Origin of the sequence: Pararhodobacter sp. (assembly GCF_034676075.1) — a bacterium.
Classification (GTDB): Bacteria; Pseudomonadota; Alphaproteobacteria; order Rhodobacterales; family Rhodobacteraceae; genus Pararhodobacter.
This window is the reverse complement of record NZ_JAUCCQ010000007.1, coordinates 1-88,632: the sequence shown is the minus strand read 5'-3', so window position 1 is coordinate 88,632 and position 88,632 is coordinate 1. Positions and strand designations below refer to the sequence as shown.

General features: G+C 68.4%; 95 protein-coding genes and 2 tRNA genes. 51 read left to right on the top strand and 46 right to left on the bottom strand.

From position 1 onward, the window contains the following. The coding region (locus VDQ18_RS04765; RefSeq protein ID WP_323019870.1) for a YeeE/YedE thiosulfate transporter family protein at window positions 1-182 on the top strand (182 nt) is incomplete at its 5' end. Window positions 183-298: 116 nt separating this feature from the next. Here the strand turns inward: VDQ18_RS04765 and VDQ18_RS04760 are convergent. The 4 genes from VDQ18_RS04760 to hemB all read right to left on the bottom strand — a co-directional run bounded on the left by VDQ18_RS04760 (window position 299) and on the right by hemB (window position 4,101). Further along, the gene (locus VDQ18_RS04760) at window positions 299-529 is read right to left on the bottom strand and encodes a hypothetical protein (RefSeq protein ID WP_323019869.1); all 231 of its coding nucleotides are present in this window, start codon (window positions 527-529) and stop codon (window positions 299-301) included. A 98-nt stretch (window positions 530-627) separates the two neighbouring features. Beyond that, window positions 628-2,271, bottom strand: coding sequence for an aromatic amino acid ammonia-lyase (locus VDQ18_RS04755; RefSeq protein WP_323019868.1), 1,644 nt, complete (start codon window positions 2,269-2,271; stop codon window positions 628-630). A 119-nt stretch (window positions 2,272-2,390) separates the two neighbouring features. Further along, window positions 2,391-2,969, bottom strand: coding sequence for a lipid-binding SYLF domain-containing protein (locus VDQ18_RS04750; RefSeq protein ID WP_323019867.1), 579 nt, complete (start codon window positions 2,967-2,969; stop codon window positions 2,391-2,393). Window positions 2,970-3,102: 133 nt separating this feature from the next. Continuing rightward, complete coding sequence (hemB, locus tag VDQ18_RS04745) at window positions 3,103-4,101, bottom strand: porphobilinogen synthase (protein WP_323019866.1); 999 nt, start codon at window positions 4,099-4,101, stop codon at window positions 3,103-3,105. Window positions 4,102-4,229: 128 nt separating this feature from the next. Between hemB and VDQ18_RS04740 the strand changes: the two genes are divergently transcribed. Genes VDQ18_RS04740 through VDQ18_RS04730 form a run of 3 tightly spaced genes read left to right on the top strand, consistent with a single transcriptional unit; the run spans window position 4,230 to window position 8,929 of the window. Then, complete coding sequence (locus VDQ18_RS04740) at window positions 4,230-4,751, top strand: component of SufBCD complex (RefSeq protein ID WP_323019865.1); 522 nt, start codon at window positions 4,230-4,232, stop codon at window positions 4,749-4,751. Between the two features lie 3 nt (window positions 4,752-4,754). After that, complete coding sequence (gene mfd, locus VDQ18_RS04735) at window positions 4,755-8,174, top strand: transcription-repair coupling factor (protein ID WP_323019864.1); 3,420 nt, start codon at window positions 4,755-4,757, stop codon at window positions 8,172-8,174. 53 nt (window positions 8,175-8,227) lie between these two features. Continuing rightward, window positions 8,228-8,929, top strand: a complete 702-nt coding sequence (locus VDQ18_RS04730; protein WP_323019863.1) for an NYN domain-containing protein — start codon at window positions 8,228-8,230, stop codon at window positions 8,927-8,929. A 40-nt stretch (window positions 8,930-8,969) separates the two neighbouring features. On the opposite strand, the gene mscL is transcribed toward VDQ18_RS04730, so the two are convergent. Next, window positions 8,970-9,425 (bottom strand): large conductance mechanosensitive channel protein MscL, encoded by a 456-nt coding sequence (gene mscL, locus VDQ18_RS04725; RefSeq protein WP_323019862.1) that lies wholly within the window; start codon window positions 9,423-9,425, stop codon window positions 8,970-8,972. Window positions 9,426-9,557: 132 nt separating this feature from the next. Here mscL and VDQ18_RS04720 point away from each other — a divergent pair, with 132 nt between their 5' ends. From VDQ18_RS04720 to VDQ18_RS04705, 4 genes are all read left to right on the top strand, one after another. Continuing rightward, window positions 9,558-10,259, top strand: a complete 702-nt coding sequence (locus VDQ18_RS04720; protein ID WP_323019861.1) for a glutathione binding-like protein — start codon at window positions 9,558-9,560, stop codon at window positions 10,257-10,259. A 181-nt stretch (window positions 10,260-10,440) separates the two neighbouring features. Continuing rightward, window positions 10,441-11,094: a protein-L-isoaspartate O-methyltransferase gene (locus VDQ18_RS04715; RefSeq protein WP_323019860.1), complete on the top strand. Its 654-nt coding sequence runs from the start codon at window positions 10,441-10,443 to the stop codon at window positions 11,092-11,094. Window positions 11,095-11,147: 53 nt separating this feature from the next. Then, window positions 11,148-12,545: a TolC family protein gene (locus VDQ18_RS04710; protein WP_323019859.1), complete on the top strand. Its 1,398-nt coding sequence runs from the start codon at window positions 11,148-11,150 to the stop codon at window positions 12,543-12,545. Window positions 12,546-12,623: 78 nt separating this feature from the next. Continuing rightward, window positions 12,624-13,319 carry a hypothetical protein gene (locus tag VDQ18_RS04705; RefSeq protein ID WP_323019858.1) on the top strand — a complete coding sequence of 232 codons (696 nt, stop codon included), beginning with the start codon at window positions 12,624-12,626 and terminating at the stop codon, window positions 13,317-13,319. Here VDQ18_RS04705 and VDQ18_RS04700 read toward each other — a convergent pair. The 3 genes from VDQ18_RS04700 to VDQ18_RS04690 form a co-directional block, all read right to left on the bottom strand. Beyond that, entirely contained in the window at window positions 13,310-14,473 is a 1,164-nt protein-coding gene (locus VDQ18_RS04700) for an MFS transporter (protein ID WP_323019857.1), read from the bottom strand. The two genes, VDQ18_RS04705 and VDQ18_RS04700, sit on opposite strands and share 10 nt — an antisense overlap. A gap of 203 nt (window positions 14,474-14,676) precedes the next feature. Then, window positions 14,677-15,594: a manganese-dependent inorganic pyrophosphatase gene (locus tag VDQ18_RS04695; protein ID WP_323019856.1), complete on the bottom strand. Its 918-nt coding sequence runs from the start codon at window positions 15,592-15,594 to the stop codon at window positions 14,677-14,679. A 94-nt stretch (window positions 15,595-15,688) separates the two neighbouring features. Then, entirely contained in the window at window positions 15,689-16,390 is a 702-nt protein-coding gene (locus VDQ18_RS04690; RefSeq protein WP_323019855.1) for a zinc transporter, read from the bottom strand. A 60-nt stretch (window positions 16,391-16,450) separates the two neighbouring features. Between VDQ18_RS04690 and VDQ18_RS04685 the strand changes: the two genes are divergently transcribed. Further along, window positions 16,451-17,119 carry a DUF2161 domain-containing phosphodiesterase gene (locus VDQ18_RS04685; protein WP_323019872.1) on the top strand — a complete coding sequence of 223 codons (669 nt, stop codon included), beginning with the start codon at window positions 16,451-16,453 and terminating at the stop codon, window positions 17,117-17,119. 91 nt (window positions 17,120-17,210) lie between these two features. Here the strand turns inward: VDQ18_RS04685 and VDQ18_RS04680 are convergent, their stop codons facing one another. Beyond that, window positions 17,211-17,669, bottom strand: a complete 459-nt coding sequence (locus VDQ18_RS04680) for a protein phosphatase (protein WP_323019854.1) — start codon at window positions 17,667-17,669, stop codon at window positions 17,211-17,213. Between the two features lie 101 nt (window positions 17,670-17,770). Here VDQ18_RS04680 and VDQ18_RS04675 point away from each other — a divergent pair, with 101 nt between their 5' ends. The 5 genes from VDQ18_RS04675 (at window position 17,771) to groL (ending at window position 20,997) form a co-directional block, all read left to right on the top strand. After that, window positions 17,771-18,121 carry a GerW family sporulation protein gene (locus VDQ18_RS04675; protein ID WP_323019853.1) on the top strand — a complete coding sequence of 117 codons (351 nt, stop codon included), beginning with the start codon at window positions 17,771-17,773 and terminating at the stop codon, window positions 18,119-18,121. Then, complete coding sequence (locus VDQ18_RS04670) at window positions 18,118-18,630, top strand: hypothetical protein (protein WP_323019852.1); 513 nt, start codon at window positions 18,118-18,120, stop codon at window positions 18,628-18,630. The genes VDQ18_RS04675 and VDQ18_RS04670 overlap by 4 nt, the downstream gene beginning before the upstream one ends. After that, window positions 18,627-18,893 carry a hypothetical protein gene (locus VDQ18_RS04665; protein ID WP_323019851.1) on the top strand — a complete coding sequence of 89 codons (267 nt, stop codon included), beginning with the start codon at window positions 18,627-18,629 and terminating at the stop codon, window positions 18,891-18,893. The genes VDQ18_RS04670 and VDQ18_RS04665 overlap by 4 nt, the downstream gene beginning before the upstream one ends. Window positions 18,894-19,027: 134 nt before the next feature. Continuing rightward, window positions 19,028-19,315, top strand: coding sequence for a co-chaperone GroES (locus tag VDQ18_RS04660; protein ID WP_323019850.1), 288 nt, complete (start codon window positions 19,028-19,030; stop codon window positions 19,313-19,315). Window positions 19,316-19,359: 44 nt separating this feature from the next. After that, the gene (gene groL, locus VDQ18_RS04655; RefSeq protein WP_323019849.1) at window positions 19,360-20,997 is read left to right on the top strand and encodes a chaperonin GroEL; all 1,638 of its coding nucleotides are present in this window, start codon (window positions 19,360-19,362) and stop codon (window positions 20,995-20,997) included. 90 nt (window positions 20,998-21,087) lie between these two features. Here groL and VDQ18_RS04650 read toward each other — a convergent pair whose 3' ends face one another. Both VDQ18_RS04650 and VDQ18_RS04645 read right to left on the bottom strand, forming a co-directional pair. Next, window positions 21,088-21,930, bottom strand: coding sequence for a YggS family pyridoxal phosphate-dependent enzyme (locus VDQ18_RS04650; protein ID WP_323019848.1), 843 nt, complete (start codon window positions 21,928-21,930; stop codon window positions 21,088-21,090). Between the two features lie 123 nt (window positions 21,931-22,053). After that, complete coding sequence (locus VDQ18_RS04645) at window positions 22,054-23,547, bottom strand: PLP-dependent aminotransferase family protein (RefSeq protein ID WP_323019847.1); 1,494 nt, start codon at window positions 23,545-23,547, stop codon at window positions 22,054-22,056. A 110-nt stretch (window positions 23,548-23,657) separates the two neighbouring features. Between VDQ18_RS04645 and VDQ18_RS04640 the strand changes: the two genes are divergently transcribed. Further along, window positions 23,658-24,962, top strand: coding sequence for a benzoate/H(+) symporter BenE family transporter (locus VDQ18_RS04640; RefSeq protein ID WP_323019846.1), 1,305 nt, complete (start codon window positions 23,658-23,660; stop codon window positions 24,960-24,962). Between the two features lie 51 nt (window positions 24,963-25,013). On the opposite strand, the gene VDQ18_RS04635 is transcribed toward VDQ18_RS04640, so the two are convergent. From VDQ18_RS04635 to VDQ18_RS04615, 5 genes are all read right to left on the bottom strand, one after another. Beyond that, the gene (locus VDQ18_RS04635) at window positions 25,014-25,232 is read right to left on the bottom strand and encodes a hypothetical protein (protein ID WP_323019845.1); all 219 of its coding nucleotides are present in this window, start codon (window positions 25,230-25,232) and stop codon (window positions 25,014-25,016) included. 109 nt (window positions 25,233-25,341) lie between these two features. Further along, a complete protein-coding gene (locus tag VDQ18_RS04630) occupies window positions 25,342-25,968 on the bottom strand; it encodes a response regulator transcription factor (RefSeq protein WP_323019844.1) in 627 nt (208 codons plus the stop codon). Continuing rightward, window positions 25,965-27,329, bottom strand: a complete 1,365-nt coding sequence (locus VDQ18_RS04625; RefSeq protein WP_323019843.1) for a HAMP domain-containing sensor histidine kinase — start codon at window positions 27,327-27,329, stop codon at window positions 25,965-25,967. The genes VDQ18_RS04630 and VDQ18_RS04625 overlap by 4 nt, the downstream gene beginning before the upstream one ends. After that, complete coding sequence (locus VDQ18_RS04620) at window positions 27,326-27,838, bottom strand: hypothetical protein (RefSeq protein ID WP_323019842.1); 513 nt, start codon at window positions 27,836-27,838, stop codon at window positions 27,326-27,328. Before VDQ18_RS04620 ends, VDQ18_RS04625 begins: the two co-directional genes overlap by 4 nt. A gap of 1,019 nt (window positions 27,839-28,857) precedes the next feature. Continuing rightward, window positions 28,858-28,947 (bottom strand) — tRNA-Ser (locus VDQ18_RS04615). A gap of 117 nt (window positions 28,948-29,064) precedes the next feature. Between VDQ18_RS04615 and VDQ18_RS04610 the strand changes: the two genes are divergently transcribed. After that, window positions 29,065-29,715, top strand: a complete 651-nt coding sequence (locus tag VDQ18_RS04610) for a GntR family transcriptional regulator (protein WP_323019841.1) — start codon at window positions 29,065-29,067, stop codon at window positions 29,713-29,715. Here the strand turns inward: VDQ18_RS04610 and VDQ18_RS04605 are convergent. Then, complete coding sequence (locus tag VDQ18_RS04605; protein ID WP_323019840.1) at window positions 29,681-30,229, bottom strand: MarR family winged helix-turn-helix transcriptional regulator; 549 nt, start codon at window positions 30,227-30,229, stop codon at window positions 29,681-29,683. The genes VDQ18_RS04610 and VDQ18_RS04605 overlap by 35 nt on opposite strands. An 18-nt stretch (window positions 30,230-30,247) precedes the next feature. Further along, entirely contained in the window at window positions 30,248-30,958 is a 711-nt protein-coding gene (locus VDQ18_RS04600; protein WP_323019839.1) for a type 1 glutamine amidotransferase, read from the bottom strand. 70 nt (window positions 30,959-31,028) lie between these two features. Here VDQ18_RS04600 and VDQ18_RS04595 point away from each other — a divergent pair, with 70 nt between their 5' ends. The 5 genes from VDQ18_RS04595 to VDQ18_RS04575 all read left to right on the top strand — a co-directional run bounded on the left by VDQ18_RS04595 (window position 31,029) and on the right by VDQ18_RS04575 (window position 35,482). Next, a complete protein-coding gene (locus VDQ18_RS04595; protein WP_323019838.1) occupies window positions 31,029-32,285 on the top strand; it encodes a cytochrome P450 in 1,257 nt (418 codons plus the stop codon). Window positions 32,286-32,360: 75 nt separating this feature from the next. Beyond that, the gene (locus tag VDQ18_RS04590; RefSeq protein WP_323019837.1) at window positions 32,361-33,653 is read left to right on the top strand and encodes a glutamine synthetase; all 1,293 of its coding nucleotides are present in this window, start codon (window positions 32,361-32,363) and stop codon (window positions 33,651-33,653) included. 10 nt (window positions 33,654-33,663) lie between these two features. Further along, complete coding sequence (locus VDQ18_RS04585) at window positions 33,664-33,978, top strand: 2Fe-2S iron-sulfur cluster-binding protein (protein WP_323019836.1); 315 nt, start codon at window positions 33,664-33,666, stop codon at window positions 33,976-33,978. Between the two features lie 69 nt (window positions 33,979-34,047). Then, complete coding sequence (locus VDQ18_RS04580; protein ID WP_323019835.1) at window positions 34,048-34,380, top strand: hypothetical protein; 333 nt, start codon at window positions 34,048-34,050, stop codon at window positions 34,378-34,380. Between the two features lie 127 nt (window positions 34,381-34,507). Beyond that, window positions 34,508-35,482, top strand: coding sequence for an RICIN domain-containing protein (locus VDQ18_RS04575; protein WP_323019834.1), 975 nt, complete (start codon window positions 34,508-34,510; stop codon window positions 35,480-35,482). 152 nt (window positions 35,483-35,634) lie between these two features. Here the strand turns inward: VDQ18_RS04575 and VDQ18_RS04570 are convergent, their stop codons facing one another. The 8 genes from VDQ18_RS04570 to VDQ18_RS04535 all read right to left on the bottom strand — a co-directional run bounded on the left by VDQ18_RS04570 (window position 35,635) and on the right by VDQ18_RS04535 (window position 49,501). Beyond that, a complete protein-coding gene (locus VDQ18_RS04570) occupies window positions 35,635-37,263 on the bottom strand; it encodes an alpha-D-glucose phosphate-specific phosphoglucomutase (protein WP_323019833.1) in 1,629 nt (542 codons plus the stop codon). A 3-nt stretch (window positions 37,264-37,266) separates the two neighbouring features. Then, complete coding sequence (malQ, locus tag VDQ18_RS04565; RefSeq protein WP_323019832.1) at window positions 37,267-39,099, bottom strand: 4-alpha-glucanotransferase; 1,833 nt, start codon at window positions 39,097-39,099, stop codon at window positions 37,267-37,269. Further along, entirely contained in the window at window positions 39,096-41,177 is a 2,082-nt protein-coding gene (gene glgX / locus VDQ18_RS04560; RefSeq protein ID WP_323019831.1) for a glycogen debranching protein GlgX, read from the bottom strand. The genes malQ and glgX overlap by 4 nt, the downstream gene beginning before the upstream one ends. Further along, a complete protein-coding gene (gene glgA, locus VDQ18_RS04555) occupies window positions 41,174-42,631 on the bottom strand; it encodes a glycogen synthase GlgA (protein ID WP_323019830.1) in 1,458 nt (485 codons plus the stop codon). The genes glgX and glgA overlap by 4 nt, the downstream gene beginning before the upstream one ends. After that, window positions 42,628-43,893: a glucose-1-phosphate adenylyltransferase gene (gene glgC / locus VDQ18_RS04550; protein ID WP_323019829.1), complete on the bottom strand. Its 1,266-nt coding sequence runs from the start codon at window positions 43,891-43,893 to the stop codon at window positions 42,628-42,630. The genes glgA and glgC overlap by 4 nt, the downstream gene beginning before the upstream one ends. Further along, window positions 43,893-46,079 carry a 1,4-alpha-glucan branching protein GlgB gene (gene glgB, locus VDQ18_RS04545; RefSeq protein WP_323019828.1) on the bottom strand — a complete coding sequence of 729 codons (2,187 nt, stop codon included), beginning with the start codon at window positions 46,077-46,079 and terminating at the stop codon, window positions 43,893-43,895. Before glgB ends, glgC begins: the two co-directional genes overlap by 1 nt. Before the next feature lie 111 nt (window positions 46,080-46,190). After that, the gene (locus VDQ18_RS04540; protein WP_323019871.1) at window positions 46,191-48,566 is read right to left on the bottom strand and encodes a glycogen/starch/alpha-glucan phosphorylase; all 2,376 of its coding nucleotides are present in this window, start codon (window positions 48,564-48,566) and stop codon (window positions 46,191-46,193) included. Window positions 48,567-48,841: 275 nt separating this feature from the next. Further along, window positions 48,842-49,501 (bottom strand): alpha/beta hydrolase, encoded by a 660-nt coding sequence (locus VDQ18_RS04535; protein WP_323019827.1) that lies wholly within the window; start codon window positions 49,499-49,501, stop codon window positions 48,842-48,844. Between the two features lie 206 nt (window positions 49,502-49,707). Between VDQ18_RS04535 and VDQ18_RS04530 the strand changes: the two genes are divergently transcribed. The 11 genes from VDQ18_RS04530 to VDQ18_RS04480 all read left to right on the top strand — a co-directional run bounded on the left by VDQ18_RS04530 (window position 49,708) and on the right by VDQ18_RS04480 (window position 58,475). Continuing rightward, the gene (locus VDQ18_RS04530; protein WP_323019826.1) at window positions 49,708-50,172 is read left to right on the top strand and encodes an Rrf2 family transcriptional regulator; all 465 of its coding nucleotides are present in this window, start codon (window positions 49,708-49,710) and stop codon (window positions 50,170-50,172) included. Beyond that, entirely contained in the window at window positions 50,169-51,239 is a 1,071-nt protein-coding gene (locus VDQ18_RS04525) for a cysteine desulfurase family protein (protein WP_323019825.1), read from the top strand. The genes VDQ18_RS04530 and VDQ18_RS04525 overlap by 4 nt, the downstream gene beginning before the upstream one ends. Before the next feature lie 15 nt (window positions 51,240-51,254). Beyond that, complete coding sequence (gene sufB, locus VDQ18_RS04520) at window positions 51,255-52,781, top strand: Fe-S cluster assembly protein SufB (protein ID WP_323019824.1); 1,527 nt, start codon at window positions 51,255-51,257, stop codon at window positions 52,779-52,781. Window positions 52,782-52,854: 73 nt separating this feature from the next. Further along, window positions 52,855-53,712 carry a polysaccharide pyruvyl transferase family protein gene (locus tag VDQ18_RS04515; protein ID WP_323019823.1) on the top strand — a complete coding sequence of 286 codons (858 nt, stop codon included), beginning with the start codon at window positions 52,855-52,857 and terminating at the stop codon, window positions 53,710-53,712. Further along, window positions 53,709-53,903 (top strand): hypothetical protein, encoded by a 195-nt coding sequence (locus VDQ18_RS04510; protein ID WP_107750702.1) that lies wholly within the window; start codon window positions 53,709-53,711, stop codon window positions 53,901-53,903. Before VDQ18_RS04515 ends, VDQ18_RS04510 begins: the two co-directional genes overlap by 4 nt. A 42-nt stretch (window positions 53,904-53,945) precedes the next feature. Beyond that, on the top strand, window positions 53,946-54,704 hold the full coding sequence (gene sufC, locus VDQ18_RS04505; protein WP_107750701.1) for a Fe-S cluster assembly ATPase SufC: 759 nt from the start codon (window positions 53,946-53,948) through the stop codon (window positions 54,702-54,704). Then, window positions 54,701-56,008: a SufB/SufD family protein gene (locus tag VDQ18_RS04500; protein ID WP_323019822.1), complete on the top strand. Its 1,308-nt coding sequence runs from the start codon at window positions 54,701-54,703 to the stop codon at window positions 56,006-56,008. Before sufC ends, VDQ18_RS04500 begins: the two co-directional genes overlap by 4 nt. 3 nt (window positions 56,009-56,011) lie before the next feature. Then, the gene (locus VDQ18_RS04495) at window positions 56,012-56,503 is read left to right on the top strand and encodes a YIP1 family protein (RefSeq protein WP_323019821.1); all 492 of its coding nucleotides are present in this window, start codon (window positions 56,012-56,014) and stop codon (window positions 56,501-56,503) included. Between the two features lie 11 nt (window positions 56,504-56,514). Further along, window positions 56,515-57,084 (top strand): YIP1 family protein, encoded by a 570-nt coding sequence (locus tag VDQ18_RS04490; protein WP_323019820.1) that lies wholly within the window; start codon window positions 56,515-56,517, stop codon window positions 57,082-57,084. Further along, window positions 57,077-58,297 carry a cysteine desulfurase gene (locus VDQ18_RS04485; RefSeq protein WP_107750697.1) on the top strand — a complete coding sequence of 407 codons (1,221 nt, stop codon included), beginning with the start codon at window positions 57,077-57,079 and terminating at the stop codon, window positions 58,295-58,297. Before VDQ18_RS04490 ends, VDQ18_RS04485 begins: the two co-directional genes overlap by 8 nt. A gap of 101 nt (window positions 58,298-58,398) precedes the next feature. Further along, window positions 58,399-58,475: transfer RNA gene (locus VDQ18_RS04480), tRNA-Arg, on the top strand. Between the two features lie 108 nt (window positions 58,476-58,583). Here the strand turns inward: VDQ18_RS04480 and pdxY are convergent. From pdxY to VDQ18_RS04465, 3 genes are read right to left on the bottom strand one after another with little or no spacing between them, the layout of a single operon-like run. Continuing rightward, complete coding sequence (gene pdxY, locus VDQ18_RS04475) at window positions 58,584-59,432, bottom strand: pyridoxal kinase (RefSeq protein WP_323019819.1); 849 nt, start codon at window positions 59,430-59,432, stop codon at window positions 58,584-58,586. Beyond that, window positions 59,429-60,109 carry an MOSC domain-containing protein gene (locus VDQ18_RS04470; protein WP_323019818.1) on the bottom strand — a complete coding sequence of 227 codons (681 nt, stop codon included), beginning with the start codon at window positions 60,107-60,109 and terminating at the stop codon, window positions 59,429-59,431. The genes pdxY and VDQ18_RS04470 overlap by 4 nt, the downstream gene beginning before the upstream one ends. Further along, the gene (locus VDQ18_RS04465) at window positions 60,106-60,804 is read right to left on the bottom strand and encodes a glutamine amidotransferase (RefSeq protein ID WP_323019817.1); all 699 of its coding nucleotides are present in this window, start codon (window positions 60,802-60,804) and stop codon (window positions 60,106-60,108) included. The genes VDQ18_RS04470 and VDQ18_RS04465 overlap by 4 nt, the downstream gene beginning before the upstream one ends. Before the next feature lie 90 nt (window positions 60,805-60,894). On the opposite strand from VDQ18_RS04465, the gene VDQ18_RS04460 reads away from it, so the two are divergent. Continuing rightward, window positions 60,895-62,307: a PLP-dependent aminotransferase family protein gene (locus tag VDQ18_RS04460; protein ID WP_323019816.1), complete on the top strand. Its 1,413-nt coding sequence runs from the start codon at window positions 60,895-60,897 to the stop codon at window positions 62,305-62,307. A 2-nt stretch (window positions 62,308-62,309) separates the two neighbouring features. On the opposite strand, the gene bioB is transcribed toward VDQ18_RS04460, so the two are convergent. From bioB to VDQ18_RS04435, 5 genes are all read right to left on the bottom strand, one after another. Further along, on the bottom strand, window positions 62,310-63,284 hold the full coding sequence (gene bioB, locus VDQ18_RS04455) for a biotin synthase BioB (RefSeq protein ID WP_323019815.1): 975 nt from the start codon (window positions 63,282-63,284) through the stop codon (window positions 62,310-62,312). After that, a complete protein-coding gene (locus VDQ18_RS04450; RefSeq protein WP_323019814.1) occupies window positions 63,281-63,838 on the bottom strand; it encodes a biotin transporter BioY in 558 nt (185 codons plus the stop codon). The genes bioB and VDQ18_RS04450 overlap by 4 nt, the downstream gene beginning before the upstream one ends. 84 nt (window positions 63,839-63,922) lie before the next feature. Continuing rightward, window positions 63,923-64,591 (bottom strand): GntR family transcriptional regulator, encoded by a 669-nt coding sequence (locus VDQ18_RS04445; protein WP_323019813.1) that lies wholly within the window; start codon window positions 64,589-64,591, stop codon window positions 63,923-63,925. A gap of 50 nt (window positions 64,592-64,641) precedes the next feature. After that, complete coding sequence (locus VDQ18_RS04440) at window positions 64,642-65,856, bottom strand: MFS transporter (RefSeq protein ID WP_323019812.1); 1,215 nt, start codon at window positions 65,854-65,856, stop codon at window positions 64,642-64,644. A 56-nt stretch (window positions 65,857-65,912) separates the two neighbouring features. After that, window positions 65,913-66,521, bottom strand: a complete 609-nt coding sequence (locus VDQ18_RS04435; protein ID WP_323019811.1) for a helix-turn-helix domain-containing protein — start codon at window positions 66,519-66,521, stop codon at window positions 65,913-65,915. Window positions 66,522-66,673: 152 nt separating this feature from the next. Between VDQ18_RS04435 and VDQ18_RS04430 the strand changes: the two genes are divergently transcribed. After that, window positions 66,674-67,288 (top strand): LysE family translocator, encoded by a 615-nt coding sequence (locus tag VDQ18_RS04430; RefSeq protein WP_323019810.1) that lies wholly within the window; start codon window positions 66,674-66,676, stop codon window positions 67,286-67,288. Window positions 67,289-67,297: 9 nt separating this feature from the next. Here VDQ18_RS04430 and VDQ18_RS04425 read toward each other — a convergent pair whose 3' ends face one another. Continuing rightward, on the bottom strand, window positions 67,298-67,738 hold the full coding sequence (locus tag VDQ18_RS04425; protein WP_323019809.1) for a carboxymuconolactone decarboxylase family protein: 441 nt from the start codon (window positions 67,736-67,738) through the stop codon (window positions 67,298-67,300). An 82-nt stretch (window positions 67,739-67,820) separates the two neighbouring features. Between VDQ18_RS04425 and VDQ18_RS04420 the strand changes: the two genes are divergently transcribed. Then, window positions 67,821-68,306, top strand: a complete 486-nt coding sequence (locus VDQ18_RS04420) for an Rrf2 family transcriptional regulator (protein WP_323019808.1) — start codon at window positions 67,821-67,823, stop codon at window positions 68,304-68,306. Window positions 68,307-68,318: 12 nt separating this feature from the next. Here VDQ18_RS04420 and VDQ18_RS04415 read toward each other — a convergent pair whose 3' ends face one another. Continuing rightward, window positions 68,319-68,774: an Lrp/AsnC family transcriptional regulator gene (locus VDQ18_RS04415; RefSeq protein WP_107750649.1), complete on the bottom strand. Its 456-nt coding sequence runs from the start codon at window positions 68,772-68,774 to the stop codon at window positions 68,319-68,321. A 118-nt stretch (window positions 68,775-68,892) separates the two neighbouring features. Between VDQ18_RS04415 and VDQ18_RS04410 the strand changes: the two genes are divergently transcribed. Together VDQ18_RS04410 and VDQ18_RS04405 are read left to right on the top strand one after the other, a co-directional pair. Beyond that, window positions 68,893-69,438 (top strand): RBBP9/YdeN family alpha/beta hydrolase, encoded by a 546-nt coding sequence (locus VDQ18_RS04410; RefSeq protein ID WP_323019807.1) that lies wholly within the window; start codon window positions 68,893-68,895, stop codon window positions 69,436-69,438. A gap of 3 nt (window positions 69,439-69,441) precedes the next feature. After that, window positions 69,442-70,074, top strand: a complete 633-nt coding sequence (locus tag VDQ18_RS04405; protein WP_323019806.1) for a LysE family translocator — start codon at window positions 69,442-69,444, stop codon at window positions 70,072-70,074. A gap of 2 nt (window positions 70,075-70,076) precedes the next feature. Here VDQ18_RS04405 and VDQ18_RS04400 read toward each other — a convergent pair whose 3' ends face one another. Further along, on the bottom strand, window positions 70,077-70,841 hold the full coding sequence (locus tag VDQ18_RS04400) for a helix-turn-helix transcriptional regulator (protein WP_323019805.1): 765 nt from the start codon (window positions 70,839-70,841) through the stop codon (window positions 70,077-70,079). Between the two features lie 91 nt (window positions 70,842-70,932). On the opposite strand from VDQ18_RS04400, the gene VDQ18_RS04395 reads away from it, so the two are divergent. Next, window positions 70,933-71,673: a sulfite exporter TauE/SafE family protein gene (locus VDQ18_RS04395; RefSeq protein WP_323019804.1), complete on the top strand. Its 741-nt coding sequence runs from the start codon at window positions 70,933-70,935 to the stop codon at window positions 71,671-71,673. On the opposite strand, the gene VDQ18_RS04390 is transcribed toward VDQ18_RS04395, so the two are convergent. Beyond that, window positions 71,664-72,548 carry an aminotransferase class IV gene (locus VDQ18_RS04390; protein ID WP_323019803.1) on the bottom strand — a complete coding sequence of 295 codons (885 nt, stop codon included), beginning with the start codon at window positions 72,546-72,548 and terminating at the stop codon, window positions 71,664-71,666. The two genes, VDQ18_RS04395 and VDQ18_RS04390, sit on opposite strands and share 10 nt — an antisense overlap. Before the next feature lie 142 nt (window positions 72,549-72,690). Between VDQ18_RS04390 and VDQ18_RS04385 the strand changes: the two genes are divergently transcribed. The 4 genes from VDQ18_RS04385 to VDQ18_RS04370 all read left to right on the top strand — a co-directional run bounded on the left by VDQ18_RS04385 (window position 72,691) and on the right by VDQ18_RS04370 (window position 74,734). Beyond that, window positions 72,691-73,626 carry a LysR substrate-binding domain-containing protein gene (locus tag VDQ18_RS04385; RefSeq protein ID WP_323019802.1) on the top strand — a complete coding sequence of 312 codons (936 nt, stop codon included), beginning with the start codon at window positions 72,691-72,693 and terminating at the stop codon, window positions 73,624-73,626. Next, window positions 73,627-74,085 (top strand): GNAT family N-acetyltransferase, encoded by a 459-nt coding sequence (locus tag VDQ18_RS04380; protein WP_323019801.1) that lies wholly within the window; start codon window positions 73,627-73,629, stop codon window positions 74,083-74,085. Window positions 74,086-74,165: 80 nt separating this feature from the next. Then, window positions 74,166-74,534: a hypothetical protein gene (locus VDQ18_RS04375; RefSeq protein ID WP_323019800.1), complete on the top strand. Its 369-nt coding sequence runs from the start codon at window positions 74,166-74,168 to the stop codon at window positions 74,532-74,534. After that, on the top strand, window positions 74,531-74,734 hold the full coding sequence (locus VDQ18_RS04370; RefSeq protein WP_323019799.1) for a helix-turn-helix transcriptional regulator: 204 nt from the start codon (window positions 74,531-74,533) through the stop codon (window positions 74,732-74,734). The genes VDQ18_RS04375 and VDQ18_RS04370 overlap by 4 nt, the downstream gene beginning before the upstream one ends. Here VDQ18_RS04370 and VDQ18_RS04365 read toward each other — a convergent pair. The 3 genes from VDQ18_RS04365 to VDQ18_RS04355 are packed head-to-tail and all read right to left on the bottom strand — an operon-like array spanning window position 74,710 to window position 76,303. Continuing rightward, window positions 74,710-75,195, bottom strand: coding sequence for a GNAT family N-acetyltransferase (locus VDQ18_RS04365; protein WP_323019798.1), 486 nt, complete (start codon window positions 75,193-75,195; stop codon window positions 74,710-74,712). The two genes, VDQ18_RS04370 and VDQ18_RS04365, sit on opposite strands and share 25 nt — an antisense overlap. Next, entirely contained in the window at window positions 75,189-75,788 is a 600-nt protein-coding gene (locus tag VDQ18_RS04360) for a 2-hydroxychromene-2-carboxylate isomerase (RefSeq protein ID WP_323019797.1), read from the bottom strand. Before VDQ18_RS04360 ends, VDQ18_RS04365 begins: the two co-directional genes overlap by 7 nt. After that, complete coding sequence (locus VDQ18_RS04355; RefSeq protein WP_323019796.1) at window positions 75,785-76,303, bottom strand: cupin domain-containing protein; 519 nt, start codon at window positions 76,301-76,303, stop codon at window positions 75,785-75,787. The genes VDQ18_RS04360 and VDQ18_RS04355 overlap by 4 nt, the downstream gene beginning before the upstream one ends. 141 nt (window positions 76,304-76,444) lie before the next feature. On the opposite strand from VDQ18_RS04355, the gene VDQ18_RS04350 reads away from it, so the two are divergent. Next, a complete protein-coding gene (locus tag VDQ18_RS04350; protein ID WP_323019795.1) occupies window positions 76,445-77,383 on the top strand; it encodes an alpha/beta fold hydrolase in 939 nt (312 codons plus the stop codon). A 10-nt stretch (window positions 77,384-77,393) separates the two neighbouring features. Then, window positions 77,394-77,939 carry an AAA family ATPase gene (locus VDQ18_RS04345; protein ID WP_323019794.1) on the top strand — a complete coding sequence of 182 codons (546 nt, stop codon included), beginning with the start codon at window positions 77,394-77,396 and terminating at the stop codon, window positions 77,937-77,939. Window positions 77,940-77,956: 17 nt separating this feature from the next. Here the strand turns inward: VDQ18_RS04345 and VDQ18_RS04340 are convergent, their stop codons facing one another. Continuing rightward, window positions 77,957-78,334, bottom strand: a complete 378-nt coding sequence (locus VDQ18_RS04340) for a cupin domain-containing protein (RefSeq protein WP_323019793.1) — start codon at window positions 78,332-78,334, stop codon at window positions 77,957-77,959. 199 nt (window positions 78,335-78,533) lie between these two features. Between VDQ18_RS04340 and VDQ18_RS04335 the strand changes: the two genes are divergently transcribed. After that, on the top strand, window positions 78,534-78,722 hold the full coding sequence (locus VDQ18_RS04335; protein WP_323019792.1) for a hypothetical protein: 189 nt from the start codon (window positions 78,534-78,536) through the stop codon (window positions 78,720-78,722). Here VDQ18_RS04335 and VDQ18_RS04330 read toward each other — a convergent pair. The 3 genes from VDQ18_RS04330 to VDQ18_RS04320 form a co-directional block, all read right to left on the bottom strand. After that, a complete protein-coding gene (locus VDQ18_RS04330) occupies window positions 78,719-79,180 on the bottom strand; it encodes a PaaI family thioesterase (RefSeq protein ID WP_323019791.1) in 462 nt (153 codons plus the stop codon). The two genes, VDQ18_RS04335 and VDQ18_RS04330, sit on opposite strands and share 4 nt — an antisense overlap. Before the next feature lie 89 nt (window positions 79,181-79,269). Beyond that, window positions 79,270-80,829, bottom strand: a complete 1,560-nt coding sequence (locus tag VDQ18_RS04325) for a trimethylamine methyltransferase family protein (RefSeq protein WP_323019790.1) — start codon at window positions 80,827-80,829, stop codon at window positions 79,270-79,272. A 282-nt stretch (window positions 80,830-81,111) separates the two neighbouring features. Continuing rightward, window positions 81,112-81,948, bottom strand: a complete 837-nt coding sequence (locus tag VDQ18_RS04320) for a helix-turn-helix transcriptional regulator (protein ID WP_323019789.1) — start codon at window positions 81,946-81,948, stop codon at window positions 81,112-81,114. Between the two features lie 144 nt (window positions 81,949-82,092). Between VDQ18_RS04320 and VDQ18_RS04315 the strand changes: the two genes are divergently transcribed. The 5 genes from VDQ18_RS04315 (at window position 82,093) to trmB (ending at window position 87,594) form a co-directional block, all read left to right on the top strand. Next, window positions 82,093-82,986, top strand: coding sequence for a fatty acid desaturase (locus tag VDQ18_RS04315; RefSeq protein ID WP_323019788.1), 894 nt, complete (start codon window positions 82,093-82,095; stop codon window positions 82,984-82,986). Then, on the top strand, window positions 82,983-83,744 hold the full coding sequence (locus tag VDQ18_RS04310) for a phosphate/phosphite/phosphonate ABC transporter substrate-binding protein (protein ID WP_323019787.1): 762 nt from the start codon (window positions 82,983-82,985) through the stop codon (window positions 83,742-83,744). The genes VDQ18_RS04315 and VDQ18_RS04310 overlap by 4 nt, the downstream gene beginning before the upstream one ends. Then, entirely contained in the window at window positions 83,741-86,287 is a 2,547-nt protein-coding gene (locus VDQ18_RS04305) for an FAD-dependent oxidoreductase (RefSeq protein WP_323019786.1), read from the top strand. Before VDQ18_RS04310 ends, VDQ18_RS04305 begins: the two co-directional genes overlap by 4 nt. Before the next feature lie 63 nt (window positions 86,288-86,350). Then, window positions 86,351-86,797 (top strand): DMT family transporter, encoded by a 447-nt coding sequence (locus tag VDQ18_RS04300; protein ID WP_107750630.1) that lies wholly within the window; start codon window positions 86,351-86,353, stop codon window positions 86,795-86,797. A gap of 65 nt (window positions 86,798-86,862) precedes the next feature. Beyond that, complete coding sequence (gene trmB, locus VDQ18_RS04295; protein ID WP_323019785.1) at window positions 86,863-87,594, top strand: tRNA (guanine(46)-N(7))-methyltransferase TrmB; 732 nt, start codon at window positions 86,863-86,865, stop codon at window positions 87,592-87,594. A 34-nt stretch (window positions 87,595-87,628) separates the two neighbouring features. Here trmB and VDQ18_RS04290 read toward each other — a convergent pair whose 3' ends face one another. Further along, window positions 87,629-87,946: a DUF6476 family protein gene (locus VDQ18_RS04290; RefSeq protein WP_323019784.1), complete on the bottom strand. Its 318-nt coding sequence runs from the start codon at window positions 87,944-87,946 to the stop codon at window positions 87,629-87,631. On the opposite strand from VDQ18_RS04290, the gene VDQ18_RS04285 reads away from it, so the two are divergent. Beyond that, window positions 87,945-88,632 (top strand): pseudouridine synthase (locus VDQ18_RS04285; RefSeq protein ID WP_323019783.1); only part of this gene is annotated, 688 nt, incomplete at its 3' end. The genes VDQ18_RS04290 and VDQ18_RS04285 overlap by 2 nt on opposite strands.

Below are 88,632 nucleotides of genomic sequence, written 5' to 3'. Positions count from 1 at the left end.
GCCGTCAGGTCGGCGGCGCGGCGCTGATGGGCGTGGGCGGGGTCATCGCCATGGGTTGTTCGGTGGGGCAGGGCGTCAGCGCCTTTGCGACGCTCGCCTGGTCGGGGCCGGTGACGCTGGCGGCCATCGCGGCGGGGGCGGTGTTCGGGCTCCGGCGGTTGATCGGGGTCGCGGCGGAATAGGCCGTGGCGCTGGTGGCGGTTGCGGAACCGGGGGGTTTCCACCCCCCGGACCCCCCGGAGGATATTTGGAGCGCAAAGAAGGGCGGGGCCGGGCGGCTTTGGGGGCCGAGAGGCCCTCAGCCGTCGCAGGCGCAGCCCGGGGGCTGGTGGCAGCGGCGGTTGCGGCTGATGCAGGAATTGCCGCAGGCATAGCCTTGATGGCAGACCCGGCAGCAGGAGGCGGGCAACGGATGGGGGACCTGGCTGAGGATCTGTTGCCAGAGGCCGCCCGCGGGGGGCGGCGTTTCCGCGGTGGCAGCGCCCGCGACGAGGAGGCCGAAAAAGGCGCCGATCAAGGCCTGTCGCATACAACTCCCCCCTTACCCATCACCCTGCGTTAACCCTGCGCCCGGCCCGGTCCCTCTGGCAAGGGCTTGGACCGGGGCAGCGGCGAAGGGTCGCGGGCTCAGGCGGCGAGGAAGGCCTCGACATCGGCCAGCGTGGGCGCCAGCGCCGCGCGGATCGCCTGACCGTCGCGCAGATCGGTCAGGATGCCCTCGACCTTGTCCTGGATGAAGCCCTCGGTATCGTCCCAGAGCATCGGCCGCGCCGGATCGGGGGCGCCCAGCGCAACCGTCCGGGCAGCGCGGTAGAGGGCGACGTTGCGGTGGGACAAGAGGTCCGAGGCATCGTAGCCCGGCCGCACGGTCTGGGCCCGCAGTTCCACCGCCTGCACCGCGAAGACCAGCGCCGCGGCGAGGAAGTGCTCGGAGGCCTCGACCGCCTCGCGCGCCAGATTGGCGGCGTTCATCGCCTGAGAATTGATGTTCTGGTTGAACTGCTCGGCGTGGCTTGGGTAGAGGTCGACCATCGAGCGGCCGTAGAATTGCACCAGCGGCGCCACCGAATTGCAGGTGAGCTGCAAGGATTTCAGCCCCATGTTCAGCCCATGCCCGGTGTTGCCCACCAGCGACGGCGGCAGGCCGTTGTTGAACTCGGGCGTGACCAGCATGGCGATCTGCACGTCGAGATGCTTCAGCAGCATCGCGAGTTGCGCGCGCAGCGTGTCGCAGGCGACGCCGGTATATTGCGCGAGGAAATTGCCGGTGTGATAAACCTCGCCCGTGTCGGGATCGACCAGCGGGTTGTCATTGGCCGAATTGGCCTCGGTGGTGATCTGGCGGGCGGCGACGGCCAGCATGTCGGCGATGGGGCCGGTGTATTGCGGCAGGCAGCGCAGCGAATAGCGGTCCTGGATCAGCTTGCCCTGACGATGGCCGCGGGCGCCGGCGGCCTCGGAGCGGATCAGCTGCGAGCCTTCCAGCAGGTCGCGGAACAGGGAACCCACGAAGATCTGCCCGGGATGCGGCTTGATCGCCTGGATGGTGGGGTGGAAGCTCTGGTTGGTGGCCAGAAGTGCCTCGGCCAGCATCGCCTGCACCGCCATCGACAGGGCGAAGATGGTGACGCCCCGGCCCATGGCATTGGCGGCCACGCCGGTCGAGGCGGTGGTGCCGTTGTTCATCGCCAGCCCCTCCTTGGGGCGCAGCGTGAGGGGCGCCAGCCCCAGCCGGGCCAGGGCCGTGTGGCAATCGAGCGTCTCGCCCTTCCAATCGACCAGAAAGGCCGGGTCGAGGCCGATGACCGAGGCGCCGATGTAGCTGAGCGGCACCAGATCGCCCGAGGCGCCGATGGAGCCGCGCTGATAGGCATGGGGCGTCACGCCCGCGTTCAGGAAGGTGACATAGCGCTGGATCAGCTCAAGCCTTACGCCGGAATAACCCTTCATCAGCGAATTCACCCGCAAGAGCATGGCGGCGCGCACATCGGCCTCGGGCAGGCGGGGGCCGGTGGCGGTCTTGTGGTGCCAGAGCGCGATATGCTGCAACTCGACCATCCGCTCGACGGGGACATACTGGTCGGCCATCCCGCCATAGAGCGTGGTCACGCCATAGACCTGCTCGCCCCCGGCGACGGCTTTCTCGATCCGCTCCTGGCTGGCCGAAACCCGCGCCAGAACCGCCGGATCGGCCGACAGCCGCACTTCGGCGCCCTGCGACACAGCTACGATATCCGCGAGGGTCAGGCCCTCGCCGCTGATGGTGATCATGATGTCCTCCCGTTTGACGGGCAGGCTATCAGGCGGGACGCATGGGTAAACGGATATTTTCCACGGAAACGAAAAAGGGCGCCCCAGCGGGACGCCCATCGGAAACCCTGTTTCGCGGCTTACGGAATGATGCGCTGATAGCGCACGCCGGCCAGCGAGGCCCCGGCGATCAGCCCGGCCTGGCCGAAGACCACGGCGATGACCGGCGAGAACATGGTCGTGGTCTGCACCCCGGCCGAACCGCCCATCTCGGGCGTGGCATAGCGCAGGTCGGCCGAGGCCGCCCAGCCTTCGCCCGAGCGGAAATCCTGCAAGGCCTGCGGCGTCATGAAGAAGAGGACATGCGCGTATTGCTGGGCGCCGATCTGCAGCCCGGCGCTGACCCGCGTCGCCGAATAATAATCGACCGTGGCGTCGTTGATCCGAAGCGCGCCCTGCCCGAAGGAGCCGCCGACGAAGAACCCGGCCTCGGTCACCAGCGGCATGTAGAGGATGCCCTGCGCGTTGGCGAAGAGGTTGCTCAGCTCGGCGTGGTTCTGGCGCAGGTAGTCGCGGGTGGCATCGACGCGGGCGTCGAGGCGCTCGGCGTTGAAATTCCCCACCGGATTGCCGCAGGCGGCCAACAGCGAGGTGGCAGCGCCGCCAACCAGCAGGCTGCGACGCGAAAGCGGGCGCGAAAGGCGCATTGTCTGGGTCATGCTCATCCTCAAAGGTTTGGCGCGGGATCTGTCGCCCCTGTCACCGGAAAATGCCTGTGTCCGAACTATACGGCGCGATCACGCGCTTGTCACGCACGCGGCGATCCGCTGGGCGAATCGCCGCTGATATAGGTCAGACCTTCAGGGCCTTGGCCGCAGCGGGGGCGAAATAGGTCAGCACGCCGTCGCATCCAGCACGCTTGAAGGCCAGCAGGCTTTCCAGCATCACCGCCTCGCCCAGCCAGCCGCGTTCCATGGCCCCCGCCAGCATCGCGTATTCGCCGCTGACCTGATAGGCGAAGGTCGGCACGCCGAACTCGTCCTTCACCGACCGGCAGATGTCGAGATAGGGCATGCCGGGCTTGACCATCACCATGTCGGCGCCCTCGTCCAGATCGCGGGCGACGCAGCGCAGGGCCTCCAGCCGGTTGGCGGGGTTCACCTGATAGGTCTTCTTGTCACCGACCAGCCGACCCGAGGCCCCGACGGCATCGCGGAACGGGCCGTAGAAGGCGCTGGCGAATTTCGCGGCGTAGCTGAGGATCGCCACCTTCTGGAAGCCCGCACCCTCGGTCGCCGCGCGGATCGCGCCGATCCTTCCGTCCATCATGTCCGAGGGGCCGAGGATATCCGCCCCGGCCTCGCATTGCGCCAGCGCCATCTTGACCAGCGCCTCGACCGTCTCGTCGTTCAGGATCTGGCCGTCCACGACAAAGCCGTCATGGCCGTTGATGTTGTAGGGGTCGAGGGCGATGTCGGTCATCACCGCCATGTCCGGCAGCTCGGCCTTGAGCAGACGGATGGCGCGGTTGGTCAGGTTCTCGGGGTTCCAGGCTTCGGCGCAATCCTCGGTGCGGAGTTCGGCGGCGGTATAGGGGAAAAGGCAGATCGCCCCCACGCCATCGGCATGCGCCGCCGCGGCCTTTTTCAGCATGACATCCAGCGACAGCCGGTTCACCCCCGGCATCGAGGCGATGGGCTCCTCGACCCCCTCACCCTCGCGAATGAAGACCGGCCAGATCAGATCGGCGGCGGTCACGGCATTCTCGGCCACCAGATCGCGCAGCGCGCCGGTGCGGCGCAGGCGGCGGAGACGGGCGGCGGGATAGGGGGCGGGGGTGTGGACGGGCATGACATCTCTCCGGTCTTCGGCGCTTTGGTGCCATGCGCGGGCGGCAAGCTCAAGCCCGGGCGGGTTTCCCGGCTTGGCCCCGGCGTGAAAGCCGACTAATCAGGAGGGCAACAGGCAAGGGGCTCCGGGTGAATCTGACGGACTCGCTTTTATCTACCATCGACCTCAGGTCGTTTTCCAACCTGTGGTTCTGGCTGGTGCTGGCGGTGGCGTGGTCGAACGTCACCCATTTCGTCATGGGCGTGCCCTTCGACATGGTGCATCGCGCCCGCCGGCGCGGCGGCGAGGGGATGGAGGATCTCAACACCCTCGCCCTGATCCAGGCCCGGCGGCGGATGACGATCCTGCGCAGCTCGGGCGCCTGGCTGGTGGGCTTCTGGCTGACGGTGCTGACCATGCTGGGCGTGCTGGGCTTCTGGTACGGCTACGAATTGTCGCAGGCGCTGTTCCTGCTGCTGGGCCCGCTGACGCTGGGCGCCTGGCTAAGCCTGCGCCTGTCGGCCCGGGTCGAGGCGCAGGCCCTGCAGGGCGAGGCGCTGGTCAGGGCGATCTTCTGGACCCGCGTGCTGATCCAGGCGATCGGCCTTGCGGCGATCTTCGTGACCACGATGTGGGGCATGTGGCACAATCTTACCGCCCGGATCTTGTGACCGATGGCTGAGCGGATCCTGCTGGGCGGTGCCCCCGAGGGCTTTGACGCCGACCTCCTGCGCCGTGAGGTTGCCAAGCGCGGTGCGCCGCTGATCCATGTCGCGCGCGACGACAAGCGGCTCGAGGCGATGCGCCGGGCGCTGGCCTTCTTCGCCCCCGACCTGGTGGTGTTGACGCTGCCCGCCTGGGATTGCCTGCCCTATGACCGGGTGTCCCCCAACCCCGAGATCGTCGCCCGCCGGATGGCGACGCTCGCGGCGCTGTCGCAGGGCGTGCCCGGCCCCTTCGTCCTGCTGACCACGCTCAACGCCGCGATGCAGAAGCTCCCGGCGCGCGAGACGGTCGCGGCGTCGAGCTTCATCGCCGAGGTCGGGCGCCGCGTCGACGAGGGCGCGCTGCGGAACTATCTGGCGCGGATGGGCTATTCCCCCAGCCCGACGGTGACCGAGCCCGGCGATTTCGCCGTCCGGGGCGGGATCGTCGACATCTATCCGCCGGGCGATGCCGAGCCGGTGCGGCTCGACCTCTTCGGCGATGTGCTGGACGGGTTGCGGCATTTCGACCCCGGCACCCAGCGCACCACGGGCAAGCTCGACCGGCTGGAACTGGCGCCTGCGTCCGAGGTGATCCTGGACGAGGCCTCCATCGCCCGCTTCCGCCAGACCTATCGCGTCGAATTCGGCGCGGCGGGGACCGATGATCCGCTGTACGAGGCGGTCAGCGCCGGGCGCAAGCATCAGGGGATGGAGCATTGGCTGGGCTATTTCCACGCCCGGCTGGAGACGATCTTCGACTATCTGCCCGGCGCCAGCGTCATGCTGGACGACCAGTCGGCCGCCGTCCGCGCGGCGCGCTGGGAGACGATCGCCGACCAATACCAGAACCGGCAGGAGGCGCTGAGCCACAAGGCCCGCGTCGATACCGTCTACAAACCCGCCGCGCCCGACACGCTCTATCTGGATGATGCCGCCTGGGACGCAGCGCTGGCGGGCCTTCGGGTGATCCAGCTCTCGTCCCTGCCGCAGCCGCCGGGGCCCGGGGTTCTGGACGCCCAGGGCCGTGCCGGCCGCAATTTCTCTCTGGAGCGACAGCAGGATAACGTCAATATCTTTAAGGCCCTGCGCGATCATGTTCAGAAGGAACGTGAAGCCCGCGCCGTGGTCATCGCCTCGTGGTCCGAGGGCGCGCGCGACCGACTGCAGGGGCTCCTGGCCGAGCACAAGCTGAAGGACGCCAGGCTGATCGCCGACGCCCGCGGGATCGGTGCCAAGGGTCAGGTCTCGCTGGCCGTCTGGCCGCTGGAGGCCGGGTTCGTCACCCCCGATCTCGTGGTCATCTCGGAACAGGACGTTCTGGGCGAGCGGCTGGTGCGCGGGCCCAAGCGCCGCAAGGCCGAGAATTTCCTGTCCGAGGCGCAAAGCCTCTCGCCCGGCGATCTGGTCGTGCATGTCGAACACGGGGTCGGCCGCTATCTGGGGCTCGAAACCATCACCGCGATGAAGGCGCCGCATGAATGCCTGGCGCTGGAATACGCAGGCGGCGACAAGCTCTATCTACCCGTTGAAAACATTGAACTCCTCAGCCGCTACGGGCATGAGGAGGGGCTTCTCGACAAACTGGGTGGCGGCGCTTGGCAGGCCAAGAAAGCCCGTCTCAAGCAGCGCATCCGCGAGGTCGCCGACAAGCTGATCCGCATCGCCGCCGAGCGGGAACTCCGCAAGGCGCCGGTGCTGAACCCGCCGGAAGGCATGTGGGAAGCCTTCGCCGCCCGCTTCCCCTATGCCGAGACCGAGGACCAGCTGAAAGCCATCGAAGACGTCATTGACGATTTCGACCGCGGCCGGCCGATGGACCGGCTGGTGGTGGGCGACGTCGGCTTCGGCAAGACCGAGGTGGCGATGCGCGCCGCCTTCATCGCCGCGATGTCGGGCCTGCAGGTGGCGGTCGTCTGCCCGACGACGCTGCTGGCCCGCCAGCATTTCCACAGCTTTTCCGAACGCTTCCGCGGCTTTCCTCTTGTTGTCAGACAATTGTCCCGCTTCGTTTCGGCCAAGGATGCCTCGGCCACACGGACGGGGATTTCCGACGGCACGGTCGATATCGTCGTCGGCACCCATGCGCTGCTGGCCAAGGCGGTCAAGTTCCGCAATCTGGGCCTGATGGTCATCGACGAGGAACAGCATTTCGGCGTCACGCATAAGGAACGGCTCAAGGAGATGAGGTCTGACATTCACGTCCTGACCCTCACCGCCACGCCGATCCCGCGCACGCTGCAATTGTCGCTGACCGGGGTGCGCGACCTGTCGCTGATCTCGACCCCGCCCATCGACCGGCTGGCGATCCGCACCTATGTCAGCGAATTCGACACCGTGACGATCCGTGAGGCGCTGCTGCGCGAGCGGTTCCGGGGCGGGCAGAGCTTCTATGTCGTGCCGCGCATCAAGGACCTGCCGGATATCGAGGATTTCCTGAAAACCCAGGTGCCCGAAGTCTCGGTTCTGGTGGCCCATGGCCAGATGGCGGCGGGCGAGCTGGACGAGCGGATGAACGCCTTCTACGACGGCAAATACGATGTGCTGCTGGCCACGACCATCGTTGAATCGGGCCTCGATATCCCCCGCGCCAATACGATGATCGTGCACCGCGCCGATATGTTCGGCCTGTCGCAGCTCTATCAGATCCGGGGCCGGGTGGGGCGCTCCAAGACCCGCGCCTATTGCTATCTGACCACCAAACCCCGCACGCCTCTGACCCCGCAGGCGGAGCGGCGGCTGAAGGTACTGGGCTCCATCGACAGCCTGGGCGCCGGCTTCACCATCGCCTCGCAGGACATGGATCTGAGGGGCGCGGGCAATATCCTCGGCGAGGAACAATCGGGCCATATCAACGAGGTAGGCTACGAACTTTACCAGCAGATGCTGGAAGAGACGATCACCAAGCTCCGCTCGGGCGAGTTGCAGGACCTGACCGACGGTGCCTGGGCGCCGCAGATCAACCTCGGCGTGCCGGTGCTGATCCCCGATACCTATGTCACCGATCTGGACGTGCGGCTGGGCCTCTACCGGCGGCTGGCGACGCTGGAGAAGAAAGTCGAGTTCGAGGGCTTCGCCGCCGAACTGATCGACCGCTTCGGCGAGCTGCCGCGAGAGGTCAACACACTCCTGGCCGTGGTCCGCATCAAGGCGCTCTGCAAGAAGGCGCAGATCGCCCGGCTGGATGCGGGGCCGAAGGGCGCCACGGTGCAGTTCCACCTCGACAAATTCCCCAATCCCAAGGGCTTGGTGGAGTTTCTTCACACCCACCCGGGCGCGAAAATTCGCGACAACAAGCTGGTCCTGCCGCAGGAATGGACCAGCGAGAAGGACCGCCTGCGCGGTGCCTTCGCCATCGCCCGGGACCTTGCCGAGAAGGCCGCCGTCTGAGCCCTTGCGCCCCCGGCGGCCCCGGCCCATCCTGTCCCCGAAAGGAGCCCTTCATGGCCCGAAACGGAACCCCGATCCTGGCCGTTCTTGTGGACGCCGACAATTCCTCGCCGAAATGGGCGGACTCGATCTTCGAGGAGATCGCCAGCCTCGGCGAAGCCTCGGTCCGCCGTATCTACGGCGATTTTTCGCGCCAGCAGATGTCCGGCTGGCAGGAGAAACTGCCGGCGCTGGCGCTGGTCCCGCACCATCAACCCGCGAATACCGTTGGGAAAAATTCGTCTGACATTGCCCTGGTGATCGACGCCATGGACTTGCTGCATTCGGGCCGTTTCGACGGCTTCGTGCTGGTCTCGTCGGACAGCGATTTCACCCGGTTGGCCAGCCGCATCCGCGAGCAGGGGCTCGATGTCTATGGCATCGGCCAGCAGAAGACGCCCGAGGCCTTCCGCAAGGCCTGCAAGCGCTTCATCTTCGTGGAGAACCTGATCAAGGAACCCGAGCCGCAGGTGCCGCTGCCCTCGAAAGCCTCGCCGCGCGACGCGGTGGTGCTGATCAACGCCGCGATGCATGCCCTTGATCCGGAAGGCGAATGGTTCCCGCTGGGGCTGATCGGCCAGACCATCCAGTCGACCCATCCGGATTTCGACAGCCGGTCTTTCGGCTGCAGCAAACTCTCGGATCTGGTGGAGAAGGCGGGGCGCTATCAGATGCGCCGCGTCGGCGCGCAGGTCGAGGTCCGGCGCAAGGACTGACCGGGAAACCCCCGCCGGGCGGACCCGGCGGGGGCAGATCTCAGGCCGCGCGGTCTTTCAGCAGGTCGCGGATCTCGGCCAGCAGCGACTCGGTCGAGGGGGGCGGGGGCGCCGCCGGTTCCTCGGCCGCCGGGGCCTTGGCCTTTTCGGCGCGCATCGCCGAATCCTTGATCTTGTTCACGCCCTTGACCAGCATGAAGACCACCCAGGCGATGATCACGAAGTTGATCACCGCGGTCAGGAACGAGCCATAGGCGAAGACCGCCGCACCCGCTTCGCGCGCGGTGTCGAGGCCCGCGTCGGGCGGCACGGTGCCCGACATGACCCAGTACATGTTCTTGAAGTCGATCCCGCCGATGATCAGGCCGATGATCGGGTTGATCAGATCGGCGACCATCGAACTGACGATCGCCGTGAAGGCGGCGCCGACGATGATACCCACGGCCATGTCCATGACATTGCCTCGGGCGATGAAGTCCCTGAATTCCTTGAGCATAGACTGTCCCTTCTTCGTTTCTTGACTGGAACGCTTGAACCGGCTTCACCGGCTGTTTACCTCGTTCTGCGCGATGATGCGCGCGCAAGGGGCCAAATCCAAGACCCATTTGCCGCCCAAACCGGAGTTCCCATGACCCGCCTGAACGATCACCCGATCACCCGCCGCTGGCCCGCCGCCAATCCCGATGTGCTGCAGCTCTATTCGCTGCCGACGCCCAACGGCATCAAGGTCGGCGTCATGCTGGAAGAAACCGGCATCCCCTACGAAGGGCATCGCGTCAATTTCGGCACTAACGACCAGCTCACGCCCGAGTTCCTGTCGCTCAACCCCAACAACAAGATCCCGGCGATCCTGGACCCGAACGGGCCGGGGGGGCAGCCGCTGGCGCTGTTCGAGTCGGGCGCGATCCTGGTGTATCTGGCCGAGAAATCGGGGAAATTCCTGCCCGCGGACCCGGCGCAGCGCTGGCAGGCGGTGCAATGGCTGATGTGGCAGATGGGGGGCGTCGGGCCGATGTTCGGGCAGCTGGGCTTTTTCCACAAATTCGCCGGGAAAGAGATCGAGGACAAACGCCCCTTCGAACGCTACCGCGCCGAATCCGAGCGTCTGCTCAAGGTGCTGGACGGCCAGCTTGAGGGCCGCGACTGGATCGTCGGCGAGTATTCCGTGGCCGATATCGCCATCGCCCCCTGGGTCCGCTCGCTGACCGGGTTTTACGAGGCCGGGCCCCTGGTCGGTTTCGATGCGCTGAAGAATGTCCCGGCCTGGATGGAGCGCTTCCTGGCCCGGCCCGCGGTGCAGCGCGGCCTCGACGTTCCGGCGGCGGGCTGAGCGGGGCAGGGCGCGGGTATCTTTGTTCAGTTTTGACTGAACATTCCGCTTGCGCCCGACCCTTGCGCGTGTCACGAAGCCACAGTTCACCGGGTGCTTGACCCCGCCCCGGGGGGCGGCATTGCCAAGCGCGCGGCCCCTGTGGCAAGAGGGGCTGACAGACCCAGACGGAGCCCGTGCCATGCCCGCTTTCGCCGCCCGCCGTACCGTGATGGTCGACACTCAGGTTCGCCCTTCGGACGTGACCAAGCTGCCGATCATCCAGGCGATGCTGACCATCCCGCGCGAGCGTTTCGTGCCCGGCCCGATGGTCGAGGCCGCCTATATCGGCGAGAATGTCTCGCTGGGGGGCGGACGTGTGCTGCTGGAGCCGCGCACGCTGGCGAAGATGCTGGATACGCTGGATATCAAGCCCTCGGATCTGGTGCTCGACCTGGCCGTGGCCACTGGCTATTCCAGCGCCGTCATCGCCCATATGGCGCAGGCCGTCGTCGCGGTCGAAGCCGATGAGAGCCTTGCCGCCGAAGCCGGTGCCGCGCTCGAATCGATCGGCGTGACCAATGTGGCGCTGGAGACCGGCGCACCCACGGCGGGCGCCCCGGAACACGGCCCCTATGACGCGATCATCGTCGAAGGCGGGATCGAGGTCTTCCCGGCCGCGCTGGAATCGCAACTGAAGGAGGGCGGCCGTGTCGTCGCCATCTTCATGCAGGGTGCGCTTGGCACCGTCCGTCTGGGCGTGCGTCACGGCGACGGAATCCGCTGGCGCGACGCGTTCAACGCGGCGGCGCCGCTGCTCGACGGCTTTGCCGCCGAACGGGGCTTTGCCCTTTAACACAGGCACACGCCCGCGCGGGCGAGGGCCGGACCCAAAGCACGGAGGGCGCGATGAGCGTTCGCAAACGGATACGCGCTGCCCTGAGTGCGAGCGCGCTGGCTCTGGCTCTTGCCGCCCCCGCGTCGGCCGATTCGCTGGCGGATGCGCTGGTCGCGGCCTATCGCAACTCGAACCTGCTGGAACAGAACCGCGCCCTGTTGCGCGCCGCGGACGAGGATGTGCAGCAGGCAATCTCGGCGCTGTATCCGGTGGTGAGTTTCGCCACCACCGCGCTCAGCACCGCCTCGGGCACGCCCAATTACCGGCTCAGCTTCGGCATCACCGCCTCGATCCCGGTCTATGATTTCGGCCGCAACCGCCGCGCCATCGACATGACGCATGAGATGGTCCTCTCGACCCGCTCGGCGCTGGTGGTGATCGAGCAGAACGTGCTGCTGAACGCCGTCTCGTCCTACATGGGGCTCTATACCAACCTGCAGACCCTGCAATTGCAGCGCAACAACGTGGGCGTGATCAGCGAACAGCTGCGTGCCGCGCGCGAGCGCTTCGAGCTGGGCGATTCCACCCGCACCGATGTCGCGCTGGCCGAGGCCCGCCTCGCCGCCTCGCGCTCGGCGCTGGCCGCCGCGCAGGGCGACGTCGCCATCTCGCGTGAGCAATACAACCTCGCCGTCGGCCAATACCCCAGCGAACTGGCGGCGCCGCCCCGGCTGCCGCGTCTGCCCTCCTCGCTGGAGGAGGCGCAGGACATCGCGCGGCGCAACCATCCGGCCATCACCCAGGCCCAGCACGAAGTCGCCGCCGCCGACATCTCGACCGAGATCGCCGGGCTGGAGCGTCGCGGCACCGTCACCGGTTCGGTCGGGCTCAGCGCCGATATCACCCGCTCGCGCCCGCTGCCCGAAGCCCGGGACAGCGATCTGAGCGCCTCGGTCACCTATCAGGTGCCGCTCTACAATGCCGGTCGCCTGCGGTCGGTCGAACGGCAGGGCATCGCCCGCGCCCAGTCGCGCCGCTCGGCGCTGCATCAGACCGTGGCCATCGTCCAGCAATCGGTGGCGGCCAGCTGGGCGCAGCTGCAGATCGCCCGGGCCACGCTCAGCGCCGGTGACCTGCAGATCTCGGCCTCGCAATCGGCCTATGACGCGGTCCGCGCCGAGGCCGAGCTTGGCTCGCGCACCACGCTCGACGTGCTCAACGCCGAGCAGGAGCTGCTGGATGCCCGGTCCTCGCGCATCCTGGCGGCGGCGAATGTGCAGATCGCGGCCTACAGCCTGCTCGAATCGATGGGCCAGCTGACGGTTTCGGCCCTGAACCTCGGCATCCCGACCTATGACGTCGAGGCGTATTCCGCCACGCTGCCCCATGGCACCCAGGGCCGCACGCCCTCGCCGCAGGGCGCGGCGCTGGACCGGATCATGGGCCGCCACCGCAACAGCGCTCCCTGAGGCGGCTCTTTCCGATCCGCCATTGTTTCGAGGGCCTTCCTTCGCTATCCTCGTTTCAAAACGAGCAGAGGCCAATCCATGTCTGACGCCATGACCAATCGCGAGATTGAGGACGTGCTCACGTCGATCCGTCGTCTGGTTGCGCAGGAAGGCGGGCGCGGGGCGGAAGCCGGGCGGCTGATCCTGACCGAGGCCCAGCGCGTCAACGCGGCGCCCGAGGTCGAGGCCGAGGGCGTTGCGGACGAGGCCCAGGTCGCGATCCCGGCCCCCGATTTCGGCAAGCTCGAAGCGACCATCGCCGAGCTGGAAGCCGCCTTTGCCACCAGCGAATTCGAGGGCGACAACGCCGCCGACAGCGAGGCGCCGCGCGCCTCGAACGTGACCGAGCTCTACGGCCGCCTCAGCTTCGCCCATCGCGGCAAGGAGGCCGAAGTCGCGACCCAGGCCGAACCCGCGGTGGCCGTGGTCGAGTCTGCCCGGGCCGAGCCCGAGGTCGCAGCACCGGATACCCCCGCCACCGAAGCCGCCATCGACGCCACCGCCGAACCGGCCGCGGAACTCGCCGATTACCTCCACGCCGCGGCGAATGACGGTGATCCGGCGCTCGCGGGCGAGGAAGACGCGGTTCTGGATGAGGAGACCCTGCGCCTCCTCGTCGCGCAGATCGTCCGCGAAGAGCTGAAGGGCCAGCTGGGCGAGCGGATCACCCAGCAGGTGCGCAAGCTGGTCCGGGCCGAGATCGCCAAGGCCCTGGACGAGCGCAGCTACCTCTGAGCGGCCCTCAGCGCTGCCCAGCCGAGGATCAGAAAACTCAGCGTGAAGCCGATGATGGCCAGCGACAACGCCTGCCATCCATAGCGCGTGACCAGCCCGCCGATCAGCGGCGGGCCGAGGAAGGCGCCGATACTGGCCAGCTGGGCGATGAGCCCGTTGGTCGGCCCGACCTCGGCCGGTGAGGGGGCAAGCCGCGGCACGGCGGCGAAGGTGAAGCCGGTCAGCACGCCCGAGCCATAGACCGCGATGACTGCGGCGGCCATCGCCGCCCCCAGCCCCAGCCGCGGATCGAAGGCGGGCAGGGCGCAGAGCAGCAGCAGCGCCCCCGCCAGCCCGATCAGCAGGCCCGGCCGGATCCGGCTGCCGATCAGCCCATAGGACAGGCTCCCGGCAATCGCCGCCAGCGCCACAAGGCCCGTCGCCCGACCGGCCTCGGCCTGGGTGAAGCCGCGCATCTCGATCAGGAAACTCGGCATCATGCTCATCAGGGCCAGTGTGACCAGCGTCATGCCCAGAAACGCCGCCCCTAGCAGCCAGGCCGCCGCGCCGAGCCGCCCGCGCTGCGGCACGGGACCGGGGGTGATCGTCGCAGGCACAGGCCCGCGGGGCAGGGCGCGCAGGGCGATCAGCGCCGCGCCCGCCACCAGCAGCGCATTGGCGGCAAACCAGCCGCGCCAGCCCCAGGCGACGGAGAGCGTGCCGCCCGCCATCGCCGCCAGGCTCAGCCCGAAGGTGAAGAATGTCCCCCAGAGCGCCAGCGCGGTCTGCTGGTCGCGGCCCCGCGCCTCATCGGCCATCAGCGTGGGCGCGGCGACGACGATGGCCAGATAGCCGATCCCCTCGATCCCGCGCAGCAAGGTCAGCAGCGGCGCATTGGGCGCTGCACTCGCCGCCAGCGCCGCCAGCGCCAGCAATCCCGCCCCCAGCAGCAGCGCGCTCCGCGCCCCCCGCCGTCCGACCCAGATCCCCGCCGCCACCCCCAGCAGGGCCGAGGGCAGGGTGATGGTCGAGATCGCCCAGCCCAGGCTCGCCAGGTTCATCGACAGCCCCTCGCGCAGATCCTCGGTGGCGGGCGCCAGCCGCCCCACCTGGACCGCGCCGATCACGCCGATCGCATAGGCCAGGACCACCGCCCGCCAGTTCGTGCCCGCCATGCCCTTGCCTCCGGAAATCTTGTTTCGGCGAAACCTACCCGCGGGCCCCTGAGCAGACAACCCGCGCTCGGCAAAGGAAAAAGGGCGCCGGTCGAAACCGCGCCCCCTTCATCTTTGTTCTGAAAATATCCTGCGGGAGGGTCCGGGAGGGTGCAAAACCCTCCCGGCGGGGGGTGCGGGGGGCTGGCCCCCCGCCTGCCCCGTCAAAGCGTCAGCGCCGGGATGATCTGCTTCTTGCGGCTCATCACGCCGGGCAGCACCACCGTGTCGCCGGTGACGGTGACGCCGAAGCTCTTCTCGGCCATCTCCTTGACCAGCGCGTTGGGCACCAGCAGCGTCGCTTCCTCGCGCAGGATGTCGACCACGAACAGCAGCACCTGATCGGCGCCGTCTTCCCTGGCCACGCCGACCATCGAGTCCATCAGGCTCGCCTTGCGGTCCAGCACCACCTTGGGTGCCGTGGTCTCCAGCACCGAGACGCGCAGCTCCTTGCCGGCGACGGTGTATTCCTTCGAATCCATCCGCAGCAGTTCCGCGTCCGAGAAGGCCGAGACGTCGGATTTCGCCTCGAACATCGCCGCGGCCAGCGCGTGCAGGTCGACGCCCAGATCCTTGGCCAGCGCCTCGGCCACCGCCTTGTCATGGGGCGTCGTGGTGGGGCTGCGGAATTCCAGCGTGTCCGAGACGATGCAGGACAGCATCGCCCCCTTCACGCCGCGCGGCGCGGCCGCCAGATCGTCGCCCATCAGATCGGCCAGAAGCGTCGCGGTGCAGGCCAGCGGGCGCACGGTGATCTCGATCGGGCCCTTGGTCTCCAGCCCGCCCACCAGCTTGTGGTGGTCGATGATGGCGCGGATATCGGCCTTGTTGATGTCGGCGGGCAGTTCCGCCGGGTTGTTGGTGTCGACGATCACCACCGGCGCCCCGGCCTCGACCCCCTGGATGATCTCGGGCTTCTCCAGCCCCCAGTGGCGCAGCATGAAGGCGGCTTCGGTGTTCGGCTCGCCCAGCAGCACGGGTTTCGCGGGCGTCCCCTTGTGCGTCAGATACCAGGCCCAGGCGATGGGCGAGCCGGTCGAGTCGGTGTCGGGCGATTTGTGGCCGAAAACTTGGATCGTCATGAGGATTTCCCGTGAATGCGCAGGCTGGGGCGATTTGGCGCGCGTTTTATAGGCGCGGGGGCAGGGCTTGTCACTAGCCGCCGGGGTCGCAGGTTCAGCCCGCCATCTGCCCCAGCCCCTGCGCCGCCACCAGACCCAGCGCCACGGCGAAACCGGTGGCGTAGCGGTCCTGGTCATAGGCCTTGGGGAAGACCTCGATCGCCAGCGAGGCGGCCACCACCCCGGCGGCGAAAACGCGGATCGTGGCCAGGACCGGGGCCGCCACGCCCGCCAGCGCCAGGTTGCCCAGAAGCGCGGCGCCTGCCAGCAGCAATGCGGTCGCCGTCCAGATGGCGAAGACCTTGGTCCTGCCATAGCCGTCGTCCAGCATGCCCTTGGCGCCGCCCGCGGCCTCGGGCAGGTTCGACAGGAAGATGGCGCCCGCCAGCGCCGCCACCTCCAGCCCCGAGGCGCCGATCAGCGCCACGCCCAGCGCCAGATTCTCGGGGATGCCGTCCAGCGTGACCGAGACCAGCAATCCCCCGCCCGATTGCGCGCCAAGCTTGCGCTTGACGAATTTGTCCAGCGCCACGAAGGCGCAGGCTCCGGCGATCAGGCTTGCCGCCAGCAGCAGCCAGGGGATCTGGGGCGCCGCGCGTTCCACCAGTTCCGACATGATCGACACGATCAGCGCCCCACCCGCCAGTGCGATCAGGAACCCTTCCAGCCGTTCGGGCAGGGGCGCCCAGAGCCCCCAGGCCGCCCCGATCAGGAGCGCCGCGGCAACCAGGGCGAGGACGATGAGCGTGGTCAGCATCAGGGCACAACGCCGGGGCTTTCCCTGCGGTTCCGGCCCGGGTTATCTGGTGCCATGTCCGTGATGCGCGAAGCCGATCTCTACCCGCCGCTGAAGGCGCATTTCGAGGGCCGGGGCCTGACCGTCAAGGGCGAGATCGGTGCGGCCGATCTGGTGGCGATGGGCGGGCCCGATCCGGTCATCGTCGAGATGAAGCTCAAGTTCTCGCTGACGCTCTATCATCAGGGGATCGCCCGGCTGGCGCTGACGCCGCAGGTCTATCTGGCGGTCCTGCGTCCCGAGGGGGCGCAGGCCCGGCGGATGCTGGCCGAGAATACCGCGCTCTGCCGCCGGCTGGGGATGGGCCTGATCACGGTGCGGGCGCGGGACGGTTTCGTCGAGGTGCTGGCCGAACCCGGCCCCTACGCGCCGCGGGGATCGAAGGTGAAGCGGGCGCGGCTGGAGAAGGAATTCACCCGCCGTCAGGGCGATCCGAACGCGGGCGGCGCGACGCGGCACGGGCTGGTGACGGGATACCGGCAGGACGCGCTGCGCTGCGCGGCCTATCTGGCGGAATACGGCGCGGCCAAGGGGGCGGCGGTGGCGCGCGATACCGGCGTGCCGGGGGCGACGCGGATCATGGCGGACAATCATTACGGCTGGTTCGCCCGGGTCTCGACCGGGGTCTACGGGCTGACCGAGGCGGGGCGGAAGGGGCTGGCCGATTGGGACGGGGCGCTGCCGGGATAGGCTGTCCCATGCGTGGGACAGGGAAGACGAGTCAAATATTTCAAGGGGCTAGGCGGGTCGGTTAACTCTCCGGCAAGAAAGTCCCATGGGGTCAGGCCCCGGCCCAACGCTCCTGCGCCTCGGTCTCGACCGCGCCGGGACGCGCGGTGCGCAGCCGCAGGAGGGCCGCGTCCGGCGCTTCGCCCGCCTCGATCATCAGCCGCAGCGCCACCATCCCGGAGCGACCCAATCCGCCCCGGCAATGCACCAGCACCCGGCCGCCATCCTTCAGCACCCCCGTCGCCGGGGCGCTGATCGCCGCCCAGTCGGCGCCCTCTGGCGGGGTCTGGAAATCCTCGACCGGGAAGGCGAGGCGGCGGATCCCCACGGCGGCGCACCATCCCGGCAGGTCGGCGGCGCCGAGCCGGGAGAGTTCGCTGTCCGGCGTCAGCGACAGGATCAGCGACGGGGCGAAATCCAGAACGGCCGCCCGCGCCTCGGCCGAGGCGGGCAGGGCGCAGAGCGCCAGCGTGCCGCGATGCAGCGGCAGGGGGGAGATCACGAACGACATGGCAACGGCGTAACCCTGCGCGTCGGCGTCGGCAAGTGACACAGGTCATGGCGGCGCCGCGCGGGATGCGCCAGAATGGCCCGTCAGCACAGGAGAGGCGCATGGATGACGTGGTGAAACTGCTCAAGGGCACGGTGGATGAGCTGGAAAAACTGCTCAACGCCAAGAACGTTCTGGGCGATCCCATCGACCGTGGCGGCGCGACGGTGATTCCCATCGTCAGCTACGGCTTCGGCTTCGGCGCGGGCGGCGGCACCGGCGGGGTCGCGGGCCAGACCGGCAACGGCATGGGGACGGCGGCGGGCGGCGGCATCCGGCCGGTCGGCGCCATCATCCTCGATGACGGCGGCGCGCGGGTCGAATCCTTCCGGGGCGACATGGCGACGATGGCCGAGGCCGTCGGCTCGACCGTCGCCAAGGTGATCAAGGCGAAGGGCAAGCCCGAGGCATGATCCTCGGGGCGCTGGCCGGGCTGGCGGCGGTGCTGGCGGTCCTGCTGCTGGCGCCGGTCCGGCTGCGGGCCGAGGCCACCAGCGATCCGGCCCGGCTGCGGGTGGAGCTGGGCCTTCTGGGCGGTCTGCTGCCCGTGGCGCTGGTCGACAGCACGCGGGCGCGCAAGCCGAAAAGGGCGACGCCCGAACCCGCCCAACCGGCAGGGAAAAAGCGCCGCCCCTCGGCCAAGATGCTGCGCGCGGGCGCCCGGGCGGGGCTGGAGGCCTTGGGCTGCGTGAGGATCGACCGGCTCAGGGGCGAGGCGCGGATCGGCCTTGGCGATCCGGCGTTGACCGGCGAATTCTGGGGCCGGGCCAGCGGCATCCTGATCGCACTGCCCTGGCGCGGGTTTCGTCTGGTGCCGCTTTTTGATAGGCAGACGCTGGAAGGCGAGGGCGAGATCGCCCTCTCGGTCGTCCCCGCGCGTCTGCTGCCGGTGCTGGCGCGCTTCCTCTGGAGGCTGCGATGAGCCGCGTGGTGATGGAAAGCCCGGTCGAGGTCAGGGGCACGATGGTGGCAGCGCTGAGCCGGGCCTCGGTCGGCGTCGAGGGGCTGAAGACCCGGCTGCTGGGCTGGGGCCGCAAGGAGCCGGTGGCGCTGCTGATGGCGGACCGCACCGGGATGCGCGCCACCGCCCCGGGCGGCGAGCCGCTGACCGAGGCCGAGATCGAGGCGCTTTGCCCCGGCGCCTGGGCGGCGTTTCACGCTGCATCGCGGCATCTTCGGGGCTGAGGTCAGCCTGTGAGAAATTCCTCTGTTTCAAGTGTTGACAGGCAGAAAAGCACTGCCTACCTAGGGCGTCGTTAGCACTCGCCGCGAGTGAGTGCTAAGACCCATTCGCACTGAACCCTAGGGAGTGTTCACAGATGGCTTTCAAACCCCTCCATGACCGTGTCACGGTCCGCCGCGTTGCCAGCGACGAGAAGACCAAGGGCGGTCTGATCATCCCCGATTCCGCGAAAGAAAAGCCCGCCGAGGGCGAGATCGTTGCGGTCGGCGAAGGCGCGCGCAAGGATTCGGGCGAGCTGATCCCGATGTCGGTCAAGGCTGGCGACCGCATCCTGTTCGGCAAATGGTCGGGCACCGAGGTCTCGATCGACGGCGAAGAGCTGCTGATCATGAAGGAAAGCGACATCCTCGGCATCATCGCCTGAGCCTGTCCCCTTTCCTCAACGAAATTCTCTAAGGAGCACCCAACATGGCTGCCAAAGAAGTCAAATTCTCGACCGACGCCCGCGACCGGATCCTGAAGGGCGTGAACATCCTGGCCGACGCCGTCAAGACCACGCTGGGCCCCAAAGGCCGTAACGTCGTCATCGACAAGTCGTTCGGCGCCCCGCGCATCACCAAGGACGGCGTCACCGTCGCCAAGGAAATCGAACTGTCGGACAAGTTCGAGAACATGGGCGCGCAGATGGTGAAGGAAGTCGCTTCCCGCACCAACGACGAAGCCGGTGACGGCACCACCACCGCCACGGTTCTGGCTCAGGCCATCGTCCGCGAAGGCATGAAAGCCGTCGCCGCCGGCATGAACCCGATGGACCTGAAGCGCGGCATCGACCTGGCCACCGCCCGCGTCGTCGAGACCATCAAGGGCGCCGCCCGCCCGGTCGCCGACTCGGACGAAGTCGCGCAGGTCGGCACCATCTCGGCCAACGGTGAGGCCCAGATCGGCCGCTTCATCGCTGACGCGATGCAGAAAGTCGGCAACGAGGGTGTGATCACCGTCGAAGAGAACAAGGGCATGGAGACGGAAGTCGAAGTGGTCGAGGGCATGCAGTTCGACCGCGGCTACCTCAGCCCCTATTTCGTCACCAACCCCGACAAGATGATCGCCGATCTGGAAGATTGCTACATCCTGCTCCACGAGAAGAAACTCTCGTCGCTGCAGCCGATGGTGCCCCTGCTCGAGGCCGTCATCCAGTCGCAAAAGCCGCTCCTCATCATCGCCGAGGACGTCGAAGGCGAAGCGCTGGCCACCCTCGTGGTCAACAAGCTGCGTGGCGGCCTGAAGATCGCTGCCGTCAAGGCGCCGGGCTTCGGCGATCGCCGCAAGGCCATGCTGCAGGATATCGCCATCCTGACCGGCGGCCAGGTGATCTCGGAAGATCTGGGCATGAAGCTGGAGAATGTCGGCATCGACATGCTCGGCGTTGCCAAGAAGATCTCGATCAACAAGGACAACACCACCATCGTCGATGGCGCCGGTGAGAAGGCCGAGATCGAGGCCCGCGTCACCCAGATCCGTCAGCAGATCGAGGAAACCACCTCGGACTACGACCGTGAGAAACTGCAAGAGCGTCTGGCCAAGCTGGCCGGTGGCGTTGCCGTGATCCGCGTCGGCGGCATGACCGAGATCGAAGTGAAAGAGCGCAAGGACCGCGTGGACGACGCCCTGAACGCGACCCGTGCGGCCGTGCAGGAAGGCGTGATCGTCGGCGGCGGCGTGGCGCTGGTGCAGGCGGGCAAGTCGCTCGAAGGCATGACCGGTCAGAACAGCGACCAGAACGCGGGTATCGCCATCGTGCGCCGCGCCCTGGAAGCCCCGCTGCGCCAGATCGCCGACAACGCGGGCGTCGATGGCGCCGTGGTGGCCGGCAAGGTGCGCGAATCCTCGGACGTGAACTTCGGCTTCAACGCGCAGACCGAAGAATATGGCGACATGTTCAAGTTCGGCGTGATCGACCCGGCCAAGGTGACCCGGACCGCTCTGGAAGACGCGGCCTCGATCGCCGGTCTGCTGATCACCACCGAAGCCATGATCGCAGAAAAGCCCGAGCCCAAGGGTTCGGCCCCGGCGATGCCCGACATGGGCGGCATGGGCGGCATGATGTAATCTGCGGCCAGCCGCAGGATACGGGAGAGGGCGGCCTTCGGGCCGCCCTTTTCCTTTGGGGGGCGGGCCAGGACCGCGCCCCTGCACTTCCTATGTCCCGGGCGACAGTGACCCCGGCCAATAGAGCGCATCGCCTGCGGGGCGCGGGCCGAACAGGGCCTGGCCGACCCGAACGACATCGGCGCCTTCCTCGATGGCGACGTCATAATCCCCCGACATGCCCATCGAGAGCTGCGTCAGGCCGGGATGGACGGCCATGGCCCTGTCCCGCAGCGCGCGGAGCAGGCGGAAGCAGCGGCGCACCCGCTCGGCCTCGGTGCTGAAGACTGCCAGCGTCATCAGGCCACGCGGTCTGAGGCGCGGATACTGCGGCAGACGCTCGGCGAAGGGCATCAGCTCCTCGGGGCGCAGACCGTATTTGCTGTCCTCGCCCGAGGTGTTGACCTGCACGAACACGTCCAGATCGCGCCCTTCCGCATCGAGGCGGCGGTTGAGTTCCTCCGCCAGCCGGAGGCTGCCAAGCGCGTGGAACTCCGTGGCGAGGCGCACGAGATGCCTGACCTTATTGGTCTGGAGATGGCCGATGATGCTCCAGCGGATCGGCAGATCGCCCAGGACCGCCTGCTTGTCGCGCGCCTCCTGCAGCTTGTTTTCTCCGAATTCGCCCAGGCCCGTGGCGACGGCCAGGCGCAGGATCGGCGCGGGCACCGTCTTGGTGACGGGCAGAAGCCGCACATCCTCCGGCTGGCGGCCGCTGCGATGGCAGGCGGCGGCGATGCGGTCGCGCACCTCCTGAAGGTTGGTGGCGAAGCTGCGGGCAGGATCGCTCCCGAAGCGCGCCCGGTCTTCCGACGTGAAAACGGGGGAGGGGGCTGTCCCGCCCGAAGGCTGGCCGGTCAGCCCGGCGGGCGGCGTGGCGCTGTGGCTTGGCATCTGATCTCCTTCAAGGGGGCGGCAGGGAGGGGTTTCGCCCCGCGCCTCAAGGCCGGTCTGCCGCTGCCTATCAGGAAAGCGGTCCGGTCTTCCCCGCCACTTGCGGCAAGCCCTCCAGACCATTCATAAGGGCACCTTCACCGTCTGCAGTGCCGACGCCAGTTTCCTGACCGCGACCTCCATCTCCGCCGGGGTATAGGCGGCAAAGCCCATCAGGAAACCGGCCTCGCCATCGCCTGCGGCATGAAGCCCGGAGAGCCCCAACAGCTCCACGCCGACACGCCGCGCGGCGTCGATGGCCAGATGCTCGGGCATGGCGCAGGTCAGGACGCAGGGCATTTGCAGGCCGCCGACAGGCATACGGGGGGCGACAAAATCGGACAGGTGCCTGCGAACCAGTCCCGACAGGATCCCGAGCCTCTGCGCATAGACGCTGCGCATGGCGCGGACATGCGCGCCGAAATGCCCGCCTTCCATGAACCGCGCCAGCGTCAGCTGCGCCACGGAGGCGGTGTGCCCATCCAGCAAGCTGCGCGCCACCGTCATCGGCTTCACCAGCGGCGGGGGCAACACGACATAGCCGATCCGCAAGCCCGGAAAGAGGGATTTCGTGAAGGTGCCGATATAGAGGGTCCGGTCATGCGGATCGAGGCCCTGCACACAGGCGGTCGGCTTGCCCGCATAATGGAACTCGCTGTCATAATCGTCCTCGATGATCCAGGCCTGATGCCGGGCGGCCCATTCGATCAGCGCCAACCGGCGATCGAGCGCCAGCGTCACGCCGGTCGGGAACTGGTGCGAGGGGGTGAGGAAAACCGCCCGGGCCCGCTGCGGATCGCTGAGGATCGGTTCGACCGTGACGCCCTGGCGGTCGACGCGGATCGGCAGCGATTCCAGACCGGCGGCATCGAAGGCCCGCCGCGCGCCGTAATAGGCCGGATCCTCGATGAAGATCCGCTCGCCGGGATCGAGGAGCACGGTCGCGCAGAGCATCATCGCCTGTTGCGAACTGGTCAGAACCAGCACGCGGTCGGCGGTGGCGCGGGCGCCGCGCTCGAGGTTCACGTAATCGGCGATGGCCCGGCGCAGCGGCTCGGCTCCCTGCGGGTCGCCATGCTGCAGCGCAAGCGTGCCGACCTCTTTCAACACCTGTCGCTCCAGCCGCTCCCAGAGCGGCAGGGGAAAGCTGCGCGTATCCGGGACGCCGGGCGCGAAGGGGCGCGGCACCAGCATCTCGCGCACGCCGCCGCTGCGGAACATGGCGGCTCCGCGCTGGCTCAGCCTTGGGGCCTGGTCGCGCAGGGGCGCCTCGCGTCTGGGGCGGCGATGTCCGGGCGCAAATTCGGTCATGTCCGTGACGAAGCTGCCGCTGCCGACGCGCCGCTCAATGAAGCCTTCGGCGTGAAGCTGCGCATAGGCGGCCTCGATCGTGTCGCGCGAGACGCCCAGCGATGCCGCCAGCGGGCGCGAGGCGGGGAGGGGCTTTCCCGGGCCCAGCGCGCCGTCGAGGATCAGCTGCCGGATCGCCCGCTGAATCCGCGCGTGGAGCGGCATCGCCGCATGGGCCGGATGCGCGAGCCAGGCCTTCACCGAGTCGAGCTGCGAATGCTTGAACAAATGGTCTGATCCAGTGGCAGAAATTGGCAGGGATCATCAGGCCATTCACCGGCTAGATGTCAAGGCCCGTCTGCGGCCGCGCGCCCTGCCTTTGGAGCATCCCCCGAACCATGTCGTCCCCTATCCGATTGAATGATCTCACCCATCCCATCGTCGCGGGCCTGATCTCCGTCATCGTCAATTATGGCGGGACGTTCATTCTCGTCTTCCAGGCCGCGCGGGTTGCGGGCCTCGGTCCGGAACTGACGGCCTCCTGGGTCTGGTCGGTCTCGATCGGCGTCGGCCTGACCGGCCTGTTCCTGAGCTGGCGCTACCGCGAGCCGATCATCACCGCCTGGTCGACACCCGCCGCCGCGTTCCTGGTCACGGCGCTGGCCACCACCTCCTATGCCGAGGCGGTCGGGGCCTATATCCTCTCGGCCGTGGCTTTCGTCCTGCTCGGCGTGTCGGGGTATTTCGAGAAGGTCATCCGCCTGATCCCGCCCGGAATCGCCTCGGGCTTGCTCGCAGGCATCTTGCTGCAATTCGGCATCGGCGCCTTTGGCGGCGCGAGCGTTGACCCGGTGCTGGTCGGCCTGCTGGTCCTCGCCTATCTGCTGCTCAAACGCCTGGCCGCGCGTTACGCTGTGGTCGGCATTCTGGTCATCGGGCTGGTGTTCCTGCTGGTGCAGGGCCGGGTCGATCTGTCGGGCCTGCAGTTGCAGGTCGCCATGCCGATCTTCACCATGCCCGAGTTCACGCTGAACGCGGCGCTGAGCGTGGCGTTGCCCTTGTTCCTCATCACGCTGACCGGGCAGTACATGCCGGGCATGCTGGTGCTGCGGAACGACGGGTTCAAGACCAGCGCCAATCCCATCGTCACCGTGACCGGCCTCGGCTCGCTTGTGATGGCGCCCTTCGGCTCGCATGCGTTCAACATTGCGGCCATCACCGCCGCCATCGCCACCGGCCGCGAAGCGCATGAAGACCCGGCGAAACGCTGGATCGCCGGCATTGCGGCAGGCTGCTTCTATGGGCTGGTGGGCGTCTTCGGCGTGACCCTCGCGGCGGTCTTCATGGCGTTCCCCGCGACCTTCATCACCACCCTCGCGGGCCTCGCGCTGCTGGGCACCATCGGCAGCAGCCTCGCCGGGGCCATGGCCGAACCGGCATCGCGTGAGGCGGCGCTCATCACCTTCCTCGCCTCGGCCGCGAACATCACCCTGCTGGGCGTCGGCGGCGCGTTCTGGGGTCTGGTGATCGGCCTCATCGCCCATATGCTGCTGACCGGGAACCTGCCCCTGAGACGACGCCTTAGCCCGGCGGTCGGCGCCAGTGCCGCACCAGGAGGTTCAAGTGCGGACAACGTGGCGGGGGCGGCATCGACGGGCCGCCGGGATCGCGGCGCTCTGCCCCGAAGCGCCCGGCATTCTTGAGCGGATGGGACGGGGGTCGGCAAGGGCGAGGCTGCCGCCGCGCCAGACCCATCACCGCTTGGAGGCGGGAGCTTCCGGCGGGGCGTGGAGGGTCAGGCGCTGGATATCGTTTTCCAGCTGGGCGATCACCTGCGCCGTCTCGTCGATCCGCTTGCCGTCGGGAAGGGTATAGATGGCAGAGCGGCTGCCGTTGCGATACTCGACAAGCAGCGCCTGCAGATAGCCACGCTGCGTGGTCAGCCAGCGCCTGTAATCCTCAACCTGTGTCACCGGATCGCACTCTACCAAAGCCAAGACAACCAGGGGCAGATTGCCGGTCACCCCGCCCGGTGGCCATTCCCTATTTCCGGGGAGGTGGAGCCCCTGAAGGACCGCCGCCTCAATCCAGCAGGCCCAGGGTAATGGCGGCGCGGGCGGCATCGGCGCGGTTGCCGAGGCCCAGCTTGCGATAGATCTCCTTGATGTACTGGTTCACCGTATGCTCGGAAATCTGCAGCTCGAAGGCGATTTCGGTGGTGCGGGTGCCGCGCCCCATCGCGGCGAGGACCTGCACCTCGCGGCGGGACAGATGCACGGGCGGCAGGTCCATCCGCGGCTCCGGCTGGCTTCGCAGGCAGCGGGCATGGGCCAGGAGATTGGCGATCTTCAGGTGCAGCTGGTCAAGGTCGATGGGTTTGGTGATGTAATCGGTCGCCCCCGCGCGCAACCCCTCCAGATGCGAGTCCCGGTCGGACAGCGCGGTGACGAAGAGGAAGGCGGTTGCCGCGTCGATCTTGCCGGTGCGCCGCAGATCCTCGAGCAGCGCGAAGCCCGACCGCCCGGGAAGGATGACGTCGCAGAGCACGAGATCGGGGGTCGTTCCGGCGAGGATCGCTTCGGCCTCATCGCCACAGGCGGCGGTCAGGACCTGGTGCCCGGCGTCGGTCAGCTCTTCGCTCAGCTCCTCGCGCAGGGCCGCCTCGTCTTCGATATAGAGGATCGTCGCCGCCGTATCCGAAGCACTCATCCCGCCGGCCCGCCCCGGCCCTGCAGACAGATGGAAAAGGTCGTGCCCTCGCCCAGCTTTGACGTGACGTCGATCCTTCCCCCGTGCAGCTCGACGAATTGCGCGGCGAGGCTCAGCCCGACGCCGACGCCGGGGAACCGGTGGGCGTTCGGGGCGCGGTAGAAGGGCTCGAAGATCGCGTCCATGGCGCCCTCCGGAATGCCGCATCCACGGTCGGTGATCGCGCAGCGGACCAGGGTGCCATCCTGCCAGGTCGAGACCTGGACGGGGTCCGTCGGCCGCGAGTATTTCAGGGCATTCGACAGGATGATCAGCACGACCTGTTCCAGCAGGACCGCATCGCCGTCGATCAGCAGCGCCTCGGCCGAGAAGTCGCAATCGATCTTGCGGTCGGGCTGCGTGGCCCGGGTCTGCGCCACGGCGACCGAGGCGACGGCGTTGACATCGATGAGGGCCCGCTTGCCCTCAAGATCGCGCCGCTCGACGGAGGCGGATTCGAGAAAGCCGCCGATCAGCCGTTCGAGCCGTTCCGCCGCGTCGACGATCTTCGCGAAACGCCCCCGCATATCGGTGTCGATCTGCCCCTGTGGGCGGCGCAGCTGACGCTGGGCGGTCATGTGGATGATCGAGAGCGAGGTGCGGAACTGATGCGCCACGGTGATCACGAAGCTGCGGTAGACCTCCTTCGCGCGCCGCTCGTAGCCCAGGGCATCGCGCAGTTTCTCGGTGCGGTCGGCGATGGTCCGCTCCAGCTGTTCCTGATGGGCTTCCAACTGGCGGCTGGCGCGCAGCAATCCCCGGCTTTGCCGGATGAGGAGGGTGCCCATCGCCAGCCCGGCCAGGACCGCGCCGATCAGCGACCCGGTGAGCAGGTCGGTGGCCCAATGCTCGCGGTCGTGCAGCTCAAAGCGTGTGCGGCGCTCGGCCAGGTAGGTGGCGTTGGCGATGCCGCGCGTGACTTCGGCCAGCTCGGCGGTGATCACCGCGCTGTCGCGGCCGAAGTCCGGCGGCCCATTGCTGTCGAGCAGCTGCAGCAGGGCCCGCGCGCGGTCCACCGCCTCGCCCTGGCCGATGGCGACGAAATACCCATGCTGGGGGTTGGTGGCGATCAGGTCGATGCGGCTGAACAGGATCTCGAACTGCAAGTCCCGGTCGGCGTCGTCGGCCTCGTCGCTCTGCAGCGACAGCGAGAAGAGCAGGCTCTCGCGCTCGGCCTGGCTTGCCGCCCAGAGGTTCGATTCCGCCAGCCCCTGATGCAGGGCGCTCTGAATGGCGACCAGCCAGCCCAGCGAGAGGGCGGCCAGAAGCAGAAAGGCCAGGATCGTCACCGCCGACAGGCGCGTGCCCCGCGTCGTGGTCATTTGATCTCGATCAGGGTCAGTTGCCAGACCCAGCGCTCGTCGAATTCCGGGGTTTGCAGGGCCGGGGTCATGTCGCGCGGGTAGACCAGCCACAGGGGGCCTTTGTCGCGCACCTGCATCGGCTGGCCATTGAAGGTGCGGGCAAGAACGGCGTCGAAGGCGAACGCATCGCTGGCGGGAATGTCCACGACGAAATCGTTCAGCGCGGTCAGGGTCAGTCGCCGCTGCGCCAGGTCAAGCGCGGTGGCGCCGGTCTGCAGGAGAATGTCGCGCAAGAGCGGGCCACGGAAATGCTGGATGCCCTCGGTCCAGACGGTATGGGTGACGACGTCGTGCCAGGGCAGCGCCTCGAGAGCGTCTTCATCGTAGGTCTGGCGCGCCTGGTCGGAGGACACCACGGTCAGGAGGGGGTGGGACTTGGAGAAGGCAAGGCCCGGGACGCTCCCGGCCGCAATCGCGGAGGCAATCATGGCACGACGAGACATCGTGTCGGCGCCCTTCATCGGCATCAGGCAGAAACTCCATCCCTTGGTCGGAAAGGGTAGGCGGTTACCCGACCGCTGTCAAAACATCGGCCCCCTCCCGGCCGGACGATCGAGCGCCCGGTCAGGCAACCAGCCGCCGCCAGGGCCTGCGCCGGTGGTTGGAACCGGCGCAGGGCTGGCTGGCCGCATTGGTTGGGCGCGGAGCACCAGACTTCGTCGACCTCATAGTCACTCGCGCCATCGTTAATCTTCGCCGACTCGGTATCAAATGACACCGCGACCCTGCTTGCACCATTCCCTAGTTTGGGGGAGTGACCCGGGGTCCCACGCTCCCCCGCTGCGCATTTTGTCGCCAAGGGTCGCAAGGATGCCCGGCGCTTTCCCCTCGGCGACGCTGGCGACCTTGCAGCAACGGGGGCGAAGGAGGCCCCTTCAGGCAGCCCGGGTCGTCCGTGGCGACAAGAAGGCGCCGCATCGCCAGGTCAGCGCCATGGACACCGCCCTCGCCGGTCAGACTTTGGCGACGGCCCCGAAGGTCCCGTGCCAGATGGGAGGGGCCTGCCGTTTGGCGGCATCGAGCGGGTCGGAATGCAGGCTGGTTCAGAGGCGTTCCGGCGGCCCGACCTTGAGGCGTCGCCGGGGGACACGCCTGCGGAGGCGATCGTGTCCATTGGGAACCCTGCACTTGCTGGGGGCGCCCCGCAGCGGCGTTCCTCGCCAGAGGAGAGCAAGCGTGACGGCGCGGCCCTTCTTGACGGGAGTGCGCGCCGCTGGGGCACGAGTTCCTCGTTGCGGGGCTTGGGGCGACCGTCGAGGATGGCGGGGCGGCATGGTCGCGCCGGGCGGCGAGACGGTCAGCGGGAGGCTGGCCGCGCTGGGTCTTGTCGATCTGACGCGGCAAAGCGAACTGGCGCGGCCCTTCCACGGCGACCTGTGCTGTTTCGGGCACTCAGTCTCCGAACGGCGGATAACCCCGCCGAACCCTTTGAAACAGGAAGAAACAGGCCCCAATCGGGGCCCTTGAACGGATCGGTATCTGAAAATGGCGGACAGTGAGGGATTCGAACCCTCGAGACGGTTCCCCGCCTACACACTTTCCAGGCGTGCGCCTTCGACCACTCGGCCAACTGTCCGTGGGCGCAGCAATAACCAAGCAAGCAGGCTGGCGCAAGGGGGCAGGAGCGGGTCCGGGATTGCACAAACGGGGTGGCAGTGTGTATACGGATAGCCTCAACCCGGGGGTGTTTTTCATGGCCAACCAGACCGAAACCATCCTGCGGACGCTGCATGACTGGATCGACACCGGCCGCCTCAACCCCGGTGACGAGATCGAGGAGGCGGCGCTGGTCCAGCATTTCGGCGTCTCGCGTACCCCGGTCCGCGAGGCCCTGATGCAGATCGAGGCGACCGGCCTCGTGCGGCGGCTGCCGCGCAAGGGGGCGGTGGTGTTCAAGCCGACGCTGACCGAATTCCTGGCGATCCTCGAGGTACATGCCAAGCTGGAAGGGCAGGCGGCGGGGCTGGCGGCGCGGCGGCTGTCGGCCTCGGGCGCGGGAGTGCTGGAGGCGGCGACGGCGGCCTGCGAGACCCATTTCGCCACATTGGGCGAGGCCGAGCCCGACGCCTATTACCAACTGAACCTGCGCTTCCATGCGGCGGTGGCCGAGAGTGCGGGCAATCCGTTCCTGCTGGACATGATCAAGACCAACGCCCGGAAATTGATGGCGTATTACCGGGCGCGCTATCGCTATGCGGGCTCGATCGAGGCCTCGGCCCGCGATCATCGGGCAATCGCCGGGCTGATCTTCGCCCGCGATTCCGAGGCTGCCGAGGCGGCGATGCGCCAGCATGTGCAGTTCGATCAGGTCACGGCGATGGATCTGCTGGCGGCGTTGGGCTAGGGGCGCTGCCCGCGATCTGGTCGTGATGGGTCAGCAGGCTGCGCAGCATGATGCGGAAGGCCTGCGCCGCGCCACCGTCCGGCTCGCCCAAGGGTTCGGAAAGGCGCCGGTCGAGCGCTGCGACCGTCTTCCGCGCGGCCTTGAGGCGGCTTTCGCCGAGCGGTGTCAACGACAGGCGGCGGGCGCGGGCATCCCTGGGTTCGGGCAGGCGGGTGACGAGGCCCGCGCCTTCGAGCGCCCGCAACAGTTTCGAGACATAGATCGCGCTCAGCCCCAATGCCTGTGCCAGCGCCTGCTGGCTGGGCTCGCCCCCCTTGCGGCGGAGTCCCGAGAGCGCGGCAAGCAGGGCATATTGCGCCTGCGTCAGGCCCAGCGGCGCGAGGCTGCGATCCGTCTCGACCCGCCAACGGGTCGAAAGCTGCCAGACGAGCGAACCCAGCGCGGCGCGGTCCATGGCAATACTGTCCATGATGATGATAAACATGAACAGTAAAAGCGAGCCCTGCAAAGTCAAGCGCCTGCGGGGCGTCCTTCAGGGGCGGGCCTGCTGGAAGAAGGCGGCGATCCAGCCCGCCATCTGCGCGGCACCGATCGGCCCGCTGAGCGAGTCCCGGGCGGCGCGGGCGACGGCGGGGTCAAGGCTCGGCGTCATTTCCCCGATCAGATCCTGCATGAAGGCCCGGGTCAGTTCGGGGTGGTATTGGGTAGTGAAGACCCCCGCGCCATAGGCGAGATGACCATAAGGCGTGGTCTCGGTCCCGCCCAGCACCTGGGCACCGGGGGGGAGCGCCAGCACCTGCTCGTTATGAGCCGCATGCAGGGCGATCCGGGGCCCGGCGCCCGCCATCCAGGGCGCGGGGGCGTCGATCCGGCTTTCGATGCGGCCCAGAACCCAGCCCTGCGGGTTGCGGCCGACCCGTCCGCCCAGCGCCTTGGCCACTGCCTGATGGCCGAGGCAGGCGCCGAACACGGGCACACCCGCCGCGACGGCCTCGCGGATCACCGCCTCCAACCGTGCCATCCAGGGCGTCGGATCATTGACCGAGGCCGGGCTGCCCGAGATCATCACCCCGTCGAACCCCGCCAGCGCCTCGGGGAAATGCCCCTCGGTCACCCGGAAATCTACGTAGCGCCAGCCGGGCGCCGCCGGGTCCATCAGCGCCCGGAATTTGTCCACTTCGCTGGCATGGCGGGCAGCCAGCGCGGAGCGGTCGATGTTGGTGTCCAGAAAGGCGATATGCATGAATTTTCCATTTGCATACGTTGCAAGTCCAATAATATACATATTGGGCGGGGCATTCAAGGAGAGTCGCATGACCATCTGGACACCGACCGACGACGGGCACGCCGATCTGACCTCGCACGACACCTTCATGGACGGCCCGCCGCACAACACCTTCGCCCGCCTGCGCCGTGAGGATCCGCTCAGCTGGACCGACTGGGACGCGGGGCAGGGCTTCTGGTCGGTCACCCGCAACGAGGACATCCTGGCGCTGAACCGGCAGGCGGATCTCATGTCCTCGGCCCGGGGGATCCGCATGGAGGATCAGAGCTACGAGGAATATCTGGCGCGGCGCACCTTTCAGGAGACCGACCCGCCCGAGCATTCGATGACCCGGGTCAAGGTGGCGAAGGCCTTTTCCAAGCCGGTCGTCGCCGGGTTCGAGGCGCAGATCCGCGCGCTGTGCGACGAGATCCTGGACGAGGCGCTGGAACAGGGCACCTTCGACGCGACCAAGGCCATCGCCCGGCAATTGCCGATGCGGATGCTGGGCCGGATCATCGGCACGCCCGACGCGGACCTGCCCTGGCTGGTGGCAAAGGGCGATGCGCTGATCGCCAATACCGACCCCGATTTCACCGATCACGTGCTGGACCGGATGACGACCGATGCCTACCGGCTGATGCCCTTCAATTCGCCCGCCGGGGCGGAACTCTATGATTACGCGAAGCAATTGATGGCCGACAAGGCGGCGCGGGGCGATACCGAGGGCGTGCTGCATCTGATCTTGCAACCGGGGCCCGACGGCAGCACCATCTCGGAAACCGAATTCCGCAATTTCTTCTGCCTGCTGGTGGCGGCCGGGAACGACACGACGCGCTATTCCATCGCCGCGGGCATCCAGGCGATGGCGCATCAGCCGGAACTTCTGGGCCAGATGCAGGAGGGTGCGATCTGGGACACCGCGCCCGACGAGATCATCCGCTGGGCCACGCCCGCGCTCTATTTCCGCCGCACGGCGACGCGCGACCATGAGATGCATGGCAAGACGATCCGGGCGGGGGACAAGGTGCTTTACTGGTTCATCAGCGGTAACCGGGACGAGGCGGTCTTCGAGGATCCGTTCCGCGTCAATCTGGCCCGCACGCCGAACCGGCATCTGAGCTTCGGCCAGGGCGGGCCGCATCTGTGCCTGGGCATGCATCTGGCGCGGCTGGAGGTGCGGGTGCTGTTTCAGGAACTGGCGCGGCGGATCAGGTCCCTCGAACCGGCCGGGCCGCAGAAGTTCCTGCGCTCCAATTTCGTGGGCGGGATCAAGGAATTGCCGGTCCAGGTGACAAGGGCCTGACACCGCTACGTCAAACGGGGCGAAGACCAAGCCGACCCGCCCCTCGGCACCAAAAAAGACCAGGGAGTTAACGACATGCGCGACCGCCTTCGCCCCGTCTGGTGCGATCACCTCTCGATCCTGCGCGGCAAGTACCTGCCGCAGGAAAAGATCGGCTCGGGGGCGACCCGCTTCGCCCAGCCCTGTTTCGCGGTCCATTACGACAAGGACCTGATCGTCGACGCCCCCGGCACCGCCTGTCTTGAGGGGCTGCCGGATATGGAACTGCGCTGGGACGCCCATGACATCCGCCCGGGCTGGGAGCCGGGCGTGCATATGGTCACCGGCGACCTCTATGACCGGCGGGGCCAGATGATCCCCATCGCCGGGCGGGCCGCGTTGAAGGAGGCGATCGCCGGGTGGAAGACGCACGGGCTGACGCCGAAAGTCGGGCTGGAGCTGGAGGCCTTCGCCTTCACCCGGGCCGAGGATGGCAGCCTTGTCCCCTATGACGTGCCGGGCGGGCATGTCTATGGCGGCGGGCCCTTCAACGATCCGCTGGGCTTCACCGATGCGATCTGGGAGACGGCCGAAACCGCGGGGTTCAAGCTGGAACTGGTCACGACCGAATACGACACCCCGCAATACGAATTCACCCTCGCCTTCGAAGAGGCGCTGGATGCGGTGGATGAGATGGTGATGTTCCGCCAGCTGGCCCGCGAAGTGGCCTTCCGCAAGGGCGTCGTCCTGACCTTCCTGCCGAAACCCTTTTTCGACCGGGGCGGGTCGGGGATGCATATCAACCTCAGCTTCGCCGGCAAGGACGGCCAGAACGCCTTTGCCCGGGGCGAGACGGGCGGGATCGAGGCGATGAACGACCTGATGCAGGGCTGCGTCGCGGGCTGGATGCGCCACCACAAGGGGCTGGCGGGGCTGGTCGCGCCCTCGGTCAATTCCTACGCCCGGCTGCAACCGGCCACCATGTCGGGCTTCTGGTGCAATTGGGGCGAGGATCACCGCGGCGTCACCACCCGCGTCTCGGGCGAGGGCGGCAAGAAGGCGCGGCTGGAACACCGGATGGCCGATGCCTCGGCCAATCCCTATGCCGCCGTGGCCGCCGTGCTGCAGGCCGCGCGGCTGGGCTACGAGCAGCGCTACCCGCTGCCGCCCGCCGAGACGGGCGATTGCTTCATGGGGCAGAGCGCGGCCTACGGCGTGGCGGAATCGCTGTCGGGTGCGCTCGATGATCTGGAGGCCGATACCGCGCTGGTCGCGGCGATGGGCGAGGCCTATTGCGCGCACCACATCCACATGAAGCGGGTTGAGGTCGACAAGACCAAGGACATGACGCCCGAGGGCGCCCGCGACTTCGCCATCTGGTTTGTCTGAGGAGGCAGCGATGAAAGCCACCTGGATCCTGCCCGACGGGCGCGAGATCGGTCTGGAGGTCAAGCCCGGCCTCTCGCTGATGGAGGCCGCGGTGGCCGGCAATGTGCCCGGCATCATCGGCGAATGCGGCGGCACGATGAGCTGCGCCACCTGCCATGTCTATGTGGACGGCGACTGGCAGGGCGCGGCGGGCCGCCCCTCGGATTTCGAGGAGGCGATGCTCGACGCCACCGACGCGCCGCGGCTCGATTGCTCGCGGCTCTCCTGCCAGCTGGTCATGGTCGAGGAGATCGACGGGATCGTCGTCAGGGTGCCCGAGGTCTGAGGGCGCGCAAGGCGCTTCCCGGACCGGGGGACTGGCGCTAGGATCGCGGCATCCCGTGCCGGAGGTTCCATGAGACGCGCTCTGCCTTGCCTCCTGACCCTCGGCCTGGCGCTGGCCGGGGCGCCCGCGCTGGCCGATGCCATCGACGGTATCTGGTGCGCCCCCACCGATGGGCGCGTCCTGCGCATCGCGGGGGCGGATTTCACCACGCCGGGCGGGGCGCGGGTGCTGGGCTTTTATGGCCGCCATGACGGCGCCTATACCGTGCCCGAGGGCGAGCCCGGGGCAGGCGGTCAAGTGGCGGTCCGGCTGAGGGGCGAGGATCTGTTGCAGGTGCTGGAGCCGGGCGGCATGCCGCTGGTCTGGCACCGCTGCGACCCGGCCGACGCGCTGAGTTCCTGAGGCGCGGCAAGCCGGGGCCGGTCATCCGATAACCGGCAGCCGAGTTATGCTAACATGGGGGCAGGGGCCATGGTGACGAACCAGACAATCGGTGCTGGTCCGAACCAACCCCAAAAGGAAGAGCCCCATGTCCTCTCTGCCCCCCATCGCCGCGGGACCGCGTGCCCTGATGCGTCTTGTCGCGCTCTCCGCCGCGCTTTTGCTGCCGTCCCTCGCCACCGCCTCGCCGCTGCCGATCGTTCCCGGCGCGACTCTGGGCGGCGATTACACGATCATGCAGCGCAGCAGCGGCCGTTACCTCGATGCCTATGAGACCGGCCATGACACCCGTCTCGTCACCCGCGACCGTCAGGACGACCTGACGCAGGTCTGGACCATCACCGCGGTCGGCGGCGAGGTCTACACGCTGCAACAACGCAGTAACGGCCGGTTCGTCGATGCGCATGAAGGGTCCAACGACAACCGCGTCGTCACCCGCCCCCGGCAGGACAACACCACCCAGCGCTGGACCATCGCCGAGCTGGGCGAGGGCCGTTTCACCCTGCGGCAGGTCAGTTCCGGCCTGTTCATGGACGCGCATGAGGGCTCGAACGACAACAATGTCGTGACCCGCCCGCGCCAGTTCAACACCTCGCAAAGCTGGGTCATCCACCGCTATACCGCCCCGCCGCCGCCGCCCGAGCCGGTGGTGCTGAGCGGCACCTATTTCATCCAGCAGCGCAGCACGGGCCTGTTTCTGGATGCGCATGAAGGGACCAACGACAATGCCGTCGTGACCCGGCCCTTCCAGAACAACCGGACCCAGATCTGGCGGGTGACGCCGCTCGGCGACAACCTGTTCTCGGTGATGCAGGTCAGTTCCCGCCGGTTCCTCGACGCCTATGAGGTCGGCAGCGATTTCGGGGCCGTGACCCGCGATCCGCAGGCGAATGCGACGCAGCGCTGGCTTTTCCGCCGGGTTGTGGGCGCGCATTTCGTCGTCAGCCAGCAGGCCAACGGCCGGTATCTCGAGGCCTATGAGGGCAGCCATGACAATGGCGCCATGACCCGGCCCTTCCAGGGCGGCGCCCGCCAGCAATGGACGCTGGTGCCCGCGAATTGAGGCGAGCGTCAGGCGAAACCCGCCGGGAGGAGGCTCCCGGCGGGCTTTTCAATGAGGTTCGGTCCCGCGGGGAAGCTTGACGAAAGATGAACGGCGCCAGGCAAGCCTTTGAAAACGCTTGCGGTGGCGCAGTGTCCCAGGCGTGGGACGGATCAGGTGATGACGTCCGGCCCGCTCCGCCCGGTCCGCTTGCCGATCCCGGCCAGCGCCTCGGTCGCGGCGATGACCGGGGCCAGCGCCGCCTGCGGGTCCTGGCCGAAATCATTGTCGTCGAAGCGCTCCAGATAGACCCGCAGCGTCGCCCCCTCGGTCCCGGTGCCCGAGAGCCGCAGCACCACCCGCGCGCCGCCCCGGAAGCGGATCTGCAGGCCCTGATGGGCCGAGACCGAGCCGTCCACCGGGTCGGTATAGGCGAAATCCTCGGCCTCCTCGATCACCAGCCCCTCATGGGTCCAGCCGGTCAGCCCGCCCAGCTCGGCGCGCAGGTCATCGACCAGCCGGTTGGCGGTCTCGCTGTCGATGGCCTCGTAATCGTGGCGGGAATAATAGGTGCGGCCGAATTCGGCCCAATGGTCCTCCATCACCTGCGCGACCGATTTGCCGGTCACCGCCAGGATGTTGAGCCACAACAGGACCGCCCAAAGCCCGTCTTTCTCGCGCACATGGTCGCTGCCGGTCCCGGCCGATTCCTCGCCGCAGAGCGTGGCCATCCCGGCGTCCAGCAGGTTGCCGAAGAATTTCCAGCCGGTCGGCGTGGCGAAGCAGGGCAGGCCCATGCCCGCCGCCACCCGGTCCACCGCGCCCGAGGTCGGCATCGAGCGCGCGACGCCCTTCAGCCCGCCCGCATAGCCCGGCGCCAGATGCGCGTTGGCGGCCAGCACGGCCAGCGAGTCCGAGGGCGTCACATAGGCGACCCGACCGACGATCATGTTGCGGTCGCCGTCCCCGTCCGAGGCCGCGCCGAAATCGGGGGCGTCGGCGGCGTACATCGCGTCCATCAGGTCCTTGGCCCAGACCGGGTTCGGATCGGGGTGCCCGCCGCCGAAATCGGGGGACGGCACCGCGTTCACCACCGAACCCGGCGCGGCGCCGAGGCGCTTTTCGAGGATCTCGACCGCATAGGGTCCGGTGATCGCGTGCATGGCGTCGAAGCGGATGCGGAACCCGCCGGCAAGCAGCGTCCTGATCGCCGGGAAGTCGAAGAGCTTCTCCATCAGCGTGGCGTATTCGGCGACCGGGTCCACGACCTCGACCGTCATCTCACCCAGCGAGGCGGTGCCGATCGCGGACAGGTCCAGATCCTCGGCCTCCAGGATATCGTAATGCCCGATGGCTTCCGTCGCGGCGAAGATGGCGGCGGTAACGCTTTCGGGCGCCGGGCCGCCGTTCGCCATGTTGTACTTGATGCCGAAATCCTCGTCCGGGCCGCCGGGGTTGTGGCTGGCCGACAGGATCACCCCGCCATCCGCGCCCCTGACCCGGATCAGGTTCGAGGCGGCGGGCGTCGACAGGAAGCCGTTCTGCCCGACGATCACCTTGGCCGCGCCCGAGGCGGCGGCCATCTTCAGAATGGTCTGGATGGCGCGGTCGTTGAAGAAGCGCCCGTCGCCGCCCACCACCAACACCCGGCCCTTGATGCCGCCGATCCCGTCCCAGATCGCCTGGACGAAATTCTCCAGATACCCGGGCTGCATGAAGACGCGGGTCTTCTTGCGCAGGCCCGAGGTGCCGGGCTTCTGGCCGGCGATGGGCTTGGTGGCGATACGGGTGATCTTGGTCATTCTTCAGGTCCTTCCGGCTTCGGCCATGATGGCGCCGGTCTGGTCGAGGGTCGGGGCGGAAATGAGGCCCGACAGCGGCAAAGGCAGGCGGCGACACCAATTCGGGTGTTCGTAGATCGTGCCGGGCAAGTTAGCCTGCTCGACGGCGCCCGCCAGATCCTCGCCCTGAACGGCGACCAGATGGCTGGCGGTATGGGCGAGGTGGCGGTGCATGGCGGCAAGGTCCGAGCCGCCTGACAGCGCGTCGAAGGCGGCGACTTCGGCGGCGCGGGCCTCGCGTGCGGCGGGCTCGTCCGGGACTTCGCCCAGTTGCGCCCGCCAGTCGATGTCGCGCCCCTGACGCCAGCCTGCCCAGGTCGGCAGGTCATGCGTGGCCCAGGAGGCGAGCGCGGTCGGCGTATAGGCCTCGGGCGGCAGGAAATCGCGGGTGCCGTCCCAGTCGCGTTCGAACATCGCCACGCGGCAGCCCATGACGCCCGAGGCGTCGAGCGCGGCCCTGAGCCCCTCGGGAATGGTGCCCAGATCCTCGCCGATCACCGAGGCGCCGGCGCGCGTCGCCTCGATCCTGAGGACGGCGAGAAGTTCCTCGCGCGGCATGGTGACATAGAGGCCGGGCAAGCCGTCGGGCAGCCAGAAGCTGCGTTCGAGCCCGAGGATATGGTCGATCCTGAGCAGCCCGCAGAATTTGAGTTGGGCGCGGAGCGTCTGGGCGAAGGCCGCGTAACCAGTGGCGCGCAGCACATCGGGGCGCAAGGGCGCCAGACCCCAGCGCTGGCCGGAGGGGCCGAGCAGGTCGGGCGGGGCGCCGAGGCTGACGCCTTGGGCGAAGGAGGTGCGTTCGGCCCAGGTCTCGGCGCCGTGCGGATGGGTGCCCACGGCGATATCCAGATAGAGGCCGAAATTCATCCCCGCCGAGCGGGCGCGCATCTGCGCGTCGTGCAACTGGGTTTCGGCCTGCCATTGCGCCCAGGCGTGGAACCGCAGGCGCTGCCAGCGCTCGCGGGCAAAGCTCTGCACCTCGGCGCTGCGCGGGTCTTGATAGGCGAGCGGCCAGCCGCCCCAATAGGCGCCGTGCACCTCGCTCAGCGCCTGATGGGTGACGAATTCCTCCAGCGCCGCGCCGCCTTCGCCGCGCCAGGCCTCGAAATCGGGGTCGCCGTGGAACTCAGCGAAGGCCTCCTCGAGCGCGGCGCGCTGGGCGCGGATCGCGCGACCATAGTCGATCAGCGCGCCGCTTTCGGGCAGCTTCAGCGCGGTTTCCACATGCATCGTGTTCAGGCGGCGGCGGTGCGAGGGGGCGTAGGGCGAGTAATTGCCGGGATCGACCGGGAACCCGGCGTGGATCGGGTTGATGCCGAGGAAGGCGGCGCCATGGCCCGCCAGCCCCTCGGCCAGCGCGCCGAGTTGCGGATAGGTGCCCATCCCGGCCTCGGCCCCTTCCCACAGCGCGAAGAGCGGCAGGGTAACGCCCCAGCGCCGGGGCGGCATCGGCAGGCGCGGGGGCTCGGCCAGCAGGTGAACGGTCCAGCCCTGATGCAGGATGCGGTGATAGCCCATCGGCAGGGGCGGCAGGGGGCCCTCGCCGCGGATCTCGCCGCCGTCCTCGGTCAGGATCACCCAGGGGCCGGGGCCCCAGTCGGTCGGCGCCCCCGCGGGGATGGCACGCGAGGTCGAGCGTTGCAGCGTGGCCGGCAGCGCGGCCTCGGCATTGCCATGGCCCAGCGCGGCGAGGACGGCGCGGCGGCTGTCCTCGGGCGCCTCCTGCATGCGGCCCGCGCCGTCGCGATAGACCCAGATCAGACCGAAGGCGCGGCAGGCATCGTCAAGGTCGCTCATCGCATGTCTTCCAGAACCAGCGCCGAGACGGAATGCGCGGGCACCACCAGCTTGCCCGAGCCGATCCGCTCATGCGGGGCGGTCGGGGCATAGGAATTGAGGCGGCGCGACCAGATCTTGCCATCGGGGGCGGGGGTGAGGGTCACATCAAGCTGCCCGCCAGCGTTGAAGACCAGAAAGATCGCGTCCTCCAGATCGGCATAGGCGGGCGTGCCCGAGGCGGTCCTGAGTTCGACGCAGACATGGCTCAGCGCCGGGTCTTCCCAATCGGCGGGGGTCATGCGGCGTCCCTCGGGGTGCCACCAGAGCACGTCCGCCTTGCCGTCCGACGAGCGCGCCTTCGAATGCAGGAACAGCTTCTGGCGCAGAATCGGGTGGTTCTTGCGGAACTGGATCAGGCGGCGGGTGAAGGCCAGCATGTCGGCGTCCATCTTGCCCCAGTCGAGCCACGAGATCGGGCCGTCCTGGCAATAGGCGTTGTTGTTGCCCTGCTGGCTGTGGCCCATCTCGTCGCCCGCGAGGATCATCGGCGTGCCTTGGCTCAGCAGCAGCGTGGCCATCAGGTTGCGCCGCCGCAGCGCCCGGGCTTGCAGGATCTGGGGATCGTCGGTCGGCCCCTCGTGCCCCATGTTGTCCGAGTAATTCTCGGAATGGCCGTCGCGGTTGTCCTCGCCATTGGCGATGTTGTTCTTCTGGTTGTAGCTGACCAGATCGGTCAGGTTGAAGCCGTCATGCGCGGTCAGGAAATTGATCGAGCTGGTGGCGCCGCGGCCGGAATGGTCGAACTGGATGGCCGAGCCGGTGATCCGGGCGGCCAGTTCCGGCGCCGGGCGCGCATCGCGGCGCCAGAAACGGCGCACGCCGTCGCGGAACTTGTCGTTCCATTCGTGGAACGGATGGGGGAAGGCGCCCAGCTGATAGCCGCCGGGGCCGATGTCCCAGGGTTCGGCGATCAGCTTCACGCGGTTCAGAACCGGGTCCTGCCGGATCGCCGCGAAGAAGGCCGAGTTCGACTGGAACCCGGCATCGTCGCGCGCCAGCGTCGAGGCGAGGTCGAAGCGGAAACCGTCGACATGCATCACCTCGACCCAGTAGCGCAGGCTGTCCATCACCATGCGCAGCACCATCGGATGGTCCAGGTTCAGCGTGTTCCCGCAGCCGGTGTCGTTGATGTAATGCCGCGGATAGGGCGCGAGGCGGTAATAGCTGCGGTTGTCGATGCCGCGGAAGCTGAGCGTCGGGCCCAGTTCCGAGCCCTCGCAGGTGTGGTTGTAGACGACATCGAGGATCACCTCGATCCCGGCGGCATGCAGGCGGGCGACCATGTGCTGGAATTCGTTGATCTGGCCGTTGACCAGATAGCGCGGGTCGGGGGCGAAGAAGCCAAGGGTCTGATAGCCCCAGTAATTCGTCAGCTTCTTCTCGATCAGCCAGCGGTCGTTGAGGAAGCTCTGGACGGGCAGCAGTTCAACCGCCGTGATGCCCAGATCGACCAGATGGTCCAGCACCCGGTCCGACGCGACGCCGAGGAACTTGCCCGCATTGACCGCGCCGGAAAGCTGGGTCAGCCCCTTCACATGCGCTTCATAGATGATCGTCTCGTTGGCGGGTTTGGCGGGCGGGCGGTCGTTGCCCCAGTAGAAGCTGGGATCCTCGACCACGCATTTCGGCATGAACCGGGCGGAATCCCGGGTCGAGAAGGTCAGGTCCTGCGTCTTGGCCCCGGGGTTGTAGCCGAAGACCGCATCCGACCAGCGCGGGTGCCCGGTCAGCCGCTTGGCGTAGGGGTCGAGCAGCAGCTTGTTGGCATTGAAGCGGTGGCCTTCCTCGGGCGCGTAGGGGCCGTGCACCCGGTAGCCGTATTGCTGCCCGGGAAAGAGGCCCGACACCCGGCCGTGCCAGACGTAGCCGGTGCGTTCGGGCAGGCGCAGGCGGTGCGTCTCGCGCATGCCGTCGGGCGAGAAGAGGCACAGGTCCACGGCCGTCGCATGTTCCGAGAAGAGGGCGAAATTCACCCCGTCGCCATCGAAGGTGGCGCCGATGCGGTCGTGGCGGCCGCGTTCGATGGTCAGGTTCATGCGGGCTCCTGCGGGAGGGCGGCGAGGCGGGCGTAGAGCGCGGCATAGACCGGCGCGCTCGCCTCCCAGCCGACCGGGTGTTTCATGGCGTTCTTCTGGATCTTGCGAAAGACGGCGCGGTCGGCCCAGAGCGCGCAGAGCTGGCGCAGCGCCTGGGCCAGGGCCTCGGCGCTGTGGGGGTCGTGGACGATGCCGGTGGCGCAGCCCGCCGCCAGCGCCGCGGCATTGGCGTGGATCACCGTGTCGGCCAGCCCCCCGGTCCGCGCCACCACCGGCACCGCGCCATAGCGCAGGCCGTACATCTGCGTCAGGCCGCAGGGCTCGAAGCGGGAGGGCACCAGCACCGCATCGGCGCCCGCATAGATCCGGTGCGAGAGCGCCTCGTCATAGCCGACCCGGACCGCGACCTTGCCGGGATGGGCGGCAGCGGCGGCGAGCCAGGCGTTTTCCAGCCGCCGGTCGCCCGAGCCCAGCATCGCCAGTTGCCCGCCATTCTCGACCAGCGCGGGCAGGGCGGTCAGCAGCAGGTCCAGCCCCTTCTGGTCGGACAGTCGCGACACGACCACGGCGAGCGGCCCCTCGGCGGGCGCGAGGCCGAATTCGGCCCTGAGCGCGCGGGTATTGGCGGCCTTGGCGATGGGGGTGGCGAAGGGGGCGATCAGCGGGTCGGCGGTCGGGTCCCAGGTCTGGGTGTCGATGCCGTTCAGGATCCCCGACATATCGGCGGCCCGGGCGCGGATCAGCCCCTCCAGCCCCATGCCGAATTCCGGCGTGCAGAGTTCCTGCGCATAGGTCGGGCTGACGGTGTTGATCGCCGTGGCCCCGGTCAGCCCCGCCTTCAGCGCCGACAGATGGCCGTAGAACTCGGCGACGTCGAGGGTGAAGGCCTCGTCCGGCAGTTTCAGCGCGGTCAGCCGATGGGCGCCGGTCAGCCCGTGGAAGGCGATGTTGTGGATCGTCATCAGCGAGGGCTGGGTCGCACCCAGAAGCTTCTGATAGACCGGGGTGAAGCCCGCCTGCCAATCGTGCAGATGCAAGAGTTCCGGCCGCCAGCCGGGAATGCCGCCCGCGGCGATCAGCGCCGCCGCCTTGCCCAGCGCGGCGAAGCGCAGGTCGTTGTCGCTCCAATCATGGCCCGCGGCGTCGAGATAGGGCGAGCCCTCGCGCTCGTAGAGCGCCGGCGCGTCGAGGATCAGCAGATCCAGCCCCGCCACCTGCGCCGCCAGCACCCGGGCGGGCACGCCCAGCAGATCCGGCAGCGCCATCGCGACCTTGGGCTTTTTCAGCGCCGCCATGACCCGGGGAAACCCGGGGATCAGCGTGCGGATCGCCCAGCCCTGGGGCGCCAGCGCCTGGGGCAGGGCGCCCACCACATCGGCCAGGCCCCCGGTCTTGACCAGGGGCGCGCATTCCGAGGCGACGGCCAGGACCGGGCGGGCAGGGCTCACGCTCATGCCTTGCCCGCGCGGCGGTCCAGCATCGCCTGGGTGATCAGCGTGACGCCCCCGGGGCTGACGCGGAACCATTTCGCGTCCTCGACGGGATCCTCGCCGACGATCAGCCCCTCGGGGATCACCACGCCGCGGTCGATCACCACCTTGGTCAGCCGGGCGTGGCGGCTCACCGTCACGTAGGGCAGCACCACCGCCTGATCGAGCGAGGACCAGGAATTGGAATGCACCCCGGTGAACAGCAGCGAATTGCGAACCTCGGTCCCTGAGATGATGCAGCCGCCCGAGATCAGCGAGCTCAGCGCCAGGCCGCGGCGGTTTTCCTCGTTATGGATGAATTTGGCGGGGGGCACGGATTCGGAATAGGTCCAGATCGGCCAGTCATGGTCCCAGAGGTCGAGTTCGGGGTCGAAATCGGTCAGGTCGATATTGGCCTTCCAGAATGCGTCGATGGTGCCCACGTCGCGCCAATAGGCCGTCGCCTCGGGCTTGTGGCGCACACAGCTCTCTTCGAAGCGATGCGCCATCGCCTTGCCGTTGCGGACCACATTGGGGATGATGTCGCCGCCGAAATCGCGGTTCGAGTTCGGGTCGTTGGCGTCGTCCATCAGCAATTGCCGCAGGAATTTCCAGCGGAAGACATAGATCCCCATCGAGGCGAGCGAGCGCTCGGGATCGTCGGGCAGCGCGGGCGGGTCCTTGGGTTTCTCGACGAAATCGGTGATGCGGCCGGAATGGTCGACGGCCATGACGCCGAAGGCATGGGCATCCGTGCGCGGCACGGTCAGGCAGCCCACGGTCACGTCGGCGTTCGACTCGACATGCTCGCGGATCATCACCTCGTAATCCATCTTGTAGATGTGGTCGCCCGCCAGAATGATCACGTAATCAATGTCATAGCTGTCGACGATGTCGATGTTCTGATAAACCGCGTCGGCCGTGCCTTCGTACCAATGCGTCTCGTCCACCCGTTGGCTGGCGGGCAGGATGTCGAGGTATTCGTTGCGCTCGGCGCGGAAGAAGTTCCAGCCGCGCTGGCAATGGCGGATCAGCGAATGGGCCTTGTATTGCGTGGCGATGGCCATCTTGCGGATGCCCGAGTTCAGCGCATTCGACAGCGCGAAGTCGATGATCCGCGTCTTGCCGCCGAAATAGACCGCGGGCTTGGCGCGGTTGTCGGTCAGCTCGTGCAGGCGCGAGCCGCGCCCCCCGGCGAGGATGAAGGCCATGGTCCGGCTGGACAGTCGCTGCGGGGCACTGGGCATCACGATTCCTCCGGAATCAGGAACAAGGTTGAAAGCGGCGGCAGGGTGATCTCGGCGCTATGCGGTTGGCCGGCGGTAGCGGGGCCATCGGCGAGGACCGCACCCAGGTTGCCCCGGTTGCCGCCGCCATAGAGCCCGGCATCGGTGTTGAGCGCCTCGCGCCAGCGGCCGGGGCGGGGCAGGCCGAGCTGCCAGCGCCGCTCCACGGGCGTGAAATTGGCGATGACGGCAACGGGGGGCTGGCCGTCATGGCCGAGCCGCAGCCAGGAGAAGAGCGATTCCGCCCGCGCCTCGCGGTCGATCCAGGCGAAGCCGCCGGGCTCGGCATCGCGGGCATGGAGCGCGGGCTCGGCCCGGTAGAGCGTGTTGAGGTCGCGCACCAGCCGTTGCAGGCCCGCGTGCCCCTCGATCCCCAGCACGCCCCAGTCGAGCGCCTGATCGTGGTTCCACTCATGCCCCTGGCCGAATTCGCAGCCCATGAACAAGAGCTTCTTGCCGGGATGACCCCACATGAAGCCGTAATACGCCCTGAGGTTGGCCAGTTTCGCCGCCGGATCGCCCGGCATCTTCTGCAGCATCGAGCCCTTGCCGTGCACCACCTCGTCATGGCTGATCGGCAGGACGTAGTTTTCGGAGAATCCGTAGACGAGGCCGAAGGTCATCAGGTCGTGGTGGTGGCGGCGGTGGATCGGGTCGTGTTCGACGAACCGAAGCGTGTCGTTCATCCAGCCCATGTTCCACTTGAAGCCGAAGCCGAGCCCGCCCAGATGCGCGGGCTGGGTGACGCCGGGCCAAGCGGTCGATTCCTCGGCCACGGTCATCAGCCCGGCCGGGCCTTGGCCATAGGCCAGCGTGTTCATCTCGCGCAGGAAGGCGATGGATTCGTAATTCTCGCGCCCGCCGTCCTTGTTGGGGATCCAGGCGCCGGGGCCGCGCGAATAATCGCGGTAGAGCATCGAGGCGACGGCATCGACCCTCAGCCCGTCGAGGTGGAAATCCTCCAGCCAATAGAGGGCGTTGGCGGTGAGGAAGTTGCGCACCTCATTGCGGCCGAGGTTGTAGATATGGGTGTTCCAGTCGGGGTGGAACCCCTCGCGCGGGTCCGCGTGTTCGTAAAGCGCGGTGCCGTCGAAATGCGCGACGCCATGGGCGTCGTTGGGGAAATGCGCGGGCACCCAATCCATCAGCACGCCCAAGCCTTTGGCATGCGCGGCCTCGACCAGTGCGCGGAAGTCGTCGGGGCTGCCGTAGCGGCTGGTCGGCGCGTACATGCCGGTCGGCTGATAGCCCCACGATCCGCCAAAGGGATACTCGGCGATGGGCATCAGTTCCAGATGGGTGAAGCCCATGTCGTGGACGTAGTCGACCAGCTCGACCGCCGCCTCCTGATAGGTCAGCGCGCGGCCGTCGCGGTGGCGCCAGCTGCCCAGATGCACCTCGTAGATGCTGATCGGCGCGTCACGGTTGTTGCGGGCGCCGCGGGTCTGCATCCAGGCGCTGTCGTCCCAGGGCCGGGGCGTCGCATCGGGTATGCGCGAGGCGGTGGCGGGGGGCAGTTCGGTCAGCCGGGCCAGTGGATCGGCCTTGAGGAAGGGCGCGCCCTCGGGCGGGGCGATCTCGTATTTATAGGCCTCGCCCGGTTGCAGGCCGGGCAGGAAGATCTCCCACACGCCCGCGCCGCGCCGCCGCATCGGGTGGCGCCTGCCGTCCCAGCCGTTGAAGCCGCCGACCACCGACACGCGGCGCGCATTCGGCGCCCAGACGGCGAAATGCACGCCCGGGGTCTCCTCATGCGTCATCGGATGGGCACCCAGCGCCTGCCAGAGGCGGCGATGCGTGCCCTCGGCGATCAGATGCAGGTCCAGATCGCCCAGCACCGGGCCGAAGCGATAGGCGTCGTCGTACTCCCAGTGACGCGCGCCGTCCGAGGCCGCCAGCCGGTACTTGCGCCGCCGTCCGAGGTCTCCGGCGAAGACGCCATGCCCTTGCGGCGCGAGGGGCAGGGTGCCCGACGGGGTGATCGCCTCCATGCTCACCGCATGCGGATCGAAGGCGACCAGCAGCCCGGCCCGGCCCCGGTGACGGGGGCCGAAAACGGCAAAGGGATCGGTGACGCGACCCTCGGCGATAGCGGTCACATCGTCGGAGGAGATACCGCGAAGCAGGGGAGAAGACGCAGAAACCATGCGCGATTCTTTGCGCTTCTGCGGGGGAATGGCAATGGATTTGTTAACATTTGCCCCGGGTCGCACAGGGCGCCCGGGGCATTGTTGACAGATTGACGACGGCTTGGCCGGTCAGATCATCGGGGTGATGTTCCAGATGTCGTTCATGTAACCCTTGATGGTCCGGTCGGACGAGAACCAGCCCGAGCGCGCGCAGTTCAGCGCCGCCATCCGGGTCCAGTGGTCGCGGTCGAACCAGGCCTGATCGACGCGGCGCTGGGCCTCCCAGTAGCTGTCGAAATCGGCACAGACGGTGAAGTAATCATGCGCCCGCAGGTTCTGGGTGATCATCCGGTACATGCCGCGGTCGCCGTCCGAGAAGGTGCCGGCCTCGATCGCGTCGATGGCCCCGCTCAGGCGCGGGCTGGCGGCGATGGCGCTGGAAGCATGGTCGGGATGGCGGCGGCGTTCGACGACCTCATCGGCGGTCATGCCGAAGAGGAAGAAGTTCTCGGGCCCCACCAGTTCGCGGATCTCGACATTGGCGCCGTCGAGCGTGCCGATGGTCAGCGCGCCGTTCAGGCTGAACTTCATGTTGCCGGTGCCCGAGGCTTCCTTGCCCGCGGTCGAGATCTGCTCGGACAGGTCCGAAGCCGGGATCAGCCGTTCGGCCATGGTGACGTTGTAATTGGCCGGGTAGACCACGGTCAGCAGGTCGCGGGTCAGGGGATCGGCGTTGACCACCCGGGCCACGTTGTTGATCAGGTGGATGATCTCCTTGGCCATGACATAGCCCGGGGCCGCCTTGCCGCCGAAGATCTTGACCCGGGGCGCCCAATTGCCGGTCGGGTTCTGGCGGATCTCCTGCCAGAGGGCGATGGTTTCCAGGATGTTCAGATGCTGGCGCTTGTATTCGTGGAAGCGCTTGATCTGCACGTCGAACATGGCGTCGGGGTTCAGCGCGATGCCCATCTCGCCTTTGACCCATTGCGCCAGATGCGCCTTGTTCTTCGCCTTCACCGCGGCGAAGCGGTCGCGGAAGGCGCGGTCTTCGATGGCGGGTTCCAACTCGACCAGACGCTCCAGATCGTCCTCCCAGCCCTCGCCGATGGTCTCGGTGATGAGGGTCGAGAGGCCCGGGTTCGAGCCCTTCAGCCAGCGCCGCGGGGTTACGCCGTTGGTTTCGTTGACGATGCGCTCGGGGTGCAGCGCGTGCAGGTCGGCGAAGACGGTGGATTTCACCAGTTCGGTATGCAGCGCCGAGACACCGTTCACCCGGTGGGACATGATGAAGCTCAGGTCGCCCATCTTCACCTCGCCATTCTCGACGATCGAGGATTTGCGGGCCGGGTGCTGGCGGGCGTGCAGATCGTCGATGCGCTCGATGATCTGCATGTGGCGCGGCAGGACGGCGCCCATCAGGCTTTCCGACCAGCGCTCCAGCGCCTCGGGCAGAAGCGTGTGGTTGGTGTAGCCAAGGCAGGCGCGGGCGGTCTCGACCGCCATTTCGAACTCCATCCCGCGTTCGTCGGTCAGCAGGCGCACCAGTTCCGGCCCGGCGATGGCCGGATGGGTGTCGTTCATCTGGATGGCGACGCGCGAGGGCAGGGCGGAAAGGTCGCTGTTCTCGGCCGAGAAACGGCGCAGGATGTCGCGCAGCGAGGCGGCGGTGAAGAAGAATTCCTGCTTCAGCCGCAGTTCCTTGCCCTGCGCGGTGGTGTCGTCGGGATAGAGCACGCGGCTGATGGTGCGGGCCAGCGCCTCGGGCGCGGCGGCGGCGGTGAAATCACCGGCGTTGAAGGCGGCAAGGTCGAAGGCGCGCAGCGGTTCCGCGCTCCACAGGCGCAGGGTGTTGGCCCATTTCGCCTGCCACCCGACAACCGGCGTGTCGAAGGCCTTGGCCATCACCGCCGATTCCGGGGTCCAGACGGCGCTGCGGCCGCTTTCGGCGACGGTGCCGCCAAAGCCGATGCGGAAGCTTGCCTCGGGGCGTTCGAATTCCCAGCCATGCGACTGGCGCAGCCATTCCTCGGCATCCTCGACCTGGCGGCCATCGGGGCCGAAGCTCTGGCGGAAGAGACCGTGTTCGTAGCGGATGCCGTAGCCATAGGCGGGGCAGCCGAGCGTCGACATCGAATCGAGGAAACAGGCAGCGAGACGCCCGAGCCCGCCATTGCCGAGCGCGGCATCGGGTTCGTCGTCCAGCACCGAGCGGAAATCGAAGCCGAGGCCGGTGACGGCTTCCTGCGCCATCTCGGTCAGGCCGAGGTTCATCACCGCATCTTCCAGCAGGCGGCCGATCAGGAACTCCATCGACAGGTAATAGACGCGCTTCGACTGGGCGGCATAGGTGGCGCGGGTGGCGCGGAACCAGGGCTCGATCACCCGGTCGCGGATCGCCAGCGTCAGCGCCATGCGCATGTCGTAGGTGCTGGAATGCGCCAGATCCTTGCCCTGCGAGAATTCCAGATGCCGCAGGATGGATTCGCGCAGTTCATTGGCATTCATCGGCGAGGTGTCCTTGCTGATCAACGTGGGATGCCAGCCGCTCAGGCTGTTGGTGCCCTTGTCGAAAGTCATCGATCGGTTCGTCCGCATTCCCTGCTCCTGTTTCGCATACCATGTCCATGGCGCCCTGTTCCCGGGCAGCCTCAGGATCGGATATCAGGGGCGAAGAGGGCCAAAACCGGGCAGTCATGGCATGGTTTGGCGACAAAAGCGGGGTTTTTTGCAGCCGCAGCAGGGCGTGTTGCCGCATTTGCGACACGCCCTGCCGCCCTGAGTCAGCGCGAGGCCTCGGAGAGGCGGCGTTTGACATAGGCTTTCACGGTGTCGAGCATCGGGTTCATATGCGCCTCTTCGTCGCGGAAGAAGTGGTCGGCGCCTTCGATCTGCTCATGCGTGATGGTGATTCCCTTCTGCTCGTGCAGCTTGTTCACCAGGCCGGTCACATCCTTGGGCGGCGCCACGCGGTCGGCGGTGCCGTTGATGATCAGGCCCGAAGCCGGGCAGGGGGCGAGGAAGCTGAAATCATAGAGGTTGGCGGGCGGCGCCACCGAGACGAAGCCGGTGATGTCGGGCCGCCGCATCAAGAGCTGCATGCCGATCCAGGCCCCGAAGGAAAAGCCGCAAACCCAGCAATGCCGGGTGTTCTGGTTCATCGACTGCAGGTAATCCAGCGCCGAGGCCGCGTCGCTGAGTTCGCCGATGCCCTGGTCGTATTCGCCCTGGCTGCGGCCGACACCGCGGAAGTTGAACCGCAGCACCGAGAATCCCAGCGAGTGGAAGGCATAGTGCAGGTTGTAGACGACCTTGTTGTTCATCGTCCCGCCGAACTGCGGATGCGGATGCAGCACGATGGCGATCGGCGCGTCGCGGTTCGGTTGCGGATGGTAACGTCCTTCGAGGCGGCCATCGGGACCGGCAAAAATCACTTCAGGCATAAACGGACCTTCTGCTGCCTCACGGGTTCCAGCTGGCGTTCCTTTGTTGACAAAAGAAGTCGCCTAATCTAGAACGTTTCTAAGTTGCGCACCCGGCTCGGTCGGAGTCGGGTTGGGCGGGATAGCAGTTAAGCAAGGCGGCCCGGCCCGTCAATCGTTTTGCGCGTTTCGCCGCAGGCCAGGGGCTTTCACCGAGGGGTTGTACGATGAAACTGTCGACCAAGGGCCGCTATGCGACGGTGGCAATGGTGGATCTGGCGATCCTACAACGTCGGGCCGGCGTGCGCCATGTCTCGCTGGCGGAAATCGCCCGGCGTCAGGATGTGAGCCAGCCCTATCTGGAACAGCTCTTCGTCAAGCTGCGCCGTGCCGGGCTGGTCGAATCCGTGCGCGGCCCCGGTGGCGGCTATCGTCTGGCGCGCGAGCCCGCAGATATCCGCGTGGCCGAGGTGCTTGAGGCGGTCGAGGAGACGGTCAGCGCCATGGAGCTGGGGGCAGGGGCCTCGGGCGGGGTGTCCGGCTCGCAGGCCCAGTCGATGACCAACCGGCTGTGGGAATCGCTCTCGGCCCAGGTCTATGTCTTCCTGCACCAGACGACGCTGGCCGATGTCGCCGCCAACGGGCTGAAACCCTGCCCGGCGGTGCCGACCCTGTTTCAGGTCACGGCATGAGCGCACGGCTCTACCTCGACTGGAACGCCAGTGCGCCACTCCGGCCCGAGGCGCGCGCCGCGATGATCGCGGCGCTGGATCTGGTGGGCAACGCCAGCTCCATCCATGCCGAGGGGCGGGCGGTGCGCGGCCTGATCGAACGGGCGCGGGCGCAGGTTTCCGCGGCGCTGGGCGCCGACGGGGCGGATATCGTCTTCACCTCGGGCGCGACCGAGGCGGCGGCTCTGGCCCATGCGGGGCGGGATCTGGTCTGCGCGGGTGTCGAGCATGACGCGGTTGCGGCTTGGTGTCGCGCCGAGCTACCCACCGGGCGCGATGGCGTGGTCGCGGTGGCGGAGCCGGCGGTCAGCAGCCTGCAACTGGCCAATTCCGAGACCGGCATCGTTCAGGACCTGCCCGAAGGGCTGGCGGTCAGCGACCTGACCCAGGCTTTCGGCAAGATCCCGCTGGCGTTCAACTGGCTGGGCTGCGCCATGGGGCTGGTCAGCGCCCACAAGCTGGGCGGGCCGAAGGGGATCGGCGCGCTGGCGCTGCGCCGGGGCCTCGATGTCGGGGCGCAGATCAAGGGCGGCGGGCAGGAAATGGGCCGCCGGGCCGGGACCGAGAATGTGGTGGGCATCGCCGGTTTCGGCGCGGCCGCCGAGGCTGCGGCCCTTGACCTTGCGAACGGCGTCTGGGACGAGGTCGCCGAGATTAGAAATCTTCTAGAATCGGCTCTGGAAGACGCCTGTCCCGGGATTATGTTGGTCTCCAAGGGCCTCCCACGCCTGCCCAACACGCTGAGCCTGATCGCGCCCGGCTGGAAGGGCGAGACGCAGGTCATGGCCATGGACCTTCAAGGCTTCGCGGTTTCGGCCGGGTCCGCCTGTTCCTCGGGCAAGGTCACGTCCAGCCGCGTGCTGCGCGCGATGGGCTATTCGGAGGCCGAGGCGGGCGCGGCCCTCAGGGTCTCGATCGGCCCGGGGGTGACGAAGGAAGACGCGCTGCGCTTCGCCGCAGCCTATGGCCGGGCCTTCAAGCGGGCCGGTGAACGCATGAAACAGGCAGGCGCAGACCTGCCGCGATAACGGGAAGACGACGATATGGCGGCTTTGGACAATACGGCGGACGTGCGCGACGGCGTGGACCGCGAAACGGTGGAAACCGTTCAGTCGATGGCCGGCAAGTACAAGTATGGCTGGGAAACCGAGATCGAGATGGACTTCGCCCCCAAGGGGTTGAACGAGGACATCGTGCGTCTCATCTCGGCCAAGAACGGCGAGCCGGAATGGATGACCGACTGGCGCCTGCAGGCCTTCCGCCGCTGGCAGCAGATGGAAGAACCCGATTGGGCGATGCTGGAGATCCCGGCGATCGACTATCAGGACGTCTATTACTACGCCAAACCCAAGAGCATGATGGAAAAGCCGAAGTCGCTGGACGAGGTGGATCCGAAGCTGCTGGCGACCTATGAGAAGCTGGGCATCCCGCTGAAGGAACAGATGGTTCTGGCGGGCGTCGAGGGCGCGGATGGCGATGTCGCGGCGCCCCGCAAGGTGGCCGTGGATGCGGTCTTCGACTCCGTCAGCGTCGGCACCACCTTCAAGGAAGAGCTGAAGAAGGCGGGCGTCATCTTCTGCTCGATCTCGGAAGCGATCCGCGAATACCCCGATCTGGTGAAGCAATATCTGGGCTCGGTCGTGCCGGTCTCGGACAATTTCTTCGCCACGCTGAACTCGGCCGTCTTCTCGGACGGGTCCTTCGTCTATGTTCCGCCGGGGGTGAAATGCCCGATGGAGCTGTCGACCTATTTCCGCATCAACGCGGAGAACACCGGCCAGTTCGAGCGCACGCTCATTATTGCCGATAAAGGTGCATATGTAAGTTACCTTGAGGGCTGCACCGCGCCCAAGCGCGACACCAACCAGCTGCACGCGGCGGTGGTGGAAATCGTCATCCTCGAGGATGCCGAGGTCAAGTATTCGACCGTCCAGAACTGGTATCCGGGCGACGAGGACGGCAAGGGCGGCATCTACAACTTCGTCACCAAGCGCGCCGATTGCCGCGAGGACCGGGCGAAGGTGATGTGGACCCAGGTCGAAACGGGGTCCGCCATCACCTGGAAATACCCGTCCTGCATCCTGCGCGGTGACGACACCTCGGGCGAGTTCTATTCCATCGCCATCACCAACAACTGGCAGCAGGCCGACACCGGCACCAAGATGATCCACCTGGGCAAGAATTCGCGCTCGCGGATCGTGTCGAAGGGGATCTCGGCGGGGCATGCGCAGAACACCTACCGGGGGCTGGTCACCATGCACCCCAAGGCCACCAACTCGCGCAACTACACGCAATGCGACAGCCTGCTGATCGGCGATCAATGCGGCGCGCATACGGTGCCCTATATCGAGGTGAAGAACGCCTCGAGCCGGGTCGAGCACGAGGCCACCACCTCGAAGGTCGACGACGACCAGCTCTTCTATTGCCGCCAGCGCGGCATGGACGAGGAAGAGGCCGTGGCGCTGGTGGTCAACGGTTTCTGCCGCGAGGTGCTGCAGGCCCTGCCGATGGAATTCGCCATGGAGGCGCAGGCGCTGGTCGCCATCTCGCTCGAAGGGTCGGTGGGGTGAAGCCGGGGAGCCGGGGTATCGGGCCGACGCGTTTCGGTATCGGGCCCCGTGGCCTTGGTGTGAGGTAAGCGGCATGTCAGGCGTGGCAGAGGACAGGCACGGAGAGCAGGGGCTGGCCACCGACGAGGCCGGGCCGCTGCGGCTCTATTGGTGGAACGGCAAGCCCAATTTCGGCGATGCGATCAACCCGGATATCGTCGCCTCGGTCTCTGGACGGCAGGTCGTCTGGGCGTCGCCAGCCGAGTGTGACCTCTTGGCGATCGGCAGCGTCCTGGGCTTCGGACCAGTGCGCGAAAGGCTCGAAAGCCGCGAGCATCCTTTGCCCTATATCTGGGGATCAGGCGTGCTGAATCTGCGCCCGGCCCTGGACGCCGGGCCGGAACTTCCCTCTCGGATCAAGGCATTGCGCGGCCCATTCACCGCCCAGCGACTGCCCGGATATTCCGGTCCCTTCGGGGATCCGGGGCTTCTGGTCTCGCGGATTCAGCCCGCCGTGAGCGCGCGGTCGGGGATCGGCCTCGTGCCGCATCACCAGCAATGGAACGAGCCGGCCCAGATCGACCAGCTGCGCAGCGCCGGTTTTCGCCTGATCGACGTGCGGCTTGCCGATCCCTGGGAGGTGGTTCGCCAGATCGCGGGCTGCGAGGCGGTGATTTCCACCAGCCTGCATGGCCTGATCGTGGCCGATGCCTATGGCATTCCGAATGTCTGGCTCGACGGGCTCGATCCGTTCAAGTTCTATGATTATTTCTATTCGGTCCGGCGGGGCGACCGGCGGGCGCGCAGCCTGTCCGAAGCCCTGCACGAGGTCGAAACCGGAGCCGCGCGCGCGGCGGACAGGGACGTCGTGGCCGAGGTGCAGCGCCAGCTGGTCGAGGCGTTTCCCCGGGAATTGTGCGCGCGCGCGCGACAAGAGCGGAGTATGCAATGAACCTGAAATGGCTGCTCTCGGCCGGGGAACCGCGCCCGCGCTATGTGCTTCTGGTGGCCATCGGCGTGGTGCTGATGATGTCGTTGACCTATCCGATCTGGTACCCGGGCGGCCGGGGCATGGCAGCCTTCGCGGCGGTGATCGCCGTCGTCCTGAGCCACCTGTCGGCGAAATTCGTGATGCGTCGCTGAGGCGGCGGACAAGCTCGGCCCGACGGCCGGAATGAGGAAAGAATGCTGGAAATCAACAACCTGCACGTCAAGCTTCAAGACGAGGACAAGGCCATCCTGAAAGGGTTGAGCCTGTCGGTCGAGGCGGGCTCGGTGCATGCGATCATGGGGCCGAACGGCTCGGGCAAGTCGACGCTGAGCTATGTCCTGGCCGGGCGCGACGGCTATGAAGTCACCGATGGCACCGCCACGCTGGATGGTGAGAGCCTGCTGGACATGGAGCCCGAGGAACGCGCGGCCCATGGCCTGTTCCTGGCCTTCCAATACCCGGTCGAGATCCCGGGCGTCGGCAACATGACCTTCCTGCGCACCGCGGTGAACGCCCAGCGCAAGGCGCGCGGCGAGCCCGAGCTTTCTTCGGGCGAGTTCCTCAAGGTGATCCGCGCCAAGGCCAAGGATCTGAAGATCGACGCCGAGATGCTGAAGCGTCCGGTCAACGTCGGCTTCTCGGGCGGCGAGAAAAAGCGCAACGAGATCCTGCAGATGGCCATGCTGGAGCCCCGCATGTGCATCCTGGACGAGACCGACTCGGGTCTCGACGTCGATGCGATGAAGCTGGTGGCCGAGGGCGTGAACGCGCTGCGCTCCGAAGGCCGCGCTTTCCTGGTCATCACCCACTACCAGCGGCTTCTGGACCATATCAAACCGGACGTCGTGCACATCATGGCCAATGGCCGGATCATCAAGACCGGCGGGCCGGAACTGGCGCTCGAGGTCGAAGAGAACGGCTATGCCGATATCCTGGCCGAGGTGCAGGCATGAGCGCAGCGGCAAGCCCCCGGGCGGCCCGGCGTGCGGCGCGCCAGCAGGCCACGGCCGACAGGCTGGCCGGCCTGACCCTGCCCACGGCGCCCGCCTGGCTGAAACCGGCGCGTGAGGCGGCGATGGCCCGGGTGGCCGAGCTGACGCTGCCCGACCGGCGCGACGAATACTGGTCCTACACCAACCCCGACAAGCTGATCTCGACCGAGGTCCGCCCGGCCGAGGTGTTCAAGATCACTGACGAGCCGCCGATGTATCAGGGCATCGACCGGCTGAAGATCGTATTCGTCGATGGTGTCTTCTCGGCCGAGGACAGCGATGCGCTGGCGGGCGAGGGGCTGGAGATCACCCGGCTGGCCGAGTCGGCCGATATCCATTGGGCGAAGGATCTTTACGGCACGCTCGAGGCGGCAGGGCAAAGCCCGGTGCCGCGGCCGCTGGCGGCGCTGAACTCGGCGCTGGCCACCGACGGCGTGCTGATCCGCGCCACCGGCAAGGTGAAGCGCCCCGTCTCGCTGATCTATCGCCGGGCGGGCCGCGACAGCGCCGTGACGCTGCACCATGTGGTGAAGCTGGAAAAAGGCGCCGAGCTGACGCTCCTGGAAAACGGCCCCGTGGCCGCCCGCGCCTCGATGGTGATCGAGGCCGAGGTGGGCGAGGGCGCGGCGCTGCACCATGTCCGCACCATGGGCCGCGACCACGAGCGCAAGGCCGTCACGCATATCTTCGCCCGCGTGGCCGAGAAGGCGACGCTCAAGTCCTTCTCACTGTCGATGAACGGCCGCCTGATGCGCAATGAGGTGATGGTCTGGCTGGCCGGCAAGGACGGCACCGCCCATGTCGCCGGCGCGGCGCTGGGCGAGGGGGCCTTCCACCACGACGACACGGTTTTCGTGGCCCATCAGGCCCCCGGCTGCGAAAGCCGTCAGGTGTTCAAGAAGGTGCTGCGCGACGGCGCGGTCGGTGTCTTCCAGGGCAAGATCCTGGTCGAGCAGGCGGCGCAGCTCACCGATGGCTACCAGCTGAGCCAGTCGCTGTTGATGGACGAGCGGTGCCAGTTCCTGGCCAAGCCCGAGCTTGAGATCTACGCCGATGACGTGAAATGCTCGCATGGCTCGACCTCGGGCGAGATCAGCGCCGATCACCTGTTCTACCTGCGTGCCCGCGGCGTGCCGGAAGAAGAAGCGAAGCTGCTGCTGGTGCTGGCTTTCCTGGCCGAGGCGCTGGACGAGATCGACGACGAGGACATCGCCAACGACATGCGGCTCAGGCTGCGCCGCTGGCTGGAGAGGCATTCGCACTAGGCCATGGCGCTGACCACCGACATCCTCGCCAGCTATCGCCGTCCCCGGACGGTGCTGCGCCGCCTGCAGGGCGACCGGCGCGAGGCCCGCATCCTGGTCTATCTGATGCTGGGCTGCGGGCTGATCTTCATTGCCCAATGGCCGCGTCTGGCGCGCGAGGCGCATCTGGACGAGGAAGTGCCGCTCGATGCGCTGCTGGCCGGGGCGCTCTTCGCCTGGGTCTTCATCGCCCCCCTGGTGTTTTACGCGCTGGGGGGGATCCTGTCCCTGATCCTGCGGCTGGCGGGGCCGGTCGACGGCTTCGCGCTGCGGCTCGGCATCTTCTGGGCGGTGCTGGCGGCGGCGCCGCTCTTTCTGCTCTATGGGCTGGCCGCGGGCTTCATCGGGCCGGGGGTGCAAAGCCTCGTCCTGGGGCTGCCGGCGCTGGCCGCCTTCATCTCGATCCTCGTCGCGGGCCTCCGGGTCGCGCTCGAGCCCGGCTCGCAGCCGGCCTAAGGAACCCGCCAATGACCGAGGTTTTCCCGCTGATCCGCCTCTCGCTCGCCGATCCGGTCGAGGGCGGGCGGCGCATCATCGCCCTGAACCCGCCGCCCGTGATCCGCTGGATGCTGCTGGGGGCGGCGGTGCTGGTCTCGGTGGTGCTGCTCTATGTGCTGCCGGTGCTGATGGGCGAACATGACCTACTGCCCGCGCCCTTCGCCTTTGCCGCGACGCAGGGGCTGATGAACCTGATCGTCATCGCCGTGGTGACCTTCGTCGGCCGGGCCTTCGGCGGGACGGGGAATTTCCTCGACGCGGTCTGGCTGGTCGGCTGGATGCAGATGGTGACGGCGGCGCTGCTGCTGGTGCAGGTCGTGGCGCTGCTGGTGCTGCCCTTCCTCAACATCCCGATCGGCGTGGCCTCGGTCGCGCTGTCGATCTGGGTGCTGGTCGGGTATGTCTGCGCCCTGCACGGCTTCAAGTCGCGCGTCACCGTGCTGGTCGGCGGCTTCATGACGCTGCTGATCCTCAGCTTCCTGCTGTCGATGGTCCTGCTGTTCCTGGGCTTCGCCCCGCCGGAGATTTCCAATGTATGACGTTCAGGCGATCCGCCGCGACTTTCCGATCCTGTCGCGGCAGGTGAACGGCAAGCCGCTGGTCTATCTCGATAACGGCGCCTCGGCCCAGAAGCCTCAGGTGGTGATCGACGCCATCGCGCAGGCCTATTCGATGGAATACGCCAATGTCCACCGCGGGCTGCATTACCTCTCGAACCTTGCCACGGACAAATACGAGGCGGTGCGCGGCATTGTCAGACGTTTCCTGAACGCCGGGCATGAGGACGAGATCCTGTTCAATTCCGGCACCACCGAGGGGATCAACCTGGTCTCCTACGGCTGGGCCGCGCCACGGATGCAGGCCGGGGACGAGATCGTCCTCTCGGTCATGGAGCACCACGCCAATATCGTGCCCTGGCATTTCCTGCGCGAGCGGCAGGGCGTGAAACTGGTCTGGGTCGAGCCCGAGGCCGACGGCTCGCTGGACCCGGCACGGGTGCTGGCGGCGATCACGCCCAAGACCAAGCTGGTGGCCGTGACCCATATGTCCAACGTACTGGGCACGGTCGTTGACATCAAGACCATCGCCGCCGGGTGTCGGGCGCGGGGCGTGCCGATCCTGGCCGATGGTTCGCAATCGGCGGTGCATATGCCGGTCGATGTGCAGGATCTGGGGGTCGATTTCTACCCGATCACCGGCCACAAGCTCTATGGCCCCTCGGGATCCGGCGCGATCTACATCACCCGCGAGCGTCAGGCCGAGATGCGGCCCTTCATCGGCGGTGGCGACATGATCAAGGAGGTCACGCGCGACGACGTGATCTATAACGATCCGCCGCATAAGTTCGAGGCGGGAACCCCCGGAATCGTTCAGCAAATCGGTCTGGGCGTGGCGCTGGACTACATGATGGGTCTGGGCATGGAGACTATCGCCGCGCATGAGCGCGCGCTGGCCTCCTATGCCCGCGAACGGCTCAAGGGGCTGAACTGGCTCAATGTGCAGGGCGATGCGCCGGGCAAGGGCGGGATCTTCAGCTTCACCATGAACAACGGCGCGCATGCCCATGATATCTCGACGGTTCTGGACAAGAAGGGCGTCGCGGTCCGCGCCGGTCAGCATTGCACTGGTCCGCTGATGGAGCATCTGGGCATCAACGCCTCCTGCCGCGCTTCCTTCGCGCTCTATAACACCGAGGCCGAGGTCGACGCGCTGATCGAGGCGTTGGAGTTCTGCCACGACCTCTTCGGCTGAGGGCACCCCGGCGCCCGGCCCGCAAGTCGGGCGCCATCGCCGCCACAGGCCATTTCCCCCGTTGCAGCCCCGCGAACCCGGCGCTATACGGGGCGCAGGAAGCACCCATAGCTCAGCTGGATAGAGCGTTGCCCTCCGAAGGCAAAGGTCGCACGTTCGAATCGTGCTGGGTGCGCCACTTCCCCCTTGATGTTTCAGGATGGTGTCGCTGCCCAGGCAGCGGGTGACTTGTTGCGGCTGAAGCGCTGGACGGTGGTGTCGGGTTAGTCCGCAGCCGTTCCCTGCCTCAGCCCTCTCCCAGCGTCAGCAGCGCGCGGCGAAACTCGGGCTCGCTCAGCACCACCTCGCCCGCGCCCAGTGCATCCGCGTGGCAAAGCGCGCGGGCGGTGAGGGTCTGGGCGGTCTCGATGGCGCGGGGCAGGGTCAGGCCTTGGCCGATGCCCGCGACCACCAGCCCGGTGAACAGATCGCCGGTGCCGGGCAGGGCGATGGGCAGGCGTGTGGTCCGGTGGCGGCTGGCCGGGCCGGGGCCGAGGAGGACGGTCTCCAGCAGACCCTCGCCGGTGTCCTCCAGCACGCAGCCGGTGGCGATCACCTGCGCCTCGGGCGCGAGGGGGAGGGCGGCGCGGGCGGCTTCCAGATCACCAAGCGTGCGGATCTGCTGCCCGGTGAGCCAGGCCAGTTCGAAGGGGTTCGGCGTGGCGATATCGGCCATCGGCAGCAGCCGGTCGCGCATCACGCCGGCGATGGCTTCGGGGACATAGAGGCCGGGGCCGGTGTCGCCCATCACCGGGTCGCAGATGTAGCGCAGGCGCGGGTTCGCGGCCTTCGCCTCGGCCACGAAATCCGCCACCATCCCGGCCACCTCGGGCGAGCCGATATAGCCGGTGAGGAGATAATCCGCGCGCTCGGGCAGCCCGCGTTCGCGCGCGCCTTGCAGCAGCTCGGCGAAGAGATCGGGCGGCAGGGGGCGGCCGCGCAGGGTCGGGTAATGGGGGGTGTTCGAAAAGAGCACCGTGGGGATCGCCGCCACCTCCAGCCCCGCCGCCTGCATCGGGAAGAGCGCGGCAGAATTGCCGACATGGCCGAAGACCACCTGGCTCTGGATCGAAATGACGAAAGGGGGGCGTTTCATGTGGTGCCGTCCAGTCTTGCGCTCCAATCCTCGATCCGGCGGCTTTCCAGCCGACGGATCGCGTATTTCCGCCAGCCCTCGGCCAGCACCTCCAGCGCGGCGATGCCTTCGAGTTCCGCGAGGTTCATCCGGTCGACATAGAGCGCGCGCCAGAGCCGGTGAAGCGTCCAGTCCGGTGCCAGACGGTCGATCACTTCCAGCCGGTCGCCGGGGGCGACCAAGCCGGTCTGGAGCACGCGGTAATACCAGCCGCTGCGCCCGGTCTCTTGCACGCGCCGGGCCATGTCGGGGACGCCGAAGCGGAGGTTCAGTTTCCAGCAGGGCTGGCGTCCCTGCGAGACCTGAAGCAGCGCGCCGCCCAGCCGGAAGACATCGCCCACGGCAACCTCGGTTTCGGTGAGCCCGGAGGTCGACAGGTTCTCGCCAAAGCCGCCGGGGGCGGCGAGGGGCGGCAACGCGCCCAGCTCGGCCCGCCAGGTCGGGTAATGGTCGCGCGGATAGTGGTGCACCGCCTTCTCGATCCCGCCATGCACCCGCCGGTCGGCCTGTTCGTCGCCCTCGAACCCTTCGGCGCCCAGCGTCAGCGGGCGGTCGACCGGGGTCTTGGCGATGCCGCTCAGGGTCTCGCTGCCGGGCAGGGGGGCCTTGCGGCCGGTCAGCAGGGTTATGGCGCTCACGGATGCAGCTCCCGCAGCCATTGGCCGATCATCGCCTGCCCTGCGGCCCTTAGTGCCGGGCCGTGCTGACGGGCCTGCTGCCGCAAGTCTTCCGGCGCCAGCCCGGCATGGGCCAGTTCCGTGCTGTGGCCGATCAGCCAGCGTTCGAAATCGGGCAGCATCCCGGCCTCGGGGTGACATTGCAGGCCGAGGAGGGTCCGGCCCCGGGCGAAGGCCTGGGTGGCGCACGCCGGGGTCGAGGCGAGAAGATCCGCGCCTTGGGGGATCTCGAAGGCCTCGCCATGCCAGTGCAGCACCGGCACCTCGGAGAGATGGTTCAGCGGCCCCGCCCGGCCTGCTTCGGTCAGCGTCAGGGGCGAGAAGCCGATCTCCTTCGCGGGCAGCGGCGCGACGCGGGCCCCCAGCGCCGCCGCCATCAGCTGCGCGCCGAGGCAGAGGCCGAGGGTCGGGCGATCCGCCGCCAGCCGCGGGATCAGCCAGTCACGCTCCTGATCCATGCAGGGATAGGTGGCGCCCTCGTTCACGCCGATCGGCCCGCCCAGCACCACGACCAGATCCGCGGCCAGCGGGTCGGGCAATGCGTCGATCCCGGCGTCGATCCCCTGCAGGTGGTAGCCCGCCTCCTTCAGCACCGGGGCGAAGCTGCCCAGGTCTTCGAAGGCCACATGGCGCAGGATCAGGGCGGTTTTCGTCATCGGAGCCTCTTGTCTTTCGTCCCTCTTTGGCAAATCACTGGCCCAGCCAGAAGGGCCAGTATGGAAGATTGGGATAGGCCGGTTTCAACGATGCGCGACCCCCTTGCCCTCGAGATCGACCCGGGCCAGAGCGGCCCGCTGTTCCTCGCCATCGCCGAGGCGATCACCCGCGACATCACCCGGGGGCGGCTGAAGCCCGGGGCGCGGCTCCCCGGCACGCGGGCCTTGGCGCGCGAGCTGGGGGTGAACCGCAATACGGTCGATGCCGCCTATCAGGAGCTGCTGACGCAGGGCTGGTTGCAGGCGGAACCGGCGCGGGGGACGTTTGTGACGCAGGATCTGCCGCAGGGGATGCTGGCGCGGTCGGCGGCGCCCGTGCCGGTCGAGCCGGTGGCGCCGCGCGCGGGGCTCGCGTTCACCGATGGGGCGCCGGACCCCAAGCTGGTGCCCGACAAGGCGCTGGCCCGGGCCTTTCGCCGGGCGCTGCTGTCGCCCGCCTTCCGCGCCGGGGCCGATTACGGCGATGCGCGGGGCACATTGTCGCTGCGGCAGGCGCTGGCCGGGTATCTGGCCACGGACCGCGGCGTGGTGGCCGATCCGGCACGGTTGCTGATCACGCGGGGCAGCCAGATGGCGCTGTTTCTGGCCGCGCGGGCGGTCCTGGCCCCGGGCGAGCTGATCGCGGTCGAGGAGCCGGGCTATCCGCTGGCCTGGGCGGCGTTCCGCGCCGCTGGGGCCGGGGTGCGGGGGCTGCCGGTGGATGGCGGCGGCCTCAGGATCGACGCGCTGGACGCGGCGCTGGCTCAGGATCAGCGCATCCGGGCGGTCTATGTCACGCCGCATCACCAATACCCGACCACGGTGAGCATGGGCGCGGCCCGGCGGTTGCAGCTGCTGGAACTGGCGCAACGCCACGGAGTCGCGCTGATCGAGGATGATTACGACCACGAATACCGGTTCGAGGGGCGCCCGGTGCTGCCGCTGGCCGCCCGCGCGCCCGAGGACCTGCCGCTGATCTATGTGGGGTCGCTGTCGAAACTGCTCTCGCCGGGCATCCGGCTGGGCTATGCGCTGGCGCCCGAGCCCTTGTTGCTGCGGATGGCCGAGGCGCGGGCCGCCATTGACCGGCAGGGCGACGCGCCGCTTGAGGCGGCGCTGGCGGAGCTGATCCGCGACGGTGATCTGGGGCGTCACGCGAGAAAGGCGCGGCGGGTCTACCGGGCGCGGCGGGATCTGCTGGCGGGGCTGCTGGACACGCATCTGGCGGGGCGGGCGGCGTTCGACCTGCCGGCCGGGGGGCTGGCGCTCTGGCTGCGCTGCGCGGGGGTGTCGGCGGATCTGTGGGCCGAGCGCGCCGGTCAGGCGGGGCTGGCGCTGCTGCCCGGGGCGCGCTTTGCGCTGGAGGGTCCGGCGCCGCAGGCCTTTCGTCTGGGCTATGCCGCGCTGGACGAGGGGAGGATCGCCAAGGCGGTGGCGATCCTGTCCCGGACCTTCCCGGGCTGAGCCTATTCCGCCGCGACCCGGGGGCGGGCCTGTGCTGGGGCGACCTGCATGCCCAGACGGGTCAGCAGATCCTGATCCTTCCAGGCCGCCGGGTTGCCGGTGGTCAGGAGCTGATCGCCGACGAAGATCGAATTCGCCCCGGCAAGGAAGCACAGCGCCTGCAATTCATCGCTCATCCCTGTGCGTCCGGCCGACAGGCGGACGACCGAGGCGGGCATCAGGATGCGGGCCAGCGCCACGATGCGCACCAGCGCGAAGGGATCGACGGCCTGGGCGCGCGCCTGCACCGGCACGCCCTCGATCTCGTTCCACAGATTCACCGGCACGCTGTCGGGATGGGCGGGGAGCGTGGCCAGCGTCACCAGCATGGCGATGCGGTCCTCCTCGGCCTCGCCCATGCCCAGAATGCCGCCGCAGCAGACCTTGATCCCGCCCTTGCGGACCTGTTCGACCGTGTCGAGGCGGTCTTCCATTGTGCGGGTGCTGGCGATCTGCGCGTAATAGGCGGGCGAGGTGTCGATGTTGTGGTTGTAGAAATCCAAGCCCGCCGCCTTCAGCCGCGCGACCTGTTCGGGCGACAGCATCCCCAGCGTCATGCAGGTCTCCAGCCCCAGCTCGGACACGCCCCGCACCATGGCGCAGAGCTTGTCCATGTCGCGGTCCTTGGGGCTGCGCCAGGCTGCGCCCATGCAGAACCGTTGCGCTCCGGCGGCCTTGGCGCGCCGGGCGCCGGCCAAAACCTCTTCGGTTCCCATGAGCTTGGTGGCCTTGACCCCGGTCTCGTGATGGGCCGATTGTGAGCAATAGCCGCAATCCTCGGGGCAGCCGCCGGTCTTGATGCTGAGGAGGCTCGCGGTCTCGATCACGTTGGGGTCGAAATGCGCGCGGTGCAGGCTTTGGGCGCGGTGCATCAGGTCGGCGAAGGGCAGGGCGTGGATCGCCCTGGCCTCCGCCATGGTCCAGTCGCTGCGGATCATGCCGCGCGGGTCCGGAGGCGGGCGATGGCCGCGATGAGGCCCGAGGCCAGCGCCAGCTTGACCAGATCGCCGAGCAGGAAGGGCGTGAGACCCGCAGCCAGCAACCCCGGCGCCGGGACGTAGAGCGCCAGCCAGGCAAGGCCGAGGGCATAGACCACGACGAGGCCCGCCAGCATCGCCAGGAAACGCCCGATCAACCCGCGCCCCTGCGCCAGCCAGCCGGTCAGCCCCGCGCCCAGCAGATAGCCCGCAAGGTAGCCGCCGGTCGGCCCGGCCATATAGGCCAGCCCGATGCCGCGTTCGGGCGTGCCGGAAAAGACCGGCATCCCCATGGCCCCGGCGGCCAGATAGGTCGCCATCGCCGCCAGCCCCAGCCGCGGGCCGAGCGTAGCGGCCAGGAAGAAGACCGCCAGCGAGTGCAGGGTCATCGGCACCGGCCAGAACGGGATCTGGATCTTGGCGCCCAGCGTGATCAGCGCCGCGCCGAACAGCGCCAGCCCGAGGCCGCGCCAGAGGGCGGCGGGGCGGGTCTGCGAGGGGTCGAGAAATGCCATGGGTCTGTCCTCCGAAGATAGGCATCGAATCTATCTATAATTACGGAGGAGAGGTGGCGGCTCGGCAATCTGATTTATAGATAATCAGCCGGAAATCTCGTAAGTCTCTCTGGCGTCAGCATTTTTTACCGCGGTCTTGCGCTTTCCGATCCAGCCGACATGCCGCGCGAGCGTGGTGCAGGCCAGGTCGGTCTGGCCCTTGCGCAGCGCGTCCAGAATGGCGCGGTGGTCATGATCGGTGCGGGCCTCCCAGTCCCGGCGCCAGGCGGCGAAGAGGAAACGCGCACTGGCCGCCTGCAGGTCGTCGATGGTCCGCAGAAGGCGCGGCATCCGGCAGGGGGCGAGGATCAGGCGATGGAAGCGGCGGTTCGCCGCCTCCCAGTCGCGGACGTTGCTGGCGCTGTCGCCGTGGCGCGTAACCTCTTCGGCTGCCTGAAGAAGGGCGCGGGTCATGTGGGGCGCGGCATGCCGCAGGGCGAGGGATTCGAGGCTGGCGCGCATCTCGGCCACCTCGCGCAACTCTGCGACGTCGAATTCGGTGACGCGGAAGCCGCGCCTCGGTTCGCTTTCGGCCAGGCCCTGGGTCTGCAACTCGCGGAACGCCTCGCGCACCGGGACATGGCTCGCGCCGAATTCGGCGGCGATATGGTCCTGCCGCAGCCGCGCGCCGGGCGGGATCTCACCGGCGATGATGCGGTCGGCGAGGACGCGGGCGATGCGGGCGGATTGGGTCTCGTCGGGAGCTTGCTTCATGAATTATAGATAATTCATCCCCGCCCGGTTGTCGATGGCGCGCCAGCCCGTCACGGCGCCGGCAGGCGCTCCGCCCGCGGTCCGCCGCCCCAGAATTGCAGCGCTGCGGCCGCCATGCCGACCGCGATCAGCGCCAGCCAGCCGGTCGCGTAGCTGCCGCTCATCTGATAGCTGAGCCCGCCCAGCCACGCCCCGAGGAAGGCGCCGATCTGGTGGCTGAGGAACATCACCCCGAAGAGCGTGCCGAAATTGGCCGGGCCGAAGAGGCCGTTGATCATGCCGCTGACCGGCGGCACCACGCTGAGCCACAGGAACCCCATCGCCGCGGCGAAGATCAGCGTCGATTCGACACTGACCGGCAGGGTGAAGAACAGCGCGATGGCCAGCGTCCGCAGCAGGTAGATCAATGCCAGAACCGGTTCGTTCCCCCAGCGCTGGCACAGGTAGCCCGCCACCAGCGTGCCCAGCGCGTTGCAAAGGCCGATCAGCGCCAGCGCCGTGGCGCCGACCGAGGGCGGCAGGCCGCAGAGCGCGATGAAATTGGGCAGATGGGTGGCGATGAAGATCAGCTGGAACCCGCAGGCGAAGAAGGCGAGCGTGGCGATGACGAAGGGGCGGCTGGAGAGGGCCAAGGCTATCGCGCGGCAGGCGTCGGGGCGGGGGGCGGCGCCCGGGGCCTCGGCCGGGGGGCGGCGGAAAAGCAGGGCCATGCCGGTCATCAGGGCCGCGAGCAGCGCCAAGCCCGCCAACGCGCCCTGCCAGGTCCAGCGGTCGATCATGCCCTGCGTCGCCGGAGCCACGGCGAAGGTGCCGAGCGAGCCCGCCGCGGCGAGGATCGACACGGCGGTGGCGCGGATGGCGGGGGAGGCGAGGCGCGAGACGATCCCGACCAGCACGCCATGCGAGGTGGCGGCGACCGCCAGCCCGATCAGCAGCCCGCCGCCGAGGTAGAAGCCCAGGGTTCCGCCCATGGCCATCAGCGCCAGCCCCGCACCATAGAGGACCGCTGCCACCGCCACGACCAGCCGCCCGCCGAAGCGGTCGCAGATCGCGCCCATGAAGGGTTGCCCGATCCCCCAGGCCAGATTCTGCAGCGCCATGGCGAAGCCGAAGGTCGCGACGCTCACCGCGCCCGCCCGCGCCATCGGCTCCATGAACAGGCCGAGGCTCTGGCGCAGCCCCATCGACAGCGACAGGATGGTGCCCGCCGCGATCAGGGCGGTCAGAAGAGCCGGGGTCCAGCGCCCCTTGGCTGGTGTCGACATGGTGCGTTCCCGTTCAAGGATGGGCCGAGCCTAGCCATCTTGCGGGCGGGGGCCATTCACTCCTCGGTATACTCGGGCGCGCGGGCCTCGCGCTCAGGGGCTGCGTTGCGGTCGGCGATGACCAGCGTCACAGCGGCCTCTCCGGCCGATAGCGCGCAGGCGGCGTCGCCGTGGATCAGCATCCGGGCAATCGCCCCCTCGATCAGCAGGGCGATATGGGCGGCGAGGCGTGCGGGATCGTTTGCCCCGGCGTCACGGAATTCCCGCTCCAGCCAGCCCACGAACCCGGTCTTGTGCCGCGCCGCCATCTGCACGGCCGGGTGCCCGGGCTGACCGGCCAGCTCCACCGCCGCCCGGGTGAAGCCGCACCCGCGCCAGCGGGGATGGGCGGCGTGCTGGGCGAGCGCCGCGAACAGGCGCGTCACCCGCTCGGTCAGGGGCAGGGCAGGGTCGCCCAGCCAGCTGCGATAGCGGTCCACCGTGGCGCTGTCCCGGGCCTGGAGATAGGCGGCGATCAGCGCGTCCTTGCTGTCGAAATGGTTATAGAGCGTGCGCTTGGTGACGCCCGCGCGTTCGGCAATCGCCTCGACCCCGACGCTGCGCAGCCCGTGCTCGTAAAACAGCGCCTCGGCCGCGGCGATGATCCTGTCTGCTGTGCTTTCCATCTTGTCGACCCGACTGCCGCCCCTGTGGCGGGGCCATCGGGACCAGAGTGGCGCGTCCGGCCCGGTCTTTTCAACCCGCACGGGTTGCCGCCTGCGACGGGCGGCGCTTACCATGGCCTCCGGTATGTCGGTTGACCGGGGGAGGGTCGCTCATGTCCATCGCGGAAACTCTGTCGCTGTTTCTGGCCATGGTGGCGCTGGCGGCCCTGCCCAGTTCCAGCGTGGCGCTGGTGGTGGTGCGCTCGGCCACGCAGGGGGTGCGGCACGGGATCGCCGCCGCGCTGGGGATCGCGCTGGGCGATCTGATCTTCGTGGCGCTGGCCCTCGCCGGGCTGGCGGCGATGGCCGAGGTTCTGGGGACCTTTTTCACCCTGCTGCGCTATGCCGCCGCCGCCTATCTGGTCTGGTTCGGCCTCAGCCTGATCCGCAGCGCCGGGGTGGCGCCGACGGGGGCGGGCGCCGGGCGGGGCGGGCTCTGGATCAGCTTTGCCGCCGGGGTCGGGCTGACGCTGGGCGACGTCAAGGCGATCCTATTCTACGCGGCGCTGTTTCCGGTCTTCGTCGATCCGCTCAGCGTCACGGCGGGGGATGTGGCGCTGATTGCCACGATCACGGTGGTCGCTGTGGCAGGGGTGAAGATCGCCTATGCCGTGGCCGCCCGACGCATCGCCGCCGCCTCGCAGGGCTGGCGGTATCGGCGGGCGGCGCGGCGCACGGCGGGGGGCGCGATGATCCTGGCGGGGGGCGCGCTGGCGCTCAAGGCCTGAGGGCGGCCGTCAGACCGGGTGCTGTAGGCGGGAGCTGACGGCGATCCGGTTCCACAGGTTGATCGTGCCGATGGCGATGGTCAGCCGGGCGATCTCGCCCTCCGAGAAGACCTCGCGCAGCTGGGCATGGACGGCATCGGGCACGCCGGTGGTGGCGACCAGGGTCACGCTTTCGGTCCAGTCCAGCGCCGCCCGGTCGCGGGCGTTGAAGAAAGGCGATTCCCGCCAGACCGAGACCAGATGCAGAAGCTGCGGGTCAAGGCCGTCGGCAAGCGCTTCTTTCACATGCAGATCAACGCAATAGGCGCAGCCGTTGATCTGCGAGGCCCGCAGTTTCACCAGATGCAGCAGGCGGCTGTCGAGCCCCGACTGCGTGACGGCCAAGTCCAGCGCGCTGACCGCCTTGTAAAGATCGGGGGCGAGGCGGGGGATGCTCATCCGGGCTGACATGCGGTTTCTCCTTGGGTTGCGTCGAATCATGGATAATATATATCCATGATTGGGGGCCGAAAGCGAGGGTCGGATGCGCAAGATGAGCGACGGGGTCGAGGCGGCGCTGCATTCGGCGCTGGTGCTGGCTGCCGTGCCCGAGGGGAAGGTGCTGACCGGCCGCAGCCTAGCCACGCTGCACGGCGTCTCGGAATCCTATCTGCTGAAGCATCTGCGGGCGCTGGCGGCGGCGGGGGTGGTCGAGGCGGTGCCCGGCCCCCGGGGCGGCTATCGGCTGGCGCGGGAGCCGGGGCAGATCACCCTTCTCGATATCGTCGAGGCGATTGATGGGGCTGAACCCGCCTTCCTGTGCCGCGAGATCCGCCGCCGGGGACCCGGCAAGGCGCAGGATCCCTGCGTCTACAAATCCGATTGCTTCATCAAGACCCGGATGCTGGGCGCCGAACAGGCCTGGCGCACGGCGTTGCGGGCGCAGAGCCTCGCCGATCTTGTGGCCGATGGCGAGCGGCTGATCGACCCCGGCAACAAGGAGGCGGTGGCGCGTTTCATCGCCGACGAACAGCGCTGAGCCGGGCACCTGTCATCCCAGCAGCGCCTTGCCCAAGGGCTTCACGGGTTCCGAGCGCAGGACCAGCGAGGTGGTGACCGCGCCGAAACGGGCGATGGTGTCGACGATGCTTTCCAGCTGGCCCGGGGTCGGAACCAGCAGCTTGAGCAGGAAGCAATCCTCGCCGGTCAGGCGGTGAACCTCGATCACATGCGGCATCTGGGCGAAGGCGCGAAGCGCGGGCTGGATATGCTCATGCGTGGTTTTCAGCCGGATGATCGCCATCATGCCGAGCCCCAGTGCCGCCGGGTCGAGCCGCGCGGCATACCCCGCGATGATGCCGCGCTCCTCCAGCCGTTTCACCCGTTCCGAGATGGCCGGTTGCGACAGGCCGATGCGGCGCCCGATCTCGGAAAGCGGGGTGCGGGCGTTGTCCTGCAGCGCCTCCAGAATGGCGATATCCAGGCGGTCGAGGTCATGGGGGGGCATGAACTGCCTCCAGATCCGTTAAATCATCGGCAGATTGGCGCAAATTCCGATGATTCGCCATTCCCCGCGCGGCCGGGGGCGGCGAGGCTGCGGGGCAGGCGATGGTCAGGAGCGACTCATGCAGCAAAGGTTCGTCATGGTGCCGGGGATCGGCGGGTCGGGGCCGGAACATTGGCAAAGCCTCTGGCAGGGGCTCTGGCCCGGGACGAGCCGCCTTGCGCCGCGATCCTGGGACCAGCCGGAGCTTGGCGACTGGATCGCGGCGCTGGAACGCGCGGTTGTGGCCGCCCCCCGGCCGCCGGTGTTGATCTGCCATTCGCTGGGCTGCCTGCTCTTCGCCCAGTGGCGCGCGGCCTCGGTGCTGCCCGTCGCCGCGGCCTTTCTGGTGGCGGTGCCCGATCCCGAAGGCCCCTCCTTTCCGGCCGCGGCCCGCGCCTTTGGCCTGCTGCCCGGGGCGGGCTTCGGCGCGCAGGCGGTTCTGGCGGTGGCCAGCGCGGATGATCCCTATGATCCGGCGGGTAAGGCGATAGGCTGGGCCGAGACGCAGGGCGCCCGGGCGCTGCGCCTTGGGGCGCGCGGTCATCTGAACGGCGCGGCAAAGCTGGGCGAGTGGCCCGAGGGGCAGGCGATCCTCGCGGCCTTCCTGCAGGAGATCGGAGCGTAAGGCATGGATATCACTACGGCATTGTTGGGCTTTTCGCTGGCGGCGGCGCTTCTGACCGTCACCCCGGGGCTGGACACCGCGCTGGTCCTGCGCACGGCGGCGGTCGAGGGGCCGCGCCGGGCGATGCTGGCGGGGGCGGGTGTGGTGACCGGGGTTCTGGTCTGGGGCCTGATCGCGGCGCTGGGGCTGGGGGCGGTGCTGGCCGTCTCGGAACTTGCCTACCGGGTGCTGCAACTGGCGGGCGCGGCCTATCTGATCTGGCTGGGGCTGGGCATGCTGCGCTCGGCGGCACGGCCGCAAATGCCGGGCCTGCCGAAGGTCGCGGCCCCGGTGGCGCCCAACTGGTTCCTGCGGGGCGTGATGACCAATCTGCTCAACCCCAAGGTCGGGGTCTTCTACCTCAGCTTCCTGCCGCAATTCCTGCCCGCAGGCGTGCCGGTGGTGCCGTTCAGCGTGCTCCTGGCGGGGATCCACGCGGCGATGGGGCTGGCGTTCTTCGCCGCGATCACCGCCGCGACCATCCCGTTCCAGCGGGCGCTGGGCGGGCCGCGTCTGCCGCGGATCCTCGATGCGGTGACCGGCAGCGTGCTGATCGCCTTTGCGCTGCGGCTGGTGCTGGAGCGGCGGGCGGGCTGAGGTCAGGCCTCCAGACGGCGCTGCACCTGACCGGGGGTGATCCCATGCGCGGCGCGAAAGGCGGCGACGAAGCCGCTGGCGGTGGCATAGCCCGCGGCATGGGCGGCAGACTGGACGCTCTGGCCCGCCATCAGCGGGGCGATGGCCCGCGAGAGCCGCAGATCGCGCATCCATGTCGCCCAGTTCTGCCCGGTCTCGCGCGTGACCAGCCGTTGCAGGCTGCGGCGGGACAGCGCCAGCGCCTCGGCCCAGGCATCGAGCGGGCGGTCGTCGCCCTCCAGATGCGCCAGCGCGATGCGGCGCAGCCGGGGATCGGCGGGCAGGGGCAGGGCGGTCGCACCAGCGGGACGGTCGAGCCGGTCCCAGAGCACCGCCGCCATCCGCGCGAAGGCCGCGTCGCGCCGCTCGGCACGCGAGGCGCCGGCGAGGCTGCGGAAGAGTTCCCGCTCCAGCGCCGCCAGCCGGAAGGGGGCGGGCCGCGAGGGCAGCGGTGCGGCGTCCGGCAGGGCGTAGAGGTTGACCGATTGCCGCGGGCCCACAGCCCGGATCCGGTGGCGATGGCCGGGCGGCAGCCAGATCGCCGTCCCGGGCGAGACCAGATGCAGCGCGCGCCCGGTCTCGACCGTCACCGGCCGGTCGGGGCACCAGGCCAGCTGGCCGCGCTGATGGGCATGGGCTTCGGGCATGGTGGCGGGGGTGAAGCCGGTAATGATGCCGATCACCGGGCTGCCGTCCTCGACATAGCCGCCCCTTGCGTCCTGCTGCATTCTGGCACCTCCACGACATCACCCGACACCGCCGCGATACATTTTTCCAGCCCCCGTGTCAGGATCGCGCGACAGAATGGCGGAGGAAGGCATGCAGATCACGGAGATGGCGTTGCTGGCGGGGGCGGGGCTGCTGGGCGGTCTTTGCAACGCGATTGCGGGCGGGGGCACGTTCTTCACCTTCCCGGCGCTGCTGGCAGTGGGCCTGCCGCCGGTCTCGGCCGGGGCGACCAGCGCGCTGGCGATCTGGCCCGGCCATGCCGCTAGCCTGATCGGCGAGGGCGCGCTGCTCAGGCAGGAGTTGCTGGCGCGGCCCGGGCGGGTGGCGGTCTTCACGCTGGCCTCGGCCCTGGGCGCGGGGCTGCTGCTGGTCTCGGGCGATGCGCTGTTCCGGCGGCTGATCCCGTGGCTGCTGCTGTTCGCGACGCTGCTCTTTGCCCTGGGGCCGGTGGTCAATGGCTGGCTGGCCCGGCGGCAGGCGCGGGTGCCGCCCCGCGTCGCGGGCATCGCCGAGGGGGTTGTGGCGCTCTATGGCGGCTATTTCGGCGCCGGGCTGGGCGTGCTGCTGCTGGCCTTGCTGGTGGTGACGGGCGGCGGCGATCTGCGGCGGCAGAACGTGGTGAAGAACGCGCTGGCGACCCTCGCGACCAGCATCGCGGTGCTGATCTTCGCGCTGGGCGGCGCGGTGGCCTGGGGACCGGCGGCGCTGGTCTTTCTGGGCGCGGCGCTGGGCGGCGTCCTCGGTGGCAGGCTGGCGCGGCGCGTCAATCCGCAGGTGCTGCGGGTGGTCGTTGTCTGTCTGGGTCTGGTGCTGGTCTGGCATTACGCCTGAACCCGGGTCGAGGCCTCGAAGGCGCTGCGCAGCGCGGCGGTGACCGGCCCCTTGGGCCAGATATAGTGCCCGCCGGGGCGGTCGAGCGAGAGGACCGGGCAGAGTTCGACCAGGGTGCCGGTGACGAAGACTTCCTCTGCCGCCTCCAGATCGGCGAGGGTGACCGGCCCCTCCTGGACCGGCAGGCCGAGGGTCCGGGCCAGCGCGAAGACATGCCGCTTGGTCAGGCTGTCGAGGACGGAGACGGGCTCGGGCGAGTGAAGCGTGCCGCCCCGCACCAGCACGATATTGGCGGCCGTGGTCCCCGCGATCCGGCCCGCGCCGTCCAGCATCAGTGCGTCGTCATGCCCGCTGCGCAGGGCTGCGGCGCGCGACAGGCTGGCGGTCAGGTCGAGCCCCGCGCATTTCGCCTGGGTTGGAGCCATGTCAGGCCCGGGCCGCCGCCAGTCCGACAGGACCAGGCGCAACCCCTCGACCTGCGGGGGCAGGTGGCAGGCGGCGATGGCGGTATGCACCCGGCATCCCCGGCCCGAGTGGCTGAACCCTTCCTCGCCCCGCCAGACGACCGGCCGCAGATAGGCGTCCGTCAGCCCCCCGGCCCAGAGGACGGCGGCGGCCGCGGCCAGCAGATCCTCGACCCGCCAGGGCAGTGTGTAGCCGAGCCGTTGGGCGGAGCGGCCGAGCCGCCGGAGATGCTCGCGCCCCAGAAACAGGCGGCCGTCATAGGCGCGGATCCCCTCAAACACCGCGTCGCCATGGTGCAGGGAATGGGTGAGCAGCGGCAATCGCACCTCGGCCGCGGCCCTCAGGGAACCGTCGATCCAGACCGGGCCGCAGGACTCGGCCCGGGGGGCGGTTGCGGCGTCGGTGGGCATGCGGGCGCTCCCTCGGTTGCGGGTCTGGCGCCAGTCTCGGGGCAGGAGATGGCGCTGGCGAGTGAGCCTTTTTCACGCGCGGCTGAGAAAGCCCGGTTCGCTTCCCGCCCCGGATCGGCGATAGTGCCGGGTGCGAGGATGCATGGATAGACCCGGACCCCAACGATTGACCGTTCCCTTGAACGCGCTGCGCGCCTTTGAGGCGGCGGCGCGTCATCTGTCGATCAAGGAGGCGGCGCTGGAACTGGGGGTGACGCCCTCGGCGGTCAGCCATCAACTGCGGGGGCTGGAGGATGCGCTGGGTCTGACGCTGATGCGCCGGGTCGGCCCGGCGCTGGAACTGACCGAGGCGGGCGCCCGGCTGGCCCCCGATCTGACCGACGGTTTCACCCGGATCATCGAGGCGGTGGGCGGGCTGAAGCAGGACCGCAATACCGGGCCGCTGCGGCTGTCGATGCTGCCCACCTTCGCCGCGCATTGGTTCTCGCCCCGGCTGACCCGCTACCCGTTCGAGCGTAACGGCTTCGACCTGCTGATCTCCACCACGCAGGAGGCGGTGGACCTTGCGGCCGGGGTCGCCGATGCGGCGGTGCGCCATGGGCAGGGGCAGTGGGAGGGGTTGCGCGCGGATCTGCTGTTTCCCGAAACCGTGGGCCTTTTCGGCGCGCCTTCGCTCGGCGGCGGTGATCCGGCGGCGATGCGGGCGCGGATCAGCGGCATGACGCTGTTCCTGTCCGTGCATCGCAAGGAGAATTACGCCCGCTGGAATGCCACGCTGCCGGGCGGCCCGATCCGGCCGCAGGCGGTGATGATGGTCGACAGCGCGGGGCTGGCCCTGCGCGCGGCGATGGACGGGGCGGGCGTGGCGCTGGCCGGGGCCGAGATCGCGGCCTTCGACGTGGGCGCCGGGCGGCTCATGCCGCTGTTCGCGCATCGGGTCGGGACCGGGGGCGGCTATTACCTCGTCTACCCCGAGGCGCTGGCCCGCGACCGGCGGGTCCGCAACCTGAGCCGCTGGATGGTCGAGGCCTCGGCGGCCGAGCGGAATCTGGCCGGGCAGACGACAGGAGGGGCCTGAATGGCCATGGAAAGCATCGAGATCGGGCGCCTTGCCGCGGCGGATCGCGCCGATTGGGAAACGCTCTGGCAGGACAATCTGCGGCATTTCCGGGCGCCCGAGGTCGCCTGGTCCGACCTGCCGGTGATCTGGCAGCGGCTGCTGGACCCGGAGGCGCCGCTCTGGGGCTGGCTGATCCGGGTCGGGGGGCGGCCCGCGGGCCTCGCCCATGTGGTGCTGCGGTGGCACACGTTCAGCGCCGGTCACGTGGCGCTTCTGGAAGACCTCTGGATCGCGCCCTTCGCCCGGCGTCAGGGGCTGGGCGAGCGGCTGATCGCCCATCTGGCGGTCGAAGGTCGGGCGGCGGGCTGGCGCCGGATCGAATGGGAGACCGAGGCCGACAACCACGCCGCGCAGCGGCTCTACGACCGGATCGCCGAGCCCGATCCCGCCCGGCGCTACCGGCTGCCGCTGGGCTGATCGGGGTGTAAAGGGTGCTTGACAGTCTGGCGTCAGGGCGGCAGGGTGCTTGTAAAGGGAGCTTTACAGGAGGAAAGGCGATGCGCGGTTTCGGGGCGATGATACTGGGGCTCTGCGCCTATGTCGGGATGCTGGGGCTGTCGCAACGGCTGCTGGCCGGGGATACGGCGGGCGAGGGGATGCAGATCCTGCTGTCGCTGGCGCCGATGCTGCCCGCGATCTTCCTCTGTGTCGTCATCATCCGCATGATCCGCCGCATGGACGAGATGCAGCGCAAGCTGCAGGTCGAGGCGCTGGCGCTGGCCTTCGCGGGCACGGCGCTTCTGACCTTCGGCTACGGGTTCCTGGAAGGCGTCGGCCTGCCGCGGCTGTCGATGTTCGCGGTCTGGCCGGTCATGGCCGGGCTCTGGGTGGTGGGCGTGCTGGTCGGCCGCTTCCGCCTCGGATGAGAAACCGCATCACCGAGCTGCGGCAGGCGCGGGGCTGGTCGCAATCGGATCTGGCCCAGCGGCTCGATGTCTCGCGCCAGACGGTCAACGCGCTGGAACGCGGCCGCTATGACCCGAGCCTGCCGCTGGCCTTCCGGCTGGCCGGGCTTTTCGCCCTGCCGATCGAGCAGATCTTTCAGCCGGACGAGGCGGCGGGCTGATCCCGCAGGGCAAGGCGGAAACTGTCCCAGGGCGCAGGCTCGGCAATGGCCGCATAGAGCCGTTTGGCCCGCAGGTTGTCGCGCGGCACCAGCCAGCGCAGGTGGCTCCAGCCGCGGGTCCGGCCGATCCCGGCGAGTTCCGCGATCAAGGCCCGGGCAAGGCCCTTGCCCCGGGCCTCGGGCGTGACGAAGAGGTCGTCGAGCTGTCCGGCGCGGCCTCCGGCGATGACCTCGGGCAGGTCGAAGGCGAGGGCGAAGGCACAGAGCCGGCCCTCCGATCGGGCGCCGAGGAGCAGGAGACCGGCATCCTCCCCGGCCCGGGCGATCAGCGCGCGGGCCTCCCGGTACGTCACCGGCAGGCCGGACCCGTCCGGCATCGCCGCGCGATAGGCGCTCATCAGCCGGGCCAGCGCCGGGGCATCCTCGGGTGTCAGCGCCCGCAGGGTAGTGGCCTCTACCATCCGCCGCTCCGGCCCCATTCCTCCAGCATCGCCATGCGGTCCCAGCCCCAGAACGGTTCCCCGTCGAGGATGAAGAAGGGCGAGCCGAAGACGCCGCGCGCCACCGCCTCCTCGCCGATCCGCCGCACGCGGTCTTTCAGCGCGGGATCGGCGATCCCCGCCAGCAGGGCCTCGGCCTCGAGCCCGAAGTCCGACGCCAGCGCGGCGATGTCTGCCGCTGAGGCGGTGTCCAGCCCCTCGCCGTAATAGGCGGCAAAGACGCGGCGGGCGAAGGCGGGGGCTTGGTCGGGGCGCTGGTCCTCGATCCAGTAGAAGGCGCGGGTGGCGGGCAGGGCGATCAGCGGGTGCCCGGCGGGCAGGGTGAAGCGCAGGCCCTTCTGCCGGGCGATCCGTGCCCAGTCGCGCCGGGCATAGTCGCGTTTCAGCGGCGTGGCCGAGAGCCCGCGCGCCCCCGTGACCTTGTAGGCCGCGCCTAGCAGAAAGGGCCGCCACAGCAGCGGGCGGCCCAGCCGCGCGGCCAGCCCCTCGACCTCCTGCGCGGCGAAGAAAGCGTAGCCCGAGGAGAAATCGAACCAGAATTCAAGGGCGCTCACGCCTCCTCCCCCTCCCAGTAATCCACCGCATCGCGCGTGCGAAACGAGGCCGACACCCGGCGCCGCGCCTTGTCACCCCCGGGGGCAGCGCCCGCGAAGACGGTGATCTTGCCGCTGTCGGGGTATTCCATCACATCGGGCTCGCGCATGGAACTGATGGCGAGATAGCGCAGCGGCTCGCTCCCGCTGGCGATCAGCTGATGCGCCGTTTCGGCCCCGCCCGCCGGGCAGACCGCGACGCTGCCCGGCCCGACGGGATGCCGCTCGGTCCCGAAACGCAGCGTGCCGGTGCCCGAGAGGATCACGAAGATCTCGTCATTGGCGTGATGGGCGTGGAAGGGCCAGGCGGCCTTGCCCGGCGGCACCTCGACCAGCCGGGCGCCCAGATGCGTGGCGCCGAGCGGGGCGGCGATGGCGGCCGTGGCGGCGGCAAACTGGCTGCCATGGGTCTGGGGCGAGAGCGGCAGAGCGTCAAGGCGGACAAGGGGGGCGGGGGGTGTCAGCGCGTGGGTCATGGGTGCCTCCTGACCCGCAGAAAGCGCTGAAAGCCGCCCGCCCCGCAATTGAATTGCCCTCAGCCGTCTTTTAGAAAAGGTCACTTGGCCGCCCCCGGGATCTGAGCGACGGTCCGGGGGAAGCGTCGGAAGCGAAGGCCCATGCGGACATCAGCACAAGAGACAAGGCCAGCGATCGCCGAAGAGCGGTTCGAGGTCCGGGCCGCGGATGGCTATCCGATCCGCGGCGCGATCTGGCAGGGCGACGGCGGGCCGGTGGTGGTGATCCACGCCGCGACCGCGGTGCGCGCGCGCTATTACGCGCGCTTTGCGGCTTGGCTCGCGGCGCAGGGTGCCACGGTTCTCACCTTCGATTACCGCGGCATCGGCGAGTCACGCTCGACCCCTCTGCGACAGCTGCCCGCGGGCTGGGTCGACTGGGGCGTCCTCGATGCCGAGGCGGTGCTGGCCTATGCCGCCCATCGCTGGCCCGACCGGCCGCTGTCGGCGGTGGGGCATTCCATCGGCGGCTTCGCCCTGGGGCTGGCCGACAGCGCCGTGCGGCTGGAGCGGGTGGTCACGGTCGGAGCGCAATTCGCCTATTGGCGGGATTTCGCCCCCGACCAGCGGCGCGGCATGTATCTGAAATGGCACCTATTCATGCCCGCGGTGACCTGGGCGATGGGCTATTTCCCCGGCGCGCGGCTCGGCTGGCTGGAGGATGTGCCGCGCGGCGTGGTTCGCGACTGGAGCGGCATGGGCCCGCGCTTCGAGCAGAGCGTGCTGACGACGCTGGACCGGGCCGCGCTGGCCCGGCGCCATGGGGCGACGCGGGCGCGGCTGCTGGCCATCGGCCTGACCGACGATCCCTTCTGCACCGAAGCCGCGGCCGAGCGACTGCTGGGCTATTACACCGGCGCCGAGCGGACCCATTGGCGCATCGCTCCGGCCGATATCGCCGTGCCCGAGATCGGCCATTTCGCCTTTTTCCACAACCGGTTCGAGGGCAGTCTCTGGCCCCTCGCCGCCCACTGGCTGCTGGCGGGCGCGCTGCCGCCGGGCGCCCCGGGACGGATCGTCACCCCGCGCCCTCACGACTGACAGGAAGACCATGAACGCACGGCTTTTCGTTCTTACCGGCGGGCCGGGATCGGGCAAGACAACCCTTCTGGCGGCGCTGGCCGAGGCAGGGCTCGCGACCATGCCCGAGGCCGGGCGCGCCATCATCCGCGACCAGATCCGCATCGGCGGCACAGGCTGGCACGGGCAGGACCGTCGCCTCTTTGCCGAGCTGATGCTGGGCTGGGAGATGCGCTCGTGGCAGGCGGCGCAGGCGGTCGAGGGGCCGGTGTTCTTCGACCGCGGCATTCCCGACGTGATCGGCTATCTCAGCCTCTACGAGGGCCATGTGCCTGTCCATGTCACCCGCGCGGCGCGGCTCTACCGGTATCACCCGACGGTGCTGCTGGCTCCGCCCTGGGCCGAGATCTTCGAACAGGACGAAGACCGCGGGCAGGATTTCGACGAGGCGGTCGCCACGGCGCAGGCGATGGAACAGGCCTATGCCGAGGCGGGCTACGACCTGCTTCCCCTGCCGCTGGCCCCGGTCGCGGAGCGGGTGGATTTCGTGCTGGACCTGCTCGACCGTTCGGCCTGACCGGACCTGAGCGCCGGTCAGGGCAGGGGCGCCTCCACCGGGTAGCGGTCACCGATCGTGTCGGGGGCCGACACCAGCAGGATCCGCAGATCCTGCGACCCGGCATTGCGGACCAGATGCGGCAGCCCCGGCGGGATTTCCAGCGCCTCGCCCGCCCCGGCGCGCAGGAGGGTGCCGGGCACGGCGATGCTCAGCTCGCCCGCCAGCACGTAGAAGATCTGCCGCGCGACCCGGTGCAGATGCGGCGCCTCGGCCCCGCCCGGCGGCAGCCGCTCCTCGCGCAGCGACAGGGCGCGGTCCTCGACCAGCCGCCAGCCGTCGCAGCCATTGCCCCAGGGGTAATGGTTGGCCGGGCTGGCGCGCCGGGCGGTGGGGGGCTGGTCTGGGGTGGTCATGGGCCGGGCTTCCTTGGGCGAGGTGTCACCCGCGTTTTGCCCGCGTGGCGTGGCCCTGCACAATTGAGGAATCCTCGTGCGGAACTGAGGATTTCGCCCGCCCCCGGGGCCCGAGGATTTCTCAACCCCCGCTGAAGGATCGGAAATTCGCCTGCGCCTTGTGCCGGGGCATGCTGTCCGGGCGACAGCGGAGGCGGCGATGCAGCGGCAAGACAGGGCGGAAGACGAGGACCGCAGGGCAGGGGCACGGCACCCTTCCCTCCTGCCGCCCCGCCATCGCGCCTTCTACCTGCGCGAGGATGCGGCGCTGCGGGCGCTGGGTCTCGACCGCCAGAGCCTGCCGATCTTCACCCCGATCCCGCCCCTGCGCCGCGAGGATCTCTTCTAACCGGCCGCAGGGCTGTCGGGCCGGTCATGCAGGCAGATCAGGCTCTGCAACCCGGTCGCCACATTCCGCCGCCGCGCGCCCTCCACCCCCCAGACATCGAGCTGGCAGATGGTCAGCGTGCGCCCGTGGCGGATCACCCGGCCGGTCGCCTCCAGAAACGCGCCCTGCGCCGGGCTCAGCAGGTTCAGCTTGAACTCGACGGTCAGGACCGAACTCCCCTCGGGAAACAGGGTGAACCCGGCATAGCCCCCGGCGCTGTCGGCGATGGCCGAGGTGCCGCCCGCGTGAAAGTAGCCGTGCTGCTGGGTCAGCTCGGGCCGGAACGGCAGGCGCAGGGTGACGAGCCCCGCGCGGACCTCGGTGATCTCGGCCCCAAGATGCGCCATCAGCCCCTGACGGGCAAAACTCTCGCGCGCCCGGGTGGCGATTTCCTCCGGCACGGCCTCTCCGATCTGCATGATGATCCTCCCTCTGGCATCGCCGCATCATGCCGCCAAGGCGGCCGCGGGCGGCGTGAGGAATTCTCAGGCAGGGATGAGCGGGCGGCTCAGAAATCGGTCGGCGCGCCGCCCTCTTCCTTGCGGCGGGCGACGAAGGCCGCCAGCTCCTCGCGGATCGCCGGATCCATCGGCGGGGCCTCGAACCCGTCGATCAGGCCCCGGGCGATGCGATGCGCGCGCTCGGGGCTTTCGACGGCACCGTCCTGGGCCCAGGCCTCGTAATTCCGCCAGTCGCTGGCGATGGGGTTGTAGAAGGCCGTCTGATAGCGCGCCTGGGTATGGGCGCAGCCGAAGTAATGGCCCCCGGCGCCGACCTCCCGCACCGCGTCGAAGGCGATGGCATCGGGGTCGGTGGCGAAGGTCTCGGGCTCCATGTAGCGCTGGATCATCTGCAGGACTTCGCAATCCATGACGAATTTCTCGGGGCTGGCGATCAGCCCGCCCTCCAGCCAGCCCGCCGCGTGATAGACCATGTTGGTGCCGGACTGGACCGCGGCCCAGAGGGAGTTCGACGTCTCCCACATCGCCTGACCGTCCGGCACATTGGCCGTGCAGACGCCCGAGGACCGGAGCGGCAGGCCATAGAACCGCGCCAGCTGCCCGGTGATCTGCGTGGCCCGCATGTATTCGGGCGTGCCGAAGGCCGGCGCGCCGGTCCGCATGTCCACGTTCGAGGTGAAGGTGCCGATGGCCACCGGACAGCCCGGCGCCACGTATTGCAGGAGGGCCACGGCGGCGAGCCCCTCGGCGATACTCAGCGCCACCGCGCCCGCCATGGTGACCGGCGCCATCGCCCCCGCCAGGGTGAAGGGCGTCACGACCACCGGCTGACCACGGCGCGCGAGCCTGAGCGCGCCGTCGATCATCGGGAAATCATGCTTCAGCGGGCTGACCGAATTGATGTTGGTGTACATCCGGGGGCTCGCCTCGAACTCGGCATGGCTGAGGCCGCCGGCGATGCGCACCATCTCCATCACATCCTCGACCCGCTCGCGCCCCAGCGAATAGGCGTGGCAGACCTTGTCGGTGAGCGTGAGCTTCTCGAACAGGCAATCGAGATGGCGGACCGAGGGGTGGATGTCGATCGGCTCGACCGGATAGCCCCCGGCGATATGGATGCAGTTGAAGACCTGCGTCAGCTTCATGAAATCGCGGAAGGTCTCGAAATCGCCGGGCCGCTTGCCACGCACGAGGTCCCAGGAATTCGGCGGGCTGGAGACATTGACGAAGACCATATGGCCGTCGCCGATGGTCACCTGCCGGTCCGGGTTGCGGGGCGTGATGGTGAAGGAGGGGGGCGCCCGGCGCACCATCTCCATGACGAAATCCTCATCCATCCGGACGTTCTGGCCCTCGACCCGGCAGCCCGCCTGCCGGAAAAGCGCCAGAGCCTCGTCGTTGAGGAATTCGATGCCGATCTCGGACAGGATGCGCATGGCGCCCTTGTGGATGGCCAGCACCCCCTCGGGATTGACGGGTTCGGTCGGCCGGTCGGGGTTCTTCGGGATCCGCCAGGGCATCTGTTCGAGGTGAAAGCCGCTCACCCTGCGCGCATTGCCCTCGCGCCCGCCGCTCCGCCGCCTGCGCCCCGCGCTCTCGTCGCCCATGATGCACTCCGCCATGACTGGACCGAAGCCTAGAGCCGCGCCCGGCGCCCCGGCAAGCGCAGTCTTGTCAGCGTCCCTGTGGTGTTCGGTCGCTCAACGCGCCGCCGCCCGCCGGTGGCAAGGCCGGGGGGTTTTGCACCCCCCGGACCCCCCGCAGGATATTTGAAGAACAAAGATGCAGGTTAAGAAAGCCCTAACGCCCATCTTCGTTCGTCAAATATCCTCGGGGGGTGAATTGGCCGCAGGCCAAGAGGGGGGCAGACGGCCCCCCTTCCTTTGCCCTCAGCTCACGCGCAACGACCGGACATAGGCGGCGGCTTCATGGGCGTGGATCGCGGCGTGGCGGATATGGGCGTCGAAACCCTGCGCCAGGTCGCGGATCAGCGCCTTCGAGCGGATCAGCAGGTAGGTCTCGCCGGTATAGACCGCGGCGCGCTGGTAGCCGAAGATGGTCATCGGCGGGGCGAAGCGTTTGCGGCCGTCAAACAGGTACATGCGGAAGGCGGGGTAGAGTTCCTCGACCGTCGCCGCGATATGGGCGAGCTGCTCGCGCCGCGCCTCGGCCGCGAGCCCGCGCCAATTGCCGGCGCCTTCGGCGAAGATCTGCAAGGATTGCAGGGGCATGCACATCTCGATGTCGGATTCGGGCATGCGCGAGACATGCAACCGGCGGTCGGTCTGGCGTTGCAGGCGGCGGCGTTCCTGTTCGCTGGCCGAGGCCTGCCAGGCGATCACCGCCTGGGTCCGCATCAGGTCGGGCAGCCAGGCGGGCACGTAGCGCACCTTCTGGCCGGTCGCCTCGTGGTGCCAGCGTTCCATCGCCGTGCGGTTTTCCTCGTCCAGCGCCTGTTCCGTTTCGACCGCGTTCAGCACCTGCGTGGTCAGCCCCCGGTCCTCGGTCAGGCCCAGCAGCCAATCGGCCGAGACATTGAACCGCGCGGCCAGCGCGATCAGCGTTTCGGCCCGGGGCAGGCGCGGGTTCTGGCCTGAGGTCAGCTGCGACAGCGCCGAGCGGTCGATGCCGATCTCCTGCGCGAAGGCCGATTGCGTGAGGCCCGATCCCGCCTGCAATTGCTGGAGCCGGATCCGGAACAGCGAGGCGGTTTCGCGTTTGCCCATGGTCTGGCCCCTCATTTGTTGACTTTAGTAAACATGTGGGGGCAAAGGCGTCAATCCGAGATCATCGTGCCGTGCAAACGCGCCTTGCCGCAGCGCCGCTTTCAACGAGAATGCAAGGGACTGGCGGCATGATCGGAGAAGATGATGCGTCTTGAATGGCCCACCCTGGGATTGATCGGATTATGCTACGGGCTCTGGGCCGTGGCGGGGTTCGCGCTGTATCCCGTGGCGCCGCCGCTGGCGCTGGCGGTGATGGCGGTGATGGCGGCGCTGCATTCCTCGCTGGTGCATGAATGCCTGCATGGTCATCCGACCCGCAAGCGTCTGGTCAACGAGGCGCTGGTGACGCTGCCCCTGTCGCTGGCCTATCCCTATCGCCGCTACAAGGCCACGCATCTGGCGCATCACCATGACGAGCGGCTGACCGATCCCTTCGACGACCCGGAATCCTATTACCGGGCGCGCTGGCACTACGATCAGCTGCCCGAGGTGCTGAAGCGTCTGCTGGCCGCGAACAACACGCTCTTGGGGCGCATGCTGCTGGGGCCCTGGCTGGTGGCGGGGGCCTTCTTCCTCGATGAGGCGCGGCTGATCCGGGCCGGGGCGCCGGGCGTGCGGCAGGCTTGGGCGATCCATCTGCCCGCCCTGGTGCTGGTGCTGGCGCTGGTCTGGGCGATGGGCATTCCGCTCTGGCTGTACCTGCTGGCGGTCTGCTGGCCGGGGCTGGCGCTGATCGCCATCCGCACCTTCGCCGAACACCAGTGGCATGAGACGCCCGAGGGGCGTACCATCATCGTCGAACGCAGCCCGCTCGCCTGGCTCTTTCTCAACAACAACCTGCATATCGTGCATCACAAGACCCCCTCCGCCCCCTGGTACGCGCTGCCCCGGCTCTATCGGGAGCGGCGCGAGGAATGGCAGGCGATGAACGGCGGCTATGTCTTTCCGAATTACCTGGCGCTTTGGCGGCGCTGGGGGCTCTGGGCCAAGGAGCCGGTGGTGCATCCGGTCCTGCATCGCGAGGCGCCCCTGCCATGACGGCGCCGCTGGCGAGCCTGCCGATGTACGATTGGCCCGAGGCGCGGGCCGAGACCGACGCCGAATACGCCCGCTGGCGCGCGGCGTTCCGGGCGGCGATCCCGGGGATCGACCTGCCCGAGGCGCTGACGCGGCCCGATGACCGGCCCGGCTTCCTCAACGATCATTGGCGCGATCCGGCGCTGATCTTCGGGCAATGCTGCTGGGGGCCGCTCGATGTCGGCATGATCGACTATCTGCTGCCCCTCGCGCAGCCCGATTACGGGCGGTTTCCGGGCGGGCGGGGGATCTATTACCGCTCGGCCCTGGTGGCGCGGCGGGATAGTGGGATCGCGCCCGAGACGGGCCTGCCCGGGGGGCCAAAGGCCGAGATCCCGGAGGGTGTGCTGGCAGGCCGCCGCTTTGCCTATAACGACACGGAATCGATGTCGGGCTACCGCGGGCTGATGGCCGACCTCGGCGCCGATCCGGTCAGTCTGGCGGGCGAGGGCGTCGAATCCGGCAGCCACCGGGCCAGCGTGCGGATGATCGCCGCGGGCGGGGCGGATCTGGCGGTGATCGACTGCCGGTCCTGGGCGCTGGCGCAGCGGTTCGAGCCCGAGGCGGCATCGCAGCTCATGGTCATCGGCTGGACGGGCGAGCGCAAGGGCATCGCCTATGTCACCAGCCGCGCGACCGATCCCGGCATCGCCCGGGCCATGAAACAGATCCTGTTGCAGAACGGGGCCCTGCCGGTCCCCGGTGGAGAAGACGCATGACGAGAAGCTATAGGGCGGTGGTGATCGGCGGCGGCGTGGTCGGGGCCTCGGTCCTGTTCCACCTGGCGCGGGCGGGCTGGAAGGACATCCTGCTGATCGAGCGCTCGGAACTGACCTCGGGCTCCAGCTGGCACGCGGCGGGGGGCTTTCACACGCTGAACGGCGACCCGAACGTGGCGCGGCTTCAGGCCTATACGGTGTCTCTGTATGAGGAGCTGGAGAAGATCTCGGGTCAGTCCTGCGGGTTGCACCTGACCGGCGGGGTGATGATGGCCGACAGCCCCGAGCGGATGAACTTCCTGCGCATGACCCACGCGCGGGGCCGGGCGCTGGGGATGGAGACGGAGCTGATCACGCCCTCCGAGGCCAAGGCGATGTTCCCGCTGATGGACGAGTCGCATTTCGTCGGCGCCCTCTGGGACCCGGTCGAGGGGCATCTGGATCCCTCGGGCACCACGCATGCCTATGCCAAGGCGGCGCGCGTGCTGGGGGCCGAGATCGAGCTGCGCAACCCGGTCAAGGACATCACCCAGGCACCGGACGGGACCTGGACGCTGCACACCCAGAACGGGGCGATCACCTGCGAGCATGTGGTGAACGCCGGTGGCCTCTGGGCGCGGGAAGTCGGGCGGATGGTCGGGCTGGAACTGCCGGTTCTGGCCATGGAGCATATGTATCTGCTGACCGATGCGATGCCCGAGGTGATCGAATTCAACCAGTCGACCGGGCGCGAGCTGGTTGGGGTCATCGACTTCAAGGGCGAGATCTACACGCGGCAGGAACGGCAGGGCACCCTGCTGGGCACCTATGAGAAGGCCTGCAAACCCTGGTCGCCGGTCAACACGCCCTGGGATTTCGGCCATGAACTGCTGGCGCCGGATCTGGACCGCATCGCCCCCTCGCTGGAAGTGGGTTTCCGCCATTTCCCGGCGGTGGAACGGGCCGGGATCAAGCAGGTCATCAATGGCCCCTTCACCTTTGCCCCCGACGGAAACCCGCTTGTCGGCCCGGTGCCGGGGCTGACCAACTTCTGGTCGGCCTGCGCGGTGATGGCCGGCTTCAGCCAGGGCGGCGGCGTCGGTCTGGTGCTGGCCAATTGGATGACCGAGGGCGATCCCGGCCACGATGTCTTCGGCATGGATGTGTCGCGCTACGGCGAATGGGCGACGCTGCGCTACACCAACGCCAAGGTGCGCGAGAACTATTCCCGCCGTTTCTCCATCCGCTTCCCGAACGAGGAGCTGCCCGCCGCGCGCCCGGCCGAAACCACGCCGCTCTACGACCTGATGGTCGCGCAGAACGCGGTGATGGGCGACAGCTGGGGGCTGGAGACGCCTCTCTGGTTCGCGCCCTCGGCCGAGGAGGCTCATGATGTCCCCTCCTTCCACCGCTCCAACGATTTCAAGCACATCGCGCGCGAGGTGAAGGCGACGCGCGAAGGCGTCGGCGTCACCGAAATCGCCAACTTCGCCAAATACGAGGTGACGGGCGCGGGGGCCGAGGCCTGGCTCGACCATCTGATGACCAACACCATGCCCAAGACCGGGCGGCTGGTGCTGACGCCGATGCTGAACGACAACGGCAAGCTGATCGGCGATTTCACCATCGCCAAGGCGGGCGAGGGGCGGTTCTTCATCTGGGGCTCGCTCGGCGCCTCCAAGTATCACATGCGCTGGTTCGAGAGCCATCTGCCGAAGGACGGCTCGGTCACGGTGCGCCGCTTCCACATGGACCTCGTGGGCCTCTCGGTCTGCGGGCCGAAATCGCGCGAGGTGCTGGCCAAGCTGGTCGACGAGGATGTCTCGAACGAAGCCTTCCGCTTCATGGATTTCCGCGAGATGGACGTGGCCGGGGCGCCGTGCCTCATCAACCGGATCACCTATTCCGGCGATCTGGGCTACGAGATCTGGATGAAACCGGCGGCCCAGCGCCGGGTCTATGCGGCGATCAAGGAGGCGGGGGCCGAGTTCGGCATCGTCGATTTCGGCATGCGGGCGCTGCTGTCCATGCGGCTGGAGAAGAACTTCCCGACCTGGTTCGCGGAACTGCGCCCGATCTATGGCCCCTTTGAGGGCGCCATGGACCGTTTCATCAAGCTGCAGAAGCCGGATTTCATCGGCCGGGCGGCGGCTGCGCGCGAACGCGACGAGGGGCCGAAACTGCGCCGCGTCTCGCTGGTGATCGACGCGGGCACGGCGGATGTAATGGGGGATGAGCCGATCTGGGCCAAGGTGGGCGAAACGGATTACGGCACCATCGGCGCCCCCCACGGCTATGGCGCGCCGCGCTTCGACGCAGCAGGGGCGGAGGTGACGAAGCCCGACCCCTCGCGCGATGGCGAGTGGCGGGTGGTCGGCTGGGTGACCTCGGGCGGTTATGCGCATTACGTCGAGAAGTCGATGGCGCAGGGCTATGTCCCGGCGGCGCTGGCCGGGCAGGGCGAGGCGGGCCTGTTCGAGGTCGAGATCATGGGCGAACGCCGCCCGGCCATGATCGCGCTGGAGCCGCCCTTCGACCCGACGGGCGCGCGGATGCGGATGTAGCGGGGGCTTGCGCCGGGCGGCGGCCTGCGCCACCGTCACGACCAGACACGGCCGGAGGATCCCATGCCCGAAACCCTGCGCTACGCGGTGCTCATGCTGGCCGCCGGGGTCGGCATCCCGATCCTGGCCGCGCTCAACGCCCAGCTCGGCGCCCGCATCGCCTCGCCCACCGTGGCGGCGGTGGTGCTGTTCTGCGTGGCGCTGATCGGCGCGCTGGCGGTGATGCTGTTGACCCAGGGACCGGCAGGCTTCGCCCGGCTGCCGGGCCAGCCCTGGCACCTGTTCCTGGGGGGCTGCCTGGTCTGCTTCTACGTGCTGTCGGTGACCTTCATCGCGCCGCGCTTCGGGGTCGGCAATGCGGTCTTCTTCGTGCTGATGGGCCAGATGCTCAGCGCTGCGGCCATCGACCAGTTCGGGCTCTTCGGCGCCATCGTCCGGCCGATCACCCTGATGCGGGGCGCAGGCATCGGCTGCATGGCCTTCGGGCTCTATCTGATCCAGCGCGCCTGACTCGGCCGCACGAGGGCACGCTCGGCGCTTGACCTTCCGGCCCCGCCCCGCGTAGGAGCGCGGCCATGACCGATAGCCCCAAGCCCGACCTGCCGCCGCATCCCGCGCTCGCCGCGCTGAGGACGCATCGCAACTTCTATGGCCGTGTCCATGGCAAGACGCTCCGCCCCAACCAGCGCGGCTATCTGTCCGAGCTGCTGCCGAAACTGCGGCTGCGCAATGTCTCGATCGACGAGAACCCGGACAGGGTGACGCTGGACCTGGACGCGGCGCTGCCCGGGCAGGGGCCCTGGTGGCTGGAAGTGGGCTTCGGCGGCGGCGAGCATATGGCGGGGATGGCGCGGGCCTATCCCGACCAGCGGATCATCGGCTGCGAGCCCTTCGTCAACGGCGTGGCCATGGCGCTGGGCCTCCTGGCCGAGGATCCCTGTCCGAACCTGCTGCTGCATCCGGGCGATGTGCGCGACCTTTTCGACGTGCTGCCGGACGGGGCCTTTTCCAAGGTCTTCCTGAACTACCCTGATCCCTGGCCGAAAGCCCGCCACCACCGCCGCCGCTTCGTCACGCAGGAGCATCTGGTGCCCCTCTTCGCCGCCTGCGCGCCGGGGGCCGAGTTCCGTGTTGCCACCGACATCCCCGATTACGCCCGCCAGACCCGGGAAGAGGTGCCGCAGGCCGGTTTCGTCCCCGTCTCGGACAGCGGCGAGCCCTGGTCGGACTGGATCTCGACCCGCTACGAGAAGAAGGCCCTGCGCGAGGGCCGGGTGCCCCGGTATCTGACCTATCGCAAGCCGTGAGCGGGCTTGCGTATTTGAGGCAGAATGAAGGGGCTCAGGGCAGGGTCGTGCGGCTGACCGGGGCGCCGCCCTCGGGCCGGTAGAGCAGGATCTCACCCGTTTCCGTCACCACGACCAGCCAGTCGCGGGCGAAGGTGACGGCGGCCGGGGTGGCGCCTGCGGGCAGCTCGGCGGCCTCGGGCAGCGCGGGCAGGGGCGCGGTGCTGCCCAGCCGCGTGACAAGCAGGCCGACGATCGCTAGAAGCCCCAGGATCATCACCGCGGTCAGCGTGGTGACCAGCAGTTTCAGAAAACGCAGATCGGCAGGGAGTTGCGGCGTGTCGTCATCAGAAGACTTGTCGGGGGAAGACATGGACGGCGAGGCCCTCGAACTCGTGGTGGTGATCGGCGCGAACCCGCCCGAGCGCCTTGATAAGGCCTTGGCGCGCGATGTGCCAGAAGAAGCGTCGCTCTCGCGCTCGCGGCTAATGAAGCTGATCGCCGAGGGCGCGGTCAGCCGCGCGGGTGCGGTGCTGACCGATGTGAAGGCCAAGGTGGCCGAGGGCGACGAGATCGTCGTGCAGATCGAGGCGGCGGTCGAGCTGGAGGCACGGCCCGAGGATATCCCCCTGAGCGTGGTTTATGAGGATGATGAGCTGATCGTCATCGACAAGCCCGCCGGCATGGTGGTGCATCCCGCCCCCGGTACGCCGCGCGGCACGCTGGTCAACGCGCTGCTGCATCATTGCGGCGATACGCTCTCGGGCATCGGCGGGGCGAAGCGGCCGGGCATCGTCCACCGCATCGACAAGGAGACCTCGGGCCTGCTGGTCGTGGCCAAGACGGACCGGGCGCATCACGGCCTTGCCGCGCAATTCGAGGCGCATTCGGTGGAGCGCCTCTATCTGGCGCTGGTCAATGGCGTGCCGGATGCGGGCGATCCGCGGCTCAAGGGCATCAAGGGCGTGAATTTCGAGCCGGGCGGCGTGGTGAAGATCACCACGAGGCTGGACCGGCACCGGCACGAGCGGCAGAAACAGGCGGTGTTCTTCGACCGCG

Excerpts from the sequence above, each read along its gene's own strand:
- VDQ18_RS04700 (WP_323019857.1), bottom strand. The coding sequence starts at position 14,473 with ATGGCGGGCACGAACTGGCGGGCGGTGGTCCTGGCCTATGCGATCGGC.
- sufC (WP_107750701.1), top strand. The coding sequence starts at position 53,946 with ATGCTGGAAATCAACAACCTGCACGTCAAGCTTCAAGACGAGGACAAG.
- VDQ18_RS04675 (WP_323019853.1), top strand. The coding sequence starts at position 17,771 with ATGGATGACGTGGTGAAACTGCTCAAGGGCACGGTGGATGAGCTGGAA.
- VDQ18_RS04510 (WP_107750702.1), top strand. The coding sequence starts at position 53,709 with ATGAACCTGAAATGGCTGCTCTCGGCCGGGGAACCGCGCCCGCGCTAT.
- VDQ18_RS04495 (WP_323019821.1), top strand. The coding sequence starts at position 56,012 with ATGGCGCTGACCACCGACATCCTCGCCAGCTATCGCCGTCCCCGGACG.
- VDQ18_RS04315 (WP_323019788.1), top strand. The coding sequence starts at position 82,093 with ATGCGTCTTGAATGGCCCACCCTGGGATTGATCGGATTATGCTACGGG.
- VDQ18_RS04695 (WP_323019856.1), bottom strand. The coding sequence starts at position 15,594 with ATGACGATCCAAGTTTTCGGCCACAAATCGCCCGACACCGACTCGACC.
- VDQ18_RS04410 (WP_323019807.1), top strand. The coding sequence starts at position 68,893 with ATGCAGCAAAGGTTCGTCATGGTGCCGGGGATCGGCGGGTCGGGGCCG.
- glgX (WP_323019831.1), bottom strand. The coding sequence starts at position 41,177 with ATGAACCTGACCATCGAACGCGGCCGCCACGACCGCATCGGCGCCACC.
- VDQ18_RS04530 (WP_323019826.1), top strand. The coding sequence starts at position 49,708 with ATGAAACTGTCGACCAAGGGCCGCTATGCGACGGTGGCAATGGTGGAT.
- VDQ18_RS04395 (WP_323019804.1), top strand. The coding sequence starts at position 70,933 with ATGCAGATCACGGAGATGGCGTTGCTGGCGGGGGCGGGGCTGCTGGGC.
- VDQ18_RS04400 (WP_323019805.1), bottom strand. The coding sequence starts at position 70,841 with ATGCAGCAGGACGCAAGGGGCGGCTATGTCGAGGACGGCAGCCCGGTG.
- VDQ18_RS04300 (WP_107750630.1), top strand. The coding sequence starts at position 86,351 with ATGCCCGAAACCCTGCGCTACGCGGTGCTCATGCTGGCCGCCGGGGTC.
- VDQ18_RS04660 (WP_323019850.1), top strand. The coding sequence starts at position 19,028 with ATGGCTTTCAAACCCCTCCATGACCGTGTCACGGTCCGCCGCGTTGCC.
- VDQ18_RS04385 (WP_323019802.1), top strand. The coding sequence starts at position 72,691 with ATGGATAGACCCGGACCCCAACGATTGACCGTTCCCTTGAACGCGCTG.
- VDQ18_RS04665 (WP_323019851.1), top strand. The coding sequence starts at position 18,627 with ATGAGCCGCGTGGTGATGGAAAGCCCGGTCGAGGTCAGGGGCACGATG.
- VDQ18_RS04525 (WP_323019825.1), top strand. The coding sequence starts at position 50,169 with ATGAGCGCACGGCTCTACCTCGACTGGAACGCCAGTGCGCCACTCCGG.
- sufB (WP_323019824.1), top strand. The coding sequence starts at position 51,255 with ATGGCGGCTTTGGACAATACGGCGGACGTGCGCGACGGCGTGGACCGC.
- VDQ18_RS04535 (WP_323019827.1), bottom strand. The coding sequence starts at position 49,501 with ATGCCTGAAGTGATTTTTGCCGGTCCCGATGGCCGCCTCGAAGGACGT.
- VDQ18_RS04640 (WP_323019846.1), top strand. The coding sequence starts at position 23,658 with ATGTCGTCCCCTATCCGATTGAATGATCTCACCCATCCCATCGTCGCG.
- VDQ18_RS04440 (WP_323019812.1), bottom strand. The coding sequence starts at position 65,856 with ATGTCGACACCAGCCAAGGGGCGCTGGACCCCGGCTCTTCTGACCGCC.
- mfd (WP_323019864.1), top strand. The coding sequence starts at position 4,755 with ATGGCTGAGCGGATCCTGCTGGGCGGTGCCCCCGAGGGCTTTGACGCC.
- VDQ18_RS04390 (WP_323019803.1), bottom strand. The coding sequence starts at position 72,548 with ATGCCCACCGACGCCGCAACCGCCCCCCGGGCCGAGTCCTGCGGCCCG.
- VDQ18_RS04355 (WP_323019796.1), bottom strand. The coding sequence starts at position 76,303 with ATGACCCACGCGCTGACACCCCCCGCCCCCCTTGTCCGCCTTGACGCT.
- VDQ18_RS04670 (WP_323019852.1), top strand. The coding sequence starts at position 18,118 with ATGATCCTCGGGGCGCTGGCCGGGCTGGCGGCGGTGCTGGCGGTCCTG.
- VDQ18_RS04350 (WP_323019795.1), top strand. The coding sequence starts at position 76,445 with ATGCGGACATCAGCACAAGAGACAAGGCCAGCGATCGCCGAAGAGCGG.
- glgC (WP_323019829.1), bottom strand. The coding sequence starts at position 43,893 with ATGCCCAGTGCCCCGCAGCGACTGTCCAGCCGGACCATGGCCTTCATC.
- malQ (WP_323019832.1), bottom strand. The coding sequence starts at position 39,099 with ATGAGCGACCTTGACGATGCCTGCCGCGCCTTCGGTCTGATCTGGGTC.
- VDQ18_RS04460 (WP_323019816.1), top strand. The coding sequence starts at position 60,895 with ATGCGCGACCCCCTTGCCCTCGAGATCGACCCGGGCCAGAGCGGCCCG.
- VDQ18_RS04420 (WP_323019808.1), top strand. The coding sequence starts at position 67,821 with ATGAGCGACGGGGTCGAGGCGGCGCTGCATTCGGCGCTGGTGCTGGCT.
- VDQ18_RS04465 (WP_323019817.1), bottom strand. The coding sequence starts at position 60,804 with ATGACGAAAACCGCCCTGATCCTGCGCCATGTGGCCTTCGAAGACCTG.
- VDQ18_RS04330 (WP_323019791.1), bottom strand. The coding sequence starts at position 79,180 with ATGCAGATCGGAGAGGCCGTGCCGGAGGAAATCGCCACCCGGGCGCGC.
- pdxY (WP_323019819.1), bottom strand. The coding sequence starts at position 59,432 with ATGAAACGCCCCCCTTTCGTCATTTCGATCCAGAGCCAGGTGGTCTTC.
- VDQ18_RS04445 (WP_323019813.1), bottom strand. The coding sequence starts at position 64,591 with ATGAAGCAAGCTCCCGACGAGACCCAATCCGCCCGCATCGCCCGCGTC.
- glgA (WP_323019830.1), bottom strand. The coding sequence starts at position 42,631 with ATGAGCGTGAGCCCTGCCCGCCCGGTCCTGGCCGTCGCCTCGGAATGC.
- VDQ18_RS04430 (WP_323019810.1), top strand. The coding sequence starts at position 66,674 with ATGTCCATCGCGGAAACTCTGTCGCTGTTTCTGGCCATGGTGGCGCTG.
- VDQ18_RS04415 (WP_107750649.1), bottom strand. The coding sequence starts at position 68,774 with ATGCCCCCCCATGACCTCGACCGCCTGGATATCGCCATTCTGGAGGCG.
- VDQ18_RS04375 (WP_323019800.1), top strand. The coding sequence starts at position 74,166 with ATGCGCGGTTTCGGGGCGATGATACTGGGGCTCTGCGCCTATGTCGGG.
- VDQ18_RS04610 (WP_323019841.1), top strand. The coding sequence starts at position 29,065 with ATGGCCAACCAGACCGAAACCATCCTGCGGACGCTGCATGACTGGATC.
- VDQ18_RS04340 (WP_323019793.1), bottom strand. The coding sequence starts at position 78,334 with ATGACCACCCCAGACCAGCCCCCCACCGCCCGGCGCGCCAGCCCGGCC.
- VDQ18_RS04620 (WP_323019842.1), bottom strand. The coding sequence starts at position 27,838 with ATGCCGATGAAGGGCGCCGACACGATGTCTCGTCGTGCCATGATTGCC.
- VDQ18_RS04600 (WP_323019839.1), bottom strand. The coding sequence starts at position 30,958 with ATGCATATCGCCTTTCTGGACACCAACATCGACCGCTCCGCGCTGGCT.
- VDQ18_RS04690 (WP_323019855.1), bottom strand. The coding sequence starts at position 16,390 with ATGCTGACCACGCTCATCGTCCTCGCCCTGGTTGCCGCGGCGCTCCTG.
- VDQ18_RS04715 (WP_323019860.1), top strand. The coding sequence starts at position 10,441 with ATGCCCGCTTTCGCCGCCCGCCGTACCGTGATGGTCGACACTCAGGTT.
- VDQ18_RS04705 (WP_323019858.1), top strand. The coding sequence starts at position 12,624 with ATGTCTGACGCCATGACCAATCGCGAGATTGAGGACGTGCTCACGTCG.
- VDQ18_RS04580 (WP_323019835.1), top strand. The coding sequence starts at position 34,048 with ATGAGACGCGCTCTGCCTTGCCTCCTGACCCTCGGCCTGGCGCTGGCC.
- trmB (WP_323019785.1), top strand. The coding sequence starts at position 86,863 with ATGACCGATAGCCCCAAGCCCGACCTGCCGCCGCATCCCGCGCTCGCC.
- VDQ18_RS04500 (WP_323019822.1), top strand. The coding sequence starts at position 54,701 with ATGAGCGCAGCGGCAAGCCCCCGGGCGGCCCGGCGTGCGGCGCGCCAG.
- VDQ18_RS04490 (WP_323019820.1), top strand. The coding sequence starts at position 56,515 with ATGACCGAGGTTTTCCCGCTGATCCGCCTCTCGCTCGCCGATCCGGTC.
- VDQ18_RS04485 (WP_107750697.1), top strand. The coding sequence starts at position 57,077 with ATGTATGACGTTCAGGCGATCCGCCGCGACTTTCCGATCCTGTCGCGG.
- hemB (WP_323019866.1), bottom strand. The coding sequence starts at position 4,101 with ATGCCCGTCCACACCCCCGCCCCCTATCCCGCCGCCCGTCTCCGCCGC.
- VDQ18_RS04450 (WP_323019814.1), bottom strand. The coding sequence starts at position 63,838 with ATGGCATTTCTCGACCCCTCGCAGACCCGCCCCGCCGCCCTCTGGCGC.
- VDQ18_RS04625 (WP_323019843.1), bottom strand. The coding sequence starts at position 27,329 with ATGACCACGACGCGGGGCACGCGCCTGTCGGCGGTGACGATCCTGGCC.
- VDQ18_RS04750 (WP_323019867.1), bottom strand. The coding sequence starts at position 2,969 with ATGACCCAGACAATGCGCCTTTCGCGCCCGCTTTCGCGTCGCAGCCTG.
- VDQ18_RS04345 (WP_323019794.1), top strand. The coding sequence starts at position 77,394 with ATGAACGCACGGCTTTTCGTTCTTACCGGCGGGCCGGGATCGGGCAAG.
- VDQ18_RS04590 (WP_323019837.1), top strand. The coding sequence starts at position 32,361 with ATGCGCGACCGCCTTCGCCCCGTCTGGTGCGATCACCTCTCGATCCTG.
- VDQ18_RS04650 (WP_323019848.1), bottom strand. The coding sequence starts at position 21,930 with ATGCCAAGCCACAGCGCCACGCCGCCCGCCGGGCTGACCGGCCAGCCT.
- groL (WP_323019849.1), top strand. The coding sequence starts at position 19,360 with ATGGCTGCCAAAGAAGTCAAATTCTCGACCGACGCCCGCGACCGGATC.
- VDQ18_RS04585 (WP_323019836.1), top strand. The coding sequence starts at position 33,664 with ATGAAAGCCACCTGGATCCTGCCCGACGGGCGCGAGATCGGTCTGGAG.
- VDQ18_RS04515 (WP_323019823.1), top strand. The coding sequence starts at position 52,855 with ATGTCAGGCGTGGCAGAGGACAGGCACGGAGAGCAGGGGCTGGCCACC.
- VDQ18_RS04320 (WP_323019789.1), bottom strand. The coding sequence starts at position 81,948 with ATGGGCAAACGCGAAACCGCCTCGCTGTTCCGGATCCGGCTCCAGCAA.
- VDQ18_RS04720 (WP_323019861.1), top strand. The coding sequence starts at position 9,558 with ATGACCCGCCTGAACGATCACCCGATCACCCGCCGCTGGCCCGCCGCC.
- bioB (WP_323019815.1), bottom strand. The coding sequence starts at position 63,284 with ATGATCCGCAGCGACTGGACCATGGCGGAGGCCAGGGCGATCCACGCC.
- VDQ18_RS04290 (WP_323019784.1), bottom strand. The coding sequence starts at position 87,946 with ATGTCTTCCCCCGACAAGTCTTCTGATGACGACACGCCGCAACTCCCT.
- VDQ18_RS04370 (WP_323019799.1), top strand. The coding sequence starts at position 74,531 with ATGAGAAACCGCATCACCGAGCTGCGGCAGGCGCGGGGCTGGTCGCAA.
- VDQ18_RS04540 (WP_323019871.1), bottom strand. The coding sequence starts at position 48,566 with ATGAATGCCAATGAACTGCGCGAATCCATCCTGCGGCATCTGGAATTC.
- VDQ18_RS04730 (WP_323019863.1), top strand. The coding sequence starts at position 8,228 with ATGGCCCGAAACGGAACCCCGATCCTGGCCGTTCTTGTGGACGCCGAC.
- VDQ18_RS04595 (WP_323019838.1), top strand. The coding sequence starts at position 31,029 with ATGACCATCTGGACACCGACCGACGACGGGCACGCCGATCTGACCTCG.
- VDQ18_RS04680 (WP_323019854.1), bottom strand. The coding sequence starts at position 17,669 with ATGTCGTTCGTGATCTCCCCCCTGCCGCTGCATCGCGGCACGCTGGCG.
- VDQ18_RS04710 (WP_323019859.1), top strand. The coding sequence starts at position 11,148 with ATGAGCGTTCGCAAACGGATACGCGCTGCCCTGAGTGCGAGCGCGCTG.
- VDQ18_RS04755 (WP_323019868.1), bottom strand. The coding sequence starts at position 2,271 with ATGATCACCATCAGCGGCGAGGGCCTGACCCTCGCGGATATCGTAGCT.
- VDQ18_RS04575 (WP_323019834.1), top strand. The coding sequence starts at position 34,508 with ATGTCCTCTCTGCCCCCCATCGCCGCGGGACCGCGTGCCCTGATGCGT.
- mscL (WP_323019862.1), bottom strand. The coding sequence starts at position 9,425 with ATGCTCAAGGAATTCAGGGACTTCATCGCCCGAGGCAATGTCATGGAC.
- VDQ18_RS04325 (WP_323019790.1), bottom strand. The coding sequence starts at position 80,829 with ATGGGCGACGAGAGCGCGGGGCGCAGGCGGCGGAGCGGCGGGCGCGAG.
- VDQ18_RS04405 (WP_323019806.1), top strand. The coding sequence starts at position 69,442 with ATGGATATCACTACGGCATTGTTGGGCTTTTCGCTGGCGGCGGCGCTT.
- VDQ18_RS04570 (WP_323019833.1), bottom strand. The coding sequence starts at position 37,263 with ATGACCAAGATCACCCGTATCGCCACCAAGCCCATCGCCGGCCAGAAG.
- VDQ18_RS04425 (WP_323019809.1), bottom strand. The coding sequence starts at position 67,738 with ATGTCAGCCCGGATGAGCATCCCCCGCCTCGCCCCCGATCTTTACAAG.
- VDQ18_RS04365 (WP_323019798.1), bottom strand. The coding sequence starts at position 75,195 with ATGGTAGAGGCCACTACCCTGCGGGCGCTGACACCCGAGGATGCCCCG.
- VDQ18_RS04760 (WP_323019869.1), bottom strand. The coding sequence starts at position 529 with ATGCGACAGGCCTTGATCGGCGCCTTTTTCGGCCTCCTCGTCGCGGGC.
- VDQ18_RS04380 (WP_323019801.1), top strand. The coding sequence starts at position 73,627 with ATGGCCATGGAAAGCATCGAGATCGGGCGCCTTGCCGCGGCGGATCGC.
- VDQ18_RS04335 (WP_323019792.1), top strand. The coding sequence starts at position 78,534 with ATGCAGCGGCAAGACAGGGCGGAAGACGAGGACCGCAGGGCAGGGGCA.
- VDQ18_RS04310 (WP_323019787.1), top strand. The coding sequence starts at position 82,983 with ATGACGGCGCCGCTGGCGAGCCTGCCGATGTACGATTGGCCCGAGGCG.
- VDQ18_RS04305 (WP_323019786.1), top strand. The coding sequence starts at position 83,741 with ATGACGAGAAGCTATAGGGCGGTGGTGATCGGCGGCGGCGTGGTCGGG.
- VDQ18_RS04630 (WP_323019844.1), bottom strand. The coding sequence starts at position 25,968 with ATGAGTGCTTCGGATACGGCGGCGACGATCCTCTATATCGAAGACGAG.
- glgB (WP_323019828.1), bottom strand. The coding sequence starts at position 46,079 with ATGGTTTCTGCGTCTTCTCCCCTGCTTCGCGGTATCTCCTCCGACGAT.
- VDQ18_RS04435 (WP_323019811.1), bottom strand. The coding sequence starts at position 66,521 with ATGGAAAGCACAGCAGACAGGATCATCGCCGCGGCCGAGGCGCTGTTT.